Raw genomic sequence first — 94499 nt, forward strand, 5'->3', positions numbered from 1 at the left:
GTTATTTGCGGCGGGTGCGCGCCCGTCCCGGGCCCCGTGCGCGCCGACGTCCCTTTTTTTGGTTGGTGGGTGGGCGCCCCCCCCCCCGCCCCGCCCCCCCCCGGGGCCCCCCCCCCCCGGCGGTGGTCTTTCTGCCGCGTCCCCGTGCGTCGTGAGGAGTAACGGGGGTGCGGCCATTGTTCGTCACAACACGCTGGGGGGTAACGGATCCCCCGCGTCGTGCCGACAGACCGGACATGGGTTTTGCCGAGTGGTTGCGGAACAACCTCGTGGCGGGTTCCGACGGTCCGGGAATCCCGGACACCTCCCCGGCGGCTCGTCGTCCACAGTGGATGCGGGACGGCATGCGCGCCATGGAGATCGCCGGCGCCGACGACCTGCGCGTGGTCGGGCTGCCCGGACACCAGAACGTCCTGTGGTCCATCGTCGGCCGTGACGTGCCGGGGCTCGTGCGCCAGGACATCCACGGACTGCTGGTCGCCGAGCACGGCAACCCGTTCGACCGGCACGCGGTCGCCGTGTGGGTCGGCGGGCACCGCGTCGGCAAGCTCCCCGACGATGACGCGAGCCGCCTGCGACCGGGGCTCATCCGCCTGCAGCGGCAGCACCGCCGGGCCGTCGCGCTGCCCGGCCACGTGGGCGGGGACCAGTCGGACGGCCTCGGCGTGTACCTGACCTACGACGCGAACGCGTTCGGCCTCAGCTAACGCACGTAGTAGTCGCCCATGGTGTCGTCGTAACGGCCGGTGGGGCGGCAGCAACGGCGGAAACCGCCGTCCGGAGCCGCACGGGCACGGGTCGTTGCCACCCAGCTTCTCGACCAGTTCCTTGTCGCCGCCGACCACCCGGTCGCCGCGTTTGACCCTGGTCTCGCTAGAGGGAACCCCCTGCGGCGCTTGCTGATGGGTTCAAAAGGACGCCTCGGCGTCGTGTTCGCGGTGCATGGCTGCCTCCTCGGTCCGATGTGCTCTCACGCTACCCACGCTGTCACCCGGAATTCGGTTGGCGCGGCCGCCCGCCCGTGACACACTTGCCGTTACCCGACAGACCGAGCAAGGGGAACGCCTCATGCCTGACGCCCACGGTGGGCGTCGCCTGTAGTGCCGGTGGCGCCGTTTCCGCTGTCATCCCCCCATGCTCGTTGAAAGGGTTACCTCATCTTGTCTGCTCTGCAGTCACACATGCGCCGTGCCGCGGCGGCCGGGCGCATGACCGAACAGGTCGGTCCGTTCCTCGCCACGTTCTCGCCGGACTCGGCCAACCCGTTCCTCAACTACGCCATCCCCGTCGACGGCGCGCGGCCGTCATCGTCCGATGTGGACGCGCTGACCGAGGCGTACGCGCAGCGGGACCTGTTGCCGCGCGTGGAGTTCATGGCCGAGACCGCACCCGCGGCCGAGCGCGCGCTGCTCATCGCGGGCTGGTCGGTCGAGCGACGCATTCCCGTGATGTTGTGCCCGCCCGGGTCGGCGGTCGCGATCGCGGCACCGGCCGGTGTCGAACTGGTCGTGCCCCGCACCGACGAGGAGGTCCGCGGCATGCTGGTCGCCCAGCACGAGGCGTTCGGCGAGCCGGCGGACATCCGGGACGGCGATGTCGAGAAGGCCCGCGAACGCTTGCGTGCCGGTGGGTTCGCCGTGCTGGCAAAGGTCGCGGGTGAGCCCGCGGGCGGCGGCGTCGCCGAGGCGGTCGTCGACGGAACGACCGAGGTCGGCGGCATCGGTGTGCGGGAACCGTACCGGCGCCGTGGCATCGGTGCCGCGATGACCGCGTTCCTCACCGCGGCCGTCCACGAGGCCGGTGCCAGGACGGTGTTCCTCACCCCGGCCGGTGTGCCGGAACAGCGGCTGTACGCCCGCGCGGGCTTCACGCCGACGGGCGACATGCTGCACCTCAGCCGCTGATCTCCCGCAACCACGACACCACGACGTCCGCCTGGGCCTGCTGGAACTCACGCAGTGACGGCAGCCCCGGCGGCGCCGGGTGCCGTGCGGCGTCGGCGAAGAACGCGCCGAACCCGGCGAGCGCACCGACCGCGTCGTGGTGGTCGGCGTCGAGTATCGACAGGTCCGCGTGGCCGCCGCACAGCCGGATGTTGATCAGCAGGAGGAGCGTGTCAAGCCACGCCGCGCCGCGACAGCCGTACGGCCAGTCGACGACCGTGACCGAGCCGTCGTCGCTGACCAGGAGGTTGTCGGCCCGGACGTCGAGGTGCACGAGCGTGTCCCCGACGATCGCGTCGAGCCCGTGCTCGGCGTGGCGGCACAGCTCGTCGAGATGCGCGGCGACCCACGGGTCGAGGTGTGCTGGTGGGTCGTCGCGAAGCCGGTGCCAGCCGGTGAAGTCGGGTTCGAGCAGGTCACGGACCGTGCGGACGTCAACGGGACACGGGGTGAGCACGCGGGCCAGGTCGGCGAGCGCGGTCCGGGCGGCGGTCACGTCGGCAGGGTCGTGCCAGTCGGGGTGCCGCCCGTCGACGTCGGTGAACACCAGCGCGACCCAGTCACCGTCGTCGTGCGTGCCGAGCAGCGTCGAGGTGGGCGCGTCGTCGGGCAGCGCGGCGGCGATGGCGGCTTCGCTGCGGTGGAGGCGGGGACTGAACTCGTTCTGCGCCGCGCTGACGGCCTTGACGAACGCCCGGCCCCCGTCGACGGTCCGCACGCGATCCGCGGTACCGGGCGAGAACCCACCGGACTGCGACACGGCCTCGACGACAGCGCCGCCGAGGATCCCCTCGACCGCACGCCGCACCGACCCGGGCAGGTCACCCCACCCGATCCGCACCCCGGAAGCCACCACCATGCAGGCGATGATGCCCGGCCGACGTCACCGGCCGCATCCGGATTTCACCCGTCCGCACTGTCGGTCAGGATGTTCGGTACCCCGCCGACGGTGTCGACCGCCGCACGCAGTCGCAGCTGCGTGTCTTCCATCCACCGGCGCACCTCCGGCCACTTCGCCTGGTCCGTGATCTTGGGGCCGTGCCGACGTACCTCGATCCGGCACGCCTTGTTGTTCGGCAGGTCGTCGAAGATCAGTCCGTCACCGAAACAGGCGATGATCTCGTCACGCCGCTCGTGCAGCACTCGCCATCGCGCGAGGTTCATCGCCGGATCGGTGTGCCCGAAGTACAGCTCGGACCGGCACCCGAACATCGAGTAGGACAGCACCCAGGTCACCCCGCCGACACCGCTGGGCATGTCCCACCAGTTCTGCGGCGGCGGCGTGGACTTCGTCCACCGGTGTTGTACGACGACTGGCCGAAACTCGGTCCAGAACCGGCGGTACAGCTCCTGCTTCGGCGTGAGTCCGGCGGTCACCTGTACGGGTTCGTCCTGAATCGGCTGGAGGGGCACCGCCGGTGGCCGCCCGAGAACCACCGCGATGGCCGTGGCGGTCTGCTGCACGTGGTCGATGGCCAGGGTGACGTCGTCTGCGGAGATCGGGAGCCGTCTCGTGCCGTCGTCCGGGTCGCGATCGGCCTCGTGCGCGATGCGGTTCCTCCGGTTGACGATGTCCTTGAGCCGGACGACGGCCGAGTCCAGCTGTTTCTCGACGTTCGGCCACAACGGTTCCGCCGTGACGTGGGCGAGCGCCTGCTTGATCTTCTCGGGTGCTTGGAAGGACTGATAGCCGAAATGATCGCGCAGGTGCTCGGCGAACGCCTCCTGCAACGTTCTCGACCGGTGGTAGTGCACGTCCTCGAACATCTGCATCGGGATGCGCAGGTTGAAGAACTGGGGAGGCCGCTTCTCGCCGACGTTGAGCGCGAACCCGAGCGCACGGTCGTACAACTCGCGGTGCACCCAGTGATCAAGGGCCGAGACCGCCTGCACCCATGCCGCGCGGTACAGGTCCGCCACGTCGAAGGCGTTCACCTGCAGCCGTTGGAGGTGTTTGCCACCGCTGACCAGATCACGGGCATAGTCGAGGTTGCTGCACAGCTCGTGGTAAGCGGCGGTGGTGTGGGCCGCGACGGAATCGTCCATGTCTGAACAAATAGTTCACCGCGGCATGTTCGTTACCGCCAGATGGCCACCGTGAATTCGTCGTAGTCGTCCGGGGGGTCGGGTAGCGGTTGTGCGGTGCCTGCCGCCACACGAGCGGCGGTCCACGCGACGGCGGCGGCGTCGAGGATGTCGTCCGGGGCGGCCTGGCGACCTGCGTCTCCGAGATCGGCGGGGAAGCGGATGCCGTTCTCGGCGAGCAGTCGGCGGCGGTGTTCGAGCCCGGCCCACGTCTTCTTCGAATCAGGGATCGGATCGCCTGCCATCTCGCGGAAGCTCAGTTCCGGATGTGCCTCCACGACCCGACACGACGCCGTCCGGCGCCAGGTGTCCACCTCCCGGATCTTCGGGAACAGACCGAACGCCTGGATCGACATGCCCTCCCCGGCCAGCTGGCGGTTCACCGTGCTCGCGCGGGCATGGGTTGTCTCGGTCAGCGCCGCGCGGACCGGGGTGAGGAAGACCGACGACCGTCGGGGGCCGAGCAGCCCGCGGGCCGCCACGTCGGCGGTCCGGCGGCCGCGATCGGGCAGGCCGATCGGGATGTCGATCGCGATCACCGAGACGTCGGTGGGCAGGTCGGCGATGTGCTCCGCGTAGTGGGCGGTGACCGACGAACCCAGGCGGATGGCCACCCAGGCGGACTTGCACGCGTCAACGCCCAGAACGGGGTTGGTTAGGCTTCTGGCCGTGGCGAACACCGTGGAGATATACACCGACGGCGCGTGCAGTGGGAACCCCGGCCCGGGCGGGTGGGGCGCCGTGCTCAAGTACGGCAAGCACGAGAAGGAGCTGTACGGTGCCGAGGCGGGTGTCACCACCAACAACCGCATGGAGTTGATGGCGCCGATCGTGGCGCTCGAGAGTCTGACCCGGCCGTCCGTGGTCGCCATGTACACCGACTCGACGTACGTGCGGAACGGGATCATGCAGTGGCTGCCCAAGTGGAAGAGCAACGGGTGGCAGACCGCCGCGAAGCAGCCCGTGAAGAACGCCGATCTCTGGCGGCGGCTCGACGAGGCCGTGAAACCGCACGAGGTGCAGTGGTTCTGGGTGAAGGGCCACGCCGGGCACCCCGAGAACGAGCGTGCCGACCAGCTCGCCGTCAAGGGCGCGCAGGAGGCCGCGGGCCGCTAAATCGCAGGCGCGCCAACACAAGTACGTGCCACCATCTCGGCATGAACCACACCGAGCACGGAAACCGGGACGTCGCGCTGCGCGGCGAGATCCTGCGTACCGTCGTGGGCTCCGGTGTGCACGGAATCGCGATCGCCGGCACCGACGACCACGACGAGATGGGTGTCTACATCGAACCGCCCGCGAACGTCGTCGGGACGGACGGTGCCGCGCAGCACTACGTCTTCCGCACGCAGCCCGAGGGCGCGCGGTCCGGGCCGGGTGACACCGACCTGGTGAGCTACTCGCTGCACAAGTACCTGCGGCTCGCGATGAAGGGCAACCCGACGGCGCTGCTGCCCCTGTACGCACCCGCCGACGCGATCATCACGGTCACGCCGCTGGGTGAGGAACTGCGGGCGCTCGCGCCGAAGATCCTGTCGCGGGCGGCGGTGCACCGCTTCCTCGGCTACCTCAACGCACAGCGGGACCGGCTGCTGGGGCAGAGCAAGGGCAAGGTGCCGAGTCGGCCGGAGCTGGTGGCGAGGTACGGCTACGACGTGAAGTACGCGTCGCACGCCCTGCGTCTCGCCTACCAGGGGCTGGAAGTGGCGCGGCACGCCCGCCTCACGCTGCCCATGCCGGACGTCGAGCGGGATCGGGTGCTGCGGGTCAAGGGGGGCGAGGTGCCTGACATCGCCACAGTCCTCGCCGAGATCGCGGAGGTCCAGGCCCAGGTCGAGGAGATACTGGCGACGGGGAAGACGCCGCTGCCGGACGAACCCGACAGGAACGCGATCTCCGAGTGGGTCGTCAGCGCCCACCGGCGGCACTGGGGCTGGTGAACGCCGCCGCCAGCCTGCGCATGCCCTCGACGATCTCCTCCGGTGGGTTCGTCGTGAACGACAGGCGCATGGTGGCCGTGTCCGGTGTCGTCGCGAAGAACGGGGCACCGGGGACGAACGCGACGTTGTGGTCCAGCGCGTTACGGAGCAGGTCGGCCGTGTCGACCGGCCCGAGCAGGCGCAGCCACACGAACATGCCGCCGTCCGGGTCCGACCACACCGTGCCCGCGGGCACGGTGTCCGGGAGCGCCGCGATCATCGTGTCGCGGCGTTCCCGGTAGGCGGCGCACAGGCCGGCCACGTGCCGGTCCAGGTCGACGCCGGTCAGGTACGCGGCCGCGGCGGCCTGGTCGATCGTGCTCGTGTGCAGGTCGGCGGCCTGCTTCGCGATCACCGCGGCGGGCATCAGCGACCGCGGCGCCCGCAGCCAGCCCAGCCGCAGGCCGGGCGCGCCGATCTTCGACAGGCTGCCGAGGTGCAGCACCTTGTCCCCGTACGTCGCGAGTTGCGGCACCGGCTCGCCCCGGTAGCGCAGCTCGCCGTACGGGTCGTCCTCCACCACCCACACGTCGTGCTGTTCGGCCAGCGCGGCGATCTCCCGCCGACGGGACGCGGGCAGCGTCCGGCCGCTCGGGTTCGCGAACGTCGCCACCACGTACACGAGCGTCGGGCGGTCGCGCTCCAGCACCTCCGCGAGCGCCGACGGGACCATGCCGTGCTCGTCGCTGGCGACCGGCACGACCCGCGCGCCCGCGAGCTGGAAGCACTGCAGGGCCGCCAGGTAGGTGGGTTCCTCGACCGCCACGACGTCGCCCGGTTCGAGCAGCGCGGTCGTCACCAACGTCAGTGCCTGCTGCGAACCGGTGGTGACGAGCAGGTCGCTGTCGGCGGTCGGCAGGCCGCGGCGCGTCATCCGCTCGGCGAGCACGCCGCGCAGCACGGGGTTGCCCTCGGTCGTGGCGTACTGGAGGTTGCGACGGTCCTCCGCGGCCTTCGCGAACGCGTCCCGCCAACCGTCCACATCGAACAGTTCGGGTGCGGGAAGCCCGCCCGCGAACGAGATCACCTCCGGCCGCTGCGTCAGCGCGAGGAGATCACGGACAGGCGAACTCTTCACACCCTGGAGCCGACGAGCCGGAGACATGCCGCGATGTTAACGAACGCTCACGTCAGGCTGCCAGTACCAGCCCACAGGGCGGGACGCCGGGGTGGCTGGTTGGATGAACCGGTACGCCGGAAGCACAACCAAGGAGGAAACGCATGGCGCTCGAGAAGCCCGTGGTCGACCCCGTCGAGGGCCCTGCCCCGGCCGACCTGGTCGTCGAGGACATCACCGTGGGCGACGGCGACGAGGCGAAGCCCGGTCAGAGCGTGAGCGTCCACTACGTCGGCGTCGCGCACTCGAACGGTGAGCAGTTCGACGCGTCGTGGGATCGCGGCGCACCGTTCAGCTTCCCGCTCGGCGCGGGCCGCGTGATCGCGGGCTGGGACCGCGGCGTGGCGGGCATGAAGGTCGGCGGCCGCCGTCGGCTGGTCATCCCGCCGCACCTCGGCTACGGCGACCGCGGCGCGGGCGGGGCGATCAAGGGCGGCGAGACCCTGATCTTCGTAGTGGACCTGCTCGGCGTGCAGTAGCCCGGGACCAGAGCTTGCCATTTGGATCTTTGTGCGACGTCTTGGCCTGATCAGCGGTTACCTCACAACCACCGACCACCCGCGGTCAGCTGGTGACGCCGGGTCGGGCCAACACGTTCAGATCCGGGGATGCGGGCTGGTCAGCAGTCTGTCCATGATCGGCCACAACGTCAGCGGGTTCTCGACGTGGACGTTGTGGCCGGTCGCGGGCAGCACCACCCCGTCCGGGTCGACCGCCTGCAGCTGGTCGGGCGGGCACATCGGGTCCCGCTCCCCCGCCGCCAGGATCGTCGTGCCCTTCGCGGCCGCGAGCAGCGCGGGCACGTCCGGCGCGCCGACCCCGAACGCCTTCGGGTCCACCGCGACCCGCCAGCCGTCAGGCCCCTCGACCACGCCCGCGTCGGCACGCGGTGAGTCCGGCGTCACGAGCCCGACCAGCCCGGAAACCTTCAGCCAGCGGTCGACGGCGTCGGCACGCGTGGCGAACACCCGTTCGGGCTTGGCCGCGACCTCGGCCGCCTTCGCCAGCTCGGCTTGCGACCAGTTCAGCTTGATGCCGACCCCGCACGCACCCGTGACCTCGAACCCGTAGCTGCCGTCGGTCAGCATCAGCGCCAGCACGCCGCCGAGCGAGTGGCCGAGCACCACCACCTGCCGACCGGACGGCACCAGTTCGGCGACCGCGGCCGCCATCGACGCGAACGTGTACTCGTCGAGCCGGTCCGACCGGCCGTGGCCGGGCAGGTCGGGGGCCAGCGTCTCCCCCGGCCAGTTGCGCTCGAGCAGGTCGTGCCAGACCTCGCCGGTCGCGCCGAGGCCGTGGAGCAGGAGCAGGACGGGGTCGCCGCCGACGTCGTGCCGGGCGAGGTGCAGGTTCGTCACACCTGTAGATCGTGCCGCATGACGGGCCAGAATGGTGGTCGTGCCGACCGACACCGCTGTCCTCGTCAACCCCGACACCTACCTGACCGGCGTGCCGCACGACGTGTTCGCGCGGCTGCGTGCCGAGGCCGCGGTCGTGTGGATGGCCGAACCGGCGGTGCCGCCGTGGCCGGAAGGGCCCGGGTTCTGGGGCGTGGTGCGGCACGCGGAGATCAAACAGGTCATGCGGGACCCGGCCACGTTCTCCTCCTACGCGCGGGCCACGCAGATCGTCGACCCGCCGGACGACGTGGCGCTCGCGTTCGTCCGCCAGATGATGCTCAACCAGGACCCGCCCGCGCACTCGCGGCTGCGGAAGATGCTGACCCGCGCGTTCACCCCGAAGGCCATCGCGCGGCTGGAGGACCGGATCACCGGGTGGGCGAACGAACTGGTCGACCGGGTCGCCGACGACGGCCGGTGCGACTTCGCGGAACTGGCCGCCGACCTGCCGCTGCGCACCCTCGCCGAGATCTTCGGTGTGCCGCACGAGGACCGCTGGCTGATGTACGACTGGAGCAACCGGGTCATCGGCTACCAGGACCGGGAGTACGCGGTCAGCGCGAAGGCGAGCGCGGAGGGCTCGACGGAGATGGCGCGGCGTGCCATGGCGCTGCGCCCCGAACCGGACGAGCACGGGCTGCTGCCCGACCAGCGAACTCGCGAAGGCATGCCGGACCTCTACGCCTACGCCCACGACCTCGCCGAGCACAAGCGCCGTGTGCCCGGCGACGACGTGCTGACGAACCTCGTCGCCGAGGGCATCACGACCGGCGAGTTCGAGAACATGTTCTGGCTGTTTTCCGTGGCGGGCAACGAAACCCTGCGCAACGCGCTCCCTGGTGGCATGCACACCCTGCTGTCCCATGTGGACGAATACCGGAAACTTGTGCGGGACCGGGCTTTGCTGCCGGGCGCGGTCGAGGAGATGCTGCGCTGGTGGTCACCGGTGATGCGGTTCCGGCGCACGGCCACGACCGACACGGTGCTGGGCGGTCAGGAGATCCGCGCCGGGGACAAGGTGGTCGTGTGGTTCTCGTCCGGCAACCGGGACGAGCGCGTGTTCCCCGACCCGGACACGTTCGACGTGACCCGAACGCAGAACGACCACCTGAGCTTCGGTCACGGCCCGCACTACTGCATCGGCGCGCACCTGGCGAAGGTGCAGATGCGGGCGCTGTTCACGGCCGTGATCGACCGACTGGGCGAGGTAGAGCCCGCCGGTGAGGTCGTGCGGCTGCGGTCGAACTTCCAGCACGGCGTGAAACACCTGCCGATCGCGTGGTGAAAGGCGGTGCTTTCCCCCGGGGAGCAAGGGAAAGCACCACCGGCTCCACCTAGCAACCCCCGCAGTTGTAGTACGTGACGTCCCAGTGGTTGCTTTCCAGGAAGTAGATGTTCCCGGACCCGGACCGCCACTTGTTGCCACCGATGTAGGTGAAGTTGTTGCGGATGTAGTTGCCGACGCAGGTGTAGAGGCTGTAGTCGAGTTTGTAGCCGTTCCAGTGGCTGTACGTGCCGCTGGCGTGCCCGACCTCCGTGCCACCGGTGATGTTCAGCGCGCAGCCGCTCGCCGACTTGAGCGTCTGCGCACCCTGGATGGTGGCCAGGTTGACCTGCTCGAACGACGTGCAGGTCGAGTTGTAGCGGTCACTGCAGTTGCCACTGGACGACCAGGTGATGCCGGACGACCGCAGCATCGACGTGGCCTGCGAGTGGCTCAGCTTCGTGACGTACGGCCCGACGTCGGCGGCCGCGGCCGGGCGGTCGAAGACCGGGTCGACCTCCTTGGGCTGCGCCGATCCCTGCGCGGCCGTGGCGGTGAACAACAGGGCGGTGGCCGCCGAGACGGCCGTGACGAGCGCTCGGACCACGATTTTTCGCATGGCGGAATCTCCGTTCCACAGGCAGGGCCACGCGGGCGGGGATGAGCAGGGGCCACGCACCCGCGGGCGGTAGAACGCTTTCGCCAGCCGACGTTAGTAGTTACTGACCAGATGTCATAGTGCTGGATGAGAAATTTTCCAACTCGACATTCCCATGGTTCCCAATACGTCCACGGCGTTCCGCGACCGCCAGCGCGAGGGCGATCAGGATCAGCGCGACCGCGACGAGCATCGCCACCGCGAACCCGAAGGCGGGTGCCCCCGCGGCACTCGCCACGGCGTGGAACACCGCCGCGAGGAGCGCCGTGCCGACCGCCGTGCCGATCCGCTGCCCGGTCTGCAGCACCCCGCTCGCGACCCCGGCCATGCGGTCCGGCACGCACGCGAGCGTGAGCGTGGTGTTCGGCGAGATCACCGCGCCGCCGCCGATCCCGGCCACCAGCAGCGGAAACTGGATCGCCCAGATCAGGTGCTCGCGGCCGACGGTCACCCCGAGCAGCGCCACCGCGCCGAGGCCGACGGCGGCGAGCGCCAGCCCGGTGATCGTCACCCGCCTGCCGAACCGGTCGACGTGCCTGCCCGCCACCCACGACGACACCGCCGAGCCCAGCGAGAACGGCGTGACCGCGAGCCCGGACTCCAGCGGCGTGAGGCCCAGGTCGGACTGGAGGTACACGGCGAACACCAGCCAGATGCCGGCGAACCCGCAGAAGTACACGGCGACGATCGTCGCCCCGGACGGGTAGCCGGGGGTCGCGGTGAACAGCCGCGTGTCCACCAGCGGCACCCGCGCGGCCGCCCGCCTGCGCCGCTCCCACCGCAGGAACGCCCAGCCCAGCGGCAGCGCGACCACGAACAGCCACCAGAACCGGCGGATCCCGTCCGACTCGGACAGCACCACCGGGAACAGCACGCACAACACGGTGAGCCCCAGCAACAGGACGCCGCCGTAGTCGATGTCGGCGCGGGTGGTTCGGCGTGGCGTCCTCGGCACCAGCAGCAGCGCGAGCGCGATCGTCAGCAGGCCGACCGGCAGGTTCACGAGGAACACCCAGCGCCAGCCGTCCGGCTCACCGGCGACACCGAGGATGAACCCGCCGATCACCGGTCCCGCCGCCGTGGACAGGCCGATGGTGGCGCCGAGCAGGCCAAACGCCCTGCCGCGCTCCGCGCCGCGGAACAGGTCCTGGATCAGCCCGCCGTTCTGCGGGGTGACCAGCCCGGCGACGAGGCCCTGCAGCAGCCGCGCGACCACCAGCAGAGTCAGAGTCGGCGCGAGCCCGGCGAACACGCTCGTCGCGACGAACCCGGTCAGCGCGACCAGGTACATGTTGCGCCGCCCGAACGCGTCGCCGAGCCGCCCGCCCGCCACCAACGCCAGCCCGAACGTGAGCGGGTAGCCAGACACCACCCACTGCACGCCGCTTTCCGACGTGCCGAGCCCCTGCTGGATGGACGGGATCGCGACGGTCACGATGCTCACGTCGAGCAGGATCATGAACCCACCCGCGAGCGTCACGACCAGCGCACGCCACCGGCGCGGATCAGTGCCCGGCTCGTACTCGGTCGGCTGCGTCGATGCTCGGCTCACCACTGATGTCTACCCACATCGGCGCGCGAGTACCACCCGTGGTGATCAGGTGAAGGGCACCCACGCCAGCTGACGGAGCGAGTCGAGGTCGCACACCAGCATGCCCGCCTCCGACACCGTCCACAGCTCGGTGCCGATCACCATCGCCCTGCGCGGCACCACCGAACCGCCGTACCGGTCGGAGGTGTGGGCGAGCATCCCGGCCTGGCGGAACGTGTTCCCCTCCAGCCTCAGCACCAGCGCGCCACCCGCGGCCTGGTCCGGCGGGCCGTCCACGACCACGCCGCCGCGGACCGGGAGGACCAGCAAACCCTTGTCCGGCCAGTAGAGGAAGGCGTGCGCATCACCCTCCACTTCGGTCCACGAGTTCTCCAGGTGGTACTGCGCGAGCCTGCGCGCACCGGCCGGATCGGTCGTGTCGAAGAGGGAGATCTGCGCGCCGGTCGTGCGGCCGGTCGTGTCTGCCTCCTGGCCGACGCCGATCAGCCTGCCCTCGCCCGCGCCGTGCAGGTAGGCGGAGTAGCCGGTGATCTTCAGCTCGCCGGTCACCTTCGGCGCGGCCGGGTCCGTGAGGTCCACTGTGTACAGCGGGTCGGTCTGCCGGAACGTCACCACGTACGCGGTGGTGCCGAAGTAGCGGACCGCGTAGATCCGTTCCCCCACCCCGAGTCCGTCGACGTGACCGACCGCGCCGAGCCTGTTCCCGTTGCGCCGCAACACGGTGATCATGCTCTCGGAGCCTCGCGCGCCCGACTTCGTGGTCGCGACGCGCAGGTGACCGTCGTGTTCGGACAGTGAGTACTGGTTGAGCAGCACCCCGTCCACCCGGCCCGAGGCCACGTGCACCGGCTTGCCCGCGCCGGAGACGTCGAACTGGTACAGCTCGGTCTGCCCGCCGTCGACCCGGCCCGCGCGGATGCCGTGCGCCACGTGGTCGTCGGCGACGTAGAGGTTCGCGCCCGTGCCGTACACGGTGTCGCCGTCGGCGACGATCGTCACCGGGTCGCCCCTGCCGAGGTCCTTCGTGAGGTCGAACGTGAGCACCGTCAGCATGGCGGTGGCCGTGTAGTCGACCGGGTGGTGCACGTCCGCGCAGTCGGTCAGCTGCCCGGTCGTGGTGCCCGTTCCGGTCTTCAGCCGGTAGGTCGGCAGCCAGTCGTCGATGGCCGAGCTGGTCACCACGTCCTTGTTGGCGAGCACGGCCTCGGTGTCGTTCTCGTCGTGGACCGAGTTGCGGAACTCGAGCCGGGGCACCGAACGCACGACGACGCGGGCGACGTTCCCGACCTGGCGGGCGTCGAGATAGTTGCCGTCGAGCGACAGGGTGCCGAGGACCCTGCCCGCACCGGTGAGGTCGACGAGCGTGAGCGTCGACGCGTACGGGAACGTGTCGGTCGGCGCGGGTTTGCCCCGCGGCATCGGCTCGCCCGGTGCGATCGCCACGCCGTCCTCCGCGACGGCGCCGCCGCCGGACATGACGAGCGCGCGGTCACCCGCGAGGAGGAGCTGGGTCGCGTGCCCGGACTCCAGCGGCACGGCCGCGGTCTGCTCCCGGGTCGCGACGTCCACGACGCGGAGCGTCCCGTCCGCGACGCTGACCACCCGCGTGCCGTCGGTCTTCACGAGATCGGGCTCGTCGACGCCCTTCTCGTGCACGTTCGTCGTCGAGTGCTCCCGGGGGGCCGACTCCTTCGCGGCCGTGCCCTCGCCCGGCGCGGCGTTGGGAGCGGCGGCGCGCTCGCCATCGGCCGGGATGGCGCCGTCCTCGACGACGCGCGGACCCTGGTCGAGCCCGTACTGGGTGACCCGCGGCAGGACCCGCGACTTCATCTCCGCGAGCGCCGTCTCGCAGGTGTCGAAGGCGACGAGGCTGATCTCGTGCCGCTGAGGCGGCCCGCCGGGTTCGGTGCCGTCGTCGGACGTGCCGGTGACCAGGGCGGCGATCGTCACGCCCGCCGCGAGGGCCGTCACCACCGCCGCGGTCAGCATGAGCCGCGGGCGCTTTGATAAGTCGTGCTCCATGACGCCAGGACGGACCATCCGGGCGATCGGGTTGCTCGTTCGGGCGGAAGACCTTGGAAAACCGCCGACCACGCGGTTCACTGACGTAATGCATCCCTGCCAGCACGTCGCGGAAGCGATCCTCGCGCTGCCGGCCGACCGCGTCCGGCGGGTCGCGATCGACGGGGTGGACGGCGCGGGCAAGACCCACTTCGCCGACGCGCTCGGCACGGAACTGTCCGGCCGCGGCGCCCACGTGATCCGCGCGTCGGCGGACGGCTTCCTGAACCCGCCGCGCACGAGACACCGCCGGGGCCGCGACTCCCCCGAGGGCTACTACCGAGACTCGTTCGACTACGGCCGGATGTGCCGCCTGCTGCTCGACCCGCTGAGCCCGGGCGGCAACGGCGAGTACATCCGCGCCGTGTACGACGTGCACCGCGAACGCGAGGTACGACTGCTGCCGGAGCTCGCACCCGACGACGCGATCCTCATCGTCGACGGCATCTTCACCCACCGCGACGAGCTGATCAGGTACTGGGACTACTCGGTGTGGCTCGAGGTCCCGTTCGACGTCTCCGTCCCCCGCGGCGCGAGCCGCGGCTACGGCGACCCGAACCCAGCGGCCCCGAAAAACCGCCGCTACATAGAAGGCCAACGCCTCTACATGGCCGAGTGCCACCCCCAAACCCGAGCAAAGCTGGTACTCGACAACACAAACCTCACCAACCCAACCCCAATCCCCCGCGAGTCACGCGCCCAAACATAACGAGTCACGCCCCCAGGCCATACCAAGCCACACACAACCCCAACCCCCAAACACCGCGAGTCGCGCCCCAAGACATGGCGAGTCGCGCGGTCAGACATACCGAGTTGTGCGTTTCGTGCAGTTGCCTGCGGGTGCGTGTGCACGAAACCGACAACTCGGTGTGCGTGAGCGCGCGACTCGCGGTGTTCTGGCGCGCGACTCGCGGGGTTACGGGGTGGGGTCGGCGGGGGTGGGTTCCGGGGTGGTGTGTTCTACCTGGATCTTCCAGCCGCCTGCCAGGGCCAGGGCCGCGCCCGCGGCCGTCAGGGTCGGGAAGAAGAAGGCCGCGACCACGCCCGCGTTGATCGGGAGGTCGAGGATCTTGCGGCCGGTCTTGTCGGTCACCACCACGCGGCGGGCGTTGCCTTCGCGGACCAGCTCGGCGATCTTGTCCACCAACGCCTGGATGCCGTTGCCCTCAGCCGCGTTTCCCATCGTCGCCCCCAGCCGCCGTGACTTGCTGCTCGGCGAGGAAGTGTGCCACGTCCACCGTCGCCCGGTACAGCTCGCGGTACCGGGCGTAGAAATCGTCATAGACACCGTCACCGGACGGGTGGACCACGTGGTCGTCCGGGTTCCAGCCCGTGACGTCCACACCCGCGGCGCCCGCCGCCAGCATCGCGTCGCCGAACGCCGCGCCGACGGTCTCGGCGGGCACGACCTGCGCCTCGCCGGTCACGTCCGACACGATCCGCGTCCACAGCCCGCCCTGCGTGCCACCGCCGACCGCGACCAGCCGCCGCGCCGGGCCACCGGCCGCGCGCATGACCTCCAGGTTGTGCCGCACGCCGTACGCGATGCCCTCGAGCGCGGCCCGGTACAGCTCGGCCCGCCCGTGCCCGAGCGTCAGCCCGGCGACGATCCCCCTGGCGGACGGGTCGAAGATCGGAGTCCGCTCACCGGCGAAGTACGGCAGCAGCAACAGTCCCCTGCTGCCTGCCGGCACCGACGCCGCCTCGGCCACGAGCGTCGTGAAGTCCGCGCCGACCAGCTTCCGCAACCAGTCGGTGACCGCGCCCGACGTCGCCATGCCCGCCGCCAGCGACCACGTCCCCGGGTACACGCCACTCGTCGTCCACAGGGCGGGGTGGGGCGCAGGCTTCGCGATGACCTGGATCAGGAACATCGTGGTGCCGTACATGACCATCACGTCGCCGGGTTCGCGCACGCCGACGCTCGTGGCCTCCGCCCACGCGTCGACCGTCCCGGCGGTGACGGGCAGCCCCTCCGGCAGCCCGGTCTCGCGGGCGGCGGCCGCGGTGACCGTGCCGACGACCTCCGTCGGCCACGCCAGCTCCGGCAGCCGCAGCCCCGGCGCGACGACCTCCGCCCAGTCGTGTGCCCAGTCGAACGCCGACTGGTCGTACATCGGATCGCACTGGCTCGCCGAGTGGTGGTCGAGCACGTACCGGCCGGTCAGCCGGTGCACCAGGTACGAGCTGGCCATCAGCAGCAGCTCGGTGCGCGCCCACACCTCCGGCTCGTGCCGCGCGAGCCAGCGCAGCTTGGGGCCGACGGCCTGGCTGGAGAGCGGGGTGCCGCCGCGCCGCAGGATCTCCTTGGCACCCAGCTCTCCGGTCAGTTCGCCGATCTCCTCGGCCGCCCGGGTGTCGACGCCGTAGAGGATCGCCGGGCGCAGCGGTTTCCCGGTTCCGTCGGCGGGCAGCAGGACGGGGCCGATGCCGCTCACCGCGAGGCCCGCGATCCGGTGCCCCGCCGCCGTCAGCTCCCTGGTGAGCGTGAGGAAATCGGCCCACCACACGCCTTCCGCGTCGTGCTCGACCCAGCCGGGCCGCGGCGTCGCGGTGTCGTGCGCCCGCGACGCCCGCGCCACGACCTCGCCCTCGGCGGTGACGAGCACACCCTTGGAACTGGACGTGCCGATGTCGATGCCGCAGAAGACGTCAGCCACGGGTGAACTCGTCGAGGGTCACGTCGAGAAGCTCGCACACCGCGCGCAGTTCCGCACGCCGGTCGCCGGGCACGGCGTGGATGTGGTTGGCGCCGAAGCGGGACAGGAACACCTCGGCGGGCGCGTCGAGCCGGGCGAACGCGTGCGGCCACTCGGGCGTCGACATCTTCATCAGCTCTTCGGTGGTGGCGTCGTCGTAGTTCTCGAACTCGCCGAGCATCAACTGCAGCCGGTAGTTGCCGTCGTTGCGCGTCAGCCGGGCGAGGGTCATCTGACCGGGTGCCGCCACGTGCTGCACGGAGGCGCCGCCCGCCGGGAAGAAGAACACCTCCGGGTACAGGTGCACCTTGGCGAGGTTCTCGGCCGGGTCGTCGCTGCGGGCGGCGTACCAGGTGGCGTGCTGGCCGGAGTTGCACAGGTCCCAGATGTCGCGGTCGCCGTGGTAGTGGCGCACGTCGGCGAACAGGACGGGTGTGCGCGAAATGTGCTTGAGGATCTGCATGGTCAGCGCGCCGTCCATGTCCGCCTCGGTGGCGCAGACGTGCGGTTCCTTCGGCCCGTTCCAGTCGTACGGGTCGTTGAGGAACGCCTCCGCGACGTCCATGGTGGCGAAGTACTGCGTCAGTTCCGGCTGGCCCTTGATGCCCGTGAAGTCGAGGTTCCACTCGTCGATCAGCTCACGCATGGCCAGGTAGGAGCCGATCTGGCGCTCCAGCAGCTCCTCGGTGAGCTTCTTGCCGTCGTAGTGCACGTTGGCGTGCTGCTCCAGCCAATGCCGGGCCTTGGTCTTCTCGGCCTGGTCGGCCGACTCGGCGCGGCGGACGATCTCCCACTGGTCGATCTCCTCGACGTCCACGCCGAACTGCCGCTGCCACTGGTCGGTGTTGGCGGTGGCGGTGTTCATGCCCATGGGGCGGCCGCCGATGCGGCCGAACGTCTGGCCGCGGAGCGCCTTGACCGCGTGTGCGGCGGTGGCGCGGACCCCGATCGCGGCGATCAGGTCGTCGTCCTCCGGGTCGCCCCAGAGCCGGGTGTGCGCGCGGCCGACCTGGTCGAGGGCGCCGCCCGCGGCGAGCATGCCGACCATGCCGGGCTGGACCGGGTCGATGTTGGCGAGCAGCAGCAACGGGCTGGTCAGCTGGCCCGCGGCGAGCATCGTGAAGTGCGGGAACGCCCAGACGCAGTAGTGCAGCACGGTCAGGTCGACGCCGGCGGCCTCGACCTCGCGCGCGAGCGAGGTGGCGAGGGTGTTGGCGGAGACGGGCTGCCGCGCGCGGACCACCTCGTGACCGGCGGCTTCGAGCTTGCGGACCAGCTTGTCCTCGTTGGCCACGATGAAGTCCGCGATGCCGTCGTGGACGTAGTCCCGCCCGTCGGAAATGTTGATCACGCCGATACGGGCCACGGGTGTCCTCCTGCGTTTCGCCGGGAGTCTGGGGATCGATCCCCCAGAAGGGTTGGAGTAATCGTTTTCTCAGAAGCTATTCTTAGGCCCGGATCGTGTCAATAGCGGTCGGCGTAGGGTCTTCGCAGAGGTGGGAAGCGAGGCGGTAAGTGGCGACGATCAGTGACGTTGCCGCGCGGGCAGGCGTGTCGACGGCGACGGTCTCCCGCGCGTTGAACGGCAAGTCCACAGTGGACCCCGAGTTGGCGGCGCGGGTACTGGCGGCCGCCCAGGAACTGGGCTACCAGCCGAACGGCCCCGCGAGGAACCTGCGGCGACAGGAGGCGGCGGTCCTCGCGCTGATCATCAGCGACGTGGAGAACCCGTTCTTCACCGCGATCGCCCGCGGCGTCGAGGACGTGGCGCACAGCGTCGGGTACTCGGTCGTGCTGTGCAACACCGACGAGGACGCCGACAAGGAACGCAAGTACGTCGACGTGGCGATCCAGGAACGAGTCGCGGGCGTGATCATCTCGCCGACCGCGACGGCGGCGGGCGTGGAGAACCTCGCGCGCCGCGGCACGCCCGTGGTCGCCGTGGACCGGCCGCTGCCCGATCGCGAGAGCGACACCGTGCTGGTCGACACCCGGCTCGCCGCCCGGCAGGCCACCACGCACCTCGTCGAGCAGGGGTACCAGCGGATCGGGTGTATCACGGGCCCGTCGGGTCTCCGGACGGCCGACGATCGCCTCGCGGGGTATCGAGACGCGCTCAAAGCGGGCAAACAGCGCAGTTCGCCTCGATTGGTGCGGCGGACGGAGTTCAAGGCCGCCGGCGCGCAGAAGGCGGCCGCGGACTTGTTCTCCCAGGACGAGCCGCCGGACGCGTTGCTGGTCGCCAACTCGGCGATGGCGATCGGGGTACTGGAGGCGTTGCGGTCGCATCGGTTGCGGCCCGGGGAGGACGTCGGCGTGGTGGCGTTCGACGACGTGCCGTGGGCCGGGTTGGTGGATCCACCCATGACCGTCGTCGCCCAGCCCGCGTACGAGATCGGAACGGTCGCCGCGCAGCTCCTGCTGGCCCGGATCGCGGACAACACCCGGGCGGCCACGACCACCACGCTCGGGGCGCGGTTGATCGAACGAAGCAGCAGTCACCGCGGATGACGCGGTTGTCCACAGGTGGTCGGGTTATCCACAGCCGACCGCTCGTGCCCCGGTTCTGTCGGTGGGTACCGGTAGGCTGGCATGGCGGGTGGCCCCCGGGAATGGGTGGGGGTTGAGGTTACGTACTGGGGGGCGCGTTTTCGCAGGTCAGCTGGGCTTTTGCGCTTCTTTCTTGATCGTTTGCCAGCGTGCCTGCCTGTCGTCTTTCGCGGGTCAGGGAGGCAGCAGGCCGCCCTGTCCTGCGATGATGATCAACTCGGTAGGGTGCTGCGGATGTCAGCACCATGGACTTTCGGCCGCGTTCTGTCCGGTTTGTTGGCCGTCGGCGGCCTGATCGCGCTTGTTGTGGGGATGTTCCTGTCGTTCATCAGCGGGGACGGGGACGAGAACTTCTGGGGCACCCAGAAGGTCGAGATGGACGAGCACTCATGGACCTGCACCGCCACCCCTGCCGGCGAGGGGCAGGTCAACCAGGTCTGTGAGAGCGGCCTCGCCTTCGGCACGGTCACCGACAAGGGCACCGGCTTCCCGATCACGGTGAGCCTGCTCGGGGTCGGCATGATCGGGGTCTCCGTCATGCTGCGGCTGCGCCCACCGGCCGCGGCCCCGGCCTACCAGACCACCCAGCAGCCATACGCGCAGACACCCGCCTACCCGCAGCAAACCCGCTGACCGCGGGGGGACGCCTTCGCCGCCGTGGGGGGATTACGGCGAAGGCGTCCCGATCGTGTCCCTCGGCTCCGGTCAGCCTCGGGACAGGGCCCGGTAGGTCGCCGCGGACCAGGCCGGTCCACCGGCGGCCGGACGGATGGTCACGGTCACCGACGACTTCCCCTCGGTCGCGGACCCGGGCAGCTCGAAGCTGTCCTCCAGCCACCGCGAGTGCGTGTTGCCGAGCGGCTGTGACCACTCACCGACCCGCCTGCCGTCCACCAGCACCGTCGCGCGCTGGTACGCCGCGTTCTGGTCCCCCAGCCGCAGCAACCGGACACCCTTGTTGTCCTGTGCCACCTCGACCGTGAACGACACTTCTCCCGTCGCCGACGTGACCCCGTGCGTTACCGGTGTCTTGTCGCCGCTGCCCTCGAAGGTCGACGTGAGCGTGCCGCGGGTCTCGCCCTCGGCGCGGTAGTCGTGCGCGGCGCGGCTCTCGTCGGACGACGCGTCGACCGTGTCGGTCTCGGAGAACGTTTTCTCGGCCGTGCCGTACCAGTAGGCCGTCGAGCTGTAGTCCGCCGGTTCGTTGTCCACCGGGCCGTGTTCGATGTCGAACCTGAGGCCCGAGCCGAACGACACCGCGTCGGCCACCATCAACCGGTAGGCACCCGTGCAGTCGTACCGGCAGCCGTCGCCGTCCAGCTCGTAGGCCGGGTTGCCGGCCTCCGGCATGACGTAGGTGGTGCCGTCCCGGAAGTACCAGCCGGACTCGTAGAAGTCCTCGCTGCCGGTGCCGTACAGGGTCGGGGTCCGCGCACCGTCCACGTACACGGTCTCGTCGCCCTCGAGGTAGTTGCGGCGGTTGCCCGAGGTGATGTTGCCGCGCATCGAGTGCGTGACGCCGTAGAACACCCCGGTGCCCTCGGCCTCCAGGAAGTTCCACGACCGGTCCGGCACGGTCGCCGCCCGCTTGTGCGTGGCGTTGAAGTAGCCGAGACGACCCGACGACAGACCGTCCGCGACCGACCGGTCCGGTGCCGACGTCACCTGGACCGCGGCGTCCGTGATCGGCACGCCGCTGCCGTTGACCAGCTCGAACGTCGCGGACCGGCCGTAGGGCATCGGCCACCACGCGGTGTACCAGCCGTCCTCGGTCGCGTCGATCGACGAGAACAGCGTGCGGGTGTCGTACTCGCCGAGGCCGGAGCCGAAGAACTCGCCGACCGGGGCGTCGACCGTGGTCGTGCCGTCGAACGTGGCACGCAGCCGGACGCCTTCCAGCACCGCGTCCGACGCCGTGACCTGCGCCGGGTCGGCCGGGTAGCGGTACACCCGCGTGCCTTCCCAGCTCTGGTTGCGGATCGTGTAGCCGTGCGCCTTCTCCTCGCCGTCGTGGCCGGGGCCGAGGTCGAGCACGTCGGTGCGGTTCCACGACCCGCCGACCCGGGAGTGCACGTCGTAGCGGAACTCGTTGATGTCCAGCGCCGACGACACGTACTCGACGGAGACCTTCAGTGACGTCTTGCCCTTCGACACCGACGCCGGGACCTCGACCACCTGGTCGATCCACTGTCCATGACGGACCGGTCCACTGTCGACGGTGCCGACCGCGGTGCCGTCCACGACGATCCTGGCCACCTGGTTGGCGATCACCGGGTCGACCCGCCTGGTCAGCCGCACGCCCTCGTTGTTCCGGTCCACGGCCACGGTGAACGCGCTGTTGCCGCCCGCACCGAACGCGCGGCCGTCGTTGCCGACGCGCGGGCTCGCGACCACCTGCGGCAGGCGCACCCGCACCTGCGACACCCAGCCGGCGCCGGACAGCGACGCCACGGACGCGGTCGCGCCCGCCGCCACGTCACCGGTGAACCGCTCGACCGACGTGTTGCGCATGCCGGGCTTCGGGTCGCGGACTCCGAAGCCGCGCAGGCGTTTCACCACGTCCTCCGCCTTGTCAGCCGGGTCGAACGTGGTCACCCCGCGCGCGTCCGGGAACTCGCGGTAGGTGACGTGGTAGAAGAACGGGTCCTTCTGCACGGTGACCCGCATCGACTCCCGGTAGGGCATCGGCACCTTGATCACCGAGCCGCCCGCGGTGTCGTCGCCGTTGCCGACCAGCGGCCACACGAACGGTGCGCCAGTCTTGCCGTCGACCAGTTCCTGCAGCAGCTCGTCGACCACGACACGGCCGTCCAGCTCGACCTTGATGCGTCCGTTGTGGACCATCGAGCCGAAGTCGCGGGTGAACCACATCGAGTCGATCTCGCCAGCGCCCTGGCGTTCGGCGATCACGCAGCCGTCGTCGGTGTGGCGCAGGCAGGAGTAGGTGTTGTTGAAGCCGTCGTCGTTGCCGCCGGTCCGGTCGTAGCTGGAGAACTGCCGAACCTGGCTGTCCGGCCGCAGCTGCGCGGCGGCCGTGAGGTCCCGGTAGGTCTGCCAGCCGACCGGCCCCCTGCCCGACACGGAGTCCTGTGTGGACGGCTCGGCCGGTGCGGTCGGCGCCGACACGAACGTGGCGGCGCCGAGCACCGCCGCGAGCACGATTCTGCCGCGCATCAGCTGTTGGCCTCGTTGTAGACGGTGGCGGCGTTGTCGGCCGTGATCAGCTGCGTCTCGAGTGTCTGCTCCTTCGGCACGTCCTGGCAGTCGACGAGCAGCTTCTTGGCCGCGTCGATGGCCTCCTTGCCGCCGGTCGGGTAGATCAGCGTGGCCGACAGACGCCCCTGCTCGACCGCCTTGAGACCACCGGACGGGATCGGCAGGCCGTCGATGCCGATGAACTTCAGGTTCTTCTCGATGCCCGCCGCCTTGGCCGCGAGGTACGCGCCCTCGGCCATCGGGTCGTTGTGCGCGTACAGGACCTGGATGTCCGGGTGCGCCTTGAACAGCGCGTCGGCCTGCGACTGACCCTTCTCCCGCAGCCAGTCACCGTCGACGCTCTGCACGATCTCGATGTTCTTGCCCTTGATGCCCTCGCGGAAGCCGTCGCCGCGCTCCTTCGCCGGGGTCGAGCCCGCGAGACCGCGGATCTCGCCGATCTTGCCGCCGTTCGGCAGCAACTGCTCCGCGACGTACTCGCCCGCGGTGCGGCCGATCTCCACGTTGTCGGCGCCGATCCACGTCGTGTAGGCGTCGCCGTCGACCTTGCGGTCCAGCACGATCACCGGGATGCCCTTGTTGTAGGCCTTAGCGACCACCGCGGTCAGCGGCGTGGCCTCGTTCGGGCTGATGATCAGCAGGTCGATCTGCTTGGTGAGGAAGTTCTCCACATCGGACACCTGCTTGGCGTTGTCCTGCTGCGCGTCGGCGAACTCGACGCTGAACTGCGGCACCTTCTCGGCGGCGGCCTTGATGTCGTCGTCCATCCGCTGCCGGTACGGCTCGGCGACGTTGGCCTGACTCATGCCGATCGTGTACTTGCCGTCGGGACCACCACACTCGCTCTTCTGGGCGTCCCCGCCACCCTGACCGCTGTTCTCGCTGGTTGTTCCACATGCGACGGACAGGCTGAGCGCGGTGGCCGCGGTGAGCACGGCGGCCACGGCACGACGACGGGCCATGTCGGATCCTCTTTCCTGGTTTGTGACAGACGTGTGGCAGAAAACGTTGCCGGGTCGGGTCAGACGGTCGGCCGCAGGCGCTGCAGCCCGGCGGCGACGACGATGACGAGCCCCTTGACGAGCAACTGGACGTTCGGGTCCACGCCGTGGAGGCCGAGGAAGTTGTTGAGCACCCCGAGGAGCAGCGCGCCGGCGACCGTGCCGACGACCGAACCCCGGCCACCCATCAGGCTCGTGCCGCCGATGACGACGGCCGCGATCGCGTCCAGCTCGTAGCCGAACCCGTCGTTGGGGCTGCCCTGGTTGAGCTGACCGGCGTGCACGATGCCCGCCAGCGCCGCCAGGAACCCGCAGATGCAGAACACGATGATCTTCACGCGTGTCACCGGCACACCGGAAAGCCGCGCCGCCTTCTCGTTGCCGCCGATCGCGTACACGTGGCGGGCGAACGCGCTGGTGCGCAGGAACACGATCGCGACCACCGCGACCACCGCGAAGATCAACGCCGGGATCGGCACGATCCCGTTGAACGTGCGCTCCCCCAGCAGGGAGAACGTCACGGGCGCCTCGCCGGGCCCGTCGCCGTAGGCGATGGCGACACCCTGCCCGCCCGACCAGATGCGCGCGATGCCCCTGGCGATCTGCATGCCGGCGAGCGTCACGATGAACGCCTGTATGCCGAACAACGCGGACGCGAGTCCCTGCAGGAAGCCGAAGAACAACCCGATCGCGAGCACGATGACGACCGCGGCGAAGACCCCGAAGTCGTCGTTCACCATCAGCACCGCCGACCCGACCGCGGCCAGCCCGAGCACCGCGCCGACGGACAGGTCGATACCGCCGACGAGGATCACGAACGTCATGCCGACGGCCATGATCCCGATCTCGGACATCGCGCGGACGACGTTGGCCAGGTTGTCGGGGTTGAGGAACAGCAGCTCTCCGTTGTGCCGCGGCGAAAACACCACGGCCACGACGAACACCGCGACCAGCCCGAACAGGCTCTGGAAGCGGAACAGCGCACCCACGATGTCCCGGCGCTGTTTGTTCTGCTGTTGTGGCGGCGGTTCCGGCTCGGCACCGGCCTGCTTGGTCGTCACCTCGCTGGTCACGCGCTTTCTCCTCCTTCTACCGCCAACGCCGTCGAACCCTCACCCATGGAGGCGGCGAGCAGGTCGGCCTCACCGGCCTGCCTCGTGTCCAGCTCCCGCACGCTGCGCCCGCCCGACAGCACCACGACCCGGTCGCAGACGCCGACCAGCTCGGCCAGCTCCGACGACGCGAGCAGCACGCCGATCCCCTGCTGCGCCGCCTCGCCGAGCAGCTGGTAGATCTCCGCCTTCGCGCCGATGTCCACGCCGCGGGTCGGCTCGTCAAGCAGCAGCAGTACCGGTTCGGTCAGCAGCATGCGGCCGAACACGACCTTCTGCTGGTTGCCGCCGGACAGCGTGCCGACCGCGTCGCCGATCGAGCCGAGCTTGACCTTCAGCTCGTCCACGATCCGCCGCACCGCGTTGTTCTCCCGTGCCCGCGGCACGAACCCGGCGCTGCCGATGCGGTCCACAATGGACAGAACGGTGTTCGCCGTGACCGAGTGTTCCAGCGACAGGCCCGCGATCCGCCGGTCCTCCGGCACGAGCGCCATGCCGGCGCGCAGCGACTGTCGTGCGCCGCGCGGGTGGAAACGCTTGCCACGGAACAGGATCTCGCCCCGCAACGTCCCCGGGGCCCCGGCGCCGTAGAGGGTCTCCAGGAGTTCCGTGCGCCCCGAGCCCAGCAGCCCGCCGACGCCGACGATCTCGCCCCGCCGCACCGACAGGCTGATGCCGTCCGGTTCGCGGCGGCCGGGTCGTTCGCGTCGCGGGGTGAGCGCGAGGTCGGTGACCCGCAGGATCTCCTCGCCGGGCTCGACGTCCCTGGTGCGGAACATGGCCTGGACCGGCCGCCCGACCATCGCCTCGGCGGCGGCCTCCGCGGTCATCTCGCGGGCGTCGAACCCGGCGACCACCGCACCGTTGCGCAGCACGGTGGCCCGGTCCGCGATGCGGCCGATCTCGTCCATGCGGTGGGAGATGTAGACGATCCCGGCCCCCGCGCGGCGCAGCTCGGAGATGACCGTGAACATCTGCTCGACCTCGACCGGCGAGAGCGCGGACGTCGGCTCGTCCATGATCAGCACCTTCGCGTCGAGCGACAGCGCCTTGGCGATCGTGACGAGCTGCTGCTCGCCGGTGCGCAGCTCGCCAACCGGTCTGCGCGGGTCGAGCGCGACGCCGCAACGCTCCAGGAGCCCCCCGGTCACCTGGTTCATGCGGCGCCGGTCGACCGTGCGCAGCCGGGTCCTCGGCTCGCGGCCGAGGAAGATGTTCTCGGCGACGGACAGCGCGGGCACGAGGTCCAGCTCCTGGTGGATCATCGCGACCCCGGCGCGCTGCGCGTCGGCGGGCGCGGTGAACCGCACCGGCTCGCCGCCGATCGAGATCGTGCCCTCGTGGTCGGTGACGTCACCGGACAGGATCTTCATGAGCGTCGACTTGCCCGCGCCGTTCTCGCCGAGCAGCGCGTGCACCTCCCCGGCCCGAACCGTGAGGTCGATGTCGCGGCAGGCGCGCACACCGCCGTACGACTTGGTGATGCCGATCATCTCGACCAGCGGATTGACAGCGTTGTCCATGCTCCCTCGTCGCCAGTCTTCAGCGTCTGGGAAATCGATTACCCGAGACGCTAGGGGCCAGAAACCACCGGTGTCAAGACCCGCGAGTCACGCTCCCAACCCCCGCGAGTCGCGCCCCCAGACAGAGCGAGTCGCGCTCTCGAACACGGCGAGTCGCGCGCCCGCACCTATCGAGTTGTCAGTTTCGTGCCGATCTTGGTCGGCGGACAACCTGCGGGGTGCACGAAACCGACAACTCGGTGTGCGCGAGCGCGCGACTCGCGATGCCTGGGCGCGCGACTCGCTATGTCCGGGCGCGCGACTCGCCGTACCTGGCGACGACTCGCTATGCCTGGGCACGTGACTCGGTATGTCTGGGGGCGCGACTCGCGGGGTTGGGGTGGGGGGCGCACGTTGGCGCACGGGCGTGCTATTGTTGGGTGTATGTCTGCTTTGCGGTCTGCGCTTGCTCGGGCTGGGCTGCGCGTTGAGGCGGACGAGTTTGTCGCACTGGTCGAGGATGCTGCCAAGCGACTCTCTCCTGTTGATCCTCGGCCCGGGGATTACTTTTCGGTTGAGCAGCGGGCTGTCCTGGGCTCTGTCGGGTTGGATCTCTCGCCTCAGCGGCACGGGGAACGGGACGTGCGGGCTCGGACCGTCGCGTTGCAGGCCGTGCTGCGGGACACCGCGTTGACCGTGGCCGGGGCGGCCGAGCGGATCGGGGTCGACGCCAGCCGGATCCGGCACCGGCTCGCCGAGGGGCAGCTCGTTGGCTGGAAGGATCGTGGGGGGTGGCGGCTGCCGGTCTGGCAGTTCACCGACGACGACGTGCTGCCCGGGCTCGCGACCGTGCTGGCCGACGTGCCAGCCGACCAGCCGGCACTGGTGGTGGCCGCCTTCATGACCACGCCGCAGGCCGCGCTCGGTGACCCGCCCGTGACCCCGAGGGACTGGCTGCTGGCGGGTGGCGCGCCGGAGAAGATCGCCGCCCTCGTGTCCGTGCTGGGGACGCCTGCCTGACGTGTCCCGACTTCCCCTGCCCCCGTCCGCTTCCGTGCTGCGCGCCCGCCTGCGCAGGCACGAGGACGTCGTCGCGCTGCCCACGTCCACCCGCCTCGTGCGGGTGTTCGTCGCCGCCGGGGCGCACCAGCAGCGGTGGAACACCTTCCGCCACACCGGCCCGCTGCCGCACGCGCGGTTCGACCCGCAGTCACCGCCCCCGAACGGCGGCGTGGTCACCACACCCGACCACGGGGTGCTGTACTTCGGGCTGTCCGTGCGGACGTCGATCGCCGAGGTCTTCCAGGCGTCGTCCATAGTGGACCGGTCGACGCGGCGGCCGCACCTGGCCGTGTTCGCGCCGGTCCGGCCGCTGCGGCTGCTCGACCTCTGCGGGCTGTGGCCGACCAGGGCCGGAGCGTCGCAGGAGATCTCCAGCGGCCCCAAGGACATCACACAGGCGTGGGCGCGGACGATCCGTGACGCGTTCCCCGACCTCGACGGGCTCTGGTACCGGTCGTCGATGGACTCCGGCGACCCGGCCGTGTGCCTGTGGGACCCGCCGGCCGGTGACGCGCTGCCGCTGACGCCCGAGGTGCTGCTGCCGCTCGACTACCCGGGCCTCGACCTGCCGCTCGCCCGGATCTGCGACTCGCTCAACTACGTCCTCAACTGAGGGTGGAGTAGGGGTTTCCCCACCGTCGAGTCGGGGGGTTTCCCCGGTGTCCCGACGCGCTCGCGAACTTATCGTAAGGAACGAGCCGGCTCGTGACTCACATCACAGGAACAAGGAGGACGTGATGAACGAGCCAACCCACAGACGTGCAGACATGCCGAACCGCCCGCGGGTGTGGTTGGTCGACGGGATCGGGACCACCCCCGACCCCACCGACCAGCCCGCCGTCCGGGACACCTGGCTGCGGACCTGGCTGCCCGGCACCGACGGGACCTACCACACCGCGGACGGTCGGCACCACGCCACCTGGGCTGAGTTGCACGCGCGGTGCGACCTCGTCGAGGTGGCGTGACGGTCACCTGCTCGTCTGGTCGGCGGCGGTGTCACCGGCCTCGAGCGATGACCGTTCGGTCTCCTCGGCCGCGTTCCTCTTCTCGTCCCTGCGGGTCTTCATGAGGCTGGCGACCGCGGTGATGATCAGGACGCCGATGATCACCGACAGTGACAGCGGGATGCCGATGGTCGGCACGTTGAGGGGCTCGCCACCGTTGATGAACGGCAGCGTGTTCGTGTGGAGCGCCTCGAGGACCATCTTCACGCCGATGAAGCCGAGGATGACCGCGAGCCCGATCGACAGGTAGACCAGGCGCCGCAGCAGGCCGCCGAGCAGGAAGTACAGCTGGCGCAGGCCCATCAGCGCGAACGCGTTGGCCGCGAAGACCAGGAACGGCTCCTTGGTGAGACCGAAGATCGCGGGGATCGAGTCGACCGCGAACATGATGTCCGCCGAGCCGATCGCGATCATCACGATGAACATCGGTGTCGCGAACCGCTTGCCGTCGATCTTCGTGAACACGTGGCCGTGGTGGTAGTCGTCGGTGACGGGGAAGAGCTTGCGGGCCCACTTGGTGACCCGGTTCTCCTCGTACTCCTCGCCCTCGTCGTGGCCGATGCCGGAGCCGGACAGCTTCACCGCGGTGTAGACCAGGAACGCGCCGAACACGTAGAACACCCAGCTGAACTGGGAGATCGCCGCCGCGCCGACGGCGATGAAGATGCCGCGGAAGACCAGTGCCAGCAGGATGCCGACGAGCAGGACCTTGTGCTGGTGGATCTGCGGCACCTTGAACGCCGACATGATCACCAGGAAGATGAACAGGTTGTCCACCGAGAGCGAGTACTCGGTGATGTACCCCGCGAAGTACTCGCCCGCGTGCGTGCCGCCCGAGAACAGCCAGATGCCGACGCCGAACAGGACCGCGCACGCGATGTAGAAGGTGACCCAGCGCGCTGCCTCACCGACGCCGACCTCGTGCGGCTTGCGGTCGACGATCACCAGGTCGATCGCAAGTAGCACGAGGAGGCCGCCGATGGTGGCAAGCCAGATCCACACAGGAACGTTCATCCAATGAACCTCCGGTTCAACGGTTCTTACCGACAACCGGAGGTCTCTTCCGCAGGTCTACCGCCTGCCGGGGACGCCGGGACCACAGTCCGTGCTGACGACGCCGCCGCGAAGGAATACTCCCCTCCAACACACCCATTGTGTGGGCGGTGACCGGTGTGCACCAGTCGGAACGAGGTTGTCGAACATCACATTCGGGCGATGCGGACCAATCGGTCAAGGGCTCTCAGCCACTCTCAGGAAGCGTCCAATACTTTCTGAGCGTGCCCCGAATCCCACGACCGAAACCTCGCTGGGTCGCCGCCGGGCTGGTCGCCGTCCTCGTCGCCGCAGGCGGCCTGGTCTGGCTGAACAGCGGTGACGACCCCGCCGAGGTCCACGCGCGCGAGCTGACGCTGGCCGGCGCCCAGGGTCCCGGCGACCCGGCCCCGGTGAAGCTCGACGCGACCCTCTACCTGCCGGAACAGACCCCCGCGCCCGCGATCATCGTGGCGCACGGCTTCGGCGGCTCGAAGGACAGCGTCGACGGCGACGCCCGTGAGCTGGCGCAACGCGGTTTCGTCGTACTCGCGTACTCCGCCCGCGGGTTCGGGCGCAGCGAGGGGCAGATCGGGCTGAACTCGCCCCAGTACGAGGTGGCGGACGCGTCGAAGCTCGTCGACTGGCTCGGTGAGCGGCCCGAGGTCACCCAGGACGGCGACGGCGACCCGAAGGTCGGCGTGACCGGCGGGTCGTACGGCGGTTCGCTGTCGCTGCTGCTCGCGGGCACCGACAAGCGGGTCGACACGCTCGTCCCCGCGATCACCTACAACGACCTCAGCCAGGCTCTCCTGCCGAACTCGGCCACCACCGACGACACCGTCCCCGGCACGCCCGCCGCCAACGCGTTCGCGGAGAACGGCGTGTTCAAGCGGTCGTGGGCGGGCATCTTCTTCTCCGCGGGCGCGGGCGGCGCGGGTCTCGCCGACCCGACCGCCGACGCGGTGGAGGAGGGTGACGAGGACGACGACATCGACATGCCGTCCGGCGGCACGGGTGGCGCCGGTGGCACGGACTCCGGCGCCGACGGCGGCGCCCCGGGCGGTTCGAACACGGGCACGAGCCGTGCGGGCGCCGCCCAGCCGGGCGGGGACCAGGCGGGCGACCCGTGCGGTCGGTTCCGGCCGGAGTTCTGCGCCGCCTACGCCGAGGTGGCGACGACCGGCCGCGCGAGCCAGGAGACCGTGGACCTGCTGCGGTCCGTCTCCCCCATGCGGGTCACCGAGAACATCACCCAGCCGACGATGCTGGTGCAGGGCGAGCAGGACACGCTGTTCGGCCTCGACCAGGCCGACGCCAACGCGCGGCAGATCGCCGAGGCGGGCGGCAAGGTGAAGGTCGTCTGGTACACCGGCGGCCACGACGGCGGCCGTCCCGGCCCCGAGCTGCGCGGCCAGATCGCCGACTGGTTCGACTTCCACCTCCGCGGCCAGGGCGAGGACCCCGGCGAGGGCCTGTCATACGCGGTGCAGGGCGCGCTGCGGGTGCAGGGTGCGCCGTCCGTGCGGACGGTCAGCACCGGCACCTACCCCGGTCTGGACGGCGCGGACGCCACACAGCGCCGCGGCGTCCCGGTCTTCGGGCCGGAGCAGACGATCGTCAACCCGCCCGGCGGCAACCCGGCGTCGATCAGCAGCCTGCCGGGGCTCGGGTCGATCATCGGCAGCTCGTCGCGGCTGGTCGGCCGGGTGTCGATCGACCTGCCGGGCCAGGCCGCGCAGTTCCGGAGCAGGCCGCTGGACTCGCAGCTGCTGATCGCGGGCTCGAGCACCGTGCGGCTGCGGGTCGCCGCGGTCCCGGGTGCGGCGCCGCCCGCGGCCGAGGGCGCGGTGCTGTTCGCGAAGCTGTACGACGTGAGCCCGGACGGCATCCGGGTCCTGCCGGGGTCGGCGGTGTCGCCGTTCCGGATCCCGGCGCTGCCCGCGGACGGCTCGCCGGTCGAGGTGACCGTGACGCTGCCGGGCATCGTCCGGCCGATCGAGACCGACCGGAGCATCGCGCTGGTGGTCAGCACGACCGACCAGGCGTACGCGCCGTCCACGCAGGCGGCGGCGTACCGGGTGTCCGTCGCCGAGGGCGCCGTGGTCGAGGCGCCGGTCGTGTCCGGCACCCGCACCGGCAACGAGGTGCCCGCGGGCCCGCTGGTCGGGATCGCGGTCGTGCTCGGGCTGGTCGCGGTCGCGGCGGTCTGGGGCGCGTTCCGCAGGCGCCGGGCGACCGACGTCGACCCCGGGCTGACCGATGTCCCGCTGGTGATCGAGGGGCTGTCGAAGCGGTACCCGGGCGGCGTGACCGCGGTGAACGACCTGTCGTTCCGGGTCGAGGCCGGTCAGGTGCTCGGTCTGCTCGGCCCGAACGGCGCGGGCAAGACCACGTCGCTGCGCATGCTGATGGGGCTCATCCAGCCCACCGGCGGCACGATCAGGGTGTTCGGGCACAAGGTGTACTCCGGTGCGCCCGTGCTGTCCCGGATCGGCTCGTTCGTCGAGGGCGCCGGGTTCCTGCCGCACCTGTCGGGGCAGGCGAACCTGGAGCTGTACTGGGCGGCGACGGGCAGGCCGCCGGACAAGGCGCACGTCGAGGAGGCCCTGGAGATCGCGGGCCTCGGCAAGGCGGTGCACCGCAAGGTGCGGACCTACAGCCAGGGCATGCGGCAGCGGCTCGCGATCGCGCAGGCCATGCTCGGCCTGCCGGATCTGCTGGTGCTCGACGAACCGACCAACGGGCTCGACCCGCCCCAGATCCACCAGATGCGCGCCGTCCTGCGGCGGTACGCCTCGACCGGGCGGACCGTGGTGGTCTCCTCGCACCTGCTCGCCGAGGTGGAGCAGACGTGTGACCACGTGGTGGTCATGCACCAGGGCAGGCTCGTCGCGTCCGGCCGGGTCGAGGAGATCGTCGGCGGCAGCGGCGAGGCGACGTTCCGGGTCGACCGTCCCGGCGACGCCGCGGACGTGCTGCGCGGCGTGGCGGGCGTGTCCGAGGTCGAGGTGGAGGGCAACCAGGTCCACGCGGACCTCGACGGCATGCCCAGGTCCGCGGCGCTGGCCAAGCTGGTCGGCGCGGGTGTCGCGGTGGAACAGGCAGGCCCGCGGCGGCGGCTCGAGGACGCGTTCCTGCAGCTGGTCGGAGAGGAGACGTCCCGATGAGCGAGGCGAACGGAGTACACACCGACGAGGCGGCCATCGAGCAGCTCACGGACGCGGCGTCGCACGAGGAGCACGGGGTGCAGGCGGACGGCTCGGTCACGGGCTACCGGGCGGGCCGGACGCTGCGGCTGCGGGTCGAGCTGGTCCGCCAGCTGCGGCGCCGCCGCGTGCAGCTGGTGCTCGGGTTCCTGGTCCTGCTGCCGTGGATCCTGTGGGCGGCGTTCGAGTTCGGCACGGACAACCAGGACAACCGGTCCGGCGGGTTCGTCGACCTGGCGACGTCGTCGGCACCGAACTTCGTGGTGTTCGTGCTGTTCGCGGTGTCGAGCTTCCTGCTGCCGATGATCGTGGCGCTGTTCTTCGGCGACACGATCGCGTCGGAGGCGTCGTGGTCGTCGCTGAAGTACCTGCTGGCCATGCCGGTCCCCCGGCACCGGCTGATGCGGCAGAAGGCGATCGCGTCGGGGCTGCTGTCGTTCTTCGCGATCACGCTGCTGCCCGCGGTGGCGCTGCTCGTTGGCGTGATCTTCTACGGCACCGGCGAGGCGGTCAGCCCCACCGGGGACGCGATCTCGTTCTCCGACTCGATGCTGGCGCTGCTGTTCACGGTGCTGTACCTGGCGGAGCACCTGCTGTGGGTGGCCGGGCTGGCGCTGTTCCTGACGGTGTCGACGGACGCGCCGCTCGGCGCGGTCGGCGGCACGGTGCTGGTGGCGATCCTGTCGTCGATCCTGGACCAGATCACCGCGCTGGAGGGGCTGCGGAACTACCTGCCGACGCACTACGCGTTCGCGTGGTCGGACCTGATCTCCACGGACGTCGACTGGTCGAACATGGCGGCGGGCGCGTTCTCGGCGGTGGCGTACGCGGCGTTCTTCGGGTTGCTCGCGGCTCGCCGTTTCCGCACGAAGGACATCACGTCGTAGACGTGAGCGAGACGTTGCCGGAGGGTGTGCCGTCCGGGCACCACTTCCTGCGGGGAAGGACGCGGTTGTGGTGCTCGGACGTGCTGCCCGAGAACCTGCCCGAGCTGTGGGCGACGCTGCGCGAGCAGCGGGAGACCACCGGCGTCACGCCCTTCCTGACCTGGCCTGAGGACGTGTACGGGCCACGGGATCCGGCCGAGGTGGACACCGTCGACCTGGGCGTCGTGCTCCCCGAGCGGTTCGCCCACTATCGACGGGACCTGCTGCGACACCAGGCGGCTCCGGAACCGGAGTGGCCGTACAACCCGGGTCCGCCGTTCGAGAGCTGGCCAGGGCTGGCACCTCCGACGCCTCTCGATCCGGACTATCCCGATCCGGTGGACGCGGCGGCGCGCACCGTGGCGGCGATCGTGCGGTCGGACCCGCATGGCCTGCCGGACTGCCGGCTCGTGCTCGTCCCAGCCGCGTGGGGCACCGACGTTCTGGCGCACTTCGGGTGGTTTGCCGACGCGCCACTCAGCTTGTTCTGCGCGCTGCTGCGAAGCTGGCACGAACGCTTCGGCGCCGAGGTGGTGGCGGCGTTCGGTGGTGAGGTCCACGTCGCCGTTCCCCGGCCGCCGATGACGCAGGACCACGCCGACGTCGTCGCCGTCGAACACGTGCTGACCAACGCGGACAACGTGGGGGGTTCGGTGTTCCCCGAGTACTCCGCCGAACTCGTCCGCAGGATCCGGTGGACTTTCTGGTGGGACTGAGGATCATCGCCCCTCGAGTCCTGACATGATCGCGGCATGATCTCGCGCGCATGCCTGCGTTGCGGGGAACGCCAGGAGCAGGTCGTCGACATCGACCTGCGCGGCGTTCCCCACAACAGCGCGGGGCACGATCACGTGTACGACTGGGACATCGTGCTGTCCTGCACCGGCTGCGAGTTCGGTGAGCTGCGGGTCTACTCCCACGACTGCTGGTCCCACTACGAGGACGAGGACTGGGACATGGAGTGGTCGGGCCAGCTCGACGCGGTGATGCTCGGCCTGCTTCGCCGGTCGCTGTCGGACTGCCCGGACACGTCGAACCCGACGTGCGCGTGCGCGGCACACGCGTCGTTGCGGAAGACCGCCGCCTACACGCACAAACTGCGGATCGACACCGCCCCGAGGGCGACGCTGGGCACCGACCGTCCGTTCAGCAAGGTGACACTGGACGACGAGGGCGTGCCCAGCTTCGCCTAGCGGGCCCGGCGGGAACGCAGGTAGTCACCCACCACGGCGGCGCCCAGCCCGTCGAGGTCCGGGGCGACGACGCGCCCGCCGCTGCGGCGGGCGATCAGGTCGACGAACTGCTCCAGCCGGGGGTCGTCGCCCAGCATGAACACCGTCACCGACGCGCCCAGCTTGGCCAGTGCGTCCACCTCCGCGACCGTCTTGCGCAGAGTCCTGGGCTCCGGCGGGTAGGCGAACTCGGCTTCCCCGTCCGGTTCCAGGTGGGCGGTGGGCTCGCCGTCGGTCACCACGAGGACCACCGGCTGCGCGTCGGAGTGCCTGCGCAGGTGGCGTCCCGCCAGCAGCAGCGCGTGGTGCAGGTTCGTGCCCTGCTCCCACACGCCTTCGAGCCCGACCAGCTCCGGCAGCTCCACCGACCGCGCGTGCCGGCCGAACGTGATGAGCTGCAAGGCGTCCGTGCGGAACCGTGTCGAGATCAGCTGGTGCAGCGCGAGCGCGGTGCGCTTCATCGGCACCCACCGGCCGTCCTGCACCATCGACCACGACGTGTCCACGCACAACGCGACCGCCGCACGGGTCCGTTGCTCGGTCTCCGCGACCTCGACGTCCACGACGTCCAGTGACACCTCGCCGCCCGCTGAGCGCAGGACCGCGTTGCGCACGGTGCGCGAGACGTCCCACGAGGCCGTGTCACCGAACTCCCACGGGCGGCTCGCCCCGGTCGGCTCGCCGGACGCACCGGACAGCGCCGAGTCCCGCTGACCCGTGTTGCGCGCGGTGGCCAGCACGTCCTTCAACGCCGTCTGTCCCAGCCGCCGCAACGCCTTGGGCGACAAGCGAAGCGAGCCATCCGGGGCACGTTCCAGCAGGCCCTGGTCGCGCAGCTGCTGCTCCAGTTCGGCGAGGCGCCGGGCGTCCACCCTGGCCTCGTCGCCCAGCTGACGTTCCAGCGCCTCCAGGTCGATGTCCTCCAGCCGCGCCCCCGGGTACGACTGCGCCAGCTGCTCGGCCAGCGCGTCCAGCTCGGCGAGGTCGGCCATGGCCTGCGCGCCCTCGCCCATGCCGAGCGGCTGGTTGCCGCGGAACCGCGCCGAACCGGTCCAGTCCTCGCCGGGGCGCAGCGCACGCAGGTTCTGGTCGAGCGTCGAGACCTGGTCGAGCAGGCGGGGGTCGCCGAACGCGGACGCCATCAGGTCCGACAGCTCGGCCCGCTGCTGGTCGGACATCGAGTTCATCATCCGCTGCGCGGCGGCGGCACGGGCCGCCAGCGCGTCGATCAGCTCCTCGGTGTCGCGCGGGTTCTCCGGGAAGAACTCGCCGTGCTTGCGCATGAAGTCGCCGAACTGCCGGGTGGTGTCGTCGCCGCGCAGGTGGGACAGTAGGAGGTCGTTGAGGTCCGCCATCATCTGCCGGATCCGTTCGGTGTCCTCCGGGCTCATGTTCTGCAGGGCCTGCTTCATGCCCTGGAACCGCGACTCCATCAGCTCCTGGCCGAGCAGGTTGCGGATCTGCTCGTACTTCTGCCGCGCCTCGTCGGACCGCCAGTCGTACTCGGACAGTTCGCGGACGGCCGCGGCGGTGCCGGACGGCAGCGCGTCGAGCTGCGCCTCCCGGAACCGGGCGTCGTCGTCCGGGTCGGGGAACAGCGCCGTCTTCTCCGCCGCCACGGCCTCGTCGAGCAGCTGCCGCACCTGCTGCAGCGTCCCGTCGAGGTTGTGGCGGCGCTGGATCTGCGACCGCTTCTCCCACAGCCGCCGCGTCAGCTCGTCGAGGCCCGCGTTCTGCCGGGTGCCGCGCCGGAGCAGCTCCTCCAGCGCGGACCTCGGCGACCGGCCGTCCATGACGTCCCGCCCGATCGCGTCGAGGGCGTCCCGCAGGTCGACCGGTGGCGCGAGCGGGTCGGGACCGTCGTAGTACCTGCCATACGTAAATCGGCTCATGGGCCGTAGACCGTCGTTCCCTCGTCGGAGTCCTTCGCGAGCTTGCGCCGCAGGTACAGCGACTCCAGCGCCAGCTCGATCGCGGCGGCGATCCGGCCCGCGCCGTGGGCGGGCTTGACGCCGAGCCTGGTGGCGACCTCGTGCAGCACCGGCAGCTCCGGCAGTGCCTCCAGCACCTCGGCGCCGGGCACCCGCTCACCGGTGGCGACCAGGTGCCCGTCGGCCACCGCGTCGACCAGCGGGCGCAAGTCGAGGCCCGCGAACCGGTCCTTGGCGGTCTCGGCGACCGCGCGGCGCAGCAGGTGCGTCAGGTGCTCGGTCTCGCGACCCTCCTCACCGGACTCGAACTCGAGCTTGCCGCGCAGTACGGCCGGCACCGAGTCGAGGTCGATCGGCCGGGCCACGGCCGGGTACTCGCCGATCAGCGCGGACCGGCGCAGCGCGGCGGCGGCGACCGTCTCCGCGGCGGCGACGGCGAACCGCGCGGACACGCCGGAGCGCTGGTCGATGGCCGACGACTCGCGCAGGTTCCGCACGAACCGGGCCAGCACCTCCAAGAGCTCGTCGCCGACCTCGGCGACCAGGTCCGCCTCCTGCTTGATCACGTCCACCTCGGCGGCGACGGACAGCGGGTAGTGCGTGACGACCTCGGCACCGAAGCGGTCCTTCAGCGGGGTGATGATGCGGCCGCGGTTGGTGTAGTCCTCGGGGTTGGAGGTGGCGACCAGCAGCACGTCGAGCGGGAGCCGCAGGGTGTAGCCGCGGACCTGGATGTCCCGCTCCTCCATGACGTTCAGCAGCGCCACCTGGATCCGCTCGGCCAGGTCGGGCAGCTCGTTGATCGCGACGATGCCGCGGTGCGCCCTCGGCACGAGTCCGAAGTGGATGGTCTCGGGGTCGCCGAGCGTGCGGCCCTGCGCGACCTTCACCGGGTCGACGTCACCGATCAGGTCTCCGACGGACGTGTCCGGGGTGGCGAGCTTCTCGGAGTACCGCTCGGACCGGTGCCGCCACACGACGGGCAGGTCGTCGCCCAGCTCGGCGGCACGGCGGCGGGACTCCGGCGTGATCGGGTCGAGCGGGTGCTCGCCGAGCTCGGCGCCCTCGATCACGGGCGTCCACTCGTCGAGCAGGCGGACCACGGTGCGCAGCAGCCGGGTCTTGCCCTGGCCGCGCTCACCGAGCAGCACGACGTCGTGGCCCGCGAGGAGCGCGCGCTCCAGCTGTGGGAGGACGGTCTTGTCGAAGCCGACGATGCCGGGCCACGGGTCACGCCCCTCGCGCAACGCGGCCAGCAGGTTGTCACGGATCTCGGTCTTCACGCCGCGCGGCAGGTGCGCCGCGGCGCGCAGCTCTCCCGCGGTGCGCGGGAGGTTCTCGGGTGGGGTGGGAACAGCGCCTGTCACCGTTACGACGCTACGCAGGTCTGCCCGATCAGTCGACGTGGAGTGACTCCAGGAGGCCTTGACTGGCGGTCACAGCCCGTTAAGCTCGCGTTCGGAGCGTGCTTGGGGAGCGCGCCGCGACTCGCCGGAAGGCTCGAAGCCACCCCTCGCGGACGTGTGTTCCGGCCCGTGCGAGTCCGGGTCCGTGCAGCGAGGTGCTCCCGTGAAGACACTCCCCGACAATCCCGACCTCGGTCACCTGAAGCAGCAGGCCAAGGACCTCCTGGCGGGCCTGCGTGACAGCGATCCGGCGACGTCGCTGGCCACCGCCCAGAAGGCGCTCGCGGCGCAGTACGGCTTCCGCACGTGGACCGACCTGAAGGCCGAGGTGGACCGCACCCGTGGCCGCGCCGCCATCGCCGACCCGGCGTTGGCGCAGGCGATCGCCGACCGGTACGACCTGGGCGCGGTGACCGGCGAGATGCGGTCGCTGGCCCGCCCGGACGAGTCGGGCCGGGCGTGGTCGCTGGAGACCGACCGCGGCCGCTGGGTGGCGCGCACGATGGACACCTGGTGGCCCATCGTGCACCCCGAGACCGAGGTGGCGCTGCAGGAGGCGGCCGCGGCGGCCGGTGTGCCGCTCCCCGCCCCGGTGCGCGACCGGGACGGCGAGATCCTGGCCACGATCGGCGGGCACGAATGGCGGGTCTGCGTGTGGGCGCACTCCAGGCCGCCGATGGCCGCGCCCGCGAGCGCCGCGGTCACCAGGACGGTGGGCACGATCCTCGCGACCGTCCACGGGCTGGCCATGCCGGTCGACCGCGTGAGCCCGTGGCACGAGCAGCGCCTCTCGTCGGTGACCTGGGCCGAGCTGGCGGACCGGGCACACGCCGAGGGTGCGGGCTGGGCGTCCGCCATGAGCGCCGCCGTGCCGGTGCTGACGGAGCTGGCGACCGTCGGCGCCGGGGTCCCCGCGCCCGAACCGGTGTTGTCGCACAACGCCATGGGCCCCGGGCAGGTGCGGCGTGGCCGGCACGGCAGCCTCGTCGTGCTCGGGTGGGAGCACGCCGGTGGGCAACCGCCCGCGTGGGAGCTGGCGAACGCGCTGATGGACTGGACCGTCGACCCCGGCGGCGGTGTGAACGTCGCCGGTGCCAGAGCCCTGGTCGACGGCTACCGCGAGACCGCGGGCACGCTGCCGGACCTTTTCCTCTCGTCGTTCCGCGGCGCGGTCACCGGCCTCGCGAACTACGTGTCCGGGCTGGTCGACTTCGCTCTCACCGGCACCGGTGACGAGGATCGGCGGTACTCGGCACGCAGCGTGCGGCACGTGCTGGCGCACCTGCCGACCAGGGCGGCGCTGGAACGGCTCGTCGAGGTCGTCCGCTGACGTCAGTGGTGCTCGTGGTCGCTGTGCCTCGCCTCGTCCCTGGCCGTCCGGAACACGACCGACTCGACCACGTTGAGGGTGATCAGCAGCGCGCTGAGCACGCCGAGCGTCGCCAGCGCGGGCAGGTTCGCGACCGCGGGCACCAGCGCGAGCAGCACGACCGCGAGCCCGAACCGGTAGGTCTTGAACGCCCGGAAGCAGCGCCATGCGAACCCGACGTGCGCGAGGAGGTAGAGCGCGACACCGCCGAACAGCGCCCACAGCGGCGCCCCGTACAACGGGTCCGACAGCGCGTGGTGCCCGGTGTCGCCCACATAGGTGAGGACCTTCTTCATGCCCAGGGCGAGCATCACGATGCCGACCATCATCGGCAGGTGCAGGTAGGTGAACGCGGTGCGGGCCATGGACACCCGGTGGTCGCCCTTCGCCGAGGCCAGCGCCTGTTCACCGAGGATCGCGGCGGTGTCGAAGTAGGCCCACCACAGGCTCGCCGACACCGCGAGCCCCAGCGTCGCGGCGACCACGATCGGCCACGAGATCGCCAGGTGGGTGACCCCCACCCCGATGGCGACGATCGACTCGCCGAGGGCGATGATCACCATCAGCCCGTGCCGCTCGGCGAAGTGGCGGGCCGAGTTGAGCCGCCAGCCGCGAGCGCCGATGGCGAGCGTGCCGCCGTAGTCGGCGACCACGGCCGCGAGCCACAGCAGCAGTTGCGCGTCGCCGGACGTGTTCCCCGCCAACAGGAGCAGGACCGTGCCGCCCACCATGGTCGGCGCGAACCGGCCGACCTGGCGGCGCAGCACCGGGTCGTCCTTGCTGATCACCCAGAACAACAGGACATGCGCGAGCCGCAGCACCAGGTAGGAGAAGGCGAACACGGTCGGGCCCCACAGCCCGCCGTCGATGTCGTCGAACGCCTCCGGGATGGCCAGCGCCAGCAGGAACATCGCGGCCATCGCCACCAGCATGGTCAACCGGGTGACGCCCTCGTCTGCCTTGACCAGGTTCGACAGCCACGAGTACCCGACCCAGCACCACCAGACGACGAGGATCAGCAGCGTGCCCTTCAGCAGCCCCCTGCCGGTCGGCTCGTCGGCCATCAGCGCGGTGATCTGGGTCAGCGCGAACACGAAAACCAGGTCGAAGAACAGTTCCAGGGTCGTCGCGCTGCCGGACTCCCGTAGCCTTTCGACCCGTACTCGGGCTGGTTGTGCCATGCCGGACAGTCTTGCCCATCGAACGGCCGACCAGAAAGGACGACACGAGGATGGCGCTCGAGCTGAAATGGGACCCCGCGCCATCGGACTGGAACGACGCGCTGCGCGCCGTCTACGCGGTGTACCGGTGGGCGCCGTGGTTCGCGCTGGGGTTGGCCGTGCTGTCGGTCGTGCTGTTGTTCGCGGGGCAGCCGGTCCCGGGTGGGTTCGGGCTGATCTGCGCGGCGGTCATCGTGGCGCTGCCGGTGCTGGGCGTGCGGTCCCAGTTCCGCCGCAACCCGGTCGCGGCGGCGACCGTGACCGCGACGGTGGACTCCCAGTCGTTCCGGATGATGACGATCGACGGCACCGCGTACACGGACCTGCGCTGGCAGACGATCGCGGGCTGGGTGGAGACCAAGCACAACTTCGTGCTGCGCACGGGCGAGGCGGCGCTGTTCCCGGTACCCGGCCGCGCGTTCGGCACGCAGGAGGACCTCGACGGCTTCCGGGACCTGCTCAAGGACCAGCTCGGCGACCCGTCAAAGCATTAGATCACCTACCCGAAGTCAGCCCACCATGGTCGCGTAATCTCTCCCCCGTGTCATCCCCCAGCGCGACATTGGCGGTGTGGAGCTCAGCCTGGCTGAGTGGCGCGGCTGCCGCCGACGATGTGCTCGACGCCCTGAAGGACTGGGCCGAGTTCCATGAGGTGGTGGCCGCGGACGAACAGCTCGCCGCCACCCTCGAGATCCCCGTCAAAGGCACCGCGGGCGGGTCTCCCGCCGCCATGCTCGCGGCGCTGCGCCGGTCCGGCGCGGTGAGCGCCGAACTGGTCATGCCGGTGCCCGGCGACGTGCGCGGACTCGGTGGCGCCGGCGAGTTCGCCGCCCACGCGTTACGGGTCGGCGAGGCGGTGGTCCTGAACGGGCTGGGCGCCGTGCCGGAGAAGCTCGGCAAGAAGGTCGACACCGGCATCATCCGCTGGACGGTGTACGAGGTCGACCGTTCGGTGCCGACCCCGAACGTGCCGATCGGCGAGGCGGAGCACGAGCTGACCGGCGCCATGCGTGTCGCGGCTGGCATGCTCGTCGAGCTCGGGGTGGCCAAGAAGCGTGCCGGTGTCCGCGAGGAGCTGCAGGCCCGCGTCGCAGAGCGCACCCACGCCCGGTGGCCCGCGGGCATGCCGCAGCGGGCGCTGCGCGTGCTGCAGCGTGCCGCGGAGGTGTCGGCGATCCTGGAGCTGGCGATGGAGGACGAGCCGGGTGGCGCGTTGTCCGCGTCGGCGGCGCTCAAGCGCGCCGAGGCCCTGCGCCCACTGTTCCACGCCGTCCGCATGGCCCGCTGTGCGGCGGTCGCCGACGCGGTCCGGGCGCTGGACGTCTCGGATGCTCATTGAGAAGCGGCTGCACCAGGGGATCCGGGACGGCACCGTCACGGTGATGTTCCGCCGCTGGAAACGGCGGCAGGTCACCGCGGGCAACACCTACCGGACCGCAGCCGGGCGCGTCGTCGTGGACGAGGTGACCGAGGTGGCACCGAGTCGCATCCGCAGCGCCGACGCCCGAGCCGCGGGCTACCCGTCCGTCGCCGCCGCGGTAGCGGATCTCCGTGGCACGCCTGGGGATCCGGTGTTCCTCTTGCGCATCCACCTGGCCGGCGACGAGGACCCGAGGGCCGCGCTCGCCGCGGCCACCGATCTGTCCACTGAGGACGTCGCGGAGATCACCCGCAGGCTGGCACGGCTGGACCGCGCCAGCACACACGGTCCGTGGACGGACGACACGCTGGCGATCATCCAGCGGCGCCCCGCCGTCCGGGCGGGCGACCTCGCGGCCGAGCTGGGCCGCGAGATGCTCCCGTTCAAAGTGGACGTGCGCAAGCTGAAGAACCTCGGCCTGACGCTGAGCCTGGAGGTCGGCTACCGCCTCTCCCCGCGCGGCGAGGCCTACGTACGGCTCCGCTGAGCCGGTTCACAGCACCCGACCGCGCAGGGCGCGCCGTTGACGGTGCAGCCCGCCGCGGTGAAGTCCGACAGCTTCCGCACGGGCGCGTCCGCGAGGTGCTCCCGCACCAGCTCCACCACCAGCTCCGCGAACCGGGGGTCACCGCTGGGCGCGGTCGCCCGCGCGAATCCCATGCCCAGCTCCGTGGCCCTGTCCTTGGCCTCGGTGTCGAGGTCCCACACGACCTCTAGGTGGTCACTGACGAACCCGACCGGGCACAGGACCACGGCCGGGACTCCCTTGGCGTGCAAGGCATCGAGGTGGTCGAGGATGTCCGGCTCCAGCCACGGCACCTGCGGCGGCCCCGACCGGGACTGCCACACCACGTCGTACTCGGCGACACCCAGGTCGGCGGCCACCAGCCGGGCGGCCTCGGCGACCTGCCGGGAGTACCGGTGCCCGCCCTCGGACGGCGGGCCCGCGGCGCGGTCCGCCGAGACCGGCACGGAGTGGGCGGTGAAGACGAGGCGGTACTCGCCGTCGACGTCCGCCGCGGCCGCACGGACCGCGTCCGCGAACGCCGAGACGAACAGCGGGTGGTCGAAGAACTGCCGCAGCTTCGTCAGCTCCGGCGCGCCCTCCCCCGCCGCGGCGCGGGCCCGCAGGATGTCCTCGTCGTACTGACGGCACGCCGAGTACCCGCCGTACGCGCTCGTCGGGAACACGAGCGCGGAGGTCACCCCGTCACGCGCCATCTGCCCGACGGTGTCCTCGGCCATCGGGTGCCAGTTGCGGTTGCCGAAGTACACCGGCAGGTCGATGCCCCGCGCCGCCAGCTCGGCCTCGACGGCCTCGATCGCGGCGCGGTTCAGCGCGTTGATCGGGGACACGCCGCCGAACCCGAGGTAGTGCTGTTCGACCTCGTCGAGCCGCTCCGGTGGCACGCCGCGGCCGCGGGTCACGTTCTCCAGGAACGGACGGACGTCCTCGGGTCGCTCGGGCCCGCCGAACGACAACCACAGCAGAGCCTGGTACATCACTGGCCCGTCGCGTGCACGCCGCCGTCGACCCAGATCATCGAGCCGGTCGTGGCGGGCAGCCAGTCCGACAGCACGGCGCAGATCGACTTCGCGACCGGGGTGGCGTCCTCGGCGTCCCAGCCGAGCGGCGCGCGGTCGCCCCAGCCGTCCTCCAGCTCGTTGAAGCCGGGGATCGACTTGGCGGCCATGGTCTTCACCGGCCCCGCCGCGACCAGGTTCACCCGGATGCCCTTCGGCCCGAGGTCACGCGCCAGGTACCGGTTCACCGACTCGAGCGCGGCCTTCGCGACACCCATCCAGTTGTAGGCGGGCCACGCGACGCGCGCGTCGAAGTCCATGCCGACGATCGACCCGCCGGGCCCCATGAGCGGCAGGCACGCCACGGCGAGTGACTTGAACGAATACGCCGACACCTCGATCGCGGTCGACACGTCCTCGCGCGGCGCGTCCAGGAACGGGGCGCCGAGGCAGGTCTGCGGGGCGAACCCGATCGAGTGCAGCACGCCGTCCAGCCCGTCGACGTGCTCGCGCACCCGGTCGGCCAGCGAGTCGAGCTGCTCGTTGTTCTGCACGTCCAGCTCGATCACGGGCGCGGGCTGCGGCAGCCGCTTCGCGATCCGCTCGACGAGGCTCATCCGGCCGAAGCCGGTCAGCACGACGGTCGCCCCCTGTTCCTGCGCGACCTTGGCCGCGTGGAACGCGATCGAGGCGTCGGTGATGACACCGGTGATGAGCAGGCGCTTGCCTTCGAGCAGACCCGTCACGAAACCGTCCTCCTGGCGATCGATCAGTTACCGGGGACAGTCTGTCAGTGCCCCATTCCCAGGCCACCGTCGACCGGCACGACCGCGCCGCTGATGTACGCGGCGGCGTCGGAGGCGAGGAAGGTGACGGCCGCGGCGACCTCGTCGGGCTGCCCGTAGCGGCCCGCGGGGACGCTCGCGAGGATCGTCTGCTTGCGCTCGTCGGACACCGCGTCGGTCATGTCGGTGGCGATGAAGCCCGGCGTGACCACGTTGGCGGTGATGTTGCGGCCGCCCAGCTCGCGGGTGATCGAGCGGGCCACGCCGATCAGGCCGGCCTTGCTGGCCGCGTAGTTCACCTGGCCGGGGCCGCCCGCCATCCCGACCACCGACGAGATGAAGATCATCCGGCCCCAGCGGGCCTTGAGCATCGCGCGCGTCGCGCGCTTCGCGACGCGGAAGGCGCCGGTCAGGTTGGCGTCGAGGACACGGGTGAACTGCTCCTCGGTCATCCGCATGAGCAGCGTGTCGTCGGTGATGCCCGCGTTCGCGACCAGCACCTCGACCGGGCCCTGCTTCTCCTCGATCTCCTTGAAGGCGGCGTCCACCTGCTCGGTGTCGGTGACGTCGCAGCGCACACCGAACAGGTCCTCCGGCGGCGGCTTGCCGCGGTAGGTCACCGCGACGTTGTCCCCCTGTGCGGCGAACGCCCTGGCGATGGCCAGGCCAATCCCTCGGTTACCCCCCGTTATCAGTACTGAACGGCTCACCGTGAACTCCTCGCGCGAACAACCGCCATGACCACACGCAAGGCTATCCGCCCGTTCCTGAGAGATTCTCGCGGACTCCACCCGGATGTCAGCGAGAACACCCTCATGGCAGGCGCTGCCCGATGAACAGGGCACTGCCCGCGGCCAGCAGTGCGGCAAGGGTGCCGAGCATCAGCCACGGCTTGCTCGCGTCCGCGTTCTTGGTCTCGTACCCGATCTGCTCACCGAGCGTGTCGTACACCCGGTGCAACTGGTCGGCGGTCGCCGCCCGGTAGAACTCGCCGCCGGACAGCTCCGCGATCTCCTTCATCGACTCGTCGTCCACCGGCACCGGCTGGCTCTTGCCGTCGATCGTGACCTCGCCGTCCGTCGTGCCGAACGAGATCGTCGACACGGGGATCTTCTGGTCCTTGGCGGCTCGCGCCGCGGTGAACGCGCCTCTCGGGTCGTCGCCGTCGTCGGTCGGCACCGTCTGCTTCCCGTCGGTCATCAGCACGATGCGGGCCGGTGGCGCGCCCTGCGCGCCACCCACGATCTGCGCGAAGCCGTCGATCGACTGCAACGCGGCGAAGATCGCCTCACCGGTCGCGGTGGACTCGGCGAGCTTGAGGTTGTCGATGGCCTGGACGACGCTCGCGCGTTCGGTCGTCGGCGACACCATCACGCTCGCGGTGCCCGCGAACGAGATCAGGCCGAGGTTGATGCCGGGGGTGAGCCCCTCCGCGAAGTCCTTGGCGGCGTCCTGGGCGGCACGCAGCCGGGTCGGGCGCACGTCCGTGGCCTCCATGGACAGCGACACGTCGATCACGAGCATCACGGTCGCGCGGTTGCGCGGCACCCGCTGCGTGTCGGTCGGGCCGGCCATCGCCGTCGTCAGCAGCATCAGCGAGATCACCAGCACCACGGGCGGGAGGTGCCGGATCCAGCTCTGCCGCTTCGGCGCGACCTTCTCCAGCAGCTCCAGGTTGGTGAACCGCATGGTGCGCTTGCGGCGCATCCGCTGGACGATCACGTACCCGGCGACGATCGCGGCCACCACGATCAGCAGCAGGAACCACCAGGGCGCGGTGAACCCGCCGAAGCTGAGGCCGAACATCAGGCCACCCCTCCCCCCGACCAGCGCCGCTTGCGGGCGACGACGAAACGTACGGTGTCGGCGATCCAGTCCGAGTCGGTGCGCAGCACCAGGTGCCCGGCGCCCGCGCCGCGGATCGCGGCGGCGACCCGCGCCCGGTGCTCGGCGGCCGCGGCGGCGAACTCGCGGCGCAGCAGCGCCGAGGCGTGCACCTCGCGCTGGCGGCCCGACTCCGGGTCGGAGAGCACGACCGTGCCCACCTCGGGCAGGTCGACGTCACGCGGGTCGAGCACCTCGATCGCGATCAGCTCGTGCCGGGTGGACAGGCCACGCAGCGGCCGCTGCCAGTCGATGTCGCCGAGGAAGTCCGAGATCACCACCGCGAGCCCGCGTCGGCGTGGCGGGCGGCGCAGCTGTTCGAGCGCGTCCCGCAGGTCACCACGGGTGCCCTCGGGTGCGCGCGGCGTCTCGGCGAGCTTGCGGACCAGCCCGCGGGCGTGCGCGAGCCCGCCGCGGGCAGGCACCCGGGCGGTCCGCTCACCGGTGGCGATGATCGCGCCGATCCGGTTGCCGCCCCCGCCGGTCAGGTGCGCGATCGCCGCGGTCGCGGCGACCACCAGGTCCCGCTTCTCGCACGCGGCCGTGCCGAAGTCGAGGCTCGCGGACAGGTCGGCGACCACCCACGTCTCCAGCTCGCGGTCGGCGACGGTCTCGCGGATGTGCGGCTCGGTGGTGCGTGCGGTGACGGCCCAGTCCATGCGGCGCACGTCGTCGCCGGGCTGGTAGACCCGGGCCTCACCCGGCTCGGATCCCGGCCCCGGCACGAGCCCGAGGTGGTTGCCCTGGAGCAACCCGTCGAGCCTGCGGCGCACGTCCAGTTCGAGCAACCGCAGTCCGTGCTCCATCCGATCCCCTTGCAGGATCGGCGGTGCCCAGCTCGGCCGCTCCTTCTCCCTGGACAACTAGCGACCCACCCCCACGGGCGGCGGCTGCACCCCACCCGACTGCGGGCGGGCCGAGACCTGCGGCAGCGGCACGGTCTGCAGCACGCGGGACACGATGTGGTCGACCGGCACGCCGTCGGCGAGCGCGTCGTAGGAGAGGACCAACCGGTGGCGCAGCACGTCCGGCACCACGTCCACGACGTCCTGCGGGAGCACGTAGTCACGGCCGCGGATCAGCGCGAGCGCGCGGGAGGCGGCGACGATGCCGAGACTGGCGCGCGGCGAGGCGCCGTAGGCCACCCAGCCCGCGACGTCGGCCAGGCCGTGCTCGGCCGGGGTGCGGGTCGCGAGGACGACGCGGACGGTGTAGTCGACGAGCGCGTGGTGGACGAAGACCCGCGCCGCCACGTCCTGGAGGCGGACCAGCTCGGCGGGGGTCAGCACCTGCTGCGGCTCCGGCGGGGTCACACCCATCCGGTAGACGATCTCGCGCTCCTCCTCGGCCGTCGGGTAGTCGACGATGATCTTGAAGAGGAACCGGTCGCGCTGGGCCTCCGGCAGCGGGTAGACGCCCTCGTTCTCGATCGGGTTCTGCGTCGCCAGCACGAGGAAGGGGTCAGGCATCGGGAAGGTCTGGCCGCCGATCGACACGTGCCGCTCGGCCATCACCTCGAGCATCGCCGACTGCACCTTCGCGGGCGCGCGGTTGATCTCGTCGGCGAGCACGAAGTTCGCGACCACCGGGCCCAGCTCCACGTCGAACTTCTCGCTGCCCTGCCGGTAGATCCGGGTGCCGAGGATGTCGGCGGGCACGAGGTCGGGGGTGAACTGGACGCGGGTGAACGACCCGCCGACGACCTTCGCGAAGGTCTCCACGGCGAGCGTCTTCGCGACGCCGGGCACACCTTCGAGGAGCAGGTGCCCCTTGGACAGCAGGCCGACGAGCATGCGTTCGACCAGCCGGTCCTGCCCCACGATCACCCGCTTGACCTCGAACACCGTGCGTTCGAGCAGCTGTGCGTCCCGTGCCGGGGTGCTGGCGGGCGCCTCGCCCGCCGATCCGTTCACCGACTCCGCCGGCTCGGTCACTGACCAACCTCCTCGTGAAGCTGTACTTCTCCGGCTACCAGGCAACCGGACGAGCGGTATGACGGCTGTGAGCTAGTCCGCCTCCCCGGAATTAAAAGTGTTGGTCCCGACCCAGTGCCGCTCCAGAATTGTCGGTGGCCGGGCGCATACTCCCGGCCATGGCGTACGACACCGACCTGGCCGACCGGGTCCGCGAGCTGGTCGCGACCGAGCCCGGCCTCGACGAGCGCCGCATGTTCGGCGGCCTCGCGTTCCTGATCAACGGCAACCTGTCCGTGGCGGCGAGCAACAGGGGCGGCCTGCTGGTCCGCGTGCCCCCGGCCGACACCGAGGACCTGACCGCCGACGACCGCGTCGAGCCGATGGTGATGGCGGGGCAACCGCGCCGCGGCTGGCTGCACGTGGCCGCCACGGCCGACGACGACGGCTGGGTCGCGGAGTGGGTGGGCCGCGGCGTCGCCTACGCCCGCTCCCTGCCGGTCAAACGCGGCCGCTGACCGGCGTCAGAGCAACCGGGTCGCGTAGCCGACGATGCCGCCGTAGCGAACGGGTGCGATCCGGACGCGGGAGCCCGAGTACGGGGCCTCGATCATCCGGCCGTCGCCGATGTACAGGGCGACGTGGTGGATGCGCCCGCCCGTCGCCCAGAACAGCATGTCGCCTGGCCGCTTCTGGGACAGCGGCACCTGTCTTCCCGCGTGCGCCTGGTAGCCGCTGTAGTGCGGCAGCCGGATCCCGACCCCGGCGAACGCGTAGATCATCAGGCCGGAGCAGTCGAAGCCGACCTTGTTGTAGTCGCCGAACGCGTCGGCCACGCCGCCGTCGCGGATGCCCCTGGTCGGGCCGTACGCGTTGCCGCCGCCCCAGGCGTACTGAACGCCGAGCTGCGACATCGCGCGGTTGATCACGGTGCGCACGCCGCCGGACGACGGCGGCAGGGCCACCTCCCCGCCGCCACCACCGCCGCCGGACGGGCGGGACTGCGCGGCCTCCTCAGCCTGCTTGGCGGCGAGCCAGGCGTTGTAGCGCTGCCGCTGGCTGGCGAGGCCAGTCGCGTTGGCCTGTGCCGCGGCGAGCTGTGACTCCGCGGCGTCCTTGCGCGCCTCGATCCGCGACGCGGCCGCGGCCTGGTCGGTCCTGGCCGTCACGGCGGCCGCCGTCGCCGCGTCGGCCGCCTGCTTGGCCGCGCTGGCCGCGGCCTGCTTCTGGTTGGCGAGGTCGAGTGCCGCACGGGCGGCGGAGTCCTTGTTGGCCTTGTCGGTCCTGGCCGTCTCCATCATGTCCAGGGCGTCGAGCCGGCTCTCGCCGACCGCCGCGAGCAGGTGCGCGCGGTTGAGCAGGTCGTCGGGGCTCTTCGAGCCGATGAACGCCGACATCGAACCGACGGTCGAGCCCTGCTTGTAGCTGCCGGCGGCGAACTCGTCCAACTGCGTGCGCGCGTTGTCCACGTCGGCGGACGCGGTCTGCGCGGCGATCTTCGCGGCGTCCGCGTCGGCCTTGGCTTTCGCGGCCTCGTCCTGGGCGGTCCGCAGGTCGACGAGCGCGCGGTTGGCGTCCTCCATCTTCAGCTCGACCTGGGCCTGCAGCTGCGCGAGCTGGGCCTCGGCCTGCGCGACCTGGTTGGTGAGCTGCCCGACCTTCGTCGCCTTGGCCCTGGCGTCGGCCTTGCTGGCGCCCAGCTCCGAGTCGCTCGGGTTCGGCGGCGGTGGCGGCACGGCGACCGCCGTGCCCGCGCCCATGCTCACGACGAGCAACAGCGACGCCGCGATGATCCGAAGCCCGGTACCGACTCCTCCGCTCACCACTCGTCCCTCCCTCGCGCTCCCCTGAACTGCGGGGACAGCGGCCTCACTGTGCCACTTTGGACACGTTTCGCACCAGTCGCAACACCAGAAACAGGGACAACCTGCGCAACTTTCACCCCTGTGGACACGTCAGACACACCCTGAGTGTCACGGAGGGTTGTCCGGGCGGGCCGCGACGAGGGCTGACACCATGGCGGCCGTGCTGACGACGTCCGGGGGCCGCCCGCACACGCCCGTCGCGTTCGCCGCCGCCGCGGTGGCCGTGGCCGGCCTGGCGGCGGTGGGGGTCGGCACGTTTCTGCCGTGGGTGCGGTCGGGGGACGTGCTGCGGGACAGCTACCAGTCGATCGCGCTCATCCGCACGATCAACGTCCTCGACGGGAGCCCGCTCGCGCTGGTTCTCGACACGTGGACGCTGCTGATCCCGGTGATCACCGTCTGCGTCGTCGTGTACGCGCTGGGTTTCCGCCGGTCGGCCGCAACACTTTCCGGCGTTGTGGCGATAATCAGCGGAACCGTGGCGGGGTCCGCCACCGTCGTAAGCGGTGGCGAGGAAGTCCACCTCGGTATCTCGAGCACCGGCCCGGTGACGACGTTGATCGGGTCTGTACTGACACTGGTCGGGGTCGTCGGCATCTTCGCTGGCCGACGCAGTCGCGCGACCGAAGACGCAGGAGGGGAACCGTGACCTATCCAGGTTCTGGCGGCCAGTGGCAGCCGAACGATCCGAACCAGCAGAACCCGGGGGGCTACCAGCAGCCGGGTTACGGCCAGCAGCCCGGTTACCCGCAGCAGCAGGGCTACCCGCAGACCGGGCCGCAGCCGACGCAGGGCTACCCGCAGCAGGGTTACCCCCAGACCGGGCCGCAGGGCTTCCAGCAGCCGCAGTACGGGCAGCCCAACTACGGCGGTCTCGGCGGCCAGCCGCCGAAGAAGCGCGGCAAGGGCCCCATCATCGGCGCGGTCGCCGCGGTGGTCGTGGTCGCGCTCGGCGTCGCCGCGACGATCTTCGTGCTGAACCGCAGCAGCAGCGACCAGGCCGGTCAGGACAACCCGACGCAGGCGGCGACCAACCTGGTCAACAGCCTCAGCCAGGGTGACGTGCTCGGCGTGCTGGAGAGCCTGACGCCCGCCGAGTCCGCGCTGCTCGTCGACTTCAACGCCAAGACCACCCAGCGCCTCAAGGAGCTGAAGGTCTACAAGGAGGACGCCGACCCGAACAAGCTGCACGGCGCGGCGGTCGAGGCGACGAACCTCAAGTACGACGAGAAGGGCGCGGAGAAGGTCAACGACCACCTGACCATCACCAAGCTCATCGGCGGCACCGTGGCGGTCCGTTCGGACATCAACGAGCTGCCGCTCACCGAGGAGTTCATGGACGCGGCGTTCCCGGACGGCATGGTCAGCACCGAGCCGACGAACGAGAAGGTGGACATCGCCGAGGTCGTCAAGGAGACCGGCGAGCCGATCCGCATCGCGACCGTCAAGGTCGACGACAAGTGGTACCCGAGCCTCTTCTACTCGGTCGCCGACTACGCCCTGCTCGACGCGGGCGAGGAGTGGCCGTCGGAGCCGATCGCGAACAACGGCGCCGGTTCCGCGGAGGACGCCGTCAAGGAGATGGTGCAGGCCTCGATCAACGCCGACGTCGAGCGCGTCATCGAGCTGCTGCCGCCGGACGAGATGGGCGCCCTGCACGACGCGGGCCCGGTCCTGGTCGAGGCGGCGGGCAGCCCGCCCCCGGCGCCCGTGGAGGTCGTCAACCTCGACGTCGAGGCCACCGACGCCGAGACCGGCGGCATGCGGGTCATGCTGAAGGAGGTCGAGGTCAAGGCCGAGGGCGAGACGTTCCGCGTCACCAAGGACGGCGACTGCTACGCCGCCGAGGCCCAGGGCGAGCAGCAGCGGTTCTGCGCCGAGGACGTGGCCGCCGAGATGGGCGACAGCGACATGCCGGCCGACGTCCAGCAGGCGCTCGCCAACCTGGCGTCCGGCATGCTCAAGAACACGGGCGTGGTCGCCACCGAGTACGAGGGCAAGTGGTACGTCAGTCCGCTGCGCACGTACAGCGAGCTGGGCCTGACCGCCCTGTCCGACCTGACCCCGGAGGACGTGCTCGCGCTCGTCTCGATGGGCTGAGGTCTCTCACTCCGGAACGGCCCGGCACTCCTCTCTCGGGGGGTGCCGGGCCGTTCCGCGTCCCGGGCGTTCCCGGCACGCGCGCCTGTGGACGGACGGACCGGTTTTGTCCGTGGTGGCGGCTAGGCTGGATGTCGGGGGGCCGGAGGCCGCCGCAAGGCGCGCCATGGCCGACAGCGCTCAGAGCTTGTCCGCGACGACGACCACGCGATGGCCGAGGCGGCTGGCGACGTCGGCGACGAACCCGCTGCCCAGAGGCGGCCAGTTCCAGAACGTGAAGCCGAGGTACCCGAACGCCCATGGCGGGTCCCAGCCCCAGTCGTTCAGCCCGGCAGTTCGCCCACAGGCCCGGCACGAGTGCCCGCCGACGCCGCTCTCGAACCAGGTGCCGATCGTGTCGGACACCTCGTCCCACTCGGCGGAGGCCCCGCAGTGCGGGCACGAAACGCGGTCGACGCCGGACTGCCCGCCATGGAACACCGTCCGCCCGATCCTCACGTCGAGACCGTCCCCGACGGGGAACGGGACGTCAACGTCGTCCGCGGCTCGCGCGCATCGCGGGCCCGGCGGGTAGCCGAGGTCCTCGGCGCCGAGCAGGCAGTGCGTCCGCCCGCCGAGGACGATCCCCTCCGCGACGAGCCACGCGACGACCTCGTCCGCGAGCCCTGCCGCCTCGTCCGGCGTCGCGTCGACGTCCGCGATGGTCTGGAACCATTCGCCCACAGGCGTCAACCCTCCAGGAACTCCAGGCGGTTGCCGACGGGGTCGTTCGCGTGGAAGCGGCGGCGGCCGGGGATCTCGGCGGGGTCGGCCCAGCGGATCTCGTGGCCCGCGGCCGTGATCGCGGCGGCCGTGGCGTCGACGTCCACCACGAAGGCCGGGTGCGCCTTCTTCGCGGGGCGGAAGTCGTCCTCGATGCCCACGTGGAGTTCCGCGTCCGGGCCGCCGTGGCCGGGGACCTGGAACCAGCAGCCGCCCCGGGCCGCCAGCAGAGGTGGTTTCGGCAGCTCGGACCAGCCCAGCACACCGCCGTAGAACTCCCTGAGGCGATCTTCACTGCCGACAGGTGCGGCGATCTGTACGTGGTGCAGCATGGTGGCGACCCTCCCTTGGCGTCGAATACAGGACAAGCGTACTGTTTGACACGAGAGAGGTCGTTCCCGAACCGCACACCACAGGCCAATGGAGTTGGACGTGACCGCACCAGCAAGCAAGGACACCTTCGGCGCCCGCCAATCGCTGACCGTCGGCGATGCCTCGCACGAGGTGTTCCGGCTCGATGCCGTCGCCGGCTCCGAGCGCCTCCCCTACAGCCTGAAGATCCTGCTCGAGAACCTGCTGCGCACCGAGGACGGCGCGAACACCACCGCCGACCACGTCAACGCGCTCGCGAACTGGGACCCGGCCGCCGAGCCGTCGACGGAGATCCAGTTCACGCCGGGCCGCGTGGTCATGCAGGACTTCACCGGCGTGCCGTGCGTCGTGGACCTCGCCACCATGCGCGAGGCGGTCACCGCACTGAGCGGCGACCCGGCCAAGGTCAACCCGCTCGCACCGGCCGAGCTGGTGATCGACCACTCCGTGATCGCCGACATCTTCGGCCGCCCGGACGCGTTCGAGCGCAACGTCGACCTCGAGTACGAGCGCAACAAGGAGCGCTACCAGTTCCTGCGCTGGGGCCAGAGCGCGTTCGACGAGTTCAAGGTCGTCCCGCCGGGCACCGGCATCGTGCACCAGGTCAACATCGAGCACCTGGCGCGCGTGGTGATGACCCGCGGCGGGCAGGCCTACCCGGACACGCTGGTCGGCACCGACAGCCACACCACCATGGTCAACGGCCTCGGCGTGCTGGGCTGGGGCGTCGGCGGCATCGAGGCCGAGGCCGCGATGCTGGGCCAGCCGGTGTCGATGCTCATCCCGCGCGTCGTCGGCTTCAAGCTCGACGGTGAGCTGCCCCCGGGCGCCACCGCGACCGACCTGGTGCTGACGATCACCGAGATGCTGCGCGAGCACGGCGTGGTCGGCAAGTTCGTCGAGTTCTACGGCGAGGGCGTGTCGGCCGTGCCGCTCGCGAACCGCGCCACGATCGGCAACATGAGCCCCGAGTTCGGCTCCACCTGCGCGATCTTCCCGATCGACGGCGAGACGGTCGAGTACCTGAAGTTCACCGGTCGCTCCGCCGAGCAGGTCGCGCTGGTCGAGGCCTACGCCAAGGAGCAGGGCCTCTGGCACGACCCGTCCGCCGAGCCCGCCTACTCCGAGACGCTGTCGCTGGACCTGTCGACGGTCGTCCCGTCGATCGCGGGCCCGAAGCGCCCGCAGGACCGCATCGCCCTGTCCGACGCGAAGCCCGCGTTCCGCTCCGCGCTGACCAACTACACCGACGACGCCCCGCACTCCCCGGTGGACGAGTCGGTCGAGGAGTCCTTCCCCGCCTCGGACGCGCCCGCGTACTCGGGCAGCGGCAACGGTGAGGGCAAGCCGGTGCACCACACCGCGGCCGAGGGCGCGGCGGGCCGCCCGAGCAAGCCGACCAAGGTCACCCTCGACGGCGCCGAGTTCGAAGTGGACCACGGCGCGGTCGCGATCGCCGCGATCACGTCCTGCACCAACACGTCCAACCCGTCGGTGATGATCGGCGCCGCCCTGCTCGCGAAGAAGGCCGTCGAGAAGGGCCTGTCCCGCAAGCCGTGGGTGAAGACGACGCTGGCGCCGGGCTCGAAGGTCGTCATGGACTACTACGAGCGGGCCGGGCTGCTGCCGTACCTGGAGAAGCTGGGCTTCCACCTGGTCGGCTACGGCTGCACCACGTGCATCGGCAACTCGGGCCCGCTGCAGGAGGAGATCTCGGCGGCGGTCAACGAGGCCGACCTCGCGGTCGTGTCCGTGCTGTCCGGCAACCGCAACTTCGAGGGCCGGATCAACCCGGACATCAAGATGAACTACCTCGCGTCCCCGCCGCTGGTGGTGGCGTACGCCCTCGCCGGTTCGATGGACAAGGACATCACCACCGAGCCGTTGGGCACCGGCACCGACGGTCAGCCCGTGTACCTGTCGGACATCTGGCCGAGCCCGCAGGAGATCCAGGACGTGGTCGCGTCGGCGATCTCCTCGGAGATGTTCGCGAACGACTACGCGGACGTGTTCGCCGGCGACGAGCGCTGGCGTTCGCTGCCCACCCCGTCCGGCAACACCTTCGAGTGGGACGCCGAGTCGACCTACGTCCGCAAGCCCCCGTACTTCGAGGGCATGGAACTGAGCCCGGCCCCGGTCACCGACATCGCGGACGCCCGCGTCCTGGCGCTGCTGGGTGACTCGGTGACGACCGACCACATCTCCCCCGCCGGTGCCATCAAGCAGGACTCGCCCGCGGGCAAGTACCTGACCGAGCACGGCGTGGCACGCAAGGACTTCAACTCGTACGGTTCCCGTCGCGGCAACCACGAGGTGATGATCCGCGGCACGTTCGCCAACATCCGCCTCCGCAACCTGCTCCTGAACGACGTCCAGGGCGGCTTCACCCGCAACTTCCTCGCGGGCGGCGAGCAGACGACGATCTACGACGCGTCCGTCACCTACGCGGAGGCGGGCGTGCCGCTGGTCGTGCTGGCCGGCAAGGAGTACGGCTCGGGTTCGTCGCGTGACTGGGCGGCAAAGGGCACCTCCCTCCTCGGTGTGCGCGCGGTGATCGCGGAGTCGTTCGAGCGGATCCACCGCTCGAACCTGATCGGCATGGGCGTGCTGCCCCTGCAGTTCCCGCAGGGCGAGTCCGCCGAGTCGCTGGGCCTCGACGGCACGGAGACCTTCTCCATCGAGGGCGTGACAAAGCTCAACGACGGCGAGACCCCGCGCACGGTCGCGGTGACCGCGAAGGCGGAAGACGGCTCGACGAAGGAGTTCGACGCGGTGGTCCGCATCGACACCCCCGGTGAGGCCGACTACTACCGCAACGGCGGCATCATGCAGTACGTCCTGCGCAAGATGGTCAACAGCTGACGATCCCCTTCCCGGTGCCCGGCGACTTCCGAGTCGCCGGGCACCGTGCTATTTCGGAGGGTGCGCCAACGTCCCGAAAGCGTCCTTCAGGGCATTGCACCGCCCGCGAAGCGGGCCCCAGCCCCGTGCACAAGCCGGGCGCCAGCCCACAAGGACGGCCTTCCTGCCCTCCCCGAGATCAGCCCGTCCGGAGAGGACACCACCCCGCAACGGGAAAACGATCAAGGCAGACAGCACAACACAGGAACCACCGCCGGAATCAGGTGCCCGTACGCTCCTCCCTGTGCACCCGCAGCAGCAGTGACACCCAGGTCCGGAAAGGACGCCACTCGTCCGCCACCTCGCGCAGCTCCGCCTTCGTCGTCGCCCGGTACAGGCGACGCATCTCATCGTGCAGGCGCGTTTCCGCCTCCGGGAAGCCGTCCGGGTGGGCCGCTCCGCGCAGCAGCACCAGCTCCGCCGAGAAGTCACCGATGCCCGGCAACGTCTTCAGGCGCGCCAGGGCTTCCGCCACCGACATGGCCCGGAGTTCCTCCGCGTCCAGGCCACCCGCCTCCGCTGCCTGCGCGATCGCCTTCATGCGGTCGCTCTTCACCTCGCTCACCATCGGCACCCGCGGCAGTGCGCGCAGGACCGCCGGGGACGGGAAGGTCGGCAGCACCACCCCGTGCACGTCGACGGGCACCCCCAGCTCCACGGCCAGGTTGCGTTTGATGGTCGCCGCCTGGGTCATCCGGATCCGGTGGCCGATGACGGCGAAACACGCGGCCTCGTACGGGGAGTGGAACGCCACCGGGCGCAGCCCCGGGTACCGGGCCTGCAGCTCCGCCACCACCGGGTCCCGCGCGCCGACGGCCGGGAACGTCGTGCCGTCGATGTCCACGGACAGGATGCGCCGCGCGGCCACCACCGCGGCGTCCACATCGGACGGATGCCCCTGGACGGCCATGCGCACCGGGCCCTGCGGGATCGGTTGTTTCACCAGTACGCCAACGGGCCGCCAGCTCGGAGCCACCGGGAACGCGAGGCGCAGCTCGCCGGGGCGGGACGCCGCGTCGGCCCGGGCGGCGGGCGCGAAGCCCTCGAGGAAACGGGCGCTCGCCATGAGGTCGAACTGCCCCTGAACAGGAACGTCAAGCCAAGTGACCTGGTCGATGGTTGTCATGGGGACAGGATGCGTCGGGGCACCGACAGAAAACGGCCGGAAACCGAGCGAATGGGACATCGGCTCGGAGAAAGTGTGGAAAAAAAAACAGCGTGGTCAGTTGAGGCCGAGGTGGGTCCTTCTCGGACCACTCATGCCACCACTGTCAGCGTTTTCACTGGTCAACGGAACGGCCGATGGGCTGGACACCCATCGGCCGATCCGTTGTGTCTAGTCCGCCCTGGCCAACGAGACGCCGAAGCGGCCGAGCTTGTCCGTCCACCAGTCGCTCAGCGCGAAACCGGCGTCGGCGAGTTCCGCCGCGACTCGCTCGGGGCGGAACTTCGCGGACACCTCCGTGCGCATCTCCTCCCCGTCCGCGAAGTCGACGTCGAGGTTCACCGCCGGGATCCGCACCCGCATCGCGCGGGTGGCCCGCAGGCGCATCTCGATCCACTCCTCCCGCTCGTCCCACACGGCAACGTGCTCGAACGCGGCGACGTCGAAGTCGGCGCCCAGCTCGCGGTTGAGCACGTGCAGCACGTTGCGGTTGAACTCCGCGGTCACGCCCCGCGCGTCGTCGTAGGCCCGCACGAGCGTGTCGCGGTCCTTCACGAGGTCCGTGCCGAGCAGCAGCCACTCCCCCGCCCGCAGGTTGTCCCGCAGCGCGGACAGGAACTTCGCGCGCTCGGCGGGCACGAGGTTGCCGATCGTGCCGCCGAGGAACACGACCATGCGCGGCGCGTTGCCCGGGAGCAGCGCCAGGTGCTGGGTGAAGTCACCCACCACCCCGTGCACGGCGGCCTGCGCGTACGCGTCCCGCAGGACCGCCACCGACTGGTCCAGTGCCGCGTCCGACACGTCCAGTGCCACGATCTCGCGCAGCGTCCCGGCGTCCCGCAACGCGTCCAGCAGCAGCCTGGTCTTCTCCGACGAGCCGGACCCCAGCTCCACCAGGGTCCGCGCACCGGTCAGTTCGGCGATCTCACCGGCCCGGTCGGCCAGCACCTCCCGTTCGGCCCGGGTCGGGTAGTACTCCTCGAGGCGGGTGATCTCCTCGAACAGCTCACTTCCCCGCGCGTCGTAGAACCACTTGGGCGGCAACGTCTTCGGCGTCGCCGCCAGGCCCGTCAGCACATCGGACCGCAGACCGCGGACTATGTCGGTCTGCGTCAGATGCACGGTCAGGTCGGTCATGGGTCTCCCAGTCTCGTGATGTCCACAGTGGACGACGTGGCGGTCACGAGGTGCCCGTCGGGTACCTCGCGCCAGCCCGGTTCCTCGTCGTGGGGTTCGGACGCGACCACGACCGCGCCGGGCAGCGCACGCACCCACAACGCGTGCGTCCACGCGGTCCCGACGATGGTCGAGCCGTCGGTCAGCAACAGGTTCAGCCGCGAGCCGGGCGCCGCCTCGGCCACCTCGGTGACCACGGACGCGACCGCCTTCGCCGGCGCCACACCCGCCGACAGCAGCGCCCGCACCAGCGTCCACAACAGCGCGGAGTCGGTCGGCGCGTCCATGAGCAGCAGGTCGGTCACCGGCAGCCGCGACGCGAGCGCCGCGACCGACGACGGCCAGCCACGCACCAGCCCGTTGTGGCTGAACAACCACCGGCCGCTCGTGAACGGCGCACAGGCGGTCTCCACCACCGGCATGCCGACCGTGGCCGAGCGGACCGCCGCGAGCACCCCGCCCGAGGTGATCGAACCGGCCAGCCCGGGCAGTGCCGCGTCCGTCCACATGGCGGCCGGGCGGCGCACCCGGACGGGTTCGGGATCGCCCGTGTACCAGCCGATCCCGTACCCGTCCGCGTTGACGGTGCCGCCGCCGCGCATGTCACGCGGCGCCCACGACTGCCGCAGCAACGAGTGCCGCGGCGTCAGCAGCAGGTCGGCGAGCCGCACGGGCTCGCCGACGTAAGCGAGGTGCCTGCACACGGGTCAGGCCAGCTCCTCGCGGGACGCGTCGCGGGCGCACCGGAACCCGGCGAAGATCTGCCGCCGGATCGGGTAGTCCCAGTTGCGGAACGTCGCCCGGCACGCGGCCGGGTCGGTGCCGAAGGAGCCGCCGCGCAGCATCTTGTAGTCGCTGCCGAAGAACACCTCCGAGTACTCCCGGTACGGGAACGCCTCGAACCCCGGGTAGCCGTGGAAGTCGGTGTCGACCCACTCCCACACGTCCCCGACCAGCTGGTGCACGCCCAACGGCGAGGCACCGGCCGGGTACGCGCCGACCGGCGCGGGCGACAGGTGCCGCTGCCCCAGGTTGGCGTGTTCGGGACCGGGGTCCTCGTCGCCCCACGGGAACCGGCGCGACCGGCCGGTGGCCGGGTCGAAACGGGCCGCCTTCTCCCACTCCGGCTCGGTCGGCAGCCGCTTGCCCGCCCAGGTCGCGTACGCCTGCGCCTCGTGGAAACAGACGTGCACGACCGGCTCGTCCTGCGGGATCGGCTCGATGTGCCCGAACCGGTTCCGCAGCCAGCCCGCGCCGTCGCGCACCCAGAACCTCGGTGCGGTCAGGTCGGCCTTCACCCGGTGGGCCCAGCCCTCCTCGGACCAGAACCTCGGGTCGTCGTACCCGCCCGCCGACATGAACGCGAGGTACTGGGCGTTGGTCACCGGTGCGGTGTCGACGAAGAACGCGTCGACGTGCACGTCGTGCGCGGGACGTTCGTTGTCCAGCGCCCACGCCTCGATGGAGGTGCCCATGGTGAACGGCCCTGCGGGCACCAGGACCTCGTCGGCGGGTAACGGTGCACCCGCCGGTGGCGCGGGCGCGTGCAGCACCGGGGCGCCGGTCCGCAGCTGGTGCGTGGCCAGCATGGTCTCGTCGTGCTGCTGCTCGTGCTGGACGATCATGCCGAACGCGAAGCCGTTCGACTCCAGCCGCCGCCCGTCGAGCGGGCTGCGTTCGAGCACGTCGAACACCTTGTCCCGCACCTCACGCACGTACTCGCGGGCCTCGGCGGGGCCGAGCAGCGGCAGGGAGGGACGGTCGGCACGCGGGTGCTGGAACGCGTCGTAGTAGTTGTCGATGTCCTCGCGGACCGGTTCGCGACCACCCACGTCGCGGACCAGCCACAGTTCCTCCTGGTTGCCGATGTGGGCGAGGTCCCACACCAACGGGGACATCAGCTTGGAGTGCTGCCGGGTGAGGTCGTCGTCGTCGACGGCGTCGGTCAGCGCCACGCTGCGCTCACGGGCGCGGGTCAGCGCGGCGGCCACGCGCGAGCGCAGCGCCTCGGTGCCGATATCGGCCGCGGTCATGCCTTGCTCCTCACGATGAGACGGTCGAGGTCGGCGACGATCGCCGTGGTCAGGTCGGACGGCAGGCCCATGCCGGGCACCGCGGCGGCACCCAGCTCGAGCACGGTCGCCGCCGCGGTGGCGATCGCCTGGTCGGCGAGCCCGTCGCGGGCGGCTGGCAGCCACCGGTCGCCCACCGGCAGGCAGGCGTCGAGCACGGCCTCCACCGTGCGCCGGTCCGACATCAGCGCGGCGAGCAGCGTCGTCGGGGTGACCCAGCCGCTGCCCGGCTGCGCGTCCAGATAACGCACCTCGAGGTACCCGTGCGGGCGCACGGGTGGGAAGAGGGTCGACAGGTGGTAGTCGAGGTCGTCGGTGGTGGGGGCCGTGGGTAAGCCACCCGCCACCCAGTCGGCGAACGTGAGCCCGACCGGCGTGTGCCAGCGTGCGCCCTCCCCGCGCACGCAGAGGACGGGCGTGTCGAGCACGCGGCGGGCCCAGTCGGCGGCCGGGTCCGCGACGATCGCGGACGGGAGCGACCTGGCCGGGTCGGTGCCGAGCACCGCGCGCATCCGTGCCGATGCCCAGCCCGTGGGGCTGCCACCGAGCGTCGGGGAGTTCGCGAACGCGGCGACCAGCACCGGGCCGAGCGCGCTCACCGCCGCCCACCGGTCGGCGACCGTGTCCGCCTCACCGGCGTCCAGGCACACCTGCAGACCGGCGGTGCAGCACATCATGGTGATCCCGTGCGGCCCGATCGACTGGAAGACGTGTTCCATCGCGGTGTAGCGCGGGGTGTCGAGGATTCTCGCGGGCGACCGGTGCGGGTCGACTGCCTTGTCGCCGAGGACCAGGCCCGCGTCGTCGAGGAGTTCGGTGAGGAACGCGAGATCCGTCTGGACCGCGGCGAACAACTCGGCGAGTGATGGTTGAGGTAGGGCGGAGATCTCCACCTGGCCGCCGGGTTCGACGGTGAGCGGAGAGCCGGACGGCAGAGATTCCTGAGGACTGTCGGGGGTCAGGGTGCGTGGGGCGTACGGACCGAGCGCGGCGGCCAGACGACGAGCGTCCAGCGGCCGCCTGGGATTCTCCTCGTGATGGACGATCCACTCGAGTTCGACCCCGTGCAGCTTCGGTGGGCCGTGCTTGAAACAGACCGAGGCAACGTAGGCCTCCGCCTCGACACGATCCCGCAGGCGGCGCCGGTCAGGCCCCGTGACCTGCGGATCTTGGACCGCTGTCACAGCAATCACCTCCGCCAATCGACGCTACACGCGCCCACCGACAATTTCGTGACCGCGAAACGGCGAGCGGGTGCGCGACGATCTGGACAATCGGGAGAAGCCGCGCAGGCGCCCAGAAAGACGTACGTACGGATTGCATCCAGGTGAACGGACTGCCACGATCAGTCAGTGCCACGGGTCAGCCAGGATCACCTCGACGCGCGCCGCCACCAGATCCTCGACGGGGCCCGCGTCTGCTTCGCGCGCTTCGGCTACGAGGGCGCGACCGTGCGGCGTCTGGAGGAGGCGACGGGGCTGTCCCGCGGCGCCATCTTCCACCACTTCCGCGACAAGGAGTCGCTCTTCCTCGCCCTCGCCGAGGACGACGCGTCGCGGATGGCGGACGTGGTCGCGAAGGAGGGCCTCGTCCAGGTCATGCGTGACCTGCTGGCCACGAGGAACGGCGCCGACTGGCTGGGCAGCAGGCTGGAGCTGTCGCGGCGGCTGCGCACCGACCCGGAGTTCCGCGAGCGCTGGGCGGAACGGTCGCGCACCCTCACCACCGCCACCCGCGCCCGCCTGGTCCGCCAGCGCGACGCGGGCAACCTGCGTGACGACGTGGACGTCGACGTGCTCACCGCGTACCTGGAGCTGGTGCTGGAAGGGCTCGTGTCCCACCTCGCCATGGGCCTGCCGGCCGACGACCTGGAACCGGTGCTCGACCTCGTCGAGCAGTCGGTGCGCCGCCGCTCGGCCACGTGAGCGGCGACCGGGCCGGCTACCGGGCGCTCACCAGTGAGGCCGGGTAGACCTGGACGCATGGATCTCCTGGACGCACACGGACAGGCCATGGACGTGTTCCACCGCGCCGTGCACGGGGTCGGCCGGGACGACTGGGGCTCCCCCACCCCGTGCCCCGACTGGTCGGTGCGGGATCTCGTGAACCACCTGGTGGTCGAGCAGATGTGGGTGCCGGACCTGCTCGCCGGGCGCACGGTCGCCGAGCTCGGCGACCGGTTCGACGGCGACCAGCTGGGTGCCGACCCGGTCCGGACGTGGGACGAGTCGAGCAGGGCGGCCCGCGCGGCCTGGCTCGAACCGGGCGCGGCGGAACGATCCGTCCACCTGAGCTACGGCGACGAAACCGCGGCCGAGTACGGCTGGCAGATGACCACCGACCTCGCGGTGCACGGATGGGACCTGGCCACGGCCACCGGCAGGGACGCCGACATCCCCGACGAGCTGGCGGAGGCGCTGCTCGCGTACGTGGAACCGCAGCTCGCGGCGTGGTCCGGGTCGGGCATGTTCGCCGATCCCGTGCCGGTGCCGGGCGACGCGCCCGCCGCGACGCGACTGGTGGGACTGCTCGGACGTCAACCGTAGCGGGCCGCGGCGCTTTACACTGGTCACATCCCGAATGCGGATAGGAGTGACCGTAAACCGTGCCCGACGCACAGTCCCCCAGCGACAGTACCGAGCCGGGAGAACCCGGCTGCCATACGAGACCGGTCCTCGGCGGTGACGCCGGATGACCGGATTACTGCTGCAGGTCCTCGGCGTACTCGCCATCATCGCACTCACCCTCGGCACCGCCGTCTTCGTCGCGGCCGAGTTCTCCCTCACCGCGCTGGAACGCAGCCAGGTGGAACACCAGCTGCGCACGGTCGGCGACGCCCGCGCGAAGCAGGTCCACAAGGCGCACCAGTCGCTGTCGTTCCAGCTCTCCGGCGCCCAGGTCGGCATCACGATCACGACCCTGACCATGGGTTACCTCGCCGAGCCGATCATCGCGGGCTGGATCACCCCGCTCCTGGACGCGCTCGGCGTACCGAGCGGTGCCGCGCTGCCGATCTCGCTGGTGGTGGCGCTGATCATCGCCAACGTCGTGTCGATGCTGTTCGGCGAGCTGGTGCCGAAGAACCTCGCGATCGCGAAGCCGATCGGCACCGCCCGCGCGGTCGCGGGCCTGCAGATCAGGTTCTCGGCGGTACTGCGCTGGTTCATCAACCTGCTCAACGGGGCGGCGAACTGGCTGGTCCGGCGGCTGGGCATCGAACCGGCCGACGAGCTCGCGTCGGCGCGGTCGCCGGAGGAGCTGGGCTCGCTGGTCCGCACGAGCGCCGAGCACGGCACGATCGACCCCGGCACCGCCACGCTGCTGGACCGGTCGCTGCGGTTCGGCGACCGTTCGGCGGAGGAGCTGATGACCCCGCGCGTGCAGGTCGAGTCGCTGCCGACGAGCGCGACCGTGCTCGACCTGATCGAGCTGACGCGCCGGACGGGTGTCTCGCGGTTCCCCGTGCACGAGGGCGACCTCGACGACGTGCGCGGGGTCGTGCACGTCAAGCAGGCGTTCAGCGTGCCGGTCGGGCGACGGGCGACGACCGAGGTCAGCACGCTCATGCAGCCGGTGCAGACGGTGCCGGAGAGCCTCGACGGCGACACGCTGCTCGAGCGGCTGCGTGAGTCCGGGCTGCAGCTCGCGGTGGTCGTGGACGAGTACGGCGGCACAGCCGGACTGGTCACGCTGGAGGACCTGGTCGAGGAGATCGTCGGCGACGTGCGCGACGAGCACGACCGCGGCGAGGTCAACCCGGTGCGCCCGCTGGGCCGCGACAGCTGGATGGTGTCCGGCCTGCTGCGTGACGACGAGCTGGCCGACGCGACCGGGTTCCACATGCCGGAGGGCGACTACGAGACGCTCGCCGGGCTGGTGCTGGAGCGGCTCGGCCGCATCCCCGAGGTCAACGACGAGGTGCGGGTCGACGGCTGGCGGATCACGGTGATGGCCATGGACCGGCACCGGGTCGCGGAGCTGCGCGTCGCGAAGGTGCCCGACACCGAGCCCGCGGAGAACAGGCAGGAGGTGGCCGCCCGATGAATGGACCTCGCGGAGTGAACCATCGGGTGCCGCGGCCGCTCGGAGCCTGCGAGGAGCGGTCATGACCGGTGGCGTCGCGATCCTCGTGGCCGTGTTCCTGTTGCTGCTCAACGCGTTCTTCGTCGGCGCCGAGTTCGCGCTGGTCAGCGCACGACGCGACCGGCTCGAGGCGCTCGCCGAGCGGGGTGTGGACCGGGCGCGGATCGTCATGCGGGCCGCGGAGCACACCTCGATGATGATGGCGGGCGCGCAGCTGGGCATCACGCTGTGCACCATCGGCCTCGGCGCGCTCGGTGAACCCACCGTGGCGCACTACCTCGAGTTCCTGCTCGGGCCGCTGGACCTGCCCGCCGCCGTGCTGCACGCGGTGGCGTTCACGGTCGCGCTGGTGTTCGTGTCGATCCTGCACATCGTGCTGGGCGAGATGGTCACCAAGAACATCGCGATCGCCGCGCCGGAGAAGACCGCGGTGTGGCTGACGCCGGTGCTGGTCGGCTGGGTCCGGTTGATCCGGCCCGTGATCGCGCTGCTCAACGCGACGGCGAACGGCGTGCTGCGGCTGCTGAAGGTCGAGCCGAAGGACGAGATCGAGAGCGCCCACACGCCGGAGGAGCTCGCGAACATGATCGCGGACTCACGGCGGGAGGGCCTGCTCGACCCGGCGGAGCACCGGCGGCTCACGCAGACGCTGTCGTCGGCGGAGCGGACGGTGGGCGACGTGCTGGTGCCGCTGAACGACGTGGAGACCGTGCCGCACCCGCCGACCGTCGGCGACATCGAGGAGGCGGTCAACCGCACCGGTTTCTCCCGCTTCCCGGTCCGGCTGCCGGACGGCAGGCTGAACGGCTACCTGCACGTGAAGGACGTCCTGGACCAGGCGGACCAGGACCCGTCGACGCCGGTGCCGTACCACCGGGTCCGCGGGCTGCCGGAGATCCCGGCCGACTCGCGGCTCGACGAGGCGCTCGCCGCGCTGCGCCGCGCACGCAGCCACGTCGCGAAGGCGGTGGCCGCCGACCGCACGGTGCTCGGCGTGGTGGCGCTGGAGGACCTGGTCGAGGAGTACGTCGGCACGGTGCGGGACGCCACCCACACCGACCCGGAGACGTGATCAGGTGACGTCCCCCGGCTCCGGCCGGGGGACGTTCCTCGTCCGCTGGGTGACCGCGACCGCCCCAATGACCAGCACCGCCGCGCCCGCGGTCGCGGGGCTGATGTGCTCGGACAGCAGCAGCGCCGACCAGACCAGCGTGAGCACCGGCTGCAACAGCTGGAGCTGGGAGATCCGGGCGATGCCGCCGAGCGCGAGCCCTCGGTACCACGCGTAGAACCCGGCGAACATGCTCACCGCGCTCACGTACGCGAGGCCCAGCCACGCGTTCCCGTCCGGCGCGTGCCACGGCTGCGCGGTCAGCAGCGTCACCGGTACCACCACCGGCAGTGCGAGGAGTAGCGCCCACGAGATCACCTGCCAGCCGCCCAGCTCACGGGCCAGCACCCCGCCCTCGGTGTAGCCGAGCGCGGCCAGCCCCACCGCCGCCAGCAGCCACAGGTCGGCGACCCGCACCTGACCGGCGCCCTGCACGACCGCGAACACGAGCACGGTCACCATGCCGAACGCGCACGCCGCCCAGAACGGCCACCTCGGCCGCTCTCCCCCGCGCAGCACGGCGAGCGCCGCGGTGGCCGCGGGCAGCAGTCCGACGAGCACGGCGCTGTGCGCGGACGTGGTGTCCCGCAAGGCGAGTGCACTGCACAGTGGGAAGCCGACCACCACGCCGACGGCGACGAGAACGAGCCGCCGCCACTGGTGCGCGGTCGGCCGGGGCGCACGCGCCACGAGCAGGCACACCGCGCCGAGCAGCGCGGCCGGGATCGCCCGGCCCAGTCCGACGGTGACCGCGCCGAACGCGGGCAGCGCGGCGACCGACGCCGGGAACGTGAGGCTGAACGCGAGGACCCCGACGCTCCCCCAGGCCACGCCCGCGTCGAGTAGCGGAGCGGGCCGCGTGACGGTAGCGCTATCCTTCACTGACATGACCAACGATAGCAGCGTGACCCGGCTGGCTCGCGCGCTGCGCGAGCACGCGGCCACGCTCGCCCCCGGCGACCAGCTGCCGTCGAGCCGGTCGATCGTCGCCGAGTACGGGGTCAGCCCGGTCACCGTCGGCCGGGCGCTGGCCCGGCTCGCGGCCGAGGGCACCGTGGTCACCGAGCCGGGCCGCGGCACGTTCGTCGCGCCGCGGCCGAAGCGGGTGGAGGACGTCGGCTGGCAGACCGTCGCGCTCGGCGACGCCCGCGTCAACACCGCCCACCTCGGCAGGCTCCTGGAGGTGCCGGAACCGGGCACGCTCGTCCTCTCGTCGGGGTACCTGGGCGACGACCTGCAGCCGACCCGCTTCCTCGCCACGGCGGCGGCCCGTGCCGCCCGCAGACCGGGCGCGTGGAGCCGCGTGCCACCGACCGGCCTGCCGGAGCTGCGGGCCGGGTTCGCCGCCACGATCGGCGTTGACGCCGGTGACGTGACGGTGGTGGCGGGCGGCCAGTCCGGGCTGTCGGCCGCGTTCCGCGCGTTGTCCCCGCCCGGCGCGCCCGTGCTGCTGGAAGCGCCGACCTACCTCGGTGCGGTCGCCGCCGCGCAGGCCGCCGACCTGCGGCCGATCCCCGTGCCCGCGGACGCCGACGGGCTGCGGCCGGACCTGCTCGCCGAGGCGTTCGCCCGCACCGGCGCCGCGCTCGTCTACACGCAGCCCACCTTCGCGAACCCGACGGGTGCCGTGCTCGCACCGTCGCGCAGGCTAGAGGTGCTCGACGTCGTCGCGGACGCGGGCGCGTTCCTGGTCGAGGACGACTGGGCCCGACACCTCACACTCGACCGGACCGCGCCACCCCCGCTGCTGCGGGACGACCGCGACGGGCACGTCGTCTACCTGACGTCGCTGACGAAACCGGTCGCGCCCAGCCTGCGGGTCGGCGCGCTGGTCGCCCGCGGTCCGGCGGCGGGCAGGCTCGCCGCCATCCGCCGGGTCGAGGACCTGTTCATCTCCCGGCCGCTGCAGGAGATCGCGGTCGAGCTGTTCGGCTCCCCCGCGTGGCAGCGGCACCTCACCACGCTGCGGGCCGCGCTGCGGGAGCGCAGGGACGCGCTCATGGCCGGGCTGCGCCGTGACCTGCCACGCGTGGAGCTGACACACGTGCCGTCCGGTGGCCTGCACCTGTGGGTGCGGCTGCCCGCCGACGTCGACGAGGTCGACCTGGTGACCCGCGCCCGCAAACGGGACGTGGTGGTCGAACCGGGTCACTCGTACTGGGTCACCGAGCCACCGGGACCGCACCTGCGCCTGACGTACGCGGCCGCGACCCCCGCCGAGCTGACCGAGGCCACGCGCAGACTCGCGCGCGAGATACCGTGAGGGCCGTGAACCGCACGCTCCTCCCGCCCGCCGCATGGCAGGCCCGCCGGGACGCGCACGTCGCGCGGGTGCGGCAGTGGACGGAACCCATGCGGGCACGCCGTTCCCGGGGCGAACGGCACCCGGTGCTCGACTTCCTGTTCACCTACTACTCGCACCGCCCGGCCAAGCTGCTGCGCTGGCACCCCGGGCCGGGGGTGGCGCTGGCCGGGGCCGACGAGTACCTGCGGTGGCCCGCCTACCGGCGCACGGACCACGGCGTGACGCTGGGCCCGTTGCCGGTGGCGCGCCGGTCCTCCGTCGAGTTCGTCCACGCGCTGCTGACGGCGACCGCCGAGCGCAAACCGCACCTCGGCTGCTTCGGGCTGCACGAGTGGGCGATGGTGTACCGGTCCTCGGACGTGCGGCACGAGGACTGGCCGCTGCGGCTGGGCCCCGACGGCACGGACGCCGTCGTCGAGTCGCTTCCCGTGCGGTGCACGCACTTCGACGCGTTCCGGTTCTTCACGCGGGCCGCGCGGCCGCGCAACGCCCTGCAGCCACAGCGATCCGACCAGGTCGAGCTCGAACAGCCGGGCTGCCTGCACGCCGGGATGGACCTAACCAAACCGAGGTTACCCTACAAGCAGCAAGGGGAGACACTGAGACCTCGGAGGTAGGGCCGTGGACGTCGAGTCTATGCAGGCCATAGCGGTTATCCGGCTGAGTCGCATGCGCGACGAGTCGACGAGTCCTGAGCGCCAGCGCGGCACGATCAGCGCGTTTGCAGGGCTTGAACCGGACGCCTTAGACGTCGTCCCGGGAGAACGTGACGCACGGGTGTTCCCCATGATCGGCCGAAACCTCACAATCGTGGGCGAGGCCGCCGACCTCGGGGTTTCTGGCGCAATCGACCCATTCGAGCGTGAATACCTCGGACCGTGGCTGAGCGATTCACCACCGAAACCGTGGAATCTGTTGGTTGCTTGGCGGCTGGACCGGATCAGCCGCTCTGTGTTCGACACACTCCGGTTGCTCGAATGGCTCGAAGCACGGGGAAAGTACCTCGTGACAATCTCCGATGGACTCGACACCCGTACCACGATGGGCAAGGCATTCGTTCAGCTAGCCGCCATCTTTGCGGAGCTTGAACGCAACGTGATCAAAGAGCGCACGGGCGATTCTCGCGCTGAGCTGAAAACCCAAGGCCGTTGGGGTGGTGAGGCCATTCACTACGGCTTGCAGTCCGAGGAAATACCGACAGGCGGCTACAAGCTCGTGCTTGACCCTGTTGGAGTCGAATGGATCAATCAGGCTGCCGACTGGGTACTTGAAGGGAAAAGCGTAGCCGAGGCAACTCGACGGCTTAAGGCTCACAAAGTCCTAGCTCCGCGCGACCGGCAACGCCAGATACGTAAACAGCCACTCAAGGGCGACGAATGGTCAGAGTCCACACTTATGCAGATACTCAGGTCTAAAACTCTCCTCGGCTGGACTGTGACGAATGGCGAGGCTGACTCGACTATCCACAAGTCTCCCCCGATCATGTCGGCCCTGAAATTTCAGCGACTCCAAATGACACTTGACCGGAACGCCAAACCGAAAACTCGACCGGCCAAGTCAGGGTCAGCCCCACTGTCCGGAGTGGTTCTCTGCTGGGAATGCCTTGAACCGCTCTGGCACCGCACACAACACATGCCTGCCGGACGTAGCCGAATGAAGGCCGACAGGACGTATCGCTACTACTACTGCAAGGCAAAAGGCCACACTCGGAGCATTAAGGCTGACGTCTTGGAGGAGTTGTGCGAAAGGTCGTTCATGGCCGCGTATGCCGACGTCGAGGTCACGGAACCGGTAGTGATTCCTGCCAGTGACCACCGCGAGGAGATTGCCGGAGCCGAACTTGCCGTCGAGAACCTTGCCCACCAATTGGCCACGGCGAAATCGGCCACCGTGCGACGAATCATCCAAGAGGAACTAGCAATCTGGGAGGACAAGCTAGCCACGCTCGAATCGCTCCCCACGACTGCCGGTGGTGTCGAGCACGTGCCGACAGGCCGAACGTGGAAACAGGAACTAGACCGGCTCGACGCCGAGGGCAAGCGCGCTTTGTGGCACCGTGTTGGATTCAGGTTCGCTGTCCGTCAGCAAGAGGAATTCACCATGGCTATCCAGCCACCCGCGCTAACCGAGATGTGGGAAGTGCTCAACGACGAACAGAAAGGCGCTGTGCGTAGGTTCTTCCGGGAACACCCGAACGGGTTCGCCATGTCGAGCCTGATTGAGCGGCTGCCAGGCATCCTGCATCTATCCGCCGAGAGCGCTTAGCCTCTCCTCGCATTTCAGCCTCGCTCGTGCACGATCCGGACCAAACCGGGCATGAGCGAGGCTGAGCCGTTCCACGGCCCGTGAGCGTGCCTTTCGGTGGCCCTGCTGGGCGAGTAGCGCGAACGCCTTTCCAGCTTCGTTGTCGGCATGGGCATCGTGGCCTGTCACGAATGGCCGATGAGTGTCCGGGAGGTCGGAGAGGTCTACCCGTGAGTGCGCATCGTCGGCTAGCCCGATGTGCCGGACGACAGAACCCCAATCGCCGGTACTGGCGAACGCTCGCGCTCTTGCCGACTCCGCCGTGAAGTCAACGACCGGGACCACCGAACCGAGCGAATCCAGCAACGTCAGGGCATCGTCGGGACGTCCGGTTGTCGTGTGGTGGTTCGCGAGGTTCACGGCTACCGCAGCGTGCGTAACCGCATCGTCCGCAGCTAGCCCTAGCGCATCGCTGTAGACGCTCACAGCACGCCCTGAGCGGCCCGTGTCGGCAAGAGACCATGCCAACCGATCCACAAGCCTCGCAGCCTGCACAGAGACCAGAGAGCGCGTCTCAGCGGGCATCAGACGTCCGAGGAGATCTCTTGCCCACTCCCACTGAGAGGAAGCCACTCCCACCGATGCCATGCCGCCATGGCGTAGGCCGATGGCAGTCACGACGTCCACGGCTTGCCTGATCAGCTCGACGTCAGCAAGGTCTACCGACCGGCCGGTGAGGTCTATGCGCACGGATAGCGCTTCCTCGTATGCCCTGACGTGCTCCGGGCGGACCGTGCGACGTCCGGTCTCCAGATGACCTAGCAGGGCCTTGGAGTAGTGCGTCCGGGCGGACATCGCGGACAGGCTGACACCAGCGGCCACGCGAGCCGCTCGTAGCGCTGAGCCTGCCTTCACGAACACCCTCCGGACTGTAGACGCCTGTAGACGCGTCAGGTCTATGACCTGGTCAGCCTACGTCCGACGCTTGAACTGTGAATGATCAACCTGAGTGGCTGAACGTCGTGTGCCTTGTCGTCGGCATCGTCATCGTGGCCGTGGTCGGCTACTGGATTGCCGGACGGCTGGACCGGGACCGATCGTGAGCACACCCGATCCACCCACCGTTTACACCACTACCGGAGAGGCTTACTACGTCTGCCCGATCCGGGGTTTCGATTGCTGTCGCATGCTCCGAGGTGACTACGGAGATCAGCTAGCCAAAGACGCAATCGACGTTCACGTATGGATTCATCACCACTGGATATGGCAAGGAGGCAATGCCGCCCGTGTGTAGTCACTGCGGTCTTTGCAGCGGACCACCCTGCATCATTTGGGATCACAATCCCGATGGAGACCCTTGTCCGGAATGCAATCCGGATTCGGTCGGTCATGACTATTCGGGCGGATCGTCCGGAGGGTCATCGGGCGGACTGTGCGCCGTGGTCCTTCTCGTTGGCCTCGCGTACGTGGTCCTGGTAGCGGCGCTGGTCGTTGACGTCTTGAGTGCCTAGCCCGACGGTACCCCCTGGCTCTGCTGTCGGCTGAGAAGTCTTCTCAGGGGCCAGGAATGGGCACCCACACTCCGGGCACGTACGATCCCGCCCGTGAACGCGAGACTCGTCGATCTGCTCAAGCAACTTCGCGCCGAGGCGGACTCTTTACCGCAACGGCTGGTAGCTCCGGAATACATTGCGTGGAAGTCGCGCGTACATTCGACGTTTACAAAGGCGCTTGGGCCACGCCATCCCATCATTGACCGATTCCTGAACATCCAATGGTCCGGCAGATACGGCGGCACCGCGCAAGATTGGTTCCTGTCCGGACTTGGGCAAGCAGTCGGCTTGATAAACGCAGCGATATACGAACTCGAAGAACTCAACGCTTTCGAGGATGGCGAAAACGACACCTCGGTGGATCCGGAACTTTGGGACCACATCAGCAAGCTAGTTGCCGCCGAAGCATGGGGGCAGGTAGCGAGTCAGACGGCGATTTTCACCGAGGATCGGATCAGGAAGTGGACCGGCCGACCGGCGCAGGAAGTCGGTGAGCGGCTGATGACTGCGGTATTCGGCGAACAGGGCGAATACCGCCTAGGCCTAACCACGGGTGAAAAGAACGGTTGGCACCGATTCGCCATGGGGATATCCATGGCGCTCAGGAATGCTGACGCTCATCGGATTCAGGACCGACCAGACCACAAGCGCTATGCCATGGGCGTAGTCGGAGCTAGCAGCCTGCTACTCACACAACTCCGCTACGAGCATGGCAACCGATTCCATGACCAATCGAGCGTCAGCCCTGAGCCGGTCGAGCCGGTCGAGGAGGACTGACCACGGAGACACCTGCGCTCGAGGACCGACAACTTTTGTTGTCACGCGCATAACCCCCGAAGGGGGTTTGTGTCTAGACCTAAGTTCTAAGCTCCTAAGCACCTAGCCCCTAAGTCCTTGGTCATTTGGTCTTTGACCACGGGTTATAAGCTCTTGGGTCTAAGCTTCTTGTTTGATACCAAGACTTTTACTTAAAGCTAGACCTTAGGTAGAAGTTAGAACTTAGGGCTTGACCAGCTAAGATCCATGATCCGTGGCCATGGTCCTACGTGGCCTTGCTCAAGGTCGAGCCTACGGCTTGTCCTTCGCTCCGCTCAGCCTCCGGCTCAGCCCTTGTCTAAGGGTCGAAGACCAGAGAGTGCCTGAGAGCCCCTGTGAGGCTCTGACACCCCCTCTCCGGTGTCCTTACCCTCTTGAGGCCTACAAGGGGCTCAGCGGCCATCTGAGCGCCAGGAACGGCCGCTCTCGGATGACATGGGCGACTCAGCCCCCATGATCCGTTCGGTCTGTGCCGACATGCCGACCTCACCCGGTCCGGGCGGAGTCCTGCCAGTAAGCCGGTCGAAATACCAGTCTGCCGAGGTCAGAGGGGGTGGGTACTCGACGCTCAGCGGGTCAGACACCTTGCGACCACCGGTCAGGCCTCGGACCTCGGTGGCCTGCGTGCTCGTGGCCTTGCGCTTGCGGGGCTTGCTCATGCCGACCGGCTCCACCTGGCGTTAGCCGCCTTACGGGCAGCCTCAGCACGGCTCATCGGTTCCCGAGGCCCGTCGGCAGTGCGCGTAGGCGTCTCGTCTTCCTCGGTGAGCCGGAGCTGGCGGAGCAACGTAGCCAGCGTGGCCCGACCCTGGCGCAGCTCTGCAATCAGCGGGTGTGCAACCGGCTGATTCCGAGAACCGTTCACGGTCAATTCGTCGTCGGACAATCCGGCCACCACGTTTTCGAGCCTGTCGACTAGGTCGGCCATCTTCGCAGCGTCTTCCAACACCCGAAGTTCATCCGGCCGGAGATCCCAACCATTGTCGACATGGGTGATGTCCTGCCAGAGCTTCTTACCGGCCTTGCCTAGGCCACGTGGCGCGTACTGCTTAGTCATTCTCGTGTCCTTTCCGTTATGTATCCAAAATGCGTCACGGATGATGCTCCGCGGACGTGACCAATTCGTGACCTAAGAATGTGCCCTGCGGCTTCTCGGATAGGGCCACCATCGTCGGCGTGGACATTCAGCCTCGAAGCACTCGACGAATCCGGCGCATTCGCCTCGGAGAGCAGCGGGAAACCCTCGAATCCGGCCCCAGCCTTGGGGCGACACAGGGCCTATGGCCAGGCGTTTTAGGACACCGGAGGTAAATCCCTACCGCGTACGTCGTACGCAAAGGGCCACCCGCATTACGTCGCGATACTGGTGCGGAGGGGAGGGGATACACCCCCATCCCCCTAAGGCCTCTGACCTGCGGAAACGTGCTCCGCGGAACGGTCTGCGAGACTCAAAGCGTTGCTACACAAGCGAAAGCGCACAGACAGTCAGGGCCTCTCTGCCTCCCCATGCCACCCCCCACCCCTGTGCCCCCCGAGGTCAGCAGTCCCCCTGCTGTCGCAGCAAGCGGCCCTGTGCACAGCAGGCGGCGCTAGCCCCCGACACCTCCGACATCCCCACTCCCCTGCCTGCCAGGCTCAAGCGACACAGACCACACGGACCAGCGCGAACACACGAGTCGGGCATACAAGGCCCTGAGTGCGCCTCTGCCGGACTGAGAGTCCTGATGGGGTGATGACACCGGACGGGACGGTTCAGGCCGCGTATGGCGCTCTCAGGGGCCAATACAGGTCTCTCTGCGGCAACCAGGGGTTGGTCTTCTAGATCCGGGGATAAGCCTCCGGCCCGTGGTCTCCGCTTCGCTCCGGGCCTCCGCCTTGAACCGGAGCTAGGTGGCTCGATGAACACTCTTGGGTGCGTGCGTCTGCGTGACTCGGTGGTACTCAGACCAGGCGTCCGCAGCTTGGACCAATGCAGTCCAGCGCTCAGTCAGTCCACGGTCATTCGGGTACTTCCTCGCTAACCTCTGAACCCAGGTCAATTCGCGGTCGAGCATCTCGCAGGTCAGGCAGCAATACCGGTGCTTCGAGTTCGCTCGGAACAACCCTGGACAACCCTCACGGGGACACCGCTTAGTAGTCATGCTTTCCTCTCTCCATTCGCCGTTTTGTCTCTCTGACTCGTCTTGCCACGCGTTCGGGTCTTACTGGACCGGCTCGATACGTGGACCACTTGATTCGTCGGTCAAGCGTCTTTAGGTCTGCGTGCTTGTAACCAACCCACATGAAGTCAGGTAGGCGTCTACGACGTCTTGTCATTCGTTCTCCGAGGTACGACAAGACCCCCAACCGATTGACCGGCTAGGGGTCTTTGAGTGAATGCCACGTGGCTATGCCTCAGTCCACGTGCGTTGTGCTTCTAGGTGAGCCGGAGGCTGAGCGGAGCGAGGAACAGACCGGAGGCTCGACTAGGACTCACAGGGTCTGAACTTCATGGGATCCACTCCGGCCTACGCTCGGTTCCTCCGCTTCGCTCGGGCTCCGGCCTTCGTGGCAACCATGACGTCTAAGACTCTTAGTGACTAAGACCTTGGTTCTTATCTTGTTTCTTAGACTTGTTACTTAGCGGCACTGTGACAGTCACCATTGCTTCCCAGGACAGTCACCATTGACGTCCAAGACAGTCACCATTGCCCCCAAAGGTGACCGTGACAGTCACCATTCAGGAGTTGGGGGCTAATGGTGACCGTGACAGTCACCTTTGGGGGTGCGGACTCTAAGGGTGACCGTGACAGTCACCATTCAGACCAGCCGGTACACGATCGCTCGACCTTGACGCTTGCCAGTGTCGACCAAAAGGCCAGCTTTCGTGAGGCGTGACCTTTCGGTCTTGACGTGCCGCTCAGCAATGTCGGTCTCTTCCGCGATCAAGGCGCTGCCCGCGTAAACCGTGCGGTCTTTGCCGTGAGCCCTGAGGGCATACGCGGTAGCCACGTGGAATATGCGATGTTGTCCCTTGAACGCCTTGCTGACCTTGTTCAGCCATTCCCGACGCTCTTTGAGTCCGAACGGTCCGGCAGGCTCAACCACCGTGGCCACCGTCTCAGGCCCTGAGGTCTTCTCGACGGCCACGGTGGGTGGAGCTGGTGTCGCAGGCGCTCCTAGCGCTGAACGTGGCTCAGGGACGCTCTCAGCGGCTTGGGAGGGAGCGAACGGCAACCCGTAGTCTCGGGCGCTTTCCGGCCTAGAGCGCTTGGCCTTGCGCACCTCGCTGTCAGCCTCTCGACGGGCCTTGTCGGTCTGAGCTGCATCCCACGCGGGTGACCCGAAGAACGGGAGATCAGCCGTGGTCGTCACAAGACACCCCCTGCCGGGAGCATCACGCTTTCGCACCTATGCGGGTGGCCCCTCGGAATCCGACAGACGTAACCCGCTTGGCCTCGGTGTTCGCGATAGGTCATCACACCGTGGCGACAATCAGGGGCCGTATCTTCAGGCCCCCAAATCTCAACTAGTGGTTTGTCCTTCATTGCGCTTTCTCCCCATGGGGGTTGGGGCCACACGGTGACCCTGGATACGAGTTCGACGCTGATACATGTTGCGACACGAAAGGCAGACCGTCGCACCATTTGGGCGAACTACTGTCCGACTTGCATCGTGGTTGTTAATGCACACACCTCCTCCTTTCTTTCTTGAATTTCGGAACATATTCGCCGGCTCGGACGTTCAACAATTCCGATAGACGTTCCGCGGAACTAGCCAAAGAAGGCCTAATCCGAAGGGTAAACAGATTAGGCCTCGATTGATCGATGCTGCTATTGCTCGGTCATCACCCTGTACGGCGGCCGACAGGATCTCCCTTCGTTGTAATGGCTACTGGGTGACGTCTAAGTGCGCAGGCAAACCGTCCACGCAAGTTCGAACCAAAGGGCCTCCGGTCACTGACGAACAACCGGAGGTAAGGGCCGGAATCAGACAAGCAGCCTGAATGTGTAGTCGTTCTTTGCCGCCGTGTAGAGCGGGATATTCAGCTTGTCGTCACCGACCATGTGCTGTTCCCACCGAGCGAGCGAGGAATACGCTTCCTGGTCCCCCTCGACGTCGACCAGCACTTGCCACTGCTCGAACTTCCCGGGCTTCTCACCCTGGATATCGCGATTGATCCACGTTGCGTACGACTCAAGCGTCTTCTGTACGGCAATGCAGTCGTCCCACGCCTTGACAGCCTGCCAGCCAAGCTGAGCGAGAACCTTTGGCGAGAATGGAGCCGGAGGGAGGTGAGACACGGCCTGCTTGTATTCGAGCGCCGCAGCCTCGAACCCAGGGGTAGCCTGCTTGACCGCTTCGGGAACGAATCGCATGTACTCGTCATTCAGCCGATTAGCCAGGGCAACCAGAACCCCTACCCTCGCCTTGTCCGCATACTCAGTCGTCACGAGCGTTTGCGAGTAGTCGTGTATGGCCTTGTCGAGATCACCGGTGCTGACATTCGAGACGTCCGGCAGTCGGTAACCAACCTGACCAGGAACCGTTGCAACTCGGATGGTCTCGATTGTGTCAACCATCCGATCAGGGAGGGTGACACCCTCGAACGTCTCAAGTCGTTTCGCTTTCCGCGTGGCCTTCATTGCCGCAGCCTTAGCGCTGGACAATGCGTTGTGCATGTCGTTCATTGGTGCGTCTCCCTTACTTGGTTGGGCTGGTGATGCTCGAATACAACTGGCGCAACTCGCGCAACAGTCGGCGCTCTTGCCGACTCCGTGGCCGGACGGATTGAATCAGGATCAAAATCTGCTGATGCGTCGACACCGGAGAGGTCACAATTCGTCTTCCCCTCGTTCGCCAATCGGAACCTCGCCAAGTAGCCACGGGATCGAAACTCGAGACTGTCGGGAGATCCTGTAAAGCGATTGGAACGTGGGCACTCTGTAGCCGTTGAGCCACAGAAACAGGCTTTGATAACTCGTCCCTACGTGTTTGGCGTAGGCCCCTTTCGTGAGGCCAGATTCAGCGTGAAGGATACGAATCCGTTCCGCGACCACATCGGGGTCAACGGCGGGTATCTCTGTCATGTCCATCAAAAGGTGAACCCCTCTCTAAACTACAGTTGATGATTAGGTAATCTGGGTAGGACAAAGACCCCTGACTGAGCTGTGCGGCAGGCTGCAACGGACAGGTACTCAGTCAGGGGCAGACTCGGAGTCCCGAGAATCGAGGGAGACGAATGCTCAGCCTCGGGACATGGAGGAGCGCTCAGGAGGGAGAAGCGCTCAGCCGACCCCGTGAATCGAGGAACTCAGGGGGCAGGCAGAGGGGGAGAAAGGAAGACCCCTCACCCTTAGACAGTGTTTCGGCTTCACACCTTGACCAGGGCTTTTGCGTTCGCCCTGCGCTCTCGCTGCTGTCGCCTGCGTCGGGCCTTTCGACACTCGTCAGAGCACGTCTCAGCGGGCCTACCGGCCTTGGTCCTGACCAGTGCCTGAGCATCCGAGCATGAGTTACACCCGCATTGATCCCATGGGATCTCCGGGAACTCGCAGCCTGCAAGGTCAGTGGTCACGGGTTGCCCGCACTCCGAGCAGTTACGGACGTACTTGGTCTCACCGGCTTTCTTGACCACGAATCCGTGGCCAGCGGTTACGAAACCTCGAATCCTGCTACGTCGTTCCTGCTCTTGCTCACTGACGTGGGTACGGGCGACATGTGGAGCCTCACCTACTGCGTGTAGATCATGGCCTCGGTACCCGATACGCGGAGCATCGTCGTACGACAGACCTTCTCGGGCTGTCGGGGCCAAGCGGGTCTTAGTGATCAGGTTGGAAATCGGATCCTCGACCGACAGGGTGCCTGCTGGCGGAAGGCCCTCCGATTCGTCGACATCCTCGCCCGGATATGCCGCACTCAGAAGTTCGCTCAGTTCGTCGGCAACCGTGGCCTTGGCTTTCGTCCTCATGCCGACACCGCCTGCTGAGCGTCGAATCGGACATGGTCGGCCCTGCACCGAGGTACGTAGTCCTTCGGGTCGGGTGACCAGCGAAGCCACTTCCCCCTGACCTCTCCGACAATCTCCCGGTCTCCTGCGGTGTGGTTGTATGACCAGTCCTCAGCCTGCCCGCCACAGTCCACGCAGTCGTGTTCCGAGGCTGAGCCTCTGAGGCTGCGTACACGCGTGTGAGCACCGCTGTAGCTGACGCTGTCACCCGTCCATTGCGTGGACAGGTTGCGTTGACGTCCCTTATCTACAGGCGTTCCGTCGTCCAGGTCAGTCCACTCGCTAACTCCACCCCCTTCGGTCACCCGCCATCTAGGCCTTGTCGGGTCTTGTCCTTGGGTGGCCCATCGGAGCAATCGTCGTGCTTCCTCCCGAGTGACCACACCTGCCTCGATGAGGTCATGTGCGGCATCGAGCGGGTACGTCCGATGTCGGTCGCTTTCCGCCCTAACCAGCGCAGCCAAATCGTTCAAACTCCTCACTGCCGATTTCCCTTCGTTCGTGTGTCGCTCTTCTAACCAAGAAAGGCCCACCAACCGGGCAGCGCTTCACCCCCTCGAAGTCCTCAGGCACCCGCAGCTAGGCGGTAACTGGCCTCCGACATGGCCGTAGAGACGAGAAAGCCCCTTCTAGGTGATCGCACACCTAGAAGGGGCTGACGTCTCGCCTCGGAGGCTGCCAGGGGCCTACTTCCTCCGACCACCATCCGGGACTCCGCAGTACGGCACCTCTCGTACGTGGCCGGGACGTTCGTCGTCTGGGAACACGTACACGATCACGGCCGGTCGTCCGCAGGTGCAGACCTCTCCGGCCTTGGGACCACGCTGCCCCAACGTCGCCTGCCATGACTGGTCACTGGTCATCGGGTCTCACCCTCCGACCCGAGGTAGCGCAGGAACCGCGCGTAGGCGTCCGGATCGTGCCGCACGGCGGTCTGTAGCTCCGCGATCAGCCGCTCATCCTCGGCGACTCTGCGACGCCACGCGGAGAGCGGGTTTAGCCTGGTCAGAAGCTTGTGAAGCATGATCACCCTTCCTTGAGGGTGACCCCGTACGGACGTGCTCAACCAGGGCTAACCTACGAACTTGTAGGCAGACCTCGGTTGGAGACCTCCATACAGGACCACCCTGCGAGCTGTTTGCAGGTTGGCTCCGTTTGGGCCTCTACAAGTGGGCCTACAAGCTCGACCCGTACGTGCCGTCCGAGCTGGTCGCCGACTGCTTCGCACTCGCCCTGGACATCCGTTCGCTGGACATGCGCGCGAGCCCCTACGACCTGACCCCGCTCGGCTACGCTCCGGTGCGGATCGAGACGGCGGAGGGCCGGGCCCGGTACCGGCGGGAACAGGCCGGGTTCGCCGAGCGGGCACAACCGTTGCGGGCGAGGCTGATCGCACTGTGCGAGGAGTTGCTGGGATGAGGTCACTGGTCGCGGTCCTGCTGGCGACGATGGTGCTGGCGGGGTGCGTGTCACGGGAGGGCGGCACACCGGACGGCGACGGGACCACGGCCACCACCCCGGCAGCCGGCCCGGTCGACCTGGCCGTGCCCATCGAGCTGCGGCCGGTGCTGGAGACCGAGTCGGCCGACCCGACGGTGATCGTGCTGCCCACCGAGGACGGCGAGCGGCTGACGCTGGCCGAGCCCATGCTGACGATCCGCAGGCTGGACAGCGCCGAGGTGAGGTTCGAGAACAACACCTGGGCGCTCATCCTCGACCTGGACGACGCCGACGGCCAGACGTTCGGCGACTGGACCGCCGCCCACACCGGCGAACGGCTGGCGATGGTCGCGGACGACGAGGTGATCATGGCGCCGCAGATCCAGTCCGCCATCACCGGTGGAGAGATCCAGATCACGGGCGACTACACGCAGGACGAGGTCCAGGACCTGCTCGACCGGATCACCGGCCGGTAGGGCTGTCCCCACCACGACGACGGGGGCGCACCGGATGTCGGAGCACCCCGGCCAGCCGTAGCGTTCGGCACACCATCCACTCGGCGAGAGGGATTGTGTTGTGCTGACAAGGAAATCCACCCGTGTCGTGGCGGGTTCGCTCGCGGTGGCGCTCGGCTGTGTCGCCACCGTGCCGGCGGCCGCCGACCCACGCCACGACCACGGCCACACCGACGTCCAGGCGGTCATCGACGACTTCGTCGCCGACGGGGCACCGGGCGCGATGGTCTACGCCCAGGACCGGCACCACCGCTGGTCGGTCGCCAGCGGCACCCGCGAACTCGGCACCGACCGGCCGATCCGGCCCCGCGACCGGGTGCGGGTCGCGAGCAACACCAAGATGTTCGTCGCCGCGGTGGTGCTGCGACTCGTCCAGGACGGCGAGGTCGAACTGGACGCGCCCGTCGAGGAGTACGTGCCGGGGCTGGTGGCCGGCAACGGGTACGACGGCACGAAGATCACCGTCCGGCAGCTGTTGCAGCACACCAGCGGGATGGCCGACTACGTCGCCGACGTGCTGGCCGACCCGGACGCGAACAACCACCCCTGGCGCCCGGAGGAGCTGGTCGCGATCGGGCTGAGCCACCCGCCGCGGTTCGCGCCGGGCGACGGGTGGGCGTACTCGAACACCGGGTACATCGTGCTCGGCCTGATCGTCGAGGCGGTCACGGGCAACGACCTCGGTGACGAGATCAGCGACCGGCTGATCCGGCCGCTCGGGCTGGGCTCGACCACGTACCCGGAGGCGGGCGACAAGCGGATCCGGGGGCCGCACGCGCACGGGTACTACGCGTTCCCCGGGCAGCCCGTCACGGACATCACCGAGCTGGAGCCGAGCCTGCCCGGTGCCGCGGGCTCGCTCATCTCCACCGGCCCGGACCTGACCCGGTTCGTGCGGGCCCTGTTGTCCGGCAAGGTGTTGCGCCCCGACCTGCTGCGGGAGATGCGCACGACCGTCGAGGCGGCGGGGTACGACTACGGCCTCGGCATCGGCGAGATCTCCCTGCCCTGCGGCGGTACCGCGTGGGGACACGCGGGGAACCTGCCCGGCTACGACACGTTCACCGCCGTCACGGAGGACGGCCGCTCGGTGTTCGTCGTCGTCAACGGGCGGCTGGCGGACGGCCGGGCCGCGAACGTGTGGAAAGCGGCGGAGACCGCACTCTGCTGACCGCGGTCAGCCGGTGAAGAAGTCCTTCAGCACCACGGAGATCGTCGCCGGATCGGCCACATGGGACTGTCCGGCGACGACCTTCCGCGTCGCGTTGGGGACAAGGGCGGCGATGGCGTCCGCGGCCGCGTCGAAGTAGCCCGGCCGCAGACCGCTCATGTGCGGGTCCGGCACGCCGCCGGTGGCGACGAGGGTCGGCTGGGTGATGCGGGCCAGCTCGGCGGCGGGTGGCGTCCCGTCGCCGAGGCACGCCGCGTCGTAGCCCAGGGTGTGGGCGATCTTCAGCAGTCCGGGCCACATCGGCGACCCGGCCGCGGCCGTGATGTCGTCCTCGCCGGAGCCGGCGAGCCGCATGAACAGCCGCAGCGCCGCGTCCCGGTCGTCCATGGCGAGGGCGGCGTCGAGCTGTGTCACGTACTCACGCCAGCCCACCGCCGCGGCCTCGCCGACCGCGTACGGCACCTCGTACACGGACAGCCGGTCGATCGGCAGACCGGCCGCGGCGGCCCGCAGGGCGAGCGCACCACCGGACGAGACGCCGTGGACGTGGGCCGTGCCGCCCGCCGCCTCGATCAGGGTGGCGAGGTCCTCGACCTCCCGTTCCAGCGCGTACGGCTGGGTGTCGCCGCTGCCGCCCCGGCCGCGGCGCGCGTAGTTGTACACGGTGAACCACCGCGACAAGGCGGTCGCGAGCGACGCGTTCTCCGCGCCGTCGTCGAGACCGCCACCCACGAGCACGACGGCAGGGCCCTCGCCCTCGCGGGTGTACGCGAGGACCGTGCCGTCGGGTGAGGTCACTGATAGGCCTCGATGGGCGGGCAGGAGCAGACGAGGTTGCGGTCGCCCTTGGCGCCGTCGATGCGCCGCACCGGCGGCCAGATCTTCGGCCCGGTCGCGCCCTGCGGGTACACGGCCTCCTCACGGCTGTACGGGTGCTCCCACTTGCCCGCGATGGACTCGGCCGTGTGCGGCGCGTTGCGCAGCGGGTTGTCCTCCAGCGGCCAGTCGCCGCGGCCGACGCGGTCGATCTCGCGGCGGATCGCGATCATGGCGTCGCAGAAGCGGTCCAGCTCCGCGAGGTCCTCGCTCTCGGTCGGCTCCACCATCAGTGTGCCCGCCACCGGGAACGACATCGTGGGCGCGTGCAGGCCGTAGTCGGCGAGCCGCTTCGCGACGTCGTCGACGGTGATGCCGGTGGCCTTGGTGATGCCGCGCAGGTCGAGGATGCACTCGTGCGCGACGAAGCCGCCCTCGCCCGCGTACAGCACCGGGAAGTGCTCGTTCAGGCGCTTCGCGACGTAGTTCGCGGCGGCCACGGCGGTCATGGTCGCGCGCCGCAGCCCGGCGCCGCCCATCATCCGCACGTAGGTCCACGAGATCGGCAGGATCGACGCGCTGCCCCACGGCGCCGCGCTGATCGGTCCGACACCGGTGGCCGGACCCGCCTTCGGCTGCAGCGGGTGGTTCGGCAGGTACGGCGCGAGGTGCGACCGCACGCCGATCGGCCCGACGCCGGGACCGCCGCCGCCGTGCGGAATGCAGAACGTCTTGTGCAGGTTCAGGTGTGACACGTCGGCGCCGAACTTCCCGAAGCGCGCCAGCCCGATGAGCGCGTTGAGGTTCGCGCCGTCCACGTAGACCTGACCGCCCGCGTCGTGCACCAGCTCGCACACCGTCCGCACGGTGTCCTCGTACACGCCGTGCGTCGACGGGTACGTGATCATGATCGCGGCGAGGTCGTCGCGGTGTGCGTCCACAGTGGACCGCAGGTGGTCGAGGTCGACGTTCCCGTTGTCGTCGCAGCGAACGACGACGACCTTCATACCGGCCATGGCGGCGCTGGCGGCGTTGGTGCCGTGCGCGCTCGCGGGGATCAGGCAGACGTCGCGCTCGCCCTGCCCGTTGGCGCGGTGGTAGGCCCGGATCGCGAGCAGGCCGGCGAACTCGCCCTGGCTGCCCGCGTTCGGCTGCAGGCTGACCGCGTCGTAGCCGGTGAGGCGGGCGAGCCAGTCCTCCAGGTCGGCGACGATGTCCAGCAGCCCGGCGGCGTCCCCGGCCGGCGCGAACGGGTGCAGCTGTGCGAACTCCGGCCAGGTGATGGGCTCCATCTCGGCGGTCGCGTTGAGCTTCATGGTGCACGACCCGAGCGGGATCATGGACCGGTCCAGCGCGACGTCCTTGTCCGACAGCGAACGCAGGTAGCGCAGCAGCGCGGTCTCCGAGCGGTGCGTGGAGAAGACGGGGTGCGTGAGGTACTCGGACGTGCGGCGCAGCTGTCCGGGGACGGCGTCCTCGGTGTCGATGTCGAGCTGGTCGATGTCACCGTCCACCCCGAAGGAGGCCCACAGCCTGTGCACGTGGTCGCGTGTGGTGGTCTCGTCGCAGGAGACCGACACCCGGTCGGCGGACACGCGGTGGACGTTGATGCCACGGTCGCGAGCGCTCGCGACCACCTCGTCGGCCCGGCCGGGCACCTCGACCAGGACGGTGTCGAAGAAGTGCTCGTGCACCACGGTCACCGCGCCCTGCCGCAGCCCGGCGGCGAACACGGCGGCCATCCGGTGGGCGCGGGTCGCGATGTTCCGCAGCCCGTCGGGCCCGTGGTAGACCGCGTACATGGAGGCGACGATGGCGAGCAGCACCTGCGCGGTGCAGATGTTGCTGGTGGCCTTCTCGCGGCGGATGTGCTGCTCACGGGTCTGCAGCGCGAGCCGGTAGGCGCGGTTGCCGTCGGCGTCGACGCTCACCCCGACGAGACGGCCGGGCAGCTGCCGCTCCAGCCCCTGCCGCACGGCGAGGTACCCGGCGTGCGGGCCGCCGAAGCCCATCGGCACCCCGAACCGCTGGGTGGACCCGGCGACGACGTCCGCCCCGATCTCCCCGGGCGGCCGCAGCAGGGTCAGCGCGAGGATGTCCGCCGCGACGACCACCTGCGCGCCACGGTCGTGCGCGGCCTCGATCAGCGCCGCGTGGTCACGCACCGCGCCGCCGGCGCCCGGGTACGACAGGAGCACCCCGAAGAACTCCCCGTCCGGCAGCCCGTCGGTCAGGTCGACGACCTCGACCTCGATCCCGAGCGGCTCGGCGCGCGTCTCGATGACCGCGACGGTCTGCGGGAACGTGTCGGCGTCGACCAGGAACCGCGCGGACTTCGCCTTCCCGGCCCGCCGGACGAGCGTCATCCCCTCGGCGGCGGCGGTCGACTCGTCGAGCATGGACGCGTTCGCGAGCGGCAGGCCGGTGAGGTCGGCGACCATGGTCTGGAAGTTCAACAGCGCCTCGAGGCGGCCCTGGGAGATCTCCGGCTGGTAGGGCGTGTAGGCCGTGTACCAGGCGGGCGACTCGAGCACGTTGCGCAGGATGACCGGCGGCGTGAGGGTGCCGTAGTAGCCGAGCCCGATCATCGAGGTCAGCGGCGAGTTCTTCGCGGCGAGCCCACGCAGCTCGGCGAGCGCCTGCGCCTCGGAGGCGGGTGCGGGCAGCCCGAGGTCGGGGTTCTCCTCCCGGATCGAGTCCGGCACGGCCCGCTCGACCAGCTCCTCCAGTGACCCGACACCGACCACGTCGAGCATCCGCGCCAGCTCGGCCGGGCGGGGCCCGATGTGCCGGTCGGCGAACTGGGTGCCGTCCTCGAGGGCGGCAAGGGGAATCCGGTCCTGGGTCATCGGCGCGCCTCCGGGCGTGGGGTGGGCATGCGGACTGCTGCCCTCCCCCTCTGTCCGTGCACGCTAGGACGTGCGCCTGAGAGCTTCATCCAGATCACCTGGACTTGCACCTTCGGCGGGCCCGGTCACCCGGTCCGCTTTCCAGAGGCGTCTACTCCACGCGGTTCGGGTGCCTGAGAGGTTCCGGGGAGGATTTGCTCCTTCGGCGCCGAGCCGGGGCTCGGTCTCTCCCGCGCGGGATCAGCGACTACGCCGGTAGCGTACCCCCAGACAGGTCCCCGAAGCGCGCAAGGTCACGAACGTCAAGGGGTCCTTCAGCACGCAGGAAAAACCAGGGCCCAGGTCAGCCCGCGTTTCGGGCCTTCCGGCGAGCGGTCAGCTCGTCGTCGACGACGGTCTCGACGACCCCACCGTCGGCCCGCTCGGCGGGGAACTCGTGAATCGTCCCGTTGATCTCCTGCATGGCACCTGACACGGCGATCCCGAAGACGCCCTGCCCGCCTTGCAGCAGATCCACGATCTCCTCGGGCGACGTGCACTCGTACACCGTCGTCCCGTCCGAGAACAGGGTGATCTTCGCCAGGTCACGCACCCCGCGACGACGCAGGTGGTCCACCGCGACCCGGATGTTCTGCAGGGACACCCCGGTGTCGAGCAGCCGCTTGACGACCTTCAGTACGAGGATGTCCTTGAACGAGTACAGCCGAGCCGACCCCGAGCCGTGCGCGCTACGGATCGACGGAGCGACGAGCCCCGTGCGCGCCCAGTAGTCGAGCTGGCGGTATGTGATGCCGGCGATCTGACAAGCCGCGGGCCCGCGGTAGCCGACGAGCTCGTCCGGTCCGGACTGGTCCGGAAACAGCTCGCCCTGCTCACCGGTGACGGGACCTTCCTCGACCACGCCTGCCTCCAGTCTCCTGCCACGCGCGAGCCGTTGGCTCGTCGATACGACGGTAGGTCGGCGGGGAGACCGGGTCAACGCGACGCGCGGGAGCGCGCGTCGCAAACCTAAACCTGATGTGTAGCCTTCGTTACCGATCGGATATCTGTGTGGTGCCGTCTCACGTGTCCGCGCCGCGGAAATCCTCCGGCGACACGCTGTCGAGGAACTCGCGGAACTTCTCGACCTCGTCCTCCTGCTCGTCCGGGATGATCAGCCCGGCCTCCTGGAGCACGGCGTCCTCCGCGTGGATGGGGACCCCGATCCGCAGCGCGAGGGCCACGGAGTCACTCGGCCGCGCGGACACCCGCACGTCACCGTCGAACACGAGTTCCGCGAAGAAGGTGCCCTCCCGCAGGTCCGTGATCCGCACCTGCTCGAGCTCTCGCCCCAACGCTCCGATCACGTCCTTGAGCAGGTCGTGTGTCAGCGGTCGCGCGGGTCGCACCCCCTGCTGCTCCAGTGCGATGGCCGTCGCCTCCACGGAGCCGATCCAGATCGGGAGGTATCGCTCACCTTCGGTTTCGCGCAGCAGCAAGATCGGTTGATTGGCGGGCAACTCCACCCGCACGCCCACGACTCGCATCTCGCTCATCGGGTTCGCCTCCCTCCGACTGGCTCAGCGAGGATGTACAACCACATCTTCGAGCATCGCTCATCGCTGGCATCGACGCTACCCGCCATCCGGTTTCGACGCTTGTGCAATCCTGAATCGATCGGATGCCGATGCCACATCGTGCCAACGAGTTGATCTTCAGCTTACTTCCCCGCGATGCGCCGCAAACCCGCCTTGACTAGCAACGTGTGCAGCCCGACGGACAGCGCGGCCAGCTCACGGACCGCCTCGTCCGCCTTGTCCCCGCGCAGGGGAGCCACGATCTGCTCGACCAGGCCGACCTCGCGGTCGGCCGCCGCGCGGAAGCCCCGCAGGTGCCGGGGTTCGATGCCGTAGCCGGCCAGGGCCCGCGCGACCGAGGCGACCTGTGCCGACTCGTTGTCGTACAGCCCGGCGGGACCCGGTTTGACCAGCCCGTACTGCTCGAGTTCACCCAGTGTGGCCGCGTCGACACCCGCTGTCTCAAGGAGTTCCTCGCGGGTCATCCGCCGCAGCGGCCGGTCGGCGAAGTCCTCCGCGGCGGGTAGCCCGTCGGCAGGAACCGCACGCAGGACGCGTGGCCGGCCGGCGCGGTCGGCCGCGTCCAACTGGTCCTTGATGACCTTGAGCGGCAGGTAGTGGTCACGCTGTGCGGCCAGCACGAACCGCAGCCGGTCCACGTCCGAGGGGGTGAACTGCCGGTACCCGGAGGCGGTGCGAGCAGGCCGCACCAGCCCTTCCGCCTCCAGGAACCGGATCTTCGAAACGGTGACGTCCGGGAACTCCTCGCGGAGCAGGCCGAGCACCGCACCGATGCTCAGCCGGCCGCCAGCCGACCGCCCGGCCGCCGTCACGCCTACCTCCGCTGTGGCCCTAGGACGCGTTCGCGCCGGTGAGGAACACGAGGCGGAACTTGCCGATCTGCACCTCGTCGCCACTCGCGAGAACCGCCTGGTCCACCGGCTCGCGGTTGACGTAGGTGCCGTTCAGGCTGCCGACGTCGATGACCACGAACTCGCCGCCCTCACGCCGGAACTCGGCGTGCCTGCGGGAAACCGTGACGTCGTCGAGGAAGATGTCGCTGTCCGGGTGCCGACCCGCGCTCGTGGTGTCGCGGTCGAGCAGGAAGCGCGAACCCGCGTTCGGCCCACGCTTGACGACCAGCAGAGCGGAACCGGCCGGCAGAGCGTCGACACCGGCGACGGAAGGCTCGCGGGCCGGCGTCTCGGTTGCCTCGGCGTCGAGGAAGTCGGCCCGGAACACGGAAGTCCGCTCCGGCGACTGCTCCGGCGGCACGCCGGGCCCGTCGTTGGTGCTCACCTGAGCTCTCCTCCTGCTGGTGCTTCTCGTTCCCTAGTCAACCTACCGTGCGCGATCAGTGGGCCCGGAGTTGCCTCCCCGGACTACTTGTCGGTCAGCGCCTGATAGGCCGCGGCGTCCATGAGCTCGTCCAGCGCGGCGACGTCGGCGACCGTGATCTCGACGATCCAGCCTTCGCCGTACGGGTCGGAGTTGATCAGCTCCGGCGACTCGTCCAGCGCGGTGTTGACCGCGGTCACCTCGCCGGAGACCGGCGCGAAGATCTCCGAGACGCTCTTGGTGGACTCGACCTCGCCCAGCGGCGCGCCCGCGTCCACGTTCTCCCCCACCTTGGGCAGCTCGACGAAGACGACGTCACCGAGCTGGTCCTGGGCGTAGTCGGTGATGCCGACGCGCACGGTGGTGCCTTCGGTGGTGGCGAGCCACTCGTGCTCTTCGGTGTACTTCAGGTCTTCCGGCGTCACTGGACTTCCTCCGCGGTTCTGGTTTGGGCGAAGCTTAGATGGACCGGGTCGGCAGTGGTGCGCGCAGTGCCATGCGTGTCTGTACGAGGTAGAGCAGGCCCGACCAGACGAACAGGGCGCTCCCCCACACGACGAACGCGTAGGCCACCGGACGGGCGATCGTGGCGAAGTCCGAACCGCCCTGTGCGATCAGCAGCAGCGGCATGGCGTACATGAGGTTGAACGTGGCGGCCTTGCCGACGTAGGTGACTTCCGGCGGCCCGAACCCGTTGCGGCGCAGCACCCAGATGCACACGGCCACCATGAGGTCGCGGCCGACCAGCACCAGCGCGAACCAGAGCGGGATGATGTCGCGCAGCACGAACGCGACGACCGTGGCGAGCGTGTACAGCCGGTCCGCGGCGGGGTCCAGGATCGCGCCGAGCCTGCTGGCCTGGTTGAGCCAGCGGGCGAGCTTGCCGTCCGCCCAGTCGGACACGCCGCTGTAGACGAGCACGGCGAGCGCCCAGCCGTCGGCCTTGGGGCCGAGGAGGAGCCACAGGAACACGGGAACCAGCGCGAGCCGGATGATGCTCAGCAGGTTCGGGATGGTGAGCCACCGGTCGGGCAGCTCCTCGGGCACTGATGCCATGCCCCGCAGCGTATTCGCCGGTCAGCGCGCCCCTCGGGTCAGGCTCCACCCACGGCGGCGCAGGTCCGCGTCGGTGAACGACCTCGGCCGCCCCTTGTCGTCCACACCGACCCAGCGCGCGTTCTCCCGCACGTAGGCGTGTCCCTGGCACCACACGACACGACCCTGTGCGGTGGGTAGCTGTGATGACGTCCTGGTCCTGCTCGTCTCAGCCATGTCCTCGCTGCCTGTTCGGATCAGTTCCTCCCGATAGGCCTTTCGCCTCTGGCGCGAGATTCGTTATCCGGTTCGTTATGAAGTGCCCACATGGTGGAAACCGGGGTCGAGGCAACTACGTAGCGGAACGATTTCGGCAGGTGGACGACACCGTCCGATGTCACCGCGTCCGCGACCGATTCGGTGAACGCGGCCCGCACCGGTGACTCCCCCACGAGCCGGACCGCCCGCAGTATCGGTTCGCTGCCGAGCATGGCGGTCCACGCCGCGCCGACGCTCGGGTAGGTGGCCTGGCACCGCACCTCGCCCGTGCGCAGCAGGGCGAGGCCACGGGCGGGCAACGCCCCGTCGAGCCCCTCGTCCGCACCGGTCGCGGGCGCGAGGAGGTCGAGCCGGCGCAGGTGGCCCGCGAAGGTCTCGGCCCAGCAGCCCGCCGGCCGGACCCATCCGCCGACCGCGACCCGCCCGCCGGGGCGGACCACCCGCACCAACTCGGTCAGCACCGCCGCCCGGTCCGTCCCGTTGTGCACCGACGCCCCCGTCGTCACAACGTCGAACGTGCCGGTGTCGAACGGCAGCGCGTCCCCGGGTTCGACGAGTCCACCGACCCGCAGGTCGGCGTCCGGGAGCGCCCACCGCGCGATCTCCAGCCGCTCCACCGCGGTGTCCGTGCCCGCGACCAGCGCTCCCCGCTGCTCGGCGGCGCACAGGAACAACCCGACCCCGCAGCCGACGTCCAGCAGCCGCTGTCCGTCGAGCGGTCCGAGCGCGGCCAGCACGGCCCGGTGCAGCGGCCCGAGCTCGCGCTCCGGCAGCGGCGGCCAGTCCTGTTCGCTGTCCTGCAACGGATACCCGTGAATCGTTCCGGCGATCATGTCGCGCTCCCTGCCCGTCGCGACCCATGGTCGTCGTCACGGCCGCCCGGCACATCGGGCATTGCCTCAGATCGCGGTGCCGGAAGTCTTACGCCGACAGTGCGCCGGATCACATCGGCGAGGGATACTGACGTGATGAGCCGGTGCCCGGCATGAGCCGAGGACCGACCCGACGCGGGGGCCGCCGTGGAATGGCAGGAGCTGCGTGGCGAGATCGTCGCCACCACCACGAGGGTCGGCGAGCTGCTGCGCGCGGTGCCCACCGGTGACCTGCCGCTCGCCAGGGTCGACTGGTCGGCGGCCGAGACGGGAGCGCACCTGGTCAGCGTCGCCCGGCGGTACCGGGGCATGGTCCGCAGGTCACGCCGGCTGCCGGACTCGCTGGCCGAGGACAACCGGCGGGCGCTCGCGGAGGTGCCGGAACGGGATCCGGGCGCGCTCGCCGACCTCCTCACCAGCGAGGTCGGCGTGCTGCTCGACGTGCTGGGCCCCGACGGCGACCGGCCGACGTGGTACTTCGCCTGTCCGCACACGTCCGCCGGGCTCGGCGCCATCATGCTCACCGAACTGCTGATGCACGGCCTGGACCTCGCACAGGCGACGGGCCGTCCGTGCCCCTCGCCAAGGACCAGGCCGCCGCGTGCGTCCACGGGCTCGTCCCCGCGGTGATCCAGTTCGCCGACCCCACGGCGGCCCGCGCCGCCACCGGGACCTACCACCTGCACGTGCGCGGCAGCCACGACTGGACCATCCGCATCCACGACGACGTCACCACCGTCGAACGCGGTCGTCCCCTGCGGTGCGACCTGACACTTCTCCGTCGACCCCGCCGCGTTCCTGCTGACCAGCTTCGGTCACCTCGGCCGGACGCGCGCGGCGCTCACCGGCAAACTCGTGGCGTGGGGCCGCAAACCCTGGCTCGCCCCGCGTTTCGTGGCGACGTTCCGCGAGACCTGACGCTCCGCTGTGTCGAACTCGTGCCGGGAACGGTCACTCCGCCCGGTGGCGTCGTCTTCCCGGGGCCGGCGCCTGCGGTTCGGACTCCTCGGCGGCCTGCTCCCGCGGCGTGGCACGCGGCTCCGCCCGCTGCGCCATCTCGCGCAGCAACTGGTCGAAGATCGGCGTCGACATCACGTTCTCACGTGTCATGCGCGCCCTCCTTAACGTGAAATCCGCCTGCTCCGGACGGTAATGCCCAAGCCGGTTCAGACTGCCAAACCCGGGCCGACACGATCGGGCGAACCACGCGCCCTGGTAGGACATACTGCGAGTAAGAATCGGGGCCGACTGAACGGGTGAGGGGCCGCATGACCGACAACCTGGTTTCGCTCAAGGTCGACATCGGGGACGGTGTCGCCGAGGTGACGCTGCTCGGGCCCGGCAAGGGCAACGCCATGGGGCCCGACTTCTGGCGCGAGCTGCCCCAGGTGTTCGGCGAACTGGACCGCGACGACGCAGTCCGGGCGATCGTGCTCACCGGCAGCGGCGCGAACTTCTCCTACGGCCTCGACCTGCCCGCCATGTCCGGCAGCTGGGCGCCCATGCTCGGCGACAAGTCGCTCGCCAGGCCGCGCACGGACTTCCTCGACGAGATCCGGTCGCTGCAGCGGGCCGTGACGGCGGTCGCCGAGTGCCGCAAACCGGTGATCGCCGCGATCAGCGGGTGGTGCATCGGCGGCGGGGTGGACGTGATCGCGGCCGCCGACATCCGGCTGGCGAGCGCGGACGCCAAGTTCAGCGTGCGTGAGGTCAAGGTCGCGATCGTCGCCGACCTCGGCAGCCTCCAGCGCCTGTCCGGCATCGTCGGCGAGGGGCACCTGCGCGAGCTGGCGTACACCGGCAAGGACATCGACGCCGCCCGCGCCGAGAAGATCAACCTGGTCAACGACGTCCACCCGGACCAGGAGGCGGTGCTGGCCGCCGCGCGGGAGCTGGCCGCCGACATCGCGGCGAACCCGCCGCTGGTGGTGGCCGGGGTGAAGGACGTGCTCGGTCACCGGCGGGAGGCCGAGGTCGCCGAGGGTTTGCGGTACGTGTCCGCGTGGAACGCGGCGTTCCTGCCGAGTGAGGATCTTGGTGAGGCGGTGGCCGCCTTCCTCGAGCGGCGGGCACCGAAGTTCAACGGAAGGTAGGAGGACAGCGAGGGTGAGCAGCGCAGCCACCGAGACGTTCCGCGCGGCACGGGACTTTCTCCTCGAACACCGGACGGACTACGCCCGCGCGAGCGCGGAGTTCGAATGGCCGAGCCTGACCGAGTTCAACTGGGCGATCGACTGGTTCGACGCCGTCGCCGCGACGGAACCGACCGCGTCGCGGCTCGCGCTGTGGATCGTCGAGGAGGACGGCAGCGAGCTGAAGTGGACGTTCGCGGACGTCTCGCGGCGGTCGAACCAGGTGGCCAACTGGTTGCGCGCGGGCGGCGTCAAGCGTGGCGACCGGCTCATCCTCATGCTCGGCAACCAGGGCGAGCTGTGGCTGACCATCCTCGCGGCCATGAAGCTCGGGGCCGTGATCATCCCCGCGTCCACGCTGCTCGGTGCCGCCGACCTGCGGGACCGCGTGGACCGCGGCCGGGCCGCGCACGTGGTGGTGCGGTCGGTCGACGCGGAGAAGTTCGCGGACGTGCCAGGGCAATACACCCGTATCGCCGTGGGTGAGCCGGTCGACGGCTGGCTGGACTTCGCCGACCACGAGAGCGCCGACGCCGTGTTCACGCCGGACGGCGCGACCGGGGCGGACGACGCGCTGCTGCTGTACTTCACCTCGGGCACGACCGCGCGGCCCAAGCTGGTGCGGCACACGCACGTGTCGTACCCGGTCGGCCACCTGTCCACGATGTACTGGATCGGTCTCGAGCCGGGCGACGTGCACCTCAACATCTCGTCGCCGGGCTGGGCGAAGCACGCGTGGAGCAACGTGTTCGCGCCGTGGAACGCCGAGGCCACGGTGTTCCTGTACAACTACAACCGTTTCGACGCGGTCGGGCTGATGAACGTGATGGACCGGTGCGGCATCACGTCGTTCTGCGCGCCGCCGACGGTCTGGCGGATGCTGATCCAGGCGGACCTGACGGTGCTGAAGACGCCGCCGAGCAAGGTGGTCGGGGCGGGCGAGCCGCTCAACCCCGAGGTGATCGAGCAGGTCGGCAGGTCGTGGGGGGTGACGATCCGCGACGGGTTCGGCCAGACCGAGACGTCGGTGCAGGTCGCGAACACCCCGGGCCAGCCGGTGAAACCGGGGTCGATGGGCCGTCCGCTGCCCGGGTTCGGCATCGCGTTGCTCGACGCGAACGGCGTACCCAGCGACGAGGGCGAGATCTGCATCGACCTGTCGCGCCACCCGGTCGGCCTGATGACCGGCTACGCGGACGACGAGGAGCGCACGGCCGACGTGATGCGCGACGGCTACTACCACACCGGCGACGTCGGCGCCCGCGACGCGGACGGCTACATCACCTACGTGGGCCGCGCGGACGACGTGTTCAAGGCGTCGGACTACCGCATCTCGCCGTTCGAGCTGGAGAGCGTGCTGATCGAGCACGAGGCGGTGGCCGAGGCCGCGGTCGTCCCGGCACCGGACCCGATCCGCCTGGCGGTGCCGAAGGCGTACGTGGTGCTGGCCGCCGGCCACGCCCCCGACGCCGACACGGCCCGCTCCATCCTGGCCTTCGCCCGCGAGCACCTGGCCCCGTACAAGCGGATCCGCCGCCTGGAGTTCACCGAACTGCCGAAGACCATCTCCGGCAAGATCCGCCGCGTAGAACTCCGCAGCCGCGAACACGCCACCCCGGAAACCCGATCCCCAGACGAATACCGAGAAGAAGACTTCCCCGACCTCCACAAATAACCCCGCGAGTCACGCCCCCAGGCACACCGAGTTGTCGATCTCGTGCACACACACGCCACCGACACCTACACAAAACACACAACTCGCTACGCCCAGGAGCGCGACTCGCGCGAAGTCAGACAACGCGAGTCACGCCCCAGAACACCGCGAGTCACGCCCTCACACACACCGAGTCGTCGATCTCGTGCACACACACCCCAACGACACCAGCACAAAACACACAACTCGCTACGCCCAGGAGCGCGACT

Annotated in this window: 87 protein-coding genes, 3 pseudogenes and 1 riboswitch; of the genes and pseudogenes, 38 read left to right on the plus strand and 52 right to left on the minus strand. The window is 69.7% G+C overall.

The annotated features are described in order from the left end of the window. Positions 1 to 236 precede the first annotated feature (236 nt). Positions 237 to 707, plus strand: a complete 471-nt coding sequence (locus ACIBVP_RS34820) for a hypothetical protein (protein WP_396110708.1) — start codon at positions 237 to 239, stop codon at positions 705 to 707. Positions 708 to 767: 60 nt separating this feature from the next. On the opposite strand, the pseudogene ACIBVP_RS34825 reads toward ACIBVP_RS34820, so the two are convergent. Then, positions 768 to 845, minus strand: a pseudogene (locus tag ACIBVP_RS34825) (SEC-C metal-binding domain-containing protein); the annotation flags it as partial. Positions 846 to 1160: 315 nt separating this feature from the next. Between ACIBVP_RS34825 and ACIBVP_RS34830 the strand changes: the two are divergent. Next, a complete protein-coding gene (locus ACIBVP_RS34830; protein ID WP_396110709.1) occupies positions 1161 to 1904 on the plus strand; it encodes a GNAT family N-acetyltransferase in 744 nt (247 codons plus the stop codon). Here ACIBVP_RS34830 and ACIBVP_RS34835 read toward each other — a convergent pair. Genes ACIBVP_RS34835 through ACIBVP_RS34845 form a run of 3 tightly spaced genes read right to left on the minus strand, consistent with a single transcriptional unit; the run spans position 1894 to position 4723 of the window. After that, a complete protein-coding gene (locus tag ACIBVP_RS34835) occupies positions 1894 to 2802 on the minus strand; it encodes a phosphotransferase (protein ID WP_396110710.1) in 909 nt (302 codons plus the stop codon). The two genes, ACIBVP_RS34830 and ACIBVP_RS34835, sit on opposite strands and share 11 nt — an antisense overlap. Positions 2803 to 2846: 44 nt before the next feature. Then, positions 2847 to 3989: a DUF4268 domain-containing protein gene (locus tag ACIBVP_RS34840; RefSeq protein WP_396110711.1), complete on the minus strand. Its 1143-nt coding sequence runs from the start codon at positions 3987 to 3989 to the stop codon at positions 2847 to 2849. Positions 3990 to 4021: 32 nt separating this feature from the next. Then, positions 4022 to 4723, minus strand: coding sequence for a DUF429 domain-containing protein (locus tag ACIBVP_RS34845; protein WP_396110712.1), 702 nt, complete (start codon positions 4721 to 4723; stop codon positions 4022 to 4024). On the opposite strand from ACIBVP_RS34845, the gene rnhA reads away from it, so the two are divergent. Together rnhA and ACIBVP_RS34855 are read left to right on the plus strand one after the other, a co-directional pair. After that, a complete protein-coding gene (rnhA, locus tag ACIBVP_RS34850) occupies positions 4698 to 5144 on the plus strand; it encodes a ribonuclease HI (RefSeq protein ID WP_396110713.1) in 447 nt (148 codons plus the stop codon). The genes ACIBVP_RS34845 and rnhA overlap by 26 nt on opposite strands. A gap of 41 nt (positions 5145 to 5185) precedes the next feature. Continuing rightward, complete coding sequence (locus ACIBVP_RS34855; RefSeq protein WP_396110714.1) at positions 5186 to 5968, plus strand: DNA polymerase beta superfamily protein; 783 nt, start codon at positions 5186 to 5188, stop codon at positions 5966 to 5968. Here the strand turns inward: ACIBVP_RS34855 and ACIBVP_RS34860 are convergent. Beyond that, positions 5937 to 7085: a PLP-dependent aminotransferase family protein gene (locus tag ACIBVP_RS34860; protein WP_396110715.1), complete on the minus strand. Its 1149-nt coding sequence runs from the start codon at positions 7083 to 7085 to the stop codon at positions 5937 to 5939. The two genes, ACIBVP_RS34855 and ACIBVP_RS34860, sit on opposite strands and share 32 nt — an antisense overlap. Positions 7086 to 7228: 143 nt before the next feature. Between ACIBVP_RS34860 and ACIBVP_RS34865 the strand changes: the two genes are divergently transcribed. After that, a complete protein-coding gene (locus ACIBVP_RS34865; RefSeq protein WP_396110716.1) occupies positions 7229 to 7603 on the plus strand; it encodes an FKBP-type peptidyl-prolyl cis-trans isomerase in 375 nt (124 codons plus the stop codon). A gap of 117 nt (positions 7604 to 7720) precedes the next feature. On the opposite strand, the gene ACIBVP_RS34870 is transcribed toward ACIBVP_RS34865, so the two are convergent. Next, a complete protein-coding gene (locus ACIBVP_RS34870; RefSeq protein WP_396110717.1) occupies positions 7721 to 8485 on the minus strand; it encodes an alpha/beta fold hydrolase in 765 nt (254 codons plus the stop codon). A gap of 40 nt (positions 8486 to 8525) precedes the next feature. Here ACIBVP_RS34870 and ACIBVP_RS34875 point away from each other — a divergent pair, with 40 nt between their 5' ends. Continuing rightward, positions 8526 to 9812, plus strand: coding sequence for a cytochrome P450 (locus ACIBVP_RS34875; RefSeq protein ID WP_396110718.1), 1287 nt, complete (start codon positions 8526 to 8528; stop codon positions 9810 to 9812). Between the two features lie 49 nt (positions 9813 to 9861). Here the strand turns inward: ACIBVP_RS34875 and ACIBVP_RS34880 are convergent, their stop codons facing one another. The 3 genes from ACIBVP_RS34880 to ACIBVP_RS34890 all read right to left on the minus strand — a co-directional run bounded on the left by ACIBVP_RS34880 (position 9862) and on the right by ACIBVP_RS34890 (position 14041). Continuing rightward, the gene (locus tag ACIBVP_RS34880; RefSeq protein WP_396110719.1) at positions 9862 to 10410 is read right to left on the minus strand and encodes a hypothetical protein; all 549 of its coding nucleotides are present in this window, start codon (positions 10408 to 10410) and stop codon (positions 9862 to 9864) included. Positions 10411 to 10510: 100 nt separating this feature from the next. Beyond that, positions 10511 to 12001 carry an MFS transporter gene (locus ACIBVP_RS34885; RefSeq protein WP_396110720.1) on the minus strand — a complete coding sequence of 497 codons (1491 nt, stop codon included), beginning with the start codon at positions 11999 to 12001 and terminating at the stop codon, positions 10511 to 10513. 45 nt (positions 12002 to 12046) lie between these two features. Then, positions 12047 to 14041: a beta-propeller domain-containing protein gene (locus ACIBVP_RS34890; RefSeq protein WP_396110721.1), complete on the minus strand. Its 1995-nt coding sequence runs from the start codon at positions 14039 to 14041 to the stop codon at positions 12047 to 12049. A gap of 70 nt (positions 14042 to 14111) precedes the next feature. Here ACIBVP_RS34890 and ACIBVP_RS34895 point away from each other — a divergent pair, with 70 nt between their 5' ends. Continuing rightward, positions 14112 to 14771, plus strand: coding sequence for a uridine kinase (locus tag ACIBVP_RS34895; protein WP_396110722.1), 660 nt, complete (start codon positions 14112 to 14114; stop codon positions 14769 to 14771). Positions 14772 to 14978: 207 nt separating this feature from the next. Here the strand turns inward: ACIBVP_RS34895 and ACIBVP_RS34900 are convergent, their stop codons facing one another. The 3 genes from ACIBVP_RS34900 to ACIBVP_RS34910 are packed head-to-tail and all read right to left on the minus strand — an operon-like array spanning position 14979 to position 18127. Next, positions 14979 to 15245, minus strand: a complete 267-nt coding sequence (locus tag ACIBVP_RS34900) for a DUF4342 domain-containing protein (RefSeq protein WP_396110723.1) — start codon at positions 15243 to 15245, stop codon at positions 14979 to 14981. Further along, on the minus strand, positions 15229 to 16722 hold the full coding sequence (locus tag ACIBVP_RS34905; protein WP_396110724.1) for an FGGY-family carbohydrate kinase: 1494 nt from the start codon (positions 16720 to 16722) through the stop codon (positions 15229 to 15231). Before ACIBVP_RS34905 ends, ACIBVP_RS34900 begins: the two co-directional genes overlap by 17 nt. After that, positions 16715 to 18127 (minus strand): L-fucose/L-arabinose isomerase family protein, encoded by a 1413-nt coding sequence (locus tag ACIBVP_RS34910; protein ID WP_396110725.1) that lies wholly within the window; start codon positions 18125 to 18127, stop codon positions 16715 to 16717. The genes ACIBVP_RS34905 and ACIBVP_RS34910 overlap by 8 nt, the downstream gene beginning before the upstream one ends. Before the next feature lie 149 nt (positions 18128 to 18276). Between ACIBVP_RS34910 and ACIBVP_RS34915 the strand changes: the two genes are divergently transcribed. Beyond that, positions 18277 to 19272, plus strand: a complete 996-nt coding sequence (locus ACIBVP_RS34915; RefSeq protein ID WP_396110726.1) for a LacI family DNA-binding transcriptional regulator — start codon at positions 18277 to 18279, stop codon at positions 19270 to 19272. A 273-nt stretch (positions 19273 to 19545) separates the two neighbouring features. Beyond that, complete coding sequence (locus tag ACIBVP_RS34920; RefSeq protein ID WP_396110727.1) at positions 19546 to 19944, plus strand: hypothetical protein; 399 nt, start codon at positions 19546 to 19548, stop codon at positions 19942 to 19944. Between the two features lie 72 nt (positions 19945 to 20016). On the opposite strand, the gene ACIBVP_RS34925 is transcribed toward ACIBVP_RS34920, so the two are convergent. The 4 genes from ACIBVP_RS34925 to ACIBVP_RS34940 form a co-directional block, all read right to left on the minus strand. Continuing rightward, a complete protein-coding gene (locus ACIBVP_RS34925) occupies positions 20017 to 22485 on the minus strand; it encodes a glycoside hydrolase family 172 protein (protein ID WP_396110728.1) in 2469 nt (822 codons plus the stop codon). After that, positions 22485 to 23489, minus strand: coding sequence for a substrate-binding domain-containing protein (locus tag ACIBVP_RS34930; protein WP_396110729.1), 1005 nt, complete (start codon positions 23487 to 23489; stop codon positions 22485 to 22487). The genes ACIBVP_RS34925 and ACIBVP_RS34930 overlap by 1 nt, the downstream gene beginning before the upstream one ends. Before the next feature lie 59 nt (positions 23490 to 23548). Next, positions 23549 to 24520: an ABC transporter permease gene (locus ACIBVP_RS34935; RefSeq protein ID WP_396110914.1), complete on the minus strand. Its 972-nt coding sequence runs from the start codon at positions 24518 to 24520 to the stop codon at positions 23549 to 23551. A 77-nt stretch (positions 24521 to 24597) separates the two neighbouring features. Then, on the minus strand, positions 24598 to 26163 hold the full coding sequence (locus ACIBVP_RS34940) for a sugar ABC transporter ATP-binding protein (RefSeq protein ID WP_396110730.1): 1566 nt from the start codon (positions 26161 to 26163) through the stop codon (positions 24598 to 24600). A gap of 423 nt (positions 26164 to 26586) precedes the next feature. Here ACIBVP_RS34940 and ACIBVP_RS34945 point away from each other — a divergent pair, with 423 nt between their 5' ends. The 3 genes from ACIBVP_RS34945 to ACIBVP_RS34955 all read left to right on the plus strand — a co-directional run bounded on the left by ACIBVP_RS34945 (position 26587) and on the right by ACIBVP_RS34955 (position 28169). Continuing rightward, positions 26587 to 27162, plus strand: a complete 576-nt coding sequence (locus ACIBVP_RS34945) for a DNA-binding protein (protein WP_396110731.1) — start codon at positions 26587 to 26589, stop codon at positions 27160 to 27162. Position 27163: 1 nt separating this feature from the next. Then, positions 27164 to 27817, plus strand: a complete 654-nt coding sequence (locus tag ACIBVP_RS34950; protein ID WP_396110732.1) for an RES family NAD+ phosphorylase — start codon at positions 27164 to 27166, stop codon at positions 27815 to 27817. Between the two features lie 154 nt (positions 27818 to 27971). Continuing rightward, on the plus strand, positions 27972 to 28169 hold the full coding sequence (locus tag ACIBVP_RS34955) for a hypothetical protein (RefSeq protein WP_396110733.1): 198 nt from the start codon (positions 27972 to 27974) through the stop codon (positions 28167 to 28169). Positions 28170 to 28172: 3 nt separating this feature from the next. Here ACIBVP_RS34955 and ACIBVP_RS34960 read toward each other — a convergent pair whose 3' ends face one another. Further along, the gene (locus ACIBVP_RS34960; RefSeq protein ID WP_396110734.1) at positions 28173 to 29222 is read right to left on the minus strand and encodes a TerC family protein; all 1050 of its coding nucleotides are present in this window, start codon (positions 29220 to 29222) and stop codon (positions 28173 to 28175) included. Between the two features lie 263 nt (positions 29223 to 29485). On the opposite strand from ACIBVP_RS34960, the gene ACIBVP_RS34965 reads away from it, so the two are divergent. The 4 genes from ACIBVP_RS34965 to ACIBVP_RS34980 are packed head-to-tail and all read left to right on the plus strand — an operon-like array spanning position 29486 to position 34568. After that, positions 29486 to 32410 carry an alpha/beta fold hydrolase gene (locus ACIBVP_RS34965; protein ID WP_396110735.1) on the plus strand — a complete coding sequence of 975 codons (2925 nt, stop codon included), beginning with the start codon at positions 29486 to 29488 and terminating at the stop codon, positions 32408 to 32410. Next, positions 32407 to 33336, plus strand: a complete 930-nt coding sequence (locus ACIBVP_RS34970) for an ABC transporter permease (RefSeq protein WP_396110736.1) — start codon at positions 32407 to 32409, stop codon at positions 33334 to 33336. The genes ACIBVP_RS34965 and ACIBVP_RS34970 overlap by 4 nt, the downstream gene beginning before the upstream one ends. A 2-nt stretch (positions 33337 to 33338) precedes the next feature. Next, positions 33339 to 34091 (plus strand): DUF4253 domain-containing protein, encoded by a 753-nt coding sequence (locus ACIBVP_RS34975; RefSeq protein WP_396110737.1) that lies wholly within the window; start codon positions 33339 to 33341, stop codon positions 34089 to 34091. A 36-nt stretch (positions 34092 to 34127) separates the two neighbouring features. Beyond that, on the plus strand, positions 34128 to 34568 hold the full coding sequence (locus ACIBVP_RS34980; RefSeq protein WP_396110738.1) for a hypothetical protein: 441 nt from the start codon (positions 34128 to 34130) through the stop codon (positions 34566 to 34568). On the opposite strand, the gene ACIBVP_RS34985 is transcribed toward ACIBVP_RS34980, so the two are convergent. Both ACIBVP_RS34985 and ACIBVP_RS34990 read right to left on the minus strand, forming a co-directional pair. Beyond that, entirely contained in the window at positions 34565 to 36499 is a 1935-nt protein-coding gene (locus ACIBVP_RS34985; RefSeq protein ID WP_396110740.1) for a hypothetical protein, read from the minus strand. The genes ACIBVP_RS34980 and ACIBVP_RS34985 overlap by 4 nt on opposite strands. After that, positions 36496 to 37905, minus strand: a complete 1410-nt coding sequence (locus tag ACIBVP_RS34990) for a sigma 54-interacting transcriptional regulator (RefSeq protein WP_396110741.1) — start codon at positions 37903 to 37905, stop codon at positions 36496 to 36498. The genes ACIBVP_RS34985 and ACIBVP_RS34990 overlap by 4 nt, the downstream gene beginning before the upstream one ends. A gap of 202 nt (positions 37906 to 38107) precedes the next feature. Here ACIBVP_RS34990 and ACIBVP_RS34995 point away from each other — a divergent pair, with 202 nt between their 5' ends. Continuing rightward, positions 38108 to 39274 (plus strand): phosphotransferase, encoded by a 1167-nt coding sequence (locus ACIBVP_RS34995; protein ID WP_396110742.1) that lies wholly within the window; start codon positions 38108 to 38110, stop codon positions 39272 to 39274. 2 nt (positions 39275 to 39276) lie between these two features. On the opposite strand, the gene ACIBVP_RS35000 is transcribed toward ACIBVP_RS34995, so the two are convergent. Beyond that, on the minus strand, positions 39277 to 40494 hold the full coding sequence (locus ACIBVP_RS35000) for a low temperature requirement protein A (RefSeq protein WP_396110743.1): 1218 nt from the start codon (positions 40492 to 40494) through the stop codon (positions 39277 to 39279). 50 nt (positions 40495 to 40544) lie between these two features. Between ACIBVP_RS35000 and ACIBVP_RS35005 the strand changes: the two genes are divergently transcribed. The 3 genes from ACIBVP_RS35005 to ACIBVP_RS35015 are packed head-to-tail and all read left to right on the plus strand — an operon-like array spanning position 40545 to position 42440. Next, complete coding sequence (locus ACIBVP_RS35005; RefSeq protein ID WP_396110744.1) at positions 40545 to 41027, plus strand: YcxB family protein; 483 nt, start codon at positions 40545 to 40547, stop codon at positions 41025 to 41027. 47 nt (positions 41028 to 41074) lie between these two features. After that, a complete protein-coding gene (locus ACIBVP_RS35010) occupies positions 41075 to 41872 on the plus strand; it encodes a hypothetical protein (RefSeq protein WP_396110745.1) in 798 nt (265 codons plus the stop codon). After that, on the plus strand, positions 41862 to 42440 hold the full coding sequence (locus tag ACIBVP_RS35015; RefSeq protein WP_396110746.1) for a hypothetical protein: 579 nt from the start codon (positions 41862 to 41864) through the stop codon (positions 42438 to 42440). Before ACIBVP_RS35010 ends, ACIBVP_RS35015 begins: the two co-directional genes overlap by 11 nt. On the opposite strand, the gene ACIBVP_RS35020 is transcribed toward ACIBVP_RS35015, so the two are convergent. The 6 genes from ACIBVP_RS35020 to ACIBVP_RS35045 form a co-directional block, all read right to left on the minus strand. Next, positions 42422 to 43459: a ferrochelatase gene (locus ACIBVP_RS35020; protein ID WP_396110747.1), complete on the minus strand. Its 1038-nt coding sequence runs from the start codon at positions 43457 to 43459 to the stop codon at positions 42422 to 42424. The two genes, ACIBVP_RS35015 and ACIBVP_RS35020, sit on opposite strands and share 19 nt — an antisense overlap. Next, positions 43456 to 44223, minus strand: coding sequence for an enoyl-ACP reductase FabI (gene fabI, locus ACIBVP_RS35025; RefSeq protein WP_396110748.1), 768 nt, complete (start codon positions 44221 to 44223; stop codon positions 43456 to 43458). The genes ACIBVP_RS35020 and fabI overlap by 4 nt, the downstream gene beginning before the upstream one ends. A gap of 44 nt (positions 44224 to 44267) precedes the next feature. Then, entirely contained in the window at positions 44268 to 44972 is a 705-nt protein-coding gene (fabG, locus tag ACIBVP_RS35030) for a 3-oxoacyl-ACP reductase FabG (protein WP_396110749.1), read from the minus strand. Between the two features lie 103 nt (positions 44973 to 45075). Continuing rightward, the gene (locus ACIBVP_RS35035) at positions 45076 to 46068 is read right to left on the minus strand and encodes a VWA domain-containing protein (RefSeq protein WP_396110750.1); all 993 of its coding nucleotides are present in this window, start codon (positions 46066 to 46068) and stop codon (positions 45076 to 45078) included. Next, complete coding sequence (locus ACIBVP_RS35040) at positions 46068 to 46952, minus strand: DUF58 domain-containing protein (RefSeq protein WP_396110751.1); 885 nt, start codon at positions 46950 to 46952, stop codon at positions 46068 to 46070. Before ACIBVP_RS35040 ends, ACIBVP_RS35035 begins: the two co-directional genes overlap by 1 nt. A gap of 57 nt (positions 46953 to 47009) precedes the next feature. After that, the gene (locus ACIBVP_RS35045; protein ID WP_396110752.1) at positions 47010 to 48080 is read right to left on the minus strand and encodes an AAA family ATPase; all 1071 of its coding nucleotides are present in this window, start codon (positions 48078 to 48080) and stop codon (positions 47010 to 47012) included. A 158-nt stretch (positions 48081 to 48238) separates the two neighbouring features. Here ACIBVP_RS35045 and ACIBVP_RS35050 point away from each other — a divergent pair, with 158 nt between their 5' ends. Continuing rightward, complete coding sequence (locus ACIBVP_RS35050) at positions 48239 to 48577, plus strand: TfoX/Sxy family protein (protein ID WP_396110753.1); 339 nt, start codon at positions 48239 to 48241, stop codon at positions 48575 to 48577. 6 nt (positions 48578 to 48583) lie between these two features. Here the strand turns inward: ACIBVP_RS35050 and ACIBVP_RS35055 are convergent, their stop codons facing one another. Continuing rightward, entirely contained in the window at positions 48584 to 49885 is a 1302-nt protein-coding gene (locus ACIBVP_RS35055) for an NlpC/P60 family protein (protein ID WP_396110754.1), read from the minus strand. Between the two features lie 199 nt (positions 49886 to 50084). On the opposite strand from ACIBVP_RS35055, the gene ACIBVP_RS35060 reads away from it, so the two are divergent. After that, positions 50085 to 50573: a hypothetical protein gene (locus tag ACIBVP_RS35060; RefSeq protein ID WP_396110755.1), complete on the plus strand. Its 489-nt coding sequence runs from the start codon at positions 50085 to 50087 to the stop codon at positions 50571 to 50573. Beyond that, positions 50570 to 52024 carry a flagellar basal body protein FliL gene (locus tag ACIBVP_RS35065; RefSeq protein ID WP_396110756.1) on the plus strand — a complete coding sequence of 485 codons (1455 nt, stop codon included), beginning with the start codon at positions 50570 to 50572 and terminating at the stop codon, positions 52022 to 52024. The genes ACIBVP_RS35060 and ACIBVP_RS35065 overlap by 4 nt, the downstream gene beginning before the upstream one ends. Positions 52025 to 52204: 180 nt before the next feature. Here the strand turns inward: ACIBVP_RS35065 and ACIBVP_RS35070 are convergent, their stop codons facing one another. Together ACIBVP_RS35070 and ACIBVP_RS35075 are read right to left on the minus strand one after the other, a co-directional pair. Continuing rightward, the gene (locus ACIBVP_RS35070) at positions 52205 to 52747 is read right to left on the minus strand and encodes a hypothetical protein (protein WP_396110757.1); all 543 of its coding nucleotides are present in this window, start codon (positions 52745 to 52747) and stop codon (positions 52205 to 52207) included. 5 nt (positions 52748 to 52752) lie between these two features. Next, positions 52753 to 53118 (minus strand): VOC family protein, encoded by a 366-nt coding sequence (locus ACIBVP_RS35075; RefSeq protein WP_396110758.1) that lies wholly within the window; start codon positions 53116 to 53118, stop codon positions 52753 to 52755. 100 nt (positions 53119 to 53218) lie between these two features. Here ACIBVP_RS35075 and ACIBVP_RS35080 point away from each other — a divergent pair, with 100 nt between their 5' ends. Continuing rightward, complete coding sequence (locus tag ACIBVP_RS35080; RefSeq protein ID WP_396110759.1) at positions 53219 to 56020, plus strand: aconitate hydratase; 2802 nt, start codon at positions 53219 to 53221, stop codon at positions 56018 to 56020. Between the two features lie 259 nt (positions 56021 to 56279). On the opposite strand, the gene ACIBVP_RS35085 is transcribed toward ACIBVP_RS35080, so the two are convergent. From ACIBVP_RS35085 to egtA, 5 genes are all read right to left on the minus strand, one after another. Continuing rightward, positions 56280 to 57185 (minus strand): DNA-3-methyladenine glycosylase family protein, encoded by a 906-nt coding sequence (locus ACIBVP_RS35085; RefSeq protein ID WP_396110760.1) that lies wholly within the window; start codon positions 57183 to 57185, stop codon positions 56280 to 56282. Positions 57186 to 57395: 210 nt separating this feature from the next. Beyond that, complete coding sequence (gene egtD / locus ACIBVP_RS35090; protein WP_396110761.1) at positions 57396 to 58361, minus strand: L-histidine N(alpha)-methyltransferase; 966 nt, start codon at positions 58359 to 58361, stop codon at positions 57396 to 57398. Continuing rightward, the gene (gene egtC, locus ACIBVP_RS35095; RefSeq protein ID WP_396110762.1) at positions 58358 to 59104 is read right to left on the minus strand and encodes an ergothioneine biosynthesis protein EgtC; all 747 of its coding nucleotides are present in this window, start codon (positions 59102 to 59104) and stop codon (positions 58358 to 58360) included. Before egtC ends, egtD begins: the two co-directional genes overlap by 4 nt. A 3-nt stretch (positions 59105 to 59107) precedes the next feature. Next, a complete protein-coding gene (gene egtB / locus ACIBVP_RS35100; protein WP_396110763.1) occupies positions 59108 to 60433 on the minus strand; it encodes an ergothioneine biosynthesis protein EgtB in 1326 nt (441 codons plus the stop codon). After that, complete coding sequence (gene egtA / locus ACIBVP_RS35105) at positions 60430 to 61656, minus strand: ergothioneine biosynthesis glutamate--cysteine ligase EgtA (protein WP_396110764.1); 1227 nt, start codon at positions 61654 to 61656, stop codon at positions 60430 to 60432. Before egtA ends, egtB begins: the two co-directional genes overlap by 4 nt. Before the next feature lie 168 nt (positions 61657 to 61824). On the opposite strand from egtA, the gene ACIBVP_RS35110 reads away from it, so the two are divergent. The 4 genes from ACIBVP_RS35110 (at position 61825) to ACIBVP_RS35125 (ending at position 65627) form a co-directional block, all read left to right on the plus strand. Continuing rightward, a complete protein-coding gene (locus ACIBVP_RS35110; protein ID WP_396110765.1) occupies positions 61825 to 62397 on the plus strand; it encodes a TetR/AcrR family transcriptional regulator in 573 nt (190 codons plus the stop codon). 57 nt (positions 62398 to 62454) lie between these two features. After that, positions 62455 to 63018 (plus strand): TIGR03086 family metal-binding protein, encoded by a 564-nt coding sequence (locus ACIBVP_RS35115; RefSeq protein WP_396110766.1) that lies wholly within the window; start codon positions 62455 to 62457, stop codon positions 63016 to 63018. Positions 63019 to 63163: 145 nt separating this feature from the next. Then, positions 63164 to 64516, plus strand: coding sequence for a hemolysin family protein (locus tag ACIBVP_RS35120; protein ID WP_396110767.1), 1353 nt, complete (start codon positions 63164 to 63166; stop codon positions 64514 to 64516). A 61-nt stretch (positions 64517 to 64577) separates the two neighbouring features. Continuing rightward, entirely contained in the window at positions 64578 to 65627 is a 1050-nt protein-coding gene (locus ACIBVP_RS35125) for a hemolysin family protein (protein WP_396110768.1), read from the plus strand. On the opposite strand, the gene ACIBVP_RS35130 is transcribed toward ACIBVP_RS35125, so the two are convergent. Further along, positions 65628 to 66554 (minus strand): DMT family transporter, encoded by a 927-nt coding sequence (locus ACIBVP_RS35130; RefSeq protein WP_396110769.1) that lies wholly within the window; start codon positions 66552 to 66554, stop codon positions 65628 to 65630. Here ACIBVP_RS35130 and ACIBVP_RS35135 point away from each other — a divergent pair. The 3 genes and pseudogenes from ACIBVP_RS35135 to ACIBVP_RS35145 all read left to right on the plus strand — a co-directional run bounded on the left by ACIBVP_RS35135 (position 66553) and on the right by ACIBVP_RS35145 (position 70236). Then, positions 66553 to 67929, plus strand: coding sequence for a PLP-dependent aminotransferase family protein (locus tag ACIBVP_RS35135; RefSeq protein ID WP_396110770.1), 1377 nt, complete (start codon positions 66553 to 66555; stop codon positions 67927 to 67929). The genes ACIBVP_RS35130 and ACIBVP_RS35135 overlap by 2 nt on opposite strands. Positions 67930 to 67934: 5 nt before the next feature. After that, positions 67935 to 68537: pseudogene (locus ACIBVP_RS35140) on the plus strand (3-methyladenine DNA glycosylase); the annotation flags it as partial. A 55-nt stretch (positions 68538 to 68592) separates the two neighbouring features. Beyond that, on the plus strand, positions 68593 to 70236 hold the full coding sequence (locus ACIBVP_RS35145; RefSeq protein ID WP_396110771.1) for a recombinase family protein: 1644 nt from the start codon (positions 68593 to 68595) through the stop codon (positions 70234 to 70236). On the opposite strand, the gene ACIBVP_RS35150 is transcribed toward ACIBVP_RS35145, so the two are convergent. Beyond that, positions 70216 to 71136, minus strand: a complete 921-nt coding sequence (locus tag ACIBVP_RS35150; protein ID WP_396110772.1) for a helix-turn-helix domain-containing protein — start codon at positions 71134 to 71136, stop codon at positions 70216 to 70218. The two genes, ACIBVP_RS35145 and ACIBVP_RS35150, sit on opposite strands and share 21 nt — an antisense overlap. 683 nt (positions 71137 to 71819) lie before the next feature. Here ACIBVP_RS35150 and ACIBVP_RS35155 point away from each other — a divergent pair. Then, positions 71820 to 72545: a TIGR02391 family protein gene (locus tag ACIBVP_RS35155; RefSeq protein WP_396110773.1), complete on the plus strand. Its 726-nt coding sequence runs from the start codon at positions 71820 to 71822 to the stop codon at positions 72543 to 72545. Between the two features lie 694 nt (positions 72546 to 73239). On the opposite strand, the gene ACIBVP_RS35160 is transcribed toward ACIBVP_RS35155, so the two are convergent. The 5 genes from ACIBVP_RS35160 to ACIBVP_RS35180 all read right to left on the minus strand — a co-directional run bounded on the left by ACIBVP_RS35160 (position 73240) and on the right by ACIBVP_RS35180 (position 79597). Then, positions 73240 to 73641 carry a hypothetical protein gene (locus tag ACIBVP_RS35160; RefSeq protein WP_396110774.1) on the minus strand — a complete coding sequence of 134 codons (402 nt, stop codon included), beginning with the start codon at positions 73639 to 73641 and terminating at the stop codon, positions 73240 to 73242. Positions 73642 to 75383: 1742 nt separating this feature from the next. Beyond that, a complete protein-coding gene (locus ACIBVP_RS35165; RefSeq protein ID WP_396110775.1) occupies positions 75384 to 75713 on the minus strand; it encodes a hypothetical protein in 330 nt (109 codons plus the stop codon). An 839-nt stretch (positions 75714 to 76552) separates the two neighbouring features. Continuing rightward, positions 76553 to 77254: a hypothetical protein gene (locus ACIBVP_RS35170; protein ID WP_396110776.1), complete on the minus strand. Its 702-nt coding sequence runs from the start codon at positions 77252 to 77254 to the stop codon at positions 76553 to 76555. A gap of 144 nt (positions 77255 to 77398) precedes the next feature. Beyond that, positions 77399 to 77659: a helix-turn-helix domain-containing protein gene (locus ACIBVP_RS35175; RefSeq protein WP_396110777.1), complete on the minus strand. Its 261-nt coding sequence runs from the start codon at positions 77657 to 77659 to the stop codon at positions 77399 to 77401. A gap of 1773 nt (positions 77660 to 79432) precedes the next feature. After that, complete coding sequence (locus ACIBVP_RS35180; RefSeq protein ID WP_396110778.1) at positions 79433 to 79597, minus strand: hypothetical protein; 165 nt, start codon at positions 79595 to 79597, stop codon at positions 79433 to 79435. A 131-nt stretch (positions 79598 to 79728) separates the two neighbouring features. On the opposite strand from ACIBVP_RS35180, the pseudogene ACIBVP_RS35185 reads away from it, so the two are divergent. The 3 genes and pseudogenes from ACIBVP_RS35185 to ACIBVP_RS35195 all read left to right on the plus strand — a co-directional run. Further along, positions 79729 to 79992, plus strand: a pseudogene (locus tag ACIBVP_RS35185) (3-methyladenine DNA glycosylase); the annotation flags it as partial. After that, complete coding sequence (locus ACIBVP_RS35190) at positions 79989 to 80489, plus strand: SecDF P1 head subdomain-containing protein (RefSeq protein WP_396110779.1); 501 nt, start codon at positions 79989 to 79991, stop codon at positions 80487 to 80489. The pseudogene ACIBVP_RS35185 and the gene ACIBVP_RS35190, both read left to right, overlap by 4 nt. 100 nt (positions 80490 to 80589) lie before the next feature. Continuing rightward, entirely contained in the window at positions 80590 to 81699 is a 1110-nt protein-coding gene (locus ACIBVP_RS35195; RefSeq protein WP_396110780.1) for a serine hydrolase domain-containing protein, read from the plus strand. A gap of 6 nt (positions 81700 to 81705) precedes the next feature. On the opposite strand, the gene ACIBVP_RS35200 is transcribed toward ACIBVP_RS35195, so the two are convergent. The 10 genes from ACIBVP_RS35200 to ACIBVP_RS35245 form a co-directional block, all read right to left on the minus strand. After that, complete coding sequence (locus ACIBVP_RS35200) at positions 81706 to 82497, minus strand: alpha/beta fold hydrolase (protein WP_396110781.1); 792 nt, start codon at positions 82495 to 82497, stop codon at positions 81706 to 81708. After that, on the minus strand, positions 82494 to 85364 hold the full coding sequence (gcvP, locus tag ACIBVP_RS35205) for an aminomethyl-transferring glycine dehydrogenase (protein ID WP_396110782.1): 2871 nt from the start codon (positions 85362 to 85364) through the stop codon (positions 82494 to 82496). The genes ACIBVP_RS35200 and gcvP overlap by 4 nt, the downstream gene beginning before the upstream one ends. A 151-nt stretch (positions 85365 to 85515) precedes the next feature. Next, a riboswitch (glycine riboswitch) is annotated at positions 85516 to 85607 on the minus strand. 100 nt (positions 85608 to 85707) lie between these two features. Beyond that, on the minus strand, positions 85708 to 86265 hold the full coding sequence (locus tag ACIBVP_RS35210) for a MerR family transcriptional regulator (RefSeq protein ID WP_396110783.1): 558 nt from the start codon (positions 86263 to 86265) through the stop codon (positions 85708 to 85710). Positions 86266 to 86425: 160 nt separating this feature from the next. Beyond that, complete coding sequence (locus ACIBVP_RS35215) at positions 86426 to 86899, minus strand: bifunctional nuclease family protein (protein ID WP_026422231.1); 474 nt, start codon at positions 86897 to 86899, stop codon at positions 86426 to 86428. 164 nt (positions 86900 to 87063) lie between these two features. Continuing rightward, entirely contained in the window at positions 87064 to 87753 is a 690-nt protein-coding gene (locus ACIBVP_RS35220) for a MerR family transcriptional regulator (protein WP_396110784.1), read from the minus strand. A gap of 19 nt (positions 87754 to 87772) precedes the next feature. Next, the gene (garA, locus tag ACIBVP_RS35225; RefSeq protein WP_396110785.1) at positions 87773 to 88219 is read right to left on the minus strand and encodes a glycogen accumulation regulator GarA; all 447 of its coding nucleotides are present in this window, start codon (positions 88217 to 88219) and stop codon (positions 87773 to 87775) included. Positions 88220 to 88302: 83 nt separating this feature from the next. After that, the gene (gene gcvH / locus ACIBVP_RS35230; RefSeq protein ID WP_396110786.1) at positions 88303 to 88683 is read right to left on the minus strand and encodes a glycine cleavage system protein GcvH; all 381 of its coding nucleotides are present in this window, start codon (positions 88681 to 88683) and stop codon (positions 88303 to 88305) included. A 34-nt stretch (positions 88684 to 88717) separates the two neighbouring features. Further along, on the minus strand, positions 88718 to 89314 hold the full coding sequence (locus ACIBVP_RS35235) for a CDP-alcohol phosphatidyltransferase family protein (protein WP_396110787.1): 597 nt from the start codon (positions 89312 to 89314) through the stop codon (positions 88718 to 88720). A 21-nt stretch (positions 89315 to 89335) separates the two neighbouring features. After that, on the minus strand, positions 89336 to 89530 hold the full coding sequence (locus ACIBVP_RS35240; RefSeq protein ID WP_396110788.1) for a hypothetical protein: 195 nt from the start codon (positions 89528 to 89530) through the stop codon (positions 89336 to 89338). Positions 89531 to 89550: 20 nt separating this feature from the next. Beyond that, positions 89551 to 90405, minus strand: coding sequence for a class I SAM-dependent methyltransferase (locus ACIBVP_RS35245; RefSeq protein ID WP_396110789.1), 855 nt, complete (start codon positions 90403 to 90405; stop codon positions 89551 to 89553). 186 nt (positions 90406 to 90591) lie between these two features. On the opposite strand from ACIBVP_RS35245, the gene ACIBVP_RS35250 reads away from it, so the two are divergent. Beyond that, a complete protein-coding gene (locus ACIBVP_RS35250) occupies positions 90592 to 91074 on the plus strand; it encodes a maleylpyruvate isomerase N-terminal domain-containing protein (RefSeq protein WP_396110790.1) in 483 nt (160 codons plus the stop codon). 321 nt (positions 91075 to 91395) lie between these two features. On the opposite strand, the gene ACIBVP_RS35255 is transcribed toward ACIBVP_RS35250, so the two are convergent. Next, positions 91396 to 91554 (minus strand): hypothetical protein, encoded by a 159-nt coding sequence (locus tag ACIBVP_RS35255; RefSeq protein WP_396110791.1) that lies wholly within the window; start codon positions 91552 to 91554, stop codon positions 91396 to 91398. Between the two features lie 158 nt (positions 91555 to 91712). Here ACIBVP_RS35255 and ACIBVP_RS35260 point away from each other — a divergent pair, with 158 nt between their 5' ends. Then, on the plus strand, positions 91713 to 92537 hold the full coding sequence (locus ACIBVP_RS35260; RefSeq protein ID WP_396110792.1) for a crotonase/enoyl-CoA hydratase family protein: 825 nt from the start codon (positions 91713 to 91715) through the stop codon (positions 92535 to 92537). 13 nt (positions 92538 to 92550) lie between these two features. Then, positions 92551 to 94251 carry an AMP-binding protein gene (locus ACIBVP_RS35265; protein WP_396110793.1) on the plus strand — a complete coding sequence of 567 codons (1701 nt, stop codon included), beginning with the start codon at positions 92551 to 92553 and terminating at the stop codon, positions 94249 to 94251. Positions 94252 to 94499 lie beyond the last annotated feature (248 nt).

The sequence above is a fragment of the Actinophytocola sp. NPDC049390 genome (assembly GCF_044466355.1).
In the GTDB taxonomy this organism is placed as follows: domain Bacteria; phylum Actinomycetota; class Actinomycetes; order Mycobacteriales; family Pseudonocardiaceae; genus Actinophytocola.

Excerpts from the sequence above, each read along its gene's own strand:
- ACIBVP_RS34865 (WP_396110716.1), top strand. The coding sequence starts at position 7,229 with ATGGCGCTCGAGAAGCCCGTGGTCGACCCCGTCGAGGGCCCTGCCCCG.
- ACIBVP_RS35035 (WP_396110750.1), bottom strand. The coding sequence starts at position 46,068 with ATGTTCGGCCTCAGCTTCGGCGGGTTCACCGCGCCCTGGTGGTTCCTG.
- ACIBVP_RS35260 (WP_396110792.1), top strand. The coding sequence starts at position 91,713 with ATGACCGACAACCTGGTTTCGCTCAAGGTCGACATCGGGGACGGTGTC.
- ACIBVP_RS35040 (WP_396110751.1), bottom strand. The coding sequence starts at position 46,952 with ATGGAGCACGGACTGCGGTTGCTCGAACTGGACGTGCGCCGCAGGCTC.
- ACIBVP_RS34855 (WP_396110714.1), top strand. The coding sequence starts at position 5,186 with ATGAACCACACCGAGCACGGAAACCGGGACGTCGCGCTGCGCGGCGAG.
- ACIBVP_RS34945 (WP_396110731.1), top strand. The coding sequence starts at position 26,587 with ATGTCTGCTTTGCGGTCTGCGCTTGCTCGGGCTGGGCTGCGCGTTGAG.
- ACIBVP_RS35235 (WP_396110787.1), bottom strand. The coding sequence starts at position 89,314 with ATGGCATCAGTGCCCGAGGAGCTGCCCGACCGGTGGCTCACCATCCCG.
- ACIBVP_RS35115 (WP_396110766.1), top strand. The coding sequence starts at position 62,455 with ATGGATCTCCTGGACGCACACGGACAGGCCATGGACGTGTTCCACCGC.
- ACIBVP_RS35240 (WP_396110788.1), bottom strand. The coding sequence starts at position 89,530 with ATGGCTGAGACGAGCAGGACCAGGACGTCATCACAGCTACCCACCGCA.
- ACIBVP_RS35005 (WP_396110744.1), top strand. The coding sequence starts at position 40,545 with ATGGCGCTCGAGCTGAAATGGGACCCCGCGCCATCGGACTGGAACGAC.
- egtB (WP_396110763.1), bottom strand. The coding sequence starts at position 60,433 with ATGACCGCGGCCGATATCGGCACCGAGGCGCTGCGCTCGCGCGTGGCC.
- ACIBVP_RS34970 (WP_396110736.1), top strand. The coding sequence starts at position 32,407 with ATGAGCGAGGCGAACGGAGTACACACCGACGAGGCGGCCATCGAGCAG.
- ACIBVP_RS34940 (WP_396110730.1), bottom strand. The coding sequence starts at position 26,163 with ATGGACAACGCTGTCAATCCGCTGGTCGAGATGATCGGCATCACCAAG.
- ACIBVP_RS35215 (WP_026422231.1), bottom strand. The coding sequence starts at position 86,899 with ATGAGCGAGATGCGAGTCGTGGGCGTGCGGGTGGAGTTGCCCGCCAAT.
- ACIBVP_RS34880 (WP_396110719.1), bottom strand. The coding sequence starts at position 10,410 with ATGCGAAAAATCGTGGTCCGAGCGCTCGTCACGGCCGTCTCGGCGGCC.
- ACIBVP_RS35120 (WP_396110767.1), top strand. The coding sequence starts at position 63,164 with ATGACCGGATTACTGCTGCAGGTCCTCGGCGTACTCGCCATCATCGCA.
- ACIBVP_RS35180 (WP_396110778.1), bottom strand. The coding sequence starts at position 79,597 with ATGCTTCACAAGCTTCTGACCAGGCTAAACCCGCTCTCCGCGTGGCGT.
- ACIBVP_RS34820 (WP_396110708.1), top strand. The coding sequence starts at position 237 with ATGGGTTTTGCCGAGTGGTTGCGGAACAACCTCGTGGCGGGTTCCGAC.
- ACIBVP_RS35170 (WP_396110776.1), bottom strand. The coding sequence starts at position 77,254 with ATGAACGACATGCACAACGCATTGTCCAGCGCTAAGGCTGCGGCAATG.
- ACIBVP_RS34955 (WP_396110733.1), top strand. The coding sequence starts at position 27,972 with ATGCCGAACCGCCCGCGGGTGTGGTTGGTCGACGGGATCGGGACCACC.
- ACIBVP_RS34900 (WP_396110723.1), bottom strand. The coding sequence starts at position 15,245 with ATGGGAAACGCGGCTGAGGGCAACGGCATCCAGGCGTTGGTGGACAAG.
- ACIBVP_RS35075 (WP_396110758.1), bottom strand. The coding sequence starts at position 53,118 with ATGCTGCACCACGTACAGATCGCCGCACCTGTCGGCAGTGAAGATCGC.
- ACIBVP_RS35255 (WP_396110791.1), bottom strand. The coding sequence starts at position 91,554 with ATGACACGTGAGAACGTGATGTCGACGCCGATCTTCGACCAGTTGCTG.
- ACIBVP_RS35135 (WP_396110770.1), top strand. The coding sequence starts at position 66,553 with ATGACCAACGATAGCAGCGTGACCCGGCTGGCTCGCGCGCTGCGCGAG.
- ACIBVP_RS35190 (WP_396110779.1), top strand. The coding sequence starts at position 79,989 with ATGAGGTCACTGGTCGCGGTCCTGCTGGCGACGATGGTGCTGGCGGGG.
- ACIBVP_RS34840 (WP_396110711.1), bottom strand. The coding sequence starts at position 3,989 with ATGGACGATTCCGTCGCGGCCCACACCACCGCCGCTTACCACGAGCTG.
- ACIBVP_RS35245 (WP_396110789.1), bottom strand. The coding sequence starts at position 90,405 with ATGATCGCCGGAACGATTCACGGGTATCCGTTGCAGGACAGCGAACAG.
- ACIBVP_RS35000 (WP_396110743.1), bottom strand. The coding sequence starts at position 40,494 with ATGGCACAACCAGCCCGAGTACGGGTCGAAAGGCTACGGGAGTCCGGC.
- ACIBVP_RS34925 (WP_396110728.1), bottom strand. The coding sequence starts at position 22,485 with ATGCGCGGCAGAATCGTGCTCGCGGCGGTGCTCGGCGCCGCCACGTTC.
- ACIBVP_RS34960 (WP_396110734.1), bottom strand. The coding sequence starts at position 29,222 with ATGAACGTTCCTGTGTGGATCTGGCTTGCCACCATCGGCGGCCTCCTC.
- egtD (WP_396110761.1), bottom strand. The coding sequence starts at position 58,361 with ATGACCGACCTGACCGTGCATCTGACGCAGACCGACATAGTCCGCGGT.
- ACIBVP_RS34980 (WP_396110738.1), top strand. The coding sequence starts at position 34,128 with ATGATCTCGCGCGCATGCCTGCGTTGCGGGGAACGCCAGGAGCAGGTC.
- gcvP (WP_396110782.1), bottom strand. The coding sequence starts at position 85,364 with ATGACCCAGGACCGGATTCCCCTTGCCGCCCTCGAGGACGGCACCCAG.
- ACIBVP_RS34835 (WP_396110710.1), bottom strand. The coding sequence starts at position 2,802 with ATGGTGGTGGCTTCCGGGGTGCGGATCGGGTGGGGTGACCTGCCCGGG.
- ACIBVP_RS35085 (WP_396110760.1), bottom strand. The coding sequence starts at position 57,185 with ATGACAACCATCGACCAGGTCACTTGGCTTGACGTTCCTGTTCAGGGG.
- ACIBVP_RS34890 (WP_396110721.1), bottom strand. The coding sequence starts at position 14,041 with ATGGTCCGTCCTGGCGTCATGGAGCACGACTTATCAAAGCGCCCGCGG.
- ACIBVP_RS34930 (WP_396110729.1), bottom strand. The coding sequence starts at position 23,489 with ATGGCCCGTCGTCGTGCCGTGGCCGCCGTGCTCACCGCGGCCACCGCG.
- ACIBVP_RS35015 (WP_396110746.1), top strand. The coding sequence starts at position 41,862 with ATGCTCATTGAGAAGCGGCTGCACCAGGGGATCCGGGACGGCACCGTC.
- ACIBVP_RS35160 (WP_396110774.1), bottom strand. The coding sequence starts at position 73,641 with ATGACTAAGCAGTACGCGCCACGTGGCCTAGGCAAGGCCGGTAAGAAG.
- ACIBVP_RS35175 (WP_396110777.1), bottom strand. The coding sequence starts at position 77,659 with ATGGACATGACAGAGATACCCGCCGTTGACCCCGATGTGGTCGCGGAA.
- ACIBVP_RS35050 (WP_396110753.1), top strand. The coding sequence starts at position 48,239 with ATGGCGTACGACACCGACCTGGCCGACCGGGTCCGCGAGCTGGTCGCG.
- ACIBVP_RS34920 (WP_396110727.1), top strand. The coding sequence starts at position 19,546 with ATGTCAGCACCATGGACTTTCGGCCGCGTTCTGTCCGGTTTGTTGGCC.
- ACIBVP_RS34895 (WP_396110722.1), top strand. The coding sequence starts at position 14,112 with ATGCATCCCTGCCAGCACGTCGCGGAAGCGATCCTCGCGCTGCCGGCC.
- ACIBVP_RS35125 (WP_396110768.1), top strand. The coding sequence starts at position 64,578 with ATGACCGGTGGCGTCGCGATCCTCGTGGCCGTGTTCCTGTTGCTGCTC.
- ACIBVP_RS35130 (WP_396110769.1), bottom strand. The coding sequence starts at position 66,554 with ATGTCAGTGAAGGATAGCGCTACCGTCACGCGGCCCGCTCCGCTACTC.
- ACIBVP_RS34985 (WP_396110740.1), bottom strand. The coding sequence starts at position 36,499 with ATGAGCCGATTTACGTATGGCAGGTACTACGACGGTCCCGACCCGCTC.